Here is a 113,069-nt window from a genome sequence, read left to right as displayed (position 1 = left end):
GGAGCAGTTGTTTGCCTTGCTGCGCAAGGACGAGCTGGCCGGGTGTTTCGCCGAGCAACTGAGCTGCCCTCGTTTAGCCAAGGGCGAGCTGTTCAAGCAACTTCAGGCGCTGGCGCCGGCCCCCAGGCCGTTATCCGAGTGGTTTGCCGAGGCCCCAGTGCAAATCGTAGAGTGGTGCCTGCAGCCGTTATGCGACCGTATCCGCTTGTTGTTCTTTGGCAACCTGTACCAGGACTGGTCGGAGTTCGTCCTTGCCGACCTTGGCCTGCTGCGCTTCGAGCAAGTGCCGTTCAGCCCTGGCTCACGGGCCCTGCAGCAGCGCATCGAGGTCGACCTGGCCATGGCGTTGCATCAGTGTACCGAGCGTCTGGAACGGGGTGAGCCACCGGTGTCGATCCTGGACGCGCTGGCGGGGTGGCGCAGCGACAACCCCTGGCTGGCCCGCCGTCATGCGCGCCTGCTGTTCGCCCTGGGGCAGCAATGCGAGCGCTCGGGCGAATGGGAACTGGCGCTTGAGGTGTATGCCCAGAGCAGCCATGCGCAAGCCCGTATTCGCCGGGTGCGTGTGCTTGAGCGCAGCGAACGCTGGGCAGAGGCCCATACCCTGGCCCTGCACCTGGCTGAAACCCCTGCCAATGCCTTGGAAGTGCAGGCCTTGCAGCGCATGTTACCGCGCCTGGCCCGCAAGCTGGGCGGGCCGGTACAGCGGCGGCGGCGTGCCGCTGTGCCTGAACTGATCGAGCTGCAACTGCCACGTGAGCAGGCTGCGCTGGGTGTGGAAGAGGCGGTTCGGCAACACCTGGCGCAGGCGGGAGGGCAGGTCCACTACGTGGAGAATACGCTGTTCAACAGCCTGTTCGGCCTGTTGTGCTGGGACGCGATTTTCGCCCCGGTTCCCGGCGCATTCTTCAACCCCTTCCAGGCGGCGCCCCAGGACCTGCACGACAGCGATTTCCAGTTGCGCCGCGCTGCGCAGTTCGATGCCTGCCTGGGTCGGCTCGACGACGGCAGCCATCGCCAGGCAATACTCGACTGCTATGCGGCCAAGCATGGCCTGCAATCGCCCTTCGTGTTTTGGCCGATGCTCAGCGAGGCCCTGCTTGCCCAAGCTCTGGCGTGCCTGCCGCCTGCACACCTCAAGCAGTGCTTCCTGCGCCTGTTGCAGGACATTCGCAACAACCGCGCAGGCATGCCGGACCTGGTTCAGTTCTGGCCGGAGCAGGGCCAGTACCGCATGGTCGAGGTCAAGGGGCCGGGTGATCGGTTGCAAGACAACCAGTTGCGTTGGCTGGCCTTCTGCGCCGAGCATGGCTTGCCCGTAGCGGTGTGCCATGTGCGCTGGGACGAAACCGCGTGAGCTACCGGGTGGCGGTGCGCGCGCTCTGCGAGTTCAGCGCCAAGGCCGGTGACCTGGACCTGCGCTTTACGCCGTCGCCCACAGCGCAGGAGGGCATAGCAGGCCATCGCCGCGTCGTGGCGCGGCGTGCCGCTGGGTACGAGGCCGAGGTCGCCCTCGAAGGCCACTATCCGGGCCTGCTGGTGCGTGGGCGCGCCGATGGTTATGACCCTGCCGCCAATCGGCTGGAAGAGATCAAGACCCACCGTGGCGACCTCGCGCGCCAGCCGGCCAACCACCGCCAGTTGCATTGGGCCCAGGCCAAGGTCTACGCCTGGCTGATGTGCCAGGCGCGACAGTTGCCGGCCATCGAGGTGGCGCTGGTGTACTTGGATGTGGACAACGACAGCCAGACGCTGATCAGCCAACACTACGACGCCAGCGAGCTGCAAGCTTTCTTCGAAACCCAGTGCCAACGCTTTGTGGCCTGGGCCCAGGCCCAGGAACGGCGCCTGGCCGAGCGAAACCGTGGGCTGCAGACACTGGGCTTTCCCTACCCGCAGTTTCGTCAAGGCCAGCGGCAACTGGCAGAAACCTTGTACAAAGCCGTGAGCACCGGGCGCTGCCTGATGGCCCAGGCCAGCACGGGAATTGGCAAGACCCTGGGCACGTTGTTCCCGCTGCTTAAAGCCATGGTGCCGCAACAACTCGACAAGTTGTTCTTCCTCACGGCCAAAACCCCAGGCCGGGCACTGGCCCTGGATGCGCTGCGCCAGATCACCGAGGCCGAGCCACAGCCGGCCTTGCGCACCTTGGAACTGATTGCGCGGGACAAGGCCTGTGAACACCCGGACAAGGCCTGCCATGGCGAAGCCTGCCCCTTGGCACAGGGCTTCTACGACCGCTTGCCCGCTGCGCGCGAAGCGGCTGCGCAATTGCCACTGCTGGACCGCGCCACGCTGCGCGACGTGGCCTTGGCGCATCAGGTCTGCCCGTACTACCTCGGCCAGGAAATGGCCCGCTGGGTGGATGTACTGGTGGCCGACTACAACTATTACTTCGACGCCCACGCCCTGCTGTTCGGCCTGACCCAGGCGAACCAGTGGCGGGTTGCAGTGCTGGTGGACGAAGCGCACAACCTGGTGGAGCGTGGCCGTGGCATGTACAGCGCCAGCCTCGATCAGGGCCAACTGCTGGCGCTGCGCCAGAGCAAGCCGACAGGGTTGGTCAGCGCGCTGGATCGGTTGAACCGCCAGTGGAATGCCCTGTACAAGGAGCAGCGAGGGCCTTACCAGGCCAGTGAACTGTTGCCGGGTACCTTTTTGCGGACGTTGCAGCACTGCATCGGGCTCATCCAGGAGCGCCTGAACGAAGCGCCTGCACAGGTGGATGGGCAGGTGTTGCAGTTCTTCTACCAGGCGTTGCAGTTCAGCCGGGTGGCCGAGCTGTTCGACGACCATTTCCTGTTCGATGTGAGCGTGCGCGAGGGGCCCCGCAAACGGCGCCTGGCCAACCTGTGCCTGCGCAACGTCACCCCGGCGCGCTTGCTTGGCCCGCGCATGCAGGCCGCACGCAGCGTAACGCTGTTTTCCGCTACGCTGAGCCCGCGGCATTTCTATACCGACCTGCTTGGTATGCCGGCAGATACAGCCTGGCTCGACGTGGCGGCGCCGTTTCGCGCCGAGCAGCTCGAGGTGCGCATCGCCAGCGACGTCTCGACCCGCTATCGCGAGCGCCAGGCGTCGCTGACACCTATCGTTGCGCTGATCGCCGAACAGTACCAGCGCCAGCCTGGTAACTACCTGGCGTTCTTCAGTAGCTTCGAGTACCTGCAGCAGGTGGCAGGTCTTTTGGCCGAGCGCCATCCTGATGTGCCGCTGTGGGCCCAGGCACCGGGGATGGACGAAGAGGCCCGCCAGGCATTTCTTGCGCGCTTCGTGGCGCACGGGCAGGGCGTAGGGTTTGCCGTGCTCGGCGGCGCCTTTGGCGAGGGGGTCGATTTGCCAGGCACGCGTCTGATCGGCGCGTTCGTCGCCACCCTCGGGCTGCCCCAGGTCAACCCGGTCAACGAACAGTTCAAGCAGCGCCTGGGGCGACAGTTTGGCGCTGGTTTCGACTACGCCTACCTGTACCCCGGCGTACGCAAAGTGATCCAGGCGGCGGGGCGGGTCATTCGTGGCGACCATGACCGGGGTGTGCTGGTACTGATCGACGAACGCTTCGCCGATCCACGGGTGCAGCAGATGTTTCCCACCTGGTGGCGGACGGCTGGCGGATAATCCTTGGCAGGGTCATCGCGTCGCTTTGCAACTCCCAGTACACTGCGTGTTCCAACACCCACATTCGTTGAACTCGAGGTTTTTGCATGACGCTCAGTCCTTTGGCAGGCAAGCCGGCTCCGGCCAGCGTGCTGGTCGATATTCCCCGCCTGCTCACCGCTTACTATACCGGCCGCCCAGACGCCGCCGTGGCGGCCCAGCGCGTGGCCTTCGGCACTTCGGGGCACCGGGGCAGCTCGTTCGACCTGAGCTTCAACGAAGACCATGTGCTGGCGATTACCCAAGCCATTTGCCTGTACCGCCAGGAGAAGGGCATCGACGGCCCGCTGTTCGTGGGGGCCGACACCCACGCGCTGTCTACGCCGGCTGCGGCCAGCGCACTGGAAGTACTGGCTGCCAACGGCGTGCAGGTAATGCTGTCCAAGGACGATGAGTACACGCCGACTCCGGCAGTGTCCCACGCCATCCTGTGCTACAACCGCGGCCGTGAAAACGGCCTGGCTGACGGCATCGTCATCACCCCGTCGCACAACCCGCCGCAGAGCGGTGGTTTCAAGTACAACCCACCCAATGGCGGCCCGGCAGACAGCGACGTGACCAAGTGGGTCGAGGCCAAGGCCAACGAGCTGCTGGCTGCAGACCTTGCTGGCGTCAAGCGCATGCCCCACGCGCAAGCGTTGCAGGCGCCCACCACGCACCGCCACGACTACATCCGCCACTACGTCGCTGACTTGGAAAATGTCATCGACTTCGACGTCATCCGCAGCGCCAACCTGCGCCTGGGTGTCGATCCGCTGGGCGGTGCCGGTGTGCGCTATTGGTCGGCAATCGCCGAGCACTACAAACTCAACCTGGAGGTGGTCAACACCGAGGTCGACCCGACCTTCCGGTTCATGACCGTCGACTGGGATGGCCAGATCCGCATGGACCCTTCCTCGCCCTTTGCCATGCAGGGCCTGATTGGCCTGCGGGAGCGTTTCGACGTGGCCTTTGCCTGCGACCCGGACCATGACCGCCACGGCATCGTCACCGCCGATGGCTTGCTGCAACCGAACAACTACCTGGCGGTGGCCATCGACTACCTGTACCGCCACCGCCCGCACTGGCGCAGTGATGCTGCCGTGGGCAAGACCGTGGTGTCCAGCGGCCTGATCGACCGTGTCACCGAGCGTCTGGGCCGCACATTGTATGAAGTGCCGGTGGGCTTCAAGTACTTTGCCCAGGGCCTGTTCGACGGCTCGCTGGGCTTTGGCGGTGAAGAGAGCGCGGGGGCTTCTTTCTTGCGCAAGGACGGCTCGGTCTGGGCCACCGACAAGGACGGCCTGATCCCGGCGTTGCTGGCTGCCGAAATGACCGCCCGTACCGGCCGCAACCCGAGCCAGGCCTATGCCGACCTCACCGCGGCACTGGGCAAGCCATTCGCGACGCGGGTCGAAGCCAAGGCTGATCCACGGCAGAAGGCGTTGTTGAGCAAGCTGGCGCCGGAGCAAGTCAAGTCGACCGAACTGGCCGGCGAGCCCATCGTCCAGATCCTGAGCCACGCGCCGGGTAATGGCCAGGCCATCGGCGGGCTGAAGGTAATGACCGCCAATGGCTGGTTTGCCGCGCGGCCCTCGGGCACCGAGGACATCTACAAGATCTATGCCGAGAGCTTCATCGATGAAGCGCACCTGCAGCGCCTGGTGGCGGAAGCGCAAGTGTTGGTGGATGCCGCAATTGCCTGATTGATCAGTGGACCGGGGCTGCACGGCAGCCCCAGGACACTCATGCCACATCGACCAGCACGATCTCGCTGTCTTCGATGGCGGTTACCCGCAGTACCTCTTCCTGCTCGATCGCTACACCGTCCCGGCCTTTGGCCCGCAAACCGTTGACCTCCACCAGCCCCTTGGCCGGCACCAGATAACCCCGGCGCCCGGCATCGAAGCGGTACTCAGCCGTTTCACCCGCCTTCAAGGTAGCTGCCACCAGGCGCGCATCGGTGCGGATCTGCAAGCTCTGCTCATCACCCGCCCGACCACTGGCCAGGGTCACGAAGCCTTCGCCGCGTTCACCGTTGGGGAAAGGGCGCGAGCCCCACGACGGTGCATCGCCAACCCGCTCCGGCACGATCCAGATCTGGAAAATGCGCGTGTCGATTGCCTCCAGGTTGTATTCGCTGTGCACGATGCCGCTGCCGGCACTCATCACCTGCACATCACCTGCTTCGGTACGGCCCTTGTTGCCCAGGCTGTCCTGGTGGGTGATGGCGCCTTCACGCACATAGGTGATGATTTCCATGTCGCGGTGCGGGTGCGGCGCAAAACCGCTGCCGGCGGCGATCAGGTCATCGTTCCATACCCGCAGGTTGCCCCAATGCATACGCGCAGGGTCGTGGTACTCGGCAAAGGAGAAATGGTGGTGGGCGTCGAGCCAGCCGTGATTGGCATGGCCAAGGCTTTCGAAGGGTCGCAGTTGCAGCATGGTCGTGCTCCTTGAATCAGTGGAATGGCACCATGATGCGGCAAAGAAACATCGAAAATAAGCGTAAATATCGGCTTATTATGATCGGTTAAATCGATTTAATAATGGGAAGTGAATTATGCGATTCATCGCCTAATCTGCTGATCTGCAAGCATTCGCTGGCCATTTTTTGTCGATGCGGCGAACATGGCCGCTGATTCGATTTTCAACGGAGTAACCGTGGCCCACGAGCAACCCCAGGCCCCCGCCGACCTGACCCCGCCTGCCCAGTTACCCTGGTTTCGCCGCCTGGCGGCGCGCCTGCTGGGCAGAGGCTTGACTCATCTGCAGGCGCAGCACCGCGACTCCTGGTTCCTTGGCCATGCCACGGGCCAGCGTAGCGGCCATGCCGATGGCCTGCGCGAAGGCTTTGAACGGGGGCGGGTTGAAGGTTATGAAGCGGGGCGCCAAGTGCTGGTGATTCGCGACGCACGCCCCGACAGTACCGCCGTGCCTGGCCAGGACGACAGGCTGTTCGATGATTGGCGTCTGCCGCTCAGCGCCGAGCTGAAAAAGCGCTTCAAGGCGGACGTCGCCCAGCGCCTTCCTGCCCAGGCCCAACCCAGCCCGGCACAGTGGAAGCTGATTTTCAGCGACACGCCTTCGACCTGCGTGGTGGCGGGCGCAGGGGCGGGCAAGTCCACCTCGCTGGTGCTGCGTATCCTGCTGCTGCGTCATTATCTGGGCTACGAGCTGGATGCGATGACCGTGGTCACCTTCACCCGGGAGTCACGCAAGGACTTCATCAAGCGCCTGGTGCAGGTCTTCGCGCTGTGGCAACTCGACCTGCAACCGGCTCGCGCCCGCGAGCTGGTGCGTACCTTCCATTCGCGCATCCTACCGCTGGTGCGCAGCTTGCCGGGCTTTGCCCAGGTACGTGCGTTCGAGAACCTGGGTAACGAGATGCCGGCTGGCCGCGAAGCGGACACTGAAAGCAACCCGTTCGACCTGCGCCTGAACGACGCCCAGCGCCAGCACCTCAATCTCTGCTACAGCGGGTTGCTGGCCGACAACCCTCGCTTTGCCGAAATCGTCGCGCTTCTGCGCCGCGAAGCCCTGCAGCTCAAACCTCTGGATCCGGACCATCCTGACGTGCAGAAGCGTGTGCAGGTGACGCAACTGGCGGCTCAGCGTGACGAAGAACTGTGCGATGTGATCGAAGACTTGTGGTTCGCGGCTGGCGCGTGGCCAATCAAGGGGATCGAGCCCTGCCGTGAAACGCTGGAGATCCGTGGCAGCCGCTTCCATGTGCATGGTCGGCTGGAAGGTCTGGGTGCGTGGGTGGTGCTCGGCTTTGACCCTTCGGAAAGTGCGCAGTACCAACGCCCAGGCGCCAAACTGGCGGTACGCGCCGAATGGGCCGTCAAGCGCACGTTGTTGCAGGCGTTCTGCGACAAGCCGCTGATCTGGCTCGATAACTACGGCATGGCGCGGCGCCTGGCGGCGTCGCTGGCAGGGGATGCGGTGGCCGGCCCCGGCTTCGAATACAAGGTCAAAGGGGAGCTTGCCCCGGCACCGCTGCTCGACGCCTTCGTCGGCGCCGCCAACTTCATCGAGAACCTTGGCCTGGACGTGAACCGCGCCGTGGCGGCGATGAGCTTCCCGTCGGGTGACAGCGACGCCCTGTTCTTCGAGGCGCTGGCCTTGTACTGGAAAGCGCTGGAGGCGCACCTGTTGGCCCAGTCGCCGCCGGTGATGAGCTACAACCGCATGTTCGCCCTGTTCGGCGAGAACAACCCAGAAAACCTGCAACTGCTGCCTGATCCGTTGCTGCGACCGCTGGCCCACCTGATGATCGATGAGTTCCAGGACGTCTCGCCGCAGATCGTCAGTTGGCTGCGCGCCAGCCTGGCCGAGATTCGCCGGCGTGGGCCGACCATGCACACCGGGCGCAACGCCCAGCATTCGTCGCTGCTGTGCGTGGGCGACGATTGGCAATCGATCTATGGTTGGCGGGGCAGTTCGCCAACGTATTTCATGGAGTTCACCAAGGCGTTCCCGTCACCGGCCAATACCCGAGTCATGCTGGTCGACAACTACCGCTGCCAGCAACAGGTGATCGATGCCGCCGAGCACCTGGTCAAGGGTGCACCGGCGATTGCCGGCAAGAAGGCCCGCGCGGCAGGCCCCGCGGCCGAGTTGCCCGGCGTGCCGGTCAAGGTGTTCGACCGCGATGAAGCGGCCCTGGGCCAGACCCTGGTCGAGCATTACCAGCGTGGTGAGTCGGTGATGATGCTGTACCGCAAGAGCAGCGACAAGGCGCTGATGGATGAGCACCTGCGGCCTGTGTTGCTGGCCGAGGCGCAGTTGCCTGCAGAGCAGCGGCGCCTGCGCCAGCTGACCTACCACAGCGCCAAAGGCCTGCAGGCCGATGCCGTGTTCATGTTGGGTGATTGCCATTACGTGACCAGTTCCCCGTACAAGAACCAGGTCTATCGCCTGGCCGGCCTGGGTCGTGCCGGCGATGCGCAGCCGTTCGACACGGCACAGAAAGAAGAGGTGCAACGCCTGGCCTACGTGGCCGTGACTCGGGCCGTGAGCCACTGCTACTGGCATGTGGAGGCCGCCAACGGCGAGGCGGCAGCCGCGCCACGGGCTTCCAGCCAGGTGGATGGCCGGCAGGCCTTCTTCGAGGACCAGCGAGGGCAGTGACCGCAGGGCGATGGTGGCAGAAGGCCGTTGCCCGGGTCGGTCTCGTGCATGCGTGGGTCGGTGCGAGGCCAGCAGGGCACGGCCTGCTGGGCGATGGTGTACTGCAGGCATGGCGCCAGGCTTCAGCCAGGGAGAACTTCGATGCGCTCGCAGTGCAGTCCCAAGGATCATCTGCTTGACCTAGACGGTGTTGAAATAGCGATACGTACCTGGGGGCCGGAAGACGGCATCCCGGTGTTGGCGTTGCACGGTTGGCTCGACAATGCAGCGTCGTTCGACCGCTTGGGGCCGCTGCTCGACGGCTGCTTCGTGGTCGCCCCGGACCTGGTAGGCCACGGGCGCTCCGAGCACCGTCGCCAGGACAGCGGCTACTACCTCTGGGAGCATGCCGAAGACATGCTCGCGGTAGCCGAAAGCCTGGGGCTGGCGCGGTTTCACGTGCTGGCCCATGGCATGGGCAGCGGCATTGCCTCGCTGCTGGCTGCCATGACCAGTGGTATCGCCAGCATGATTTTTCTCGACGGCATGGGGGCACCGTTCACCGTGGCCGAAGATGACCGGGTGCAGCACCTGGCCCGCGCCTATCGGCTCAAGCGCATGGTCCGGCGCAGCCAACTGCAAGGGTTTGCCGAGCCCGAAAGCAGCCGCTTCGACAACCTCGAAACCGCGCTGGAACAGCGCCGCAAGCGCCTGGATGGCGAGCTTTCGGGTGCCGCTGCGCGGCTGTTGGCCCTGCGCGACCTGCTGCCCCTGGAGGAAGGCTACTGCTGGCGGCATGACCCGCGCCTGGTATTGCCCGAGCCCATGCCCTTGACCGAACGCGAGGCATGCGAGCTGCTGAGCGAAATCCACTGCCCGCTGTACCTGATGTTCGGCAGGCAGGGGGCCTATGCAGCCGGGGGCTTCGGGCTGCGCGAGGCGGCTTTGCCCAGCCACGCGCGGGTGTCCTGGCACCCCGGGGGGCATCACTTTCACCTGGAGGCACCGGACCGGGCACTGGTCGATCAAGTGCTGCGCATTCTCGCCCGCCACGAGAACGGCCTGCAGCTGCGTTCGGTAAACGAATAGCGGGGGTGGTCAGCCTGTCGGCGGGTGGGCTATGGTGGTGAACGCCCTCAGGGTAACGGCCTCAAGGAGCACAGGCATGCGACCGTTCGCCATCAAGCACATCGACCACCTGGTCCTGCGGGTCAGCGACCTGCAGCGCAGCGTGGCGTTCTACCGCGACCTGTTGGGCTGCACGGTCAGTAGAACGCGCGAGGACCTGGGCATGGTCCATCTGGCGACGGGCACGGCAATGATCGACCTGGTGACCCTTGAGGGGCCACTGGGGCGCCCGGGTGGCGCTGCGCCTGGGGCTGAAGGGCGTAACCTGCATCACTTCTGCCTGCGCATCGAGCCCTTCGATGAGCAGGTGCTGACGGCCTACCTGCAAGGGGCAGGCGTGAGCGTGGAGCCTGCCGAAAAACGGTATGGCGCCGAGGGCGAGGGGCTTTCGCTGTATTGCTACGACCCTGATGGCAACCAGGTCGAACTCAAGGGACCGGTGGCTGCTGCGCCGGTGCCGTGAGGGTTTTTGCGGGGCACCGTGCTGGCAGGTGGATATCTGCGCAAAGCCGATTATGCTTCAAATACCTTGCTGCGATCCGAGGCGGCCCGTCTCGTCGTGCTTCGCGCAACCAATGCAAGCCCTAGGGCCTGGGGTGCGACGGTGAAGTGGGTGTGAGGTACTCCGGCCTGCGAAAACGACAAGACGGAGGCAACCCATGGCGGTTCTCGACAGCGCATCCACGGGCAGTAGCGCGCCCCAACGGGGTATCACCAAGGAGGAGCGCAAGGTCATCTTTGCTTCCTCCCTGGGCACCGTGTTCGAATGGTATGACTTTTACCTCTACGGGTCGCTGGCGGCGATCATCGCCAAGCATTTCTTTGCCGGCGTCAATGACACCACCGCGTTCATCTTTGCCCTGCTGGCCTTTGCGGCGGGCTTTGCCGTAAGGCCATTCGGTGCCATCGTGTTCGGCCGCCTGGGCGACATGATCGGGCGTAAGCACACCTTCCTGATCACGATCGTCATCATGGGCCTGTCCACGGCGCTGGTGGGGCTGCTGCCCAGCTACACAACGATTGGCGTGGCGGCGCCGGTCATTCTCATCACCCTGCGCCTGCTGCAGGGGCTGGCCCTGGGTGGTGAATACGGCGGCGCGGCGACCTACGTGGCCGAGCACGCGCCGAAAGGGCGGCGAGGCTTTTTCACCGCCTGGATCCAGACCACCGCGACACTGGGGCTGTTCCTGTCGCTGCTGGTGATCCTGGCCTGCCGGACGGCAATGGGTACCGAGGCGTTCGAGGCCTGGGGCTGGCGTCTTCCATTCCTGCTGTCGATCCTGTTGCTGGCAATCTCGGTGTACATCCGCATGCAACTCAACGAATCGCCGGTATTCATGAAGATGAAGGCGGAGGGCAAGTCTTCCAAAGCGCCATTGACCGAGTCGTTCGCCCGCTGGGAAAACCTCAAGGTGGTGATCATGTCGTTGCTTGGCGGCACCGCCGGCCAGGCGGTGGTGTGGTACACCGGGCAGTTCTATGCGCTGTTCTTCCTGTTGCAGACACTGAAGATCGACCCGCAGACGGCCAACCTGCTGATTGCCGGCTCGCTGCTGATCGGCACGCCGTTCTTCATCATCTTCGGCAGCCTGTCCGACCGCATCGGGCGCAAGAAGATCATCATGGCCGGCTGCATCATTGCCGCGCTGACCTACTTCCCGATCTTCAAGGCGCTGACCGAGTACGGCAACCCTGACGTGTTCGTCGCCCAGGAGCAGAACCCGGTCGTGGTGGTGGCCGACCCTGGCCAGTGCGCCTTCCAGTTCGACCCGGTGGGCAAGGCCAAATTCACCAGTTCCTGTGATATCGCCAAGAGCCTGCTGGCCAAGCGGGCGATCCCGTACGAGAACGAAAAGGCCGCACCTGGCACGTTGACCCAGATCCGTATCGGCGAGCGGGTGCTGCCAAGCTTTGACGGCAGCAGCCTGCCGGCAGCGGATTTCAAGGTCCAGAACGATGCCTTTACCGCGACCTTAGGCGGCGCCTTGAAGGAGGCCGGCTACCCCGAGAAGGCCGACCCGGCGAAAATCCACTACCCGATGGTGCTGTTGCTACTGACCATCCTGGTGATCTACGTGACCATGGTCTACGGGCCGATCGCCGCCTGGCTGGTTGAGCTGTTCCCCGCCCGCATCCGCTACACCTCGATGTCGTTGCCGTATCACATCGGCAATGGGTGGTTCGGCGGCTTCCTGCCGACCGTGGCGTTTGCCATGGTGGCGGCGACCGGGGATATCTACTATGGGTTGTGGTACCCGATCGTGATTGCGCTGATGACGGCAGTGCTGGGCATCTGCTTCCTGCCCGAGACCAAGGACCGGGATATCACCTGAGCCCGAGGCCGGCAGTACCGGCATGAGCGCCGGTACTGCCAGGACGATCAGTCGAAGTACCCACGCAGGGTGAACGGGTAGCTGATATCCACTTCGCTGGCCTCACCTCGGCTCCAGCGCCTGGTCAGTACGAACTCGAACGCTGGCTCGTACAACCCGTCGCGCACCAATGCGCCGGCCAATACCTCGACGTCATACCAGCCGTTGTCCAGCTCGATGATGGGCCGCCCTGGCACCTGGTAGCGGGCCAGCAGGTCGCCCAGCGTCTTGTTGGTGAAGTGCTGCAGGATGCGCCAGGTATAGAGCATGACTGCACCATGCTCGACCTGCAGCACATAGCCGCTGCGCCGGTGCTTGAGGCGGCTGCCTGGCTCGAGCAAGGCCGGCGGATGGCCATCGAGGGTGAAGAGGATGTGATAGGGCAGGTTGTCGACCCCGGCCAAGGGAATGACGATGCCCTCACGCACTGCCTGGTCGCCGATGTCGGTGCGGGTAAATGCGCTAGCCAAGTCGTCAGGCAACTGGTGGTCATGCTTGAAGCGATCAAGCAACTGGATGTCGCCGACCAGGAAATAGTCGATCAGGTCGTTGAGCACTTCGCTGAATTCGTGGCGCATTGGTTTTCCTTGTTGTAGCGCACGGGGAACAGCAGCCAATGTAGCGAATGCATACCTGGCCTGCCACAGGTCTTGCTCAATGCTTCTGGGCGAGCTGGATCAGGTTGCCGCAGGTATCGTCGAACACCGCGATGGTGGCTGGCCCGATGTCGGTGGGCGGCTTGGTGAAGGTTACCCCGGCCTTGCACAGCCGCGTGTATTCAGCGTGAATGTCGCGCACGCCGAAAGACGTCACCGCAATGCCGTCCTGCTTAAGGGCTGCCTTGTAGGTCTTGGCCGCGGGGTGCGCATCGGGTTCCAGTATCAGTTGCACACCGTTGGGGTCGTTGGGCGAGGTGAGGGTGAGCCAGCGATGCTGGCCCAAGGGGATATCGTCCTTGGGCTCGAAGCCGAGCACGTAATGGTAGAAAGCCAGGGCCTTGGCCTGGTCGTCGACGAGGATGCTGGTGACAACGATCTTCATAGGCGCACACCGTTCCTGCGGGTCGTTAGTGTTCAGTAAAGACGCTCTGGCCCTGATTCACCAGCTGGCTACGCCTGTGGCCCAGGCATTGCGGGGGCGCGAGGGGTGAACTTCATCGGCGCCTGAGCGGGCCGCGCAAAAATATGCTCAAGCCTTAGGCAAATCCTTTATCACCCGGCAGCCTGCATGTGCGGCGCCAAGGTAAAGTGGCAGGATAATTCCAAAGGCGTCTGACTGGCGCCAGAGAGGTGCCTGTGGCTTCCTATACCTTGCGACAACTCAAGTACTTCGTCACCACCGTCGAGGCCGGCAGCGTTGCCGAGGCCTCGCGGCAGCTGTACATCGCCCAGCCGTCGATCTCCACGGCGATCAAGAGCCTGGAGGAAAGCTTCGGTGTGCAGCTGTTCATTCGCCACCATGCCCAGGGTGTGTCGCTGACCCCCAGCGGCAAGCGTTTCTACGCCAAGACCAAGTCGCTGTTGCAGATGGCCCACGAGTTCGAGCAGAACGCACTGGCCGACAACGACACCGTCGCCGGGCAGATCGACATCGGGTGCTTCGAGACAGTGGCACCGCTGTACCTGCCACGCCTGATCGCCGGTTTTCGCGAGCGCTACCCAGGGGTGGACATTCGCCTGCGCGACGGGGAACAGCAGGACCTGATCCAGGGCTTGACGGCCGGTACGTTCGACCTGGCGTTTCTGTACGACCACGACCTTGACGGTACCATCGAAGCCGAACCCTTGATGCCGCCGCAGAAGCCCTATGTATTGCTCCCGGAAAAGCATCGCTTCGCTGGCCAGGCGCAGGTGTCGCTGCGTGATCTGTGCCCGGAGCCGATGATCCTGCTGGACGTCGCGCCCAGCCGCACGTACTTCGTCAGCCTGTTCAACGAGATGGGGCTGACGCCGAACATTGTCTTCAGTTCGCCGTCGATCGAGATGGTGCGCGGGATGGTGGGCCAGGGCTTTGGCTTTTCGCTGCTGGTGACCCGGCCGCATTCGGAATGCACGTATGACGGGCAGCGGCTGGTGACGGTGGACATCGCCGAACCGGTGGCATTGTCGGGGCTGGCGGCGGCGCGGCTCAAGCGGGTGCAACTGACCAAGCCGGCGCAATTGTTCGTGGACTTTTGCCGGGAAGAGTTGGCCAGGCTATGAATCGATTGGGGCCGCACGTGCGGCCCCAGTTCGTATCACTGAATCACTGCTGATCCGGGACTACTGCAATCACGTCGATTTCCATCAGCCACTCGGGCTGAGCCAGGCCTGCCACCACCAGGCCGGTGGAGATCGGGTAGACACCCTTGAGCCACTTGCCCACTTCCTTGTACACCGGTTCACGGAAGCGAGGGTCAGTGATGTAGGTGGTGGTCTTGACGATGTGCGACAGGTCGGAGCCGGCCTCTTCAAGCAGTTGCTTGACGTTCTTCATCGCTTGCTCGGCCTGCGCCCTTGGATCGCCCAGGCCAACCAGGCGGCCCTCGAAGTCAGTCCCGACCTGGCCGCGCACGTAAATGGTGTTGCCGGCACGCACCGCCTGGCACAGGTCGTTGTCCAGGGTCTGGTTAGGGTAGGTTTCCTTGGTGTTGAACATGCGGATGCGGGTATGAGTAGGCATCAGTGGGCTCCGAGGGTGCTGACGTTGCTGATCGAGTGGGCTTGCTGCTCATCCGCTTCGCGCTGTTCGCGATCGCGGTAAGCCAGGTAGGTGCGCTGGGTGGCGATGTGGCCGGCGACGTGTTTGGCGTCGTGCCATACCCCCCAGATGAACGACGAACCACGGCGCGACAACCAGGGCAGGCCGAGGAAGTAAACGCCCGGTTCACGGGATACGCCGCGCTGGTGCTGGGGTTTGCCGTTGGCGTCGAAGGTGTCGACCTGCAGCCAGCTGAAGTCCACGCCGTAGCCAGTGGCCCAGATGATGCTGGTCACGCCTGCCTGGGCCAGGTCCAGTTCGTGCAGCGGGTTGCTGACACACGCCGGGTCCGGCAGGCGCTTGCGTGCCTCGGGCTCTTGCGGCAGGTCCAGGCCGTTGCGTTCGATGTAGGCATCGGCCGCATCGAGCAGTGCCAGGTAGTTTTCATCGCCACGCTGGATGTTTTCGGCCAGGTTGTCCTGAAAGCGTGCCACGCCGTTTTCGAATGACTGGGTCAGGCCGACCAGGGTCATGCCCTGGTGGGCGAGGGCGCGGAAGTCCACGGTGTGGCCACCACGGGCACCACTGACGGCGATGGTCACGTGTTCCCGCCCGGGCTTGGCAATTTCCGCGTCCCATTCGCCCAGCACGCCCAGCCACCAGCAGAAGTCACGGTTGCGATAGGCACGTGGCGGGCGGTCGTGGGCGCCGACTGAGAGGTAAACCTGACGGCCGGCGCGCATCAGTTCTTCGGCGATCTGCACGCCCGACGAGCCGGCACCGACCACCAGCACGGCGCCTTCGGGCAACTGCTCGGGGTTGTAGTAGGCCGCCGAGTGGATCTGGTGCAGGTGGGCGTCTTTGGGCGCGATGGCCGGGATCACCGGGCGCTGGAACGGGCCGGTGGCGGCGACCACACGGTTGGCGCGGATCACGCCTTCGTTGGTTTCGATGGTGAAGCCTGGGCGGTCGGCGTTGCGCACCACGCGCTTCACTTCGATGCCCGTGCGCACCGGCAGGTTGTACTTGCGTACGTACTGCTCGAAGTAGTCGGCAACCTGGTCCTTGCCGGCGAAGGCGTCGGCATCGAGGTTGAATTCCAGGCCTGGGAAGCGGTCATGCCAGACCGGGCCGTTGGCAACCAGCGAGTCCCAGCGGCCGGTGCGCCAGGCTTCAGCGATACGCTTGCGTTCCAGTACCAGGTGCGGTACCCCGAGCTTGCTCAGGTGTTCGCTCATGGCCACGCCGGCCTGGCCGGCGCCGACGACGAGGGTGTCGATTTCGATGTTGTTCAGTGTCATGTCCGAGCCCTTGTTCAGGCGGTTTTTGTCAGGTCGGTTTGGAGGACCGCCGTTACCTGGGGCCAGACTAGGGATGCACCGGAAATCGCGAAATTAGTATTTAACTAGTACTTGCCGATAAAACGGCGAAGGCCCTGTGATCAAAGGCTTGCGGCGTAATGTGGGGGGCGGTTCGGGAGGATTTTCAGGGGCGCGTCGCGGCCTTAGTTTTTTCCTGCTCAAGGCACAGGAAAAAGGTGGTTTCGCGCACTAAAGGGTTCTGTCCAGAATGCCAGCAACCGTACAGAACAACAGGAACCTCCCCATGACCTTCTCCATCATCGGTCGCTGCCAGGAAACCGGCCAGGTCGGTATCGCCATCAGCTCCTCGAGCATCGCTGTGGGCGCTCGCTGTCCGTGGGTACGTGCAGGCGTCGGCGCCGTGTCCACCCAGAACATCACCTTGCCCGCCCTCGGGCCACAGATCCTCGATGCCCTGGAGCAGGGCCAGATGCCACCTGCCGCGGCGCTGGACCGGGTGCTCAGTGCCAATGGCTGGAGCGAGTACCGCCAGGTCACGGTGATCGACAGCAACGGCCAGGTGGCGCTGTTTACCGGCAAGGAGGCACTGGGCGTGCATAACGCGGTGGCCGGCGAACAGTGCGCGGCAGCGGGCAACCTGCTGTCCTCGGTGCAGGTAATCGAGGCCATGGTGCACGCCTTCGAGCAGTCGGGCGGGCACCTGGCCGACCGCTTGCTGGCCGCCATGCACGCGGCGATGGCAGCAGGCGGTGAGGCGGGGCCGGTGCACTCGGCGGCGCTGAAGATCGCTGGCGAGCTGACCTGGCCACTGGTGGACCTGCGCGTGGACTGGGCCGACGAAGACCCGATCGGCGTACTCGATGGCTTGTGGCAGGCATATCGCCCGCAGATGCAGGATTACGTCACCCGCGCCCTGGACCCCACCACGGCGCCCAGCTATGGGGTGCCGGGGGATGAGTGAGTTCAGCAGCCGCGACGTGCTGGCGCAACTGATCGGTTTTGCCACGGTCAGCCGCGACTCCAACCTGCAACTGATCGGCTTCATTCGTGATTACCTGGCCGGGCTGGGCGTGGACTGCGAGCTGTTCCATAACCCAGAAGGCACCAAGGCGAATCTGTTCGCCACCATCGGGCCGTCAGGTATGGGCGGCGTGGTGCTCTCCGGGCACACCGACGTGGTGCCGGTGGACGGCCAGGCCTGGACGGTCCCACCCTTTGCCCTGAGTGAGCGTGACGGGCGTCTGTATGGCCGTGGCACGGCGGACATGAAGGGGTTCATCGCCTCCGTGCTGGCGGCCGTACCGGCGTTTCTAGCGCAGCCGTTGCGGATCCCGGTGCACTTGGCGTTTTCCTATGACGAAGAGGTCGGCTGCCTGGGCGTGCGCTCGATGCTGGCGGCGCTCGAGCAGCGCCCGCACAAGCCACGTTTGTGCCTGATTGGCGAGCCCACAGAGCTCAAGCCGGTACTGGGCCACAAGGGTAAGTTGGCGATGCGCTGCGAGGTGCACGGCGCGGCTTGCCACTCGGCGTATGCGCCGTATGGGGTCAATGCCATTGAGTATGCCGCCCGGCTGATCGGCAAGTTGGGCGAGATCGGTGATGCCCTGGCCTTGCCTGAACGCCATGACGAGCGCTTCGACCCGCCGTTCTCCACCGTGCAGACGGGGGTGATCAAGGGCGGCAGGGCGTTGAACATTGTGCCCGAGGAGTGTGCGTTCGACTTCGAGGTGCGGGCGTTACCAGGCTTCGAGGCGCAGTCGGTGGCCGATCAGTTGCAGGCCTATGCCGAAGCCGAGTTGCTGCCCCGCATGCGCAAGGTCAACGCCGCCAGTGCGATTCGCCTGCAGCCCCTGAGCGCCTACCCTGGGTTGGCCACGCCGGCCGACAGCGAGGCTGCACGCCTGGTGGCCTTGCTCAGTGGTTCGAATGCGTTCGGCACCGTAGCGTTTGGTACCGAAGGCGGGTTGTTCGATCAGGCGGGTATTCCCACCGTGGTCTGTGGGCCTGGGAGCATGGAGCAGGGCCATAAGCCGGATGAATTCGTCAGTGTCGAGCAGTTGCAGGGGTGTGACGCGATGCTATTGCGGCTGGTGGATTACCTGCGGGAAGGTTGATTGCGGTGGCTGCGTCGCGGGGCAAACCGCCCCCGCGAACGGGCCGCCAGGCGGCCCTCAAGCTTAGAAGGTCGCCTTGACCTGCAGCCCCACCACCAGCGCGTTGTCGATGGCCTTCCCGGAGAATGCGCCCGGCTCGATGATGTACTGCACATCTGGGCGCAGGTTCAGCCAGGGCGTGGCCTGGTAGCCATAGCTCAGCTCGATCAACTGCTCGGCGCTGTCGATATCCGGGAACGACTGCCCGGCATCGAAGGCTGCGTCTTCCAGCACGTCGCGGCTGCGCGGGTTCGGCACGGCGCGGCCATAGCCCAGCGCCACGGTATCGCGAGGGCGGCCTTCGAACGGTTTGTACAGCACCACGCCGGCACCGTACCACTTGGTGAAAGGCGAGGCTGCCTTGCTCGACGCTGAGTACTGACCGAACGCATGCAGGCTGCGCCCCGGCGAGCGTTCATCGGCCCATACCGCCTGGTCGATCAGCAGGTAATGGCCGCCACGGCCAGACACCTCCTTGTCGCTGCCGATGCGTTTCACGTCGGAGCTGTCGTAGTAGTAGCCCAGCTTGTATTCGCCCGGCAGTTCACCTTGCAGCTTGTACACCAGCTCCACGGGCACAACGGTCCCGGTGGTGTGCTTGGGCCCCAGGTGCCAGGCGCGGCTTGAATTGCCGTTGCTCGACGGGTCGACGTTGAACGCTGCCACGCGTAGCTGCCAGGACGGTGACAGGTCGTACTTCACGCGGGCACCCAGGTGAGCGTTGGGGTAATTGGTCCAGCCACTGCCCCCGGACATGTTCAGCGGGTGGCCACAGAAGCCGGCGTTCATGAAGTTGCACAGGATGCCGCTGTCCAGGCCGCCGAGGTCGTTGCCCATGGCCATGTAGCCGATCTTGACGTTGAGCGCTTTGGTAAACAGCGTGCGCTCGTAGCTCAGCTCGGTCAGGCGGGTGTACAGGCCGCCGTAGTTTTCCTGGATGGGCAGGCGGTTGCCCACCAGGTCTTCCGAGGCGCTGTTGCCGCGGCGGTCGTTGAGGGTGAGCTGGACTTTGCCACCGTTGTTTAGGCCGTACAGCTTCGACAGATCGAACTGCACACCCAGCTTGAGGTTCTGCGAGTAGCGGGCCGAGCGGTGCAGGCCACCGTGGGCGTTGTAGGCGGTTTCACCGCTGTAGTCGCCGGTGAACTTGATGCCGTCGTCTTCGAGCTGGTGGCGCAGGCCACCCCAGTCGCCGGTCAGGGTGCTGCGGGACATGAGGTCGCCATCGGCCAGGGCAGTGGTACTGGCCAGGACGAGGAGCAGGGCAGTGGGTGTGTAGCGCATTGCGAGGGCTTTCCTGGTAAATCTGGGTGTTTGGGGGCAGTGCAATCACCGGCCAGGCCCGCGCCCACAGCGGGTGCAGCCTGTCCAAGCGCTGCATGACCTGTGAGTGCGGGCCTGCCCGCGTAAAGAACGGCTCGGTTCAGGGCAGGGCGTAGGAAATCACGTAGTCGCCACGGTCTGTCGACTGGCGGGCGCCGCCCGCGGTGATTACCACGTACTGCTTGCCGGTCTTGGGTGAAACGTAGGTCATTGGGCCGCCCTGGCTACCCACGGGCAGGCGGGCCTTCCAGACCTCGTTACCGTTGCTGCTGTCGTAGGCGCGCAGATAGAAGTCCTGGGTGCCGGCGATGAAGACCAGGCCGCCCTGGGTCGACAAGGTACCGCCAAGGGTCGGCAGGCCGATCTTGATTGGCAGGTGCATGCGGATGCCAAGGGGGCCGGTGTCTTCGACGGTGCCGACCGGTACCTGCCAGGCCACCTGACGGGTCTTCATGTCGATGGCGGTCAGGGTGCCGAACGGTGGCGCCTGGCACGGGATGCCGGCGACCGACAGGAAGCGGTTCTTGTTCACCGCGTATGGCGTGCCCTTGAGCGGGACGGCGCCCATACCGGTGTTCAGCGCTTCACCACCGGAGGCTGCCTGGCCCTGATTCTGCGAAGGGATCATTTGAATCCACAGGCCCAGGCGCATGTCGTTGACGAAGATGAAACCGTGTACCGGGTCGGTAGACAGGCTGCCCCAGTTCATGCCGCCCAGCGAGCCCGGGAAGCTCAGCGACAGGTCGGTGCCCGGCGCGGTGTACAGGCCGTCGTAGCGCATCTTCTTGAAGTCGATACGGCACAGCAGCTGGTCGTATGGGGTTGCGCCCCACATGTCCGACTCGGTCAGGGTCTGCGCGCCAATCTGTGGCATACCGACCGATTTCGGTTGGGTTGGGGCATACGGCTCGTTGGGGATGTTGCTTGGCTTGACCGGTACTTCGTCGACCTGGGTCAGCGGTTTGCCGGTAGCACGGTCGAGGACGTAGATCTGCCCGGCCTTGGTGCCGATCACTACCGCAGGTACTGCCTTGCCGTCATCCTTGGTGAAGTCGATCAGGCTTGGTTGCATCGGCAGGTCGAAGTCCCAGAGGTCGTTGTGCACGGTCTGAAACACCCACTTCTCGTTACCGGTGGTGGCGTCCAGGGCCAGGACGGAAGCGCCGTAAGTGTGGTCGAGCGTGTTGCGTTCAACGCCATAGATGTCCGTGGACGACGAGCCCATCGGCAGGAATACGGTGTTCATCGCCGGGTCGTAGGACATGGGTGCCCAGCTGTTCGGGGTACTGCGCACATAGGTACTGCCGTCGGCTGGCGCATTTCGGTCTTGTGGGTTGCCTGGGTCGAAGGCCCAGCGCATGGCCCCGGTGATCACGTCGAAACCACGGATCACACCCCCTGGCATGTCGGTCTGGACGTTGTCGGCGACACGGCCGCCGACCACCACGGTGGTACCGGCCATCAGCGGCGCGGAGGACAACTGGTAGTAGGAGTCCGGTACATCACCCAGGCCGGCCATGAGGTCGACCTGGCCATTGTTGCCGAAGCCCTGGCAAAACTCGCCCGTGTCGGCATCAACTGCGATCAGGCGGCCATCGATGGTGTTGGTCAGCAGGCGACGCTGGCAATTGGCGCCGGCCGGTACGCTGCCGACGGTGATCGGGGAGCTGTTGGGCTGGGTGGGCTGGGCGATCGGCGCGGTTGCGTCGAAGTAAGCCATGCCACGGCAACGCTGCCAGACTTTGGACTGGGCGTTGATCGGGTTTTTCCACAGTTCCTTGCCGGTGTCGGCATCGAGGGCGATCAGGTTGTTATGCGGGGTGCAGATGAACACCTTGTTGCCGACCTGCAGGGGTGTCAGCTGGTCTTCGGCGCCATTGCCATCGCTGAGCGCCACGTCACCGGTGTGGTAGGTCCAGGCGACCTTGAGCTTGTCGACGTTGGTGCGGTTGATCTGGTCCAGGGCCGCAAAGCGGCTGCCACCTTCAGTGTTGCCGTAGTGAGCCCAGTCCTTCTGCTCCTTGCCGGGTTCCACCGGGGTCATGCCTGGGCCTTTACCGGTCGGCGCGACACTGGGGTGGGCGACGAACATGTTGCCGGCGGCGATGGCCAGTACCACGGCCAGTACGCCGGCGATGCCATAGGCGCCGCGGCCTGTGCTGGCGCCATTGGCACGCGTCAGCAGCGGGTACACCAGCGCTACCACCATGCCGATTGCACCGAACATGAACAAGCGCGAGAACAGCGGCCAGAACACCAGCCCCGCATCGATCAGTGCCCAGATGGCGGTGCCGACCAGGAAGGCTGCATACAACCACGCGCCGGCCCGCTTGCGACGAGCAATCAAGACGCCGGCGATGGCCATGGCCAGTCCGCCGATCAGGAAGTACCAGGAACCGCCCAGGCCAGCCAGCTTGACGCCGCCAGCAGCCAGGAGGAGGCCGAGCAGGGCGACGATCACGCCCAAGCCGACCAGGATGAAGTGTGTGGCACGCGAGGTGCGTGGTATTTCGTTCATGCCAGGGATCTCAGCAGGTGGAATGCGTGCAGTTTAAGCCCTTAGCAAGCTAATTAACAAGTTAGTACATAATTTCGTGGGGCCGATTGTCGCAGGGTTGAACTTGCCATAATGTCGCTAAAAGCCTAGAACATGCAGGCAAAGGCGCGGGTATTAAAAGCATTTGTCCGGTTGGCACCTAGCGCGTTAGACATTTGTCTTATAGCTGCCGTGAGCTGCTGTCCCCTGGGTTCGCTGCGTGGCTGAGCGCGCTAGCGCCCCAGCGGCAACGCTACGCCAATAACAGCGAACAGGCTCCCGCAGCACCGGTTGAAACCTTTGCCGCCCTTGGCGAGCCACGGCCGTATACGAAATGCCAGGCGCGCCAGCAGGTATTCCACCACGAACTCGACACTGGCAAAGGTGGCCGCCATGATCACGAACTGGATGAACAGCCCGCGCTGCGGATCGATGAATTGCGGCAGGAATGCGCCATAGAACAGCAGCACCTTGGGGTTGGCCATGGCCGACAGCAGGCCCTGGCGAAACAGGCCGGCATTGCTCAGGCGCGCAGCCCCTGCGGGGACGTCCAGGTGCAGCGCCGGGCTGCGCCACAGCTGCACCCCCAGCCAGACCAGGTAAGCCCCGCCTACCCATTTGAGTATGCTGAGCAGCGATGCCGAGGCCTGTAGCAAGGCCGTGAGGCCAAACATGGCCAGCGCGATCAGTGCGCTGAAGCCGAATACTCCGCCGACGATCGTGAACAGCGTGCGGCGTGCGCCATACACTGCGCCATGGGTCAGGGCCAGCAGGCTGTTCGGGCCTGGCGTGAGGGACAGGCCAATGCTCGCCAGCAGATAGATGAGCCAGGTATTCAGCGCCATGGTGCAAACCTTGGTTTTTCGAAGTGGCCAGTCTAAGGGACAGCAGCCATAGTGCAGGGTATGTTATGGACATCCAATGGTGCTTTTTGGACATTTCCATGCCTCCCGATATCCGCCTGCTGATCATGCCTTTGCCCGATTTTGCTTTACTGCCCTTTGGCGCTTTCCTCGACAAGCTGCGTTTCAGTGCTGACGACGAAGACTACAGCCGCCAGCGCTACTGCAGTTGGACCCTGGGCGGCCTGGCCGGCGAGCCCGTTGTGTCCAGCAGCGGTGCCGTGATACAGGTCCAGGCCATCGGCGAACCGTCATTGGCCGATTACGACTACCTGGTGTTGTTCGGCGGCCGTAATGCCGAAGCCACCGCAGCCTTGGCGCCCCGTTACCAGCGGCTGCTCAGGCGCGCGGCCAGGGCAGGGGTGAAACTGGTGGGCATCGACAACGCCGCCTTTCTGCTGGCGGCGTGCGGTCTGCTCGACGGCCACCCGGTGGTGGTGCACTGGCGTCACGAGGCCGAGTTTCGCGCGTCCTTTCCACACCTGCAGGTGCTCCGCGAGCAGTTGTATTGCATCGATGGTGCCCGTATCACCTGCGCCGGCGGCACGGCTGCCATCGACCTTGCGGTAGAGCTGCTGTCACACGCTTGCGGGCGGGCCCGCGCGCTCAAGGGCCTGGCCGACATGCTGGTGGACGAGTCGCGCGACAGCCGGCATGCCTTGCGTTCGCTGGAGGCCGGGCCAGGGCAGGGGCGCCAGGTGCAGCGTGCCTTGGCGCTGATGCGTCACCATTTGGGCACAGCGCTCACCCTCGAGCAGTTGGCAGCACAACTGGGCATCAGCCGGCGTCAACTGGACCGCCAGTTCCAGGGCAGCCATGGCATGAGCGCCAAAGCCTGGTGGTTGGAAATGCGCCTGCAGCAGGCGCGCTGGCGCTTGCGCAACTCCAGCCACAGCCTGGCGCAGATTGCCGACGAGGTGGGCTTGGTGGACGCGAGTCATCTGGGTAAGTGCGTGCGCCGGCGTTATGGGTGCACGGCGCTGCAGTTGCGGGCGGGTTTCAGCGACAGCTGACCCTGGCTGCCAGGAGGCGACCCCACTTCAAGGGACCTGTTTACTGTGGCGTCCCGAACAACCCCGTCCAGTAGATACCTGCATCGCTCTTGGGGTCCACGGCATAGGCCGCGCCCATCTCACGAAATTCCGGGTTCATCAGCGTGGCGCAATGCCCTGGGCTGGCCAGCCAGCCGTCCACCACCTTCTGTGCCGTGTCGCGCCCGGCTGCAATGTTTTCGCCAATCTGCTGGTACAGGTAGCCGGCCAGCTCGGCCCGGTCCCCCGGGGTACGTCCGTCGCGGTCGATATGGTCAAAGAAGTTCTGGTTGGCCATGGCCCGCGTATGGTTGGCCGCCACGCCCGCCAGGGCAGTGCTCCAGCTCAGTGCAGGGGCCGCAGCGAAGGGCTGGCCGCCGCATTGGCGCGGCGCCTTGCGCGCGGTGTTGATTGCCTGCAGGACTTTTTGCCCCTCGGCCTGCCAATCGCCCAAGCGCCCACTGAGCAACGGCCGGGCAAGCACGATACGCCAGTCGCGGCCCTCCTGGCTGACACCGATGTCGACGAATTGCGGGTCGAGCACCACCTGGCAGAAGCTCTCTTCTATGGCATGCATGGCGGCGCTGGCATCGCGCGGGCCCGACAGGCTGATGGCCTGGACATTGACCATGGGGTAGGCGGCGCGGGTCATGGCTTGCTGCAGGTCGCGGGTACCTTCCGGCGACAGCGCCAGTCGGGTGTCGCTGTTGAGCGGTGGCAGTTCCAGCGATGCCTCGCCGCCGCAGGGCTGGGCCTTGCTGCGGTAGGCATTGATCGACTCGATCAGCTGCGCCTCTTCGCCGGTGGCAGCCAGGCTCCCGGTCGAGATGACCAGGCCCAGCGACAAGGCGGCAACGGATGACAGGACGCGCATGTGGATCTCCCTGTGACTGGCAGCGTCTTGGTATGCGCTGCTCATCCTACACAAGCCCAAGGCTTTTGGCCCGGTATCGTGCAAAGCAAAATAAACGCCGGCAATGGGTTGCAAGCGGCAAAAGAGGGAGTAGACCACGGGTCAACGGGAAAGTGCGATGGCGTGCCCGGGACAGCCAGCCAGCGGCGGCTCGGCCGCAGCCCGTCGCGGACCGCACAAGGCTTCAGCGGGCCAGGGCCGGGTTTGGCTTGTAGAACAGAAAGTGCCGGGTCTCGGCCGTCTTGCGGTAGGCCTTGGCCCACTGTGGGTGAACGTTGCGGTCATGGAAGTAGAGCGCACCGCCGGTGGTGTCCTTGAGCTGCTGGTTGAGTGCCCGGCGCGCGATCTCCTTGGCGATATCGTAACGCTGCGCTTCCTCGACCTGGTCCGGACGCCCGTCACACCACCAGGAAAACTGGCAGGATTTGCTTTCCACACCCTGCTTCACCACCCCGCAGATGGTATCGGGGAAACCGTCGTGGCCCAGCCGGTTGATCACCACACTGGCCACCGCGCTCATGTCCTTGTCATCGGCGCCCTTGGCCTCCCAATAGATGGTGCGAGCCAGGCAGGTGATACTGTCGTCCATCGGAGCCTGGCCGGCCGGATCCACAGCCTTCACCTCGCCGGGGGTCAATGTTTCGGTTTTCTTGGGCGGTGGCGCGTCATCGACCACCTTTTCCTCCAGCGCTTGCGCCTTGTCTTCGGCAACTGCGGCCTTGGCGCTGTCGGCAGCATTCAAAGGGCCTGCAAGCAGGGCCGAGGTCAGGCCGATCACCATCCACGTCAGGCGCATGGTCAGGGTTCCGAAGGGTGGGCTGCTTCACAGTCTAGCCAAGCGCCATCAATTCAGCGAAAGCATTAACACCAAGGGTAAGGTGACCGCTGCGGCCACTGTCTGCAGGGCGATGATGGTGGCCATCAGCGGTGCGTTGCCGCCCATCTGCCGAGCCATGACGTAGGATGAAGACGCCGTCGGCAACGCCTGGAACAGCACGGCCACCACCGCAGCCTGGCCCCCCAGGCCGAGCAGGCGGCACAGGCCCCAGGTGGTCAGGGGCATGACCACGAACTTGAACGCAGAAGCCGCCAGCAGCGGCTTGACCTGTTGGCCGAGGCGGGCGCCACCCAGGGCCGCGCCTACGCACAGCAGGCCCAGGGGTAGCGCGGCCTGGCCCAGCGCTTTCACCGTCGGTTCCAGGCCAGCGGGCAGGCCCAGCCCGGTCAGCCGCAGCAGCAGCCCGCCTGCGCAACCGACGATCAACGGGTTGGCGAAAATGGCCCGTAACACGGTGGCTGGGGAGCTGTGACGCGCACTGAAGCGGGCGAACACCAGCACGCAGAGCAGGTTCACCAGCGGCACGATGGCAGCGTTGGCCACCGCCGCCAGGGCGATGCCGGCACTGCCGTAGATACCTGCCGCCAGGGTGGCGCCGATGTAGTTGTTGAACCGCACCCCGCCCTGGAAGACAGAGGTGAAGTCGGCACCATCATGGTTCACGGCCCCTTGGTAGAGCACCAGCAGCAGGGCGCCAAGCACCGTCGAGAGCATCAACACGCCGACCATGCCCAGCACCGGTACGCCGTCGAGGTTGGCGGTGGCCAGCCCGTGAAGGAATAGCGAAGGCAGCAGCACGTAGTAGCTCAGGCGTTCGGCGCCTGGCCAGAAACTGTCAGCGAGAAAGCCGCGCACGCGCAGCAAGGTGCCCAGGGCGATCAGCAGGATGATGGGCACCAGGGTCGTCAGCAGGAGGTGGAGCATGGGGGCGGTCCGTCGGCGGGTACGGGCACAGGTTAGCGTGGCGGACTGATGGCTAAAAACGTTGTTTTCTTCAGTGACTGTTGAGAAAAAATGCACGCTCATCTCGCCCTACGCGGGGCGTCACGCCTCCATCGCCGTTTTCAGTACCGCACTCAAATGCCGGCGCTGGCTTTTTTCATGCTCCAGCAGCACCACCCGGCGTTTGAGCTGTGGTTCACCGAACGGCAAGCACGTGGCCGCTGGCAGCCGCTGCAGGTCTTCGTCGGACATCGGGATGATCGCCACCCCCAGGCCCATGACCGCCATGCGTGCCAGGGCTTCCTGGCTGTCCAGTTCCATCTGCTCGCTCACTTGCAAATGCTGGCGACGCAGCTCCTGTTCGATTTGCCGCCCCGCCCATGCTCGTTTGTCAAAGCGCAGGAACGGTTGGCTGGCCAGCAGCTGTGGCAGGCTCTGGCCCGCTAGCTCGGGGCTGGCGATGGCCCAGAAGCGGTCCTCGAACAGGGGGGTGTAGTCCAGGCTCTGCGGATAAGGGCTCACCGGTTCGGTGGTGATCGCCGCATCCAGGTCGCCGTCTTCGATGCGCCGCGCCAACTCTGCTGACATGCCCGAAGCCACGCTGATGTGCAACTCAGGATGGTGGGCCTTGATCCACACCAGGGCCCTGGGCAGGCGGCGGGCCAGTACCGTATGGATGGCCCCCAGGCGCAAGCGGCCGCGCAGCCTTGGGCCGCTGGCCAGCGCATCGGCCAGTTCGTCGTAGGCGGCCAGGATGGTTTCGGCGCGTGCCACCGCCAGTTGGCCGGCTTCGGTCAGCACCACCTGGCGGCGGCTGCGGTCGAACAACGCTACCTGTAGCTCGTCCTCCAGCGTCTTTATGTGCAGGCTTACCGCGGAGGGGGTGAGGCTGAGCAGGTCGGCGGCACGGGCGAAGGTGCCGTGGCGGGCGATGGTCACGAGGGTGCGCAGGGCTTTGAGGGACACGCGAACGGGCTCCAGAGGCAAGTGTTTCATTCTGTGGCCGGATGGAATGCCTGGCAACCTGTGCAGTCCCACCTGTTAGCGGGTACGACACTCACTCAACCCAAGCCATGGAGTCACACTATGAAAGCAGTGGTTTTCAGCGCATTGCTGGCCTCAGCGGGCCTTGCACAAGCCGCGCAGACGGTAGAGCTCAAGCTGGCCGGGCCGGACGGCCCCGGCAAGTCGATCGGTACCATCAGCATCGAGCAGAACACCTACGGCACGCTGCTCACCCCGGACCTTAAGGACCTGCCGCCCGGCGTGCATGGCTTCCACCTGCACCAGAACCCATCCTGCGGGCCAGCCGAGGAAAACGGTAAGCCGGTACCGGCAGGTGCCGCCGGTGGCCACTGGGACCCTGGCTCGAGCAACGCGCACAAAGGCCCCTATGACGACAGCGGCCATCGGGGTGACCTGCCGGCGCTGTATGTCGGCGCTGACGGCAAGGCCACCTATCCGGTGCTGGCGCCGCGGTTGAAGGCTGCGGACTTCACCGGGCATGCGCTGATGGTGCATGCCGGTGGTGACAACCACAGCGACCACCCTGAGAAGCTCGGTGGCGGTGGCGCACGTGTGGCCTGCGGGGTGGTGCAGTAGCCCAGCGCCGTGGTGAGCACATGCTCAGCCAAGCTGTAGCGTCACGGCTGTCGCTCTGCTACGGCCCTCAGCGTTCGCAGCGTCACCAGCGGGGCATCCACCACAAAGCGGTTGGCCAACCACCCCGGCACATCGCCGGCCGGGTCGGCCTCCAGTTGGTAGGTCACTTCGGTCATACGAGCACCCAGTGGTTTCATGATCCATTCGCCACTGAGGTGCTGCACGCGGATCAACCCTGGCGTTTCGGGCAGTTTTTTTGGTTCAGCGCTCAGGTGCCGTACCAGGGTGCCATCGTCCAACCGTTCGGTAGTGACCTTGAGGATGATGTCCCGCGGCAGGGTTGGCCACGGCAGATTAGTGGTCAAGTACACCCAGGTGCTGTCACCGTCGACCTCCAGCAGGCGCATCTGGTCGCAGGCATACAGCCATTTACAGGCCACGCGCAGATTCTCCTGCATATCGATGAGGGTGTTCACACTGGCCTTGATGGTGCTGACCCCCCGGAACTGTTGATAAGGAGAGTCGGCGACCCCGCGCAGGTACACCCGGATGCCTTCACGGTCGTAGGCCAGGTTCCAGTCATCGGCGGCCTGTGCGCAGGTGCACAGCAGCAGGGCGGCAAGCAGGAGGCTACGGTTCATGGCGCGCACTGCGTGGTGGGTAGGGCCTTGAGTATGTGCGGCAAACACAAAGCCCGCCAGTTGGCGGGCTTTGGTGCATCAACCAGAACTCAACGCTGTGGGTTGAGCGTCAGGTGCACGTGGCGGTTCACATCCTTGTACAGCAGGTAGCTGAATTTGCCTGGGCCGCCGGCATAGCAGGCTTGCGGGCAGAAGGCGCGCAGCCACATGAAGTCGCCGGCTTCCACTTCGACCCAGTCCTGGTTCAGGCGGTAGACCGCCTTGCCTTCCAGTACGTACAGGCCGTGTTCCATGACGTGGGTTTCGGCAAACGGAATCACGCCGCCAGGCTGGAAGGTCACGATGTTGACGTGCATGTCGTGACGCATGTCGGCCATGTCGACGAAGCGCGTGGTGACCCAGCGGCCTTCGGTGCCCGGCATCTCGATGACGGTGGCATTGTCCCGATGGGTGACGAAGGATTCCGGAGCATCCAGGCCTTCAACCTTCTGGTAGTGCTTGCGCAACCAGTGGAAGGTGGTATTGGCCTTGCTGTGGTTGCGCAGGCTCCATTCAGCGCCTGGGGCAATGAACGCGTAGCCACCCTGGCTCAGAGTGTGGTGCTTGCCTTCCAGGGTGATGTCGAGTTCGCCTTCGACGACGAACACTACTGCTTCAGCGTTGGGGTCCAGTTCTGGGCGCTCGCTGCCGCCTTCCGGGGCCACTTCAACGATGTACTGGGAGAAGGTTTCGGCAAAGCCGGTCAGCGGGCGGGCGATGACCCACATGCGCATCTTGTCCCAGAACGGCAGGTGGCTGGTGACGATGTCACGCATCACGCCTTTGGGGATTACGGCATAGGCTTCGGTGAACATGGCACGGTCAGTCAGCAGCTCGGTTTGAGCCGGGTGCCCACCGTGGGGGGCGAAGTAGGAGTGATTCGACATGAACGGTCTCGACTTGTTGTTCTCTCCCCATGCCTTGGACCACACCGGCCGGTGCGTGCAGGGGATGCACGGACAGCATAGGGGCCAGTCCGCGGCATCCACAAATTAAATGTTGAAATACCCGGTATTTGCTTACTGAATGCTAACCTGGCGCCCGGCGTGGTCGTCGGGCAAGCGATCGCCCTGGCCAAACAGCTTGTGGCGCAGGGTGCCCTCGGTGTAACCCAGCGGGTAGCGGCCGCGGCGTTGCAACTCCGGTACCAGCAGCTCAACCACATTGGCCAGGTCATCCGGTTGCACCGCATAGGTGAGGTTGAAACCGTCGATCCCGGTCTGATCGAGCCAGTGCTCCAACTGATCTGCGATTTCACTGGGGTTACCCACCAGCACCGGGCCACGCCCGCCAAGGCCGATGAACTCGGCGGCTTCGCGCACTGTCCAGCGCCGGTTGGGGTCGGCGGCGGTGAAGGCGGCCAAGGCGGCGCGGCCAGCATCGTTTTCCACGTACTCGATGTGGGTGTCCGGGTCGAGGCCAGCGAAGTCGATCCCCGTCCAGCCCGAGAGCAGGGCGAGGGCGGCATCCAGGTCCACATGGCGACGGTAATCGGCAAAACGCGCCTGGGCCTCTTCGGTGGTGGACGCGACGATCAGCAGGGCCTGGGCGTAGATCAGCACGTCATCACTGCCGCGCCCGGCCACCTCGCTGGCCTGACGAATGCCATCGGCGTAGCGGCGCAGCACCGTCGGTGTTGGCCCGCTGATGAACACACATTCGGCATGCCGGGCGGCAAACTGCTGGCCGCGCGCCGAGGCGCCGGCCTGGAACAGTACCGGGGTGCGCTGCGGTGAGGGTTGGCACAGGTGCATGCCGGGTACCTGGAAGTGCTCGCCGGCGTGGCCAATGGCATGCACTTTCGAGGGTTCGATGTAGCGGCCGGTGTCCCGTTCGAGCAGCACGGCATCGTCGTCCCAGCTTTTTTCCCACAGTTTGTACAGCACCTGCAGGTATTCCTCAGCCAGGTCGTAGCGCTGGTCGTGCCCCAGTTGACGCGCCAGGCCCAGGTTGCGCGCGGCGCTGTCCAGGTAGCCGGTAACGATGTTCCAGCCCACCCGGCCGTTGCTCAGGTGGTCGAGCGTGGACATGCGCCGGGCGAAGGGGTAGGGGTGTTCGTAGGTCAGCGAGAAGGTCACGCCAAAGCCTAGATGCTCGGTGACGCCGGCCATGGCCGGCACCAGCAGCAGCGGGTCATTGACCGGCACCTGCACGCCGCCGCGCAGGGCGGCATCGGGCCCACCCTGGTAGACGTCATAGATGCCCAGCACATCGGCGATGAACAGCGCGTCGAACAGGCCGCGCTCGAGCAGACGCGCAAGGTCGGTCCAGTAATCCAGGCGGTTGAAGGCCACGCTGGTGTTGCGCGGGTGACGCCACAGCCCAGGCGACTGGTGGCTCGCGGCGTTCATGCTGAAGGCGTTGAAACGGATGTGGCGGGGCATCACGTCATCTCCGTTCAAGGCAGCACGGAAGCCGGGTAAACCGCATCGGCCACCTGCAGCTTGTGCGGGATCAAGCCCAGGCCCTGGAAGGTGTCAGCCAGTTTCTGCTGCTCCGCGACGATCTGCGGGGTGATGGCCACGGCGTTGTAGTTGCGCCGTTCGCTGGCCACTTCCAGCACATTGGCGTTGATGCCCAGTTGCGGTGCCAGCAGTGCTGCCACTTCAGCGGGCTTGGCGTTGGCCCACTGGCTGACCTTGCCCAGCTCGGCGAAGAAGGTCTTGAGCACGTCCCGATGCTGGTCGGCGAAGCTGGCGGTAGACAGGTAGAAGGTGCGGTTGTTGGACAGGCCGCTGCCATCGCGCAGGTTCTTCAGGCCAGGTTGGCTTTCTGCGGCGGCAAGGAACGGGTCCCACAGGGTCGCGGCCTGCACGCTGCCCGACTGCAGGGCGGCCACCGCATCGGCGGCGTTGTTCACGTAGGCGGGGGTGATGTCCTGGTAGGTCAGGCCGGCTTGTTCGAGGGCTACGGCCAACAGGTACTGGGCGTTCCAGCCACGGCCCGTCGCCACGCGCTTGCCTTTGAGGTCCTGTACGCCGGCGAGGTGATCCTGTTCACGGACCACCAGGCCGATGCCACGCGGGTAGGGCTGTTCGGCGGCCAGGTACACCACCGGTTTGCCGGCTGCCTGGGCGAAGACCGACGGCGCGTCGGCGGCATGGCCCAAGTCGATAGCGCCGGTACTCAGTGCTTCGAGCAGTTGTGGGCCGGCGGCGAATTCATACCAGCTGACTTTCACCCCTTGGGGTGCCAGGGCCTTTTCCAGAGCACCGCTGCTCTTGAGGATATTGATGCTGTTGAATTTCTGGTAACCGATCCGCAGGGTATTTGCCTCATCGGCAATGGCGTTGGACCAGGGCAGCAGGGCGCTGGCGACGGTTGCCAGCAGGCCGCCGACCAGCAGGCGGCGCAAGGGAGAGAAGGCACGGGCGGGCATGGGAGCGATCCTTGAACAGGGGGATAAACGGTGCCCCCAGCGTAAGGAGACTGCGTTTGGCTTTCAATTTTTTAATTCCATTTGATTAGATTGTTTTGTTCTTTTTATATCCTTTTGTGATTTTTACGGAACGATCCAAAGCAGTGGATTTACCTGTGCTGGCCGGCTTTTACGCGAGGAACAACGCCGATTGACATTTTTTTCACATTGCCTTGCTAGGATCGCTCGCATTCTCGAGGAGCCAGTCTTTCATGCCCATTTTGCGCCAGCGCGGCCCCCGTATCGCCCTGACCACCACTGCCGCACTACTCAGCGCTACCTTGGGCTTTTTCGCCTGGCAGAGCTTTTATCCCGTCCAGGCCAGCGATGGCTGGGCGGTCGAGGTGCTGCACCGGGATGTGGCCAAGGCCGCGTCGCTGCTACCCCAGGCCGATGGCAGCCTGTTGGTCAGCCGCGAACTGGATGATGGCCGTGGCAGCATCCTCAAGATCACTGCCTCGGGGGACCGTGTGGTACTGATCGACAAGCTGTCCAAGCCCGACGGTATGGTCGCGGCCCAGGGCGGCTGGGTGTTCAGCCAGGAGGGCGGGCTGGCACCGGTCAGCCTGTCCCGCGATGGCCAGGTGTCGCACCTGTTCGACGGCGATAGCGTGCAGGGGCTCTGGAACGATGGTGATTACCTGTACGCCATCGAAGACCGCAAGGGCAATGGCCGGCTGATGCGTTACCAGTGGGCCAGCGGCCGGCTTGAAGTGCTGCGCTCGGGCCTGACCGAAACCGAGGGGCTGGCGCGTTGCACGGATGGTCGCCTGCTGTACACCGAGAAGCGCACCGGCAAGGTGCGTGCGCTGGCTGACGACGGTAATGATCCGGTGGTAGTGGAAGGCCTGCGCAACCCGACGTTCCTGATGTGTGATCAGCGTGGCCTGTGGATCAGCGAAGACAATACCCATCGCGCCCGCCTGCTGCGCGTCGATGCCGATGGCTCGCAGCACACTGTGCTGACCTTCCTCAAGGCGCCGCAGTCGATCGTGCCCGACGGCAAGGGCGGTTACCTGTTGGCCGAAGGTGGCCGCAACCGTGTGCTGCAACTGACCCCGCCGCCAGAGCAGCACACAGCGCAGCGCTAGCCGGGCAGGCGGCGCTTGCGCCCCGATCACCGACGCTGATTGCCCGGGTCGCGCCTATGCGGGCTACCAGGCCAGAAGGGTGGCGCAAGTAAACGGTTTATTCCGCCACCAGCAGCAACGACTGCGGCACCGCCTGCTGCGGATGTTGTGGCTCTTGCAGGCTCACCAGCCTGAAGCCGGCCATGTCCAGCGCATTGAACCAACTGGCCAAGGTGCGGAAGTACCACGGCATCGGCTGCCACTGCCCGGCAAACCCGGCGAACGACTCCTCGCGCCAGCCATCCTGGTAGTCCCCATCGGCCACGCTCCAGGGGTGCAGGGTCTGGATCACCAGTGCGCCGCCGGGCACCAGCAGAGCCTTCATGGCCGCCAGCAGCGCAATGATGTCCTGCTGCAGCAAGGCAAAGTTGGCGCAGACCAGGTCATAGCCCGTACCGATGTCCACTACGCCCGTGGCCAATTGCTCATAGCTGGCCTGATACACGTGCGCCGAGCCTGCGGCCCGCGCGGCTTCGACCAACGCGGCATCGCCATCCACGCCGTGGGCGTCGATGCCCCGGTCAGCCAGCATCCGCAGCAGCCAACCCTCGCCACACCCAAGGTCCAACACCCGATCAGGCTGGCGGCCAAGCACGGCCAACAGGATTGCCTGGTTGGTGACCTGCTGACGGCTTTCGATGGCTCCGCCGCGAACAGCATCGATCCAGGCCTGCGCGTTGTATTGCCAGCTTTGCAGCAAGGCAGCTTCGCGGCTTGCCATCGCACCCTCCAGCGCAGTGGGAAAGCTCAAGCATAGGCATCCACGGGCAGGTTGTCTCTGGCCTGGTGCAATGTCGGTTGCAGGGCTGGCCGGCCATAGAACAGCAGGGCGGTGGTCCAGGTCGTCAACCAGACGAAAATCCCGGCCCAGAAGGTATGAGACATGTAGTGCCAGCCCTGGAGCACTCGGGTAGTGCCGAAGACAAAACCGATCAGCAGGATGGCCACCAGCAGCTTGCGAGCGTGCGGCCAGCGGTGGCGCAAGGCTACGAAGTACAGGGCGAGCAAGGTGAAGCCGCTGGAAGCGTGACCGCCTGGCCAGCAGCGGCCGTCACCGGCCTTGCTCAGCCAGGTGAAGTTTTCATACCACTCCATGTGCAACTGGTTGCCACCGTACAGCGTGGTTTCAACCGGGCAGTACACGCTGGTGTGGCTTTTCAGGTAGTGGATCACGGTGGTGCTCAGGGCGAAGGCGACCACGATGAACAGCAAGTCGCGGCGGTGCCGATGCGTCAAGCGCAACAACGGGCTGAGCCTGGTTTTGTGCAGTAGCCGGGTAATCCCTGCCTCGGGACGGGCGGCCAGGCGTGGCCACACAAACGACAGTAACGTGCCGATCACCGCCAGCTCACCGGTCCAGTCCGGCAGGATGCGCGGCCACTTGTGGGTCAGTGTCTCGAACCACTGCACATGCAACAGCGGGAATCGGCCGGTGGCCGGGTCGAGCAGCAGGTTGCTGATCCAGCGATCCAGCGCGGTGAGGTCGAACAGCAGGAACACCATGACCGCCAGCAGCAGGGGCAGCAGCAGGTTGTTGACGTAAAACGTGGTCCGTGAAGGGCCTGGCATGGTTATTCCCCAGTACGGCTGACAAGTTTGCGCCATTGATTGGCATTCAGTTGCCCGAGTATTCGGGGATGCCCCGTTGGGCCTTTGGCGACGAACAGCGCACTGGCATAGCCGCTGTCGCGCTCGCCACCCGGTACGTCCAGTTGCCGCTCGAACTGGTCGATGCAACCACTGTGGGTCACCAGCACCAGGTTGTGGCCAGCGCGCTTGCGCGCCAATGCGGCATCGGCGAAAGTGCCGTCGCACCTCATCAGCCAGTCTTGCGTCTCGACAGCCCTGCCGAAGACGTACGACGCGGTCTGCCGGGTGCGAACTTCCGGGCTGCTGAGGATATCGGCCGCGTCCAACCCCAGGTCACGGATGCCATCGCCCACGCCCGCGGCTGCCTGGCTGCCTTCCAGGGTGATGCCGGCGGGGTCGTTCAGGCAGGGGTGACTGGAGCGGTCGCAGCGCTCGGCATGGCGCACCAGCACTATTACTTCGCCTTTGGCCCAGGCGGAATAGACACCGCTGGCCTGCATGCGCTGCACCGTGCCCAGGTTTGCCACCTGGGTGCCAGAGGCATGCCAGAGGCCGAATGCCAGCAGCGCCAGCAGCACGCCCAGCAGCAAGGGCCTGGGTAGGCGCCGGCGCCAGGCACGCACAGGGCGCGGGTGAACGTGAATGACATGTTCCAGCATGCGGCCACTCCAAGGCTGAGCGGGTAAGGCCGAAAAGGTCGGCCCCCCGAAACTGGCGGCACCTTAGCGTTGTGGTTGTGGCGCTGGAGTGAAGCGGATGTGAAAAAAGTCTGGGCGGGCACAGCCGCAGGGCCGGGCGAGATCACGCCCGGCCAGGGCTGTATTAGCGGTGATCGCCTTGCAGCGCATCGCGCAATTGGCCGAGGCTGTCGATTTCGAGCGCCTGGGCGCTGTAGCACAGGCCAATGCGCCGGCGCAGGTCCAGTTGCGGCAAGGCTTGCATGCGCACCCCAGGGTGTTCTGCGGCCAGTGACTGAGGCACGATCGCGGTGCCCATCTGTGCGGCGACCATGGCCAGCGCCAGGGCAAAGGTTTCGGCCTCGCCCGCTGGCGCATCGCCTGCACTGCCGTAGAGCGGCAGCAGGCGCTGGTGGCTGCCATGGCTGGGGCAGGTGATCCAGCGTGTTTCCTCAACCCGCGGGTCACCTGCAGCAAAGGGCAGGGCGAGGACGAACGGGTCGCTGTGCAGCGGCAGGAACAGCTCGTCCTCGCAACGTTGGTCTTCGCTGGCCAGCCTGGCCACCCCCAGGCACCCGGTGGCCAGGTGCAGACGGATCGCCGGCTGGATCGCCGCCGCCGCCAGCACGACCTTTCTGATCACCGACGCCCCGACGTCATGCTCGACGCCAATCTGCAGGGGCTCGCGGACGCGGTCGTGTTTGAAGCGAGTCACCAAACGCGCCGCGTCCGCGACCATGCGCTGGGCTTCGGGGTACAGCGTGCGGGCATCGTCGGTCACCTCGACGCCCCGGGCCTTGCGCACGAACAAGGTGGTGCCGAGCGCTTCTTCAAGCGCCTTGATACTGCCTGAAAGCGCAGGTTGGCTCAGGTGGATCGAGCGGGCGGCAGCGGTGATGTTGCGCTCCTCGAATACCGCGATGAAGGCCCTGAGTTGACGATAATCCATTGACTTACCCATAAGTTGTACCGATGGCAGCCAAAAGAATATCCCATTTTTCGCCGCGACAGCGGGCTTCTATAATCGCTTTGCTGCTTAACCATAGGCCTTTTGAATCACAGGACCCTCGCAATGACAAGCACTCATAAACCGCTGGTAGTCATCACCGGAGCCAGCTCTGGCATTGGCCTGGCGACCGCCAAACTGCTGTCCCAGCGCGGGCATGCTCTGCTTCTGCTGTCCCGCCGCCTGGAGAAGATGGTGCAACTCGGCCTGCCGAACACCCTGGCGCTGGCCGTCGATATCACCGACCGTGAGGCACTGGTTGCGGCGGTGGCCCAGGCCGAAGAACGCTTCGGCCCGGTGGATGCGATCATCAACAACGCTGGCGTGATGCTGCTGGGCAGTATCGCCACCCAGGACCCAAGCCAGTGGGACCGCATGCTCGACGTCAACGTCCGTGGCCTGCTCAATGGGATTTTCGCCGTGACCAGCGGCATGGTCGAGCGCAAGCACGGCACCATCATCAACGTAGGCTCGGTGGCCGGGCGCAAGACCTTCCCCAACCACGTCGTGTACGTCGGCACCAAGTTCGCTGTCACCGGGCTTTCCGAAAACCTGCGCCAGGAGCTGTCGCCGAGCAATGTGCGGGTGATCACCATCGAGCCGGGCGCTGTCGACACCGAACTGCTGAGCCACACCACCGACGATGCCATCAAAGAGGGTTACAACGACTGGAAGCAGGAGATGGGCGGAGTGCTTGCTGCCGAGACCATTGCTGAAGTGATTGGCTTCGCCTATGCCCAGCCGCAATCGGTTTGCGTCCGTGAAATCGTGGTGTGCGCGACCCGCCAGGAGCAATGAGGGGCAGGGTAGCGCGCAGGGCCAGGCTTGCCTGATACCTGGCTCGACGCTTCGCGCATGAACACTCCGGTCGGGTTGTGTTCATGCGCGCCGTGAAACGTGATATGCAGCGATTCTGTCCGGCGTGCGCTATCATCCGCGCCCGCAACCGGAGCAGCCCATGGCCAAAGACATCGACAACCCCTGCGTTTCGCTGTGCCAGCTCAACAGCGAGCTGTGCGTGAGCTGTGGCCGCACCCGGGAAGAAATCCGCAAGTGGCGCGGTATGAAGCGCCCGGAAAAGATGGCTACCGTGCAACGCGCGGCCACCCGGATGAAGGCAATCGTCAAGAAGAACGCCAAGCGCCAGGGCGGCGATTGAGCCATGGCACCCTCCCTAATCCTGCCCACCAGGTGGATCAATGAATCGTCGCAAGAAAATCAAGCAGTTGCTGCAGGCACACGCCAAAAAGGCCAGCGCCAAGCTGGCACCTAAAAGCAAGCCCAAGTACATCTGCAAAGCCGACCGGTTGAAGCTGGCTGCCGAGGCTGCTGCTGAGCCAAGCGCTTCTTGCGAGCACTAAAGGAAGGCCCACCCGCTGCCACGGTGTAAGATGCCGGCTCCGTATTGCTCACGAGCCTGTCACATGGATCCGCACTCGCTGCTTGCCTTCACGCTGGTTGCCGCAATTGCCATTGCCAGCCCTGGCCCTGCCACCTTAATGGCCATCAACAACAGCCTTGCCCACGGGCAGCGCAGCGCCGTGTGGTCATCGCTGGGTAACGGTTGTGGCCTGTTCTGCCTCTCGGCGGCGGCCATGCTTGGCCTGGGGGCACTGCTTGCCAGCTCCGAGGTGCTGTTCAACGCGGTCAAAATCATCGGCGCGGGCTACCTGTTCTACCTCGGCGCACGGCAACTGCTGAAGAAAAACCCGATGCTGATGGATGGCGCACAGGCCGGTGGCGGCAAGCCCACTGCGCTGAAGCTGTACAAGTCGGCATTTTTCACGGCTGTCACCAACCCCAAGGCCACAATGTTCTTCACTGCGCTATTTCCGCAGTTCATCGACCAGAGTGCCGCGCTGCTACCGCAGTTCCTGACCCTTACCGGGATCTTCGTGGCCTTGTCGCTGACGTCCCTGAGCCTTTACGCGGCCGCCGCCGCTCGGGCCAAAGGTGTGTTGACCCGGCCTGCGCTGGCGCGCTGGGTGAGCCGGTTGGTGGGCACCACCTTCATCGGCTTTGGCGCAGCGATTCTGGCCATGCGCCGTCAGGCGAGTTGAGCCGTGTGGGCGCCCCTGCCTAGGCTGGCAGGGGCGCCCACATCAACGTTTTACGGTTTGCCGATATTCACGATCCGCGCCGTGCTCCCGTCCATGCGGAAGTCGAAACTGACGTGGTCGCCTGGTTGCAAGCCTTGCAGCTGTGCCGGGGTCGCTTGAAAGCCCATGGTCATCGCCGGCCACTGCAGCGCGGCGACCGGCCCATGGGCCAAGGTCACCTTGCCGCTCTGTTCATCCAGTGCCTTGATCGTTCCTTCGGCGTGCGCGCTGGGGGCGACCTGGTGGGTGGGCATGTTCATGCCCTCCATGGCCATGTCAGCCATGCTGTCCTGGGCTTGCGCGCCTGTGGCAAGGGTGAGAAGCATGGCAGCGCTGAGGTAGAGGTGTTTCATTGGGTTTCTCCAGTCTTGGGGTCATGGGGTGCTGCAAGATCGCGGCGCCGGGTTAGCCAGTACGCTGCGGGAATCACGAACAGAGAGAGCAGGGGCGCGGTGAGCATGCCGCCCACCATCGGCACGGCGATGCGGCTCATCACCTCGCTGCCGGTACCGCTGCTCCAAAGAATCGGCAATAGCCCCGCGACGATGACCGTCACGGTCATCGCCTTGGGCCGGATACGTTGCACTGCACCCTCGCGAATCGCCGCCAGCAAGGCTGCTGGCGTGCGTTCGCCGCTGCGCTGGCGGTCGTCCCAGGCGTTATTGAGGTAGAGCAGCATGATCACACCGAACTCCGCTGCCACACCGGCCAGGGCGATGAAGCCGACGCCGGTGGCGACCGACATGTTGAAACCCGCCAGGTACAGCAGCCACACCGCGCCAGTGAGGGCGAACGGCAACGTGGCCATGATCAGCAGCGCCTCGCCCAGGCGGCCGAACGCCAGGTACAGCAGCACGAAGATGATTGCCAGGGTTGCCGGGACCACCCACGCCAACCGTGCGTTGGCCCGCTCCAGGTACTCGAATTGCCCGGAGTAGCTCAGGCTCATGCCTGGGGCAAGTTTCACCTGGTGCTCCACTGCCTGGCGCAAATCGGCCACCACTGACGACAGGTCGCGCCCGCGCACGTCAATGTAAACCCAGCCGGAAGGGCGGGCGTTCTCGCTCTTGAGCATCGGTGGGCCTTGGGTGATGCGTACCTGGGCCACGGTGCCAAGGGTGATCTGGCTGCCTTGCGCGGTATAGATCGGCAGTTGGCGCAGGGCCTCGGCCGAATCGCGCCATTCGCGCGGGTAGCGCACGTTGATCGGGTAGCGCGCCAGGCCTTCCACCGTTTCGCCGACGGTTTCGCCGCCAATGGCGCCGGCGACGATGGCCTGCACGTCGGCGATGTTGAGGCCATAGCGCGCCGCTGCCTGGCGGTCGATGTCGAGGTCGACATAACGGCCCCCGGTCAAGCGCTCGGCCAGCGCCGAAGTTACACCGGGCACACCCTTGGCCGCCTGCTCGATCGCCAGCGTGACACGGTCGATCTGTGCCAGGTCACTGCCGGCAACCTTGACCCCGATCGGGCTCTTGATGCCGGTGGCGAGCATGTCGATACGGTTGCGGATGGGCGGGATCCAGATATTGGTCAGGCCCGGCACGCGCACGGTACGGTCGAGCAGCTCGATCAGTTTTTCGCTGGTCATGCCCGGGCGCCACTGCGCCTTCGGTTTGAGCCGCACCGTGGTCTCGAACATCTCCAGCGGCGCGGGGTCGGTAGCCGAGTCGGCGCGGCCGGCCTTGCCGAACACGCTGGCGACCTCGGGTACGGTACGGATCAGCCGGTCGGTGCGCTGCAACAGCTCCGAAGCCTTTTGCACCGACAGCCCAGGCAGCGCCGAGGGCATGTACAGCAGGTCACCTTCGTCCAGCGGTGGCAGGAATTCCCCGCCCAGCTGGCTCAGTGGCCACAGGCTACTGAGCAAGATCGCCAGCGCACCCAGCAGCGTCACCCACGGGTGGCGCAACACGGCGTCCAGGGCCGGCCGATACAGCCGAATCAGTCCACGGTTGAGCGGGTTGCGTTGCTCGGACGGTAGCGGCCCGCGAATCCAGTAGCCCATCAGTACCGGCACTAGCGTGACGGCAAGCCCTGCCGCACCGGCCATGGCGTAGGTCTTGGTGAACGCCAGCGGGGCGAACAGCCGCCCTTCCTGGGCCTGCAGGGTGAACACCGGGACGAACGACAGGGTAATGATCATCAGGCTGAAGAACAGTGCAGGCCCCACCTCGACCGCCGCTTCGGTCATGACCTGCCAGTGTTGTTCACCCTTCAGCACCTTGCCCGGGTTGCGCGCGTGCCAGGCCTCCACGCGCTTGTGGGCGTTCTCGATCATCACCACGGCGGCATCGACCATGGCCCCAATGGCGATGGCGATGCCGCCCAGCGACATGATATTGGCGTTGATGCCCTGGTGGCGCATGACAATCAGTGCAACCAATACCCCCACCGGCAGCGAGACGATCGCCACCAGCGACGAGCGCAGGTGCCAGAGAAACGCCAGGCACACCAGCGCGACCACGATGAACTCCTCGATCAGCTTGTGGCTGAGGTTGGTCACGGCGCGGTCGATCAATTGGCTGCGGTCATAGGTGGTCACCAGGTCGACCCCGGCAGGCAGGCTTTTTTTCAGGGTGCCGAGCTTGTCCTTGACGCGGGCGATGGCCTCTCGTGCATTTTTGCCATTGCGCAGGATCACCACGCCGCCCACGGCTTCACCTTCGCCATCCAGCTCACCGATACCCTGGCGCGCCGCTGGCCCGAGCTGCACAGTGGCCACATCGCCCAGCGTTACCGGTGCGCCATTGCTGGCCATGCGCAGGGGGATGGCGCGGAAATCGTCCAAGGTCTTCAGGTAGCCCGACGCCCGTACCATGAACTGTGCCTCGGCCTGCTCCAGCACACCGCCGCCGGTTTCCTGATTGGCCTGGCCGATGGCCTGCGACACGTCGCGCTGGGTGATCCCGAAGCTGGCCATGCGCAGGGGGTCGAGTACCACCTGATACGCCTTGACCATGCCACCGATGCTCGCTACCTCGGCCACATCCGGCAGTGTCTTGAGCTCGAAGCGCAGGAACCAGTCCTGCAGGCTGCGCAACTGTGCCAGGTCATGCCCGCCAGTGCGGTCGACCAGGGCGTACTGGTAGACCCAGCCCACCCCGGTGGCATCCGGGCCGAGCACCGGTCGGGCCGACGCCGGCAAGCGTGACTGCGCCTGGCTCAGGTACTCCAATACCCGTGAACGCGCCCAATAGGGGTCGGTGCCGTCTTCGAACAACACATAGACGAAGCTGTCACCATAGGCGGAGAAACCGCGTACGGTCTTGGCGCCCGGTACCGAGAGCATGGTGGTGGTCAGCGGGTAAGTGACCTGGTTTTCGACGATCTGGGGTGCCTGCCCCGGGTAGGCGGTGCGAATGATCACCTGCACATCCGACAGGTCGGGTAGTGCGTCGATGGGCAGGCTGCGCAGAGCGAACACGCCCCACGCTACCAGGAACAGGGTGGCAAGCAGCACCAGGATGCGGTTGCCCACCGACCAGCGAATCAGTTTGGCAATCATGGCTGGCCCTCTGCGGCGGTGGTCGCCTCTATGCCCCTGAGGCTGGCTTCGGAGTCGATCAGGAACTGCGCCGACGCCACGACGCGCTGGCCTGCCTGCAGCCCTTGCACAATGGCGACCTTGCCGCCGCTCTCCTGGCCCACAACGACCTCCACCGGGCGGAAGCGACCTTGCGCTTCGGCCAGCATCACCAGGTCACGCTTGCCGGTGCGGATAACGGCTTCGGCGGGTAGCAGCAGGCTGGCGTCGGCGTTGTCCGCCGGGTGCAGGGTGACCTGTGCGCTCATCCCTGGGCGCAGTCGGCCCTCACGGTTGGGCAGCTCGATGCGCAGGCGCAGGGTGCGGCTTTGCAGGTCGGCATCGGCGAGCAGGGCGGTCAGCGTTCCCGACACCGTCTCACCGGCAAACGCCGGGAGTCGTGCTTGCACCTGTTGCCCCTCGCGCAGCCCTTGGGCTTGGGCTTCCGGCACGGCAGCTTCGAGCCAGACAGCCGCCACGCCGTTGATCCGTGCCAGCGTCATGCCTGGCGTCACGGTCATGCCCGGGCGTACCTCGAGCGCCTGGATCACGCCGGCGCTCGGTGCCACCAGCGTAATCAGATTCTGCACCCTGCCGCTGCGGCCTACCTGGTCTATCAAGCTGGCAGGCATGCCCGCCAACACCAGGCGCTGGCGCGCTGCCGCCAGCAGTTGTGCATCGCCCGTATGCCGTAGCGCCAGATACTCTTCCTGCAGCCCTGCCCATTCCGGCGCCAGCACATCGGCCAGCGGGGCGCCCTTGGCCACCCGGTCCCCTGTGGCGCGCCCGTAGGTGCGCTCGACAAAACCTCCGGTACGCGCCTGCAGCACGCTGAAATCGCGCTCGTCAAAGGTCAACGCGCCGCTCACCTGTAATGAACGCTCGAGTTTGCCCTGGGTCACGGTCGCCAAGCGTACGCCCAGGTTCTGCTGCACGCCGGGTGCGATTTGTACCGCAGGCTGTGCTTGTTCAGTACTGCCATCGGCGTATTTGGGCACCAGTTGCATGTCCATGAACGGTGACTTGCCTGGGGCCGGGAAGTGTTGCTGCGGGAACATCGGGTCATACCAGTACAGCGCTTTCTGGGCACCTGTGTCCGGCGTTGGCTCGGTGTGGGGCTGCTGCGCCAGCCAGTAGCCAGCGCCAGCGCCCACGGCCAGTGCCAGCGCCGTGATCAGCCCGATCGTGGTCTGTTTCATGCCCGCACCTCGCCGTAAACGAAGTGCAAGCGGGCTGCCGTTGCTGCCAATTGCCCTTGTAGGTCGATATCCTTCAGCCGGGCTTGCACCCGCTGTTGCCGCATGGCGATTAGGTCACTGAGCGTCGACTTACCGGCACGGTAGTCGGCGAGCGCCAGGCGCACGCGGTCTTCTGCCAACGGCAGCAGGGTCTGGTGGCTGCGAGAAACGGCGCGCTGCAGACGCTGGTACTCCGCCAGGTCCGTTGCCAGCTGTGCGCCATGCTCACGCAGCGCCGCTTCCTGCTCGTCTTCGAGCTGCCGCACTTGGGCACGCCGCGCGGCGATCATGGGGTCTTGTCGTGAGCCGGTGAACAGGGGCAACTGGAAACTGAACTGCACACTGACCATGTTGCTGAACGCCGGCCCACGACGCTGGTAGTCCACCTGCCAGCCCCAGTCCGACTTCTTCTCGGCCAGCGCCTGTTCGACCTGCGCCTGCGCTTCTCTGGTCATGGCCCCGTACGCCACCAACTGCGGATGCTCATGCAGCGTATGCACATACTTCCCTGCATCCACCGACCATTGCGGAAAGGCGGAGGCCTGTGCATCGGCTGCCTGCCCGGTCCAGCGCTGCAGCGCTGCCCGGGCTTGGGCCTGCTGGCTCAGCAGTTGGTCCTTCTGTTCATCCAGTTGCGCAGCTTCCTGGCGGGGGGCAAGGGCATCGGCTGACGTTCCGCCACCGCCGGCGAGCCGGGCCTTTATTGCGGACGCTAACAACCGGTTTTCGCCATAGAGCGCGTCGAATGCCTGAAGTTTTCGTTGCACGGTGTAGGCCGCGATCCAGGCTTGTGCCGTGGCTGCCCGTACGTTGAGGCCCTCCAGAACGGCTTCGGCGTCTGCGCGTTCTGCTGCTGCTTGTGCGGTGTGCTCGCGAGCCTCGCGCTTGTCATGGTTGGGCACCTCCTGGGCGAGCCCGACCACCTGCATGGTCATGAAATCGCTGTTGCTGCTCCAGCGATCGCTGCCCTCCACGGGCAGGTTCTGTACGCCGAGGTTAAGCCGTGGATCGGGCAGTTCGCCTGCGGGCACAACCGCGCTGCGCGCCGCCGACAGTTGCTCCTGGCGAGCCTGAAGGGAAGGGGCGTTGCGCTCGGCCAGTTGCAGCGCCTCGTCCAGGGAAAGCGAAGCTGCCTGCGCCGGCAATAGCGGCAGCAGGGTCAGCAGGGCGGCCACAAGCGGCCGCCCGGGTTTGAAACCCTGAGGGGTCATGAAGAGGATTCCTCGAAAAAACCAGCGCACAGGCGCATGCCATCGCCTGGCCGCAGGGGCAGGGCGATGAAGTGAGGTTCAGGCGGGAATCAGGTGCGGGGAGGGCGCCAACGGTCCGGCGGTGCCCGAGACAGCAGGCTGTGGGCGTAGGTGTCCGAGGGACGGGGCGTGACGAAAGCCAATACCGGGTTGCCGGGGCTGACTTGCAAGGTGCTGGCGGTCTTGCATTCCTGGCCCGGTTTGCAGGCCTTGGTGTGGTGATGGGAGGAGGACTTGCCCGAGTCCTCGTCCTGGCAGCAGTCGTGTTGCATGCCTGCCATCATGGCCATGCCCTGGGCCTGCATCGGGCACGGTTCGATGGGTGAGTCGACCCCCGCCATCCCGCTCAGGGGAAGCGCAATAGCCAGCAGCAATACCGTGAACAGGCGCAAGAGGCGGATCATGCGGGCAAGTCTAAGGGAATTTGGTTAGCTCAGCATTAACAAAACCGGCCTGCCTGGCGCTGCGCGAGCTGTAGGGCGGCCTCAGATGGCGCCTTGATTGACCCGGTCGGACAATTGCTCGGCGCTTTCCTTGCGTTCTGAATAGCGGTCCACCAGGACGTCCTTGCGATCGCGCAACAGCAGCGTGAACTTCACCAGTTCTTCCATGACATCGACCACCCGGTCATAGTAGGCCGAGGGTTTCATGCGACCGGCCTCATCGAATTCCAGGTAGGCCTTGGGCACGGAAGACTGGTTGGGGACAGTGAACATCCGCATCCAGCGGCCGAGCACGCGCAACTGGTTGACCACATTGAACGATTGCGAGCCACCGCACACCTGCATCACCGCCAAGGTTTTGCCTTGGGTAGGGCGAACGGCGCCGAGGGCCAGCGGTATCCAGTCGAGTTGCGCCTTGAACACCGCAGACATTGCGCCGTGGCGCTCGGGTGAACACCAGACCTGTCCTTCCGACCACTCGACCAGGTCGCGTAGCGCCTGGACTTTGGGGTGCTCCACAGGCACATCGTCGGGCAGGGGCAGGCCGGAGGGGTCGAATACGCGGGTTTCGGCACCGAAGTGTTCAAGCAGACGGGCGGCTTCCTCCACCAGCAGGCGGCTGAACGAACGCTCGCGCGTCGAGCCATACAGCAGCAGAATGCGTGGCTTATGGCTGCTGCTGCCGGTAAGGGGGGAGGCCTGCGTGAACAGGGACAGGTCGAGGTTGGGCAATTGCTCGTGCATGGGAATATTCCTGTTCAGAGTGAGCCGATGCGGTCCAGCTCGTGCTTGAGGTGCGCGCGGTCGAGTTTGTCGAACGCCAGCGCGAAGAATGCGGTGCAGCGTGCTTCGATGCGTTGCAGCGTGGCGACGAACGCTTCGTTGATCCGCACCTCGTCACCGACGACCTCGGACGGGTCGGCAAGGCCCCAGTGCGCTTTCAGCGCCGGGCCGAAATACACCGGGCAGGCTTCACCGGCTGCTTTGTCGCAGACAGTGATGACCAGGTCTGGCGGGTTGTGGGCGAAGGCTTCGTTTCCTTTGCTGCTCAAGCCCTCGATGGCAATTCCCGCCTGCTGCAAGGTGGTGAGGCTGCGCGGCAACACCTGGCCCTTGGGAAAGCTGCCAGCACTGACCGCTTCGAAGCCTGCCGGTGCCAGGTGGTTGAACATGGCCTCCGACAGGATGCTGCGGCAACTGTTGGCCGTGCACATGAACAGGACTCGCATCGATAACTCCTGCCGCCATTGAGCGGCTTCAAAGGCTCAGGCGCAGTGCCAGAGCACAAAGGGTGATCAGCAGAACGGGCAGGGTCAGCAGGCTGCCAACCTTGAAGTAGTAACCCCAGGTGATGCGCAGGCCCTTGCGCGTCAGTACGTGTAACCACAACAACGTCGCCAGGCTGCCGATGGGCGTGAGTTTCGGGCCCAGGTCGCAGCCAATGACGTTTGCGTAGATCATGGCCTCTCGCACCAGGCCCTCGGCTGCGCTTGCCTGGATCGACAACGCACCGAGCAGTACGCTGGGCATGTTGTTCATCACCGACGACAGAAAGGCCGAGAGCAGGCCGGTGCCGATGGCGGCGCCCCACACGCCCTGCGCAGCCAACGGGTCGAGCACACGGGTGAGCAGGTCTGTCAGGCCGGCATTTTTCAGGCCGTAAACCACCAGGTACATGCCCAGGGAAAAGACCACCACGTGCCAGGGCGCCTCGCGCAGCACACGGCGCGTGGAAATCCGATGGCCTCGGGCAGCCACGGTAAACAGCAGCACTGCGCAGGCTGCTGCCACCGCGCTGATCGGAACACCCAGTGGCTCCAGCGCGAACAGGCCCAGCAGCAGCGCCAACAGTGTCCATCCTCCAGCCCTGAACGTTGCGTGGTCGCGGATGACCGTCTGCGGTTGGGGCAACGCTTCGAGCGCATAGTGCCTAGGCAGGTCGCGTCGGAAGAACAGGAACAGCACCAGCAAGGTGGCGGCAACGCTGGCAAGGTTTACCGGCACCATCACCGATGCATACTCGGCAAAGCCAATTTTGAAGTAATCGGTGGAAACGATGTTGACCAAGTTCGACACAACCAGTGGCAAGCTGGCCGTGTCGGCGATGAACCCTGCGCCCATCACGAACGCCAAGGTGGCCGCTGGCGAAAAATGCAGTGCGATCAGCATCGACATGACGATGGGCGTGAGGATCAATGCGGCGCCATCGTTGGCGAACAGGGCGCAAACCGCCGCACCTAGAAGCACGCAGAACGCGTAGAGGCGATAACCGCAGCCATTGGCCCAGCGGGCGACGTGCAGCGCAGCCCATTCGAAGAAGCCGGCCTCATCGAGCAGCAAGCTGATGACGATGATTGCGATGAAGGTAGCCGTGGCGTTCCAGACGATCGCCCAGACTGTCGCAATATCGGAGAAGGAGACCACGCCTATGGCCAGCGCGATGATCGCCCCCAGCGCCGCGCTCCAGCCGACGCCAAGACCTTTCGGTTGCCAGATGACCAGCGTGAGCGTGAAAACAAAGACAGCAAGGGCAGGCAGCATACGGGGCTCGCTCGATCAGTTCAGCAGCAGGTGGTTTCTCGGACCGGGCGCCCGTCCATGTTGCGCAAGCGTGCGCAGTCCTGCTGCAGCCATTGGGCATTGGCCTTCAACGTCACCTGGAGGATTTCGCCCACCCAGGCCGGCAGTGCCGGGTTGAGGCGGTAATAGACCCACTGGCCCTGGCGCCGATCCAGCAGCAACCCGCTGGTGCGCAGTTGGGCCAGGTGTCGGCTGATTTTTGGCTGGCTGTCATCCAGCGCGCACATCAGTTCACAGACACACAGCTCGCCTTGGCTGGCGATCAGCAACGCGGCACGGGTGCGTGTTTCGTCTGCCAGGCTCTTGAACACTTCAGGAGGGGTGATCATGGGGGTGCCTCTACATATGAATATGCATATATACGCATATCCATATTTATAACGCAACCCATGCTGTGTGCGCCTAGCGCTATGCTAACCTCCAGCCACACCCCTGCAGGCCAGCTGCCATGCCCTTTGCCGACAATCTGCTCGCGTTCACCCTTGCCGCCACGTTATTGACCATTACCCCTGGCCTCGATACCGCCCTGATCCTCAGAACCTGCACTGTGGAAGGGCGTCGGCAAGGGTTGCGCGCCGCATTGGGGATCAACGCCGGTTGCCTGCTCTGGGGCGCTGCAGTGGCCTTTGGGCTTGGGGCGTTGATTGCGGTGTCGGCGCTGGCCTACGACGTGCTCAAGTACTGCGGCGCTGTCTATCTGGCATGGCTTGGCGCGAACATGCTGGTGCGGCCCCGGCAGGCGCTGGGGCCGGCGGCGAACGTTAGCCGGGCAGAGGCCAACTGGTTTTTCAAAGGCATGATGGGCAACCTGCTGAACCCCAAGGTGGGGATTTTCTACGTCTCTTTCCTGCCGCAGTTCATTCCGCCGGGCCAACCTCTGGTGGCCTGGACATTTGCCCTGGTGGGCATCCACGTGGTGTTGGGCCTGGCCTGGGCCATGCTGCTGATCGGCGCCACGCAGTCGCTGGCAGGTGTGCTGCGCCGTGGGCCGGTCATCCAGTGGATGGACCGCGCGACAGGGTTGGTCTTCGTGTTGTTCGCTGCGCGCCTGGCATTGAGCAGGCGCTGAACAGGCCCGGCCATTGGCCAAGGCAAAGGCGTAAAAAACCTGCTTGAACGGCGGCGGGTTCAACTAACATGGGCCGCGCCATGCAGGGCGTGCCAGACGCGCCAGGCCCCCTAAAACCTGTGATGCGCCTTATATTCCCATGACTGCCTTCTACCTCAAGTTTCTTATCACCCCCACGCTGATGCTGGTCATCTCGCTGGCTTCCAAACGCTGGGGCAGCAAAATCGGTGGCTTGCTTTCCGGGCTGCCAGTCACCTCGGCGCTGGTCATGCTCTTCCTCAGCCTCGAGCAAGGCCCAGGCTTTGCCTTGCAGGCAGTGCCTGGCGCGTTGGCGGGGTTGGCCGCCGTGCAGGCCACCTACCTGTTCTACTTTCTGGTGACCCGACGCGTTGGTGCATTTGCCGGCTGCCTCATGGCCCTGGCGGTTTACGCGGCAACAGCGTTCGTGATCAGCCGGCTGGCCTGGGTGGCACTGTCGGTCGCTGTGACCCTGCTATTGCTCACCGTGATCATCGTGGTGACTTCGCCCAAGGCGCAGGGCAGCGCCGCGAACATTGTGCCCTTGCCGCGTTGGGTGATCCCGATGCGCATGCTGACGGCAACGCTTCTGCTCCTGGCGATTACAGCCAGTGCCCAGTGGCTGGGGCCAGTGGCCAGTGGCTTGCTGGCTCCGATCCCGGTGATTGCCTGGCCACTGGCGGTGTTCGCCCATGTTCAGGGTGGGCATCAGGAACTGGGGGCGATCGTGCGCGGCAATGCGATCGGGGCGGTGGGGGTGCTCGGTTTCTACCTGGCGGTGAAAGCTTCGATCGTGGCATTGGGCACCGTACCGGCGATCGCGGCCGCCGTGGTGCTGGCCGTGGTGGCAACCTTTGCATTGGCGCGGGTGCTGGACAGGCGCTGAGTTACGCTAGGCCGTACACACACCCTCCTGCGTGGCGGCTACCTGCCGCCTCGTCACCGCGCGAAAGCTTGCGCCCCTTCTTCGCACGCCTCAGTGCCACCCAGGTTTCCCGCACATTTTCCTTTGTTTCCCCCACCAAGCGGATTGCTTTGTGTTGGAAAATTCGCGATGATTTGTTAACTGATGGTTTTCGGTAAACCAGCAGTTAACAAATAACAATCAACAAGAGGATGTGCCGTGGACGCCATCGTGAAGCTGCCTGCCGATTTCTGTCAGAACCTGGACGAGGCCTACACACTGCCTGCGTCGTATTACACCCGCAGCGCGGTGTTCGACGTGGAAAGGGAAGCGATTTTCGCCAAGGCCTGGATCTGCGTTGCCCACCGAAGCGAAGTGGCCCAGAGCAATGCGTACATCACCCGGGAAATCACGGGTGAGAGCATCATCGTGGTGCGAGGGCGCGATGACGTGTTGCGGGCGTTCTACAACGTCTGCCCCCACCGCGGCCATCAACTGTTGAGTGGCAGCGGCAAAGCCAAGAATGTGATCACCTGCCCCTACCACGCCTGGGCGTTCAAGCTCGACGGGGAACTGGCGCACGCGCGCAATTGCGAAAACGTGGTGAACTTCGACAAGGAAAACGCCAGCCTGGTGCAACTGCGTGTGGAGGAATACGCAGGCTTCATCTTCATCAACATGGACCCGCAAGCGGACTGCGTCGAGGCGCAGTTGCCAGGCCTTGAAGCCAGCATGCGTGAAGCGTGCCCGGTGATTGACGACCTGCACCTGGCGGCGCGCTTCGTCAGCCACACCAGCGCCAACTGGAAATCCATCGTCGACAATTATCAGGAGTGCTACCACTGCGCACCTGCACACCCCGGCTTCTCCGACTCGGTCGATGTGAGCCAGTATGGCCACACGCTGCATGGCAACTGGACCTTGCAGTTCGGCAAGGCCAAGTCGTCCGAGCGCTCGTTCAAGTTCGACGAGGCCAGCGGCGGGGCCAAGTACGCGGGCTACTGGGTATGGCCTTGCAGCATGTTCAACATGCCGCCAGGCGGCAACTTCATGACCGTGATCTACGAGTTTCCGGTGGACGCCAACACTACGCTCCAGCACTACGACATCTATTTCCTAAACAAGGACATCACCCCCGAGCAACACGCCCTGATCGAGTGGTACCGGGATGTGTTCCGCCCCGAAGACCTGCGCCTTGTGGAAAGCGTGCAACTGGGGCTGAAGTCCCGTGGCTATCGCGGGCAAGGCCGGATCATGACCGACCGCGGCCGTACCGGCTTGAGCGAGCACGGCATTGCCCATTTCCACCAACTGATTGCCCGCAGCCTGCAGGATGAGGTGAGTGATGGCCAATAAATACGAGTTTCTGCCTGTCACCGTCGTCGGTGTCGAGCAGGCTACCCCGCTGATCAAACGGTTCACCCTGGCCCGCGAGGACGGTGAACCGTTGCCGGCATTTACCGGGGGCAGCCACATTCTGGTGCAGATGCAGGGCGAGGACGGCCGTCAGTACAGCAACGCGTATTCGTTGATGAGCGACCCGTTCGACACACGCCACTACCAGATTGGCGTGCGCCTGGAGGAGCAGTCCAAGGGCGGCTCGGCATTCATGCATCAGCAGGTGCAGGTCGGGTCCCGGTTGATGATTTCCCACCCCAACAATTTGTTCGCACTGGATGCCGCGGCGCAGCGGCATGTGTTGATTGCCGGCGGGATCGGTATCACACCGTTCCTGTCGCAACTCTACGAGTTGCAGGCCCAGGGCGCGGCGTATGAGCTGCATTATGCCTTTAGGGCCCCCGAGCACGGCGCCTTCCAGGACACACTGCGCCAGGAGGCCTTCGCTGCCCACACCCGGTTTTACATCGACAGCGCGGGCACTTCGCTGGACCTCAATGCACTGCTCGGTGGCCTGCAGGATGGCGCTCACGCTTATGTGTGCGGCCCACGGCCCCTGATCGATGCGGTTATCGCCAGTGCCCAGGCGCTGGGGATTGCGCCGGAACGGGTACATTGGGAGCAGTTTTCCAGTGCCGCGCCCGAGGGCGGAGCCTTCACCGTGACCCTGGCAAAATCCGGTCGTCAGCTGGTGGTGGAGGAGGGTATGAGCATCCTCCAGGCGATTGAAAATGCCCAGGCGGCCACGGTCGAATGCCTGTGCCGGGAAGGGGTGTGTGGTACCTGTGAAACGTTCATTCTTGAGGGTGAAGCCGACCACCGGGACCAGTATTACAGCGAAGAGGAAAAAGCGGCGCAAAAGAGCCTGCTGATCTGCGTTTCCCGCGCCAAAGGGAGCGCCCTGGTATTGGACCTCTGACACGCGAATTGGCACACAAGCCATCTGGTGGGGCGTTTCGGTTGACGCTCTGCTGCCGTGAAAAGCCAGCATTTGCTGGCTTTTTTATTGAATAAAAATTCAGTAAGAGCAATATTTCTATTGAATGAATTTTCATTAGTGGCTAGCATCACCTCAGCCTGAAAAACAATAAACGAGGTGATGCAGTGCTCCACTCCCAAGGCCAGGCCTATTGGCTTGATAAATGTGAAACCTTACAGATCGAGGGGCGAGCGTTTATCGACGGCGCTTACGTCGACGCCGCCAACGGTGCTACGTTCGGTTCATACAGCCCAATTGATGGCCGGCCACTGGCCGCCGTTGCGCAGTGTGCAAGTGCCGATGTAGACCGGGCGGTGCAGGCTGCTCGAGAGGCTTTTGCAGCGGGTGTCTGGTCGGGCCTCTCCGCCCAGGCGCGCAAGGCCATACTGCTGCGGTGGGCTGAGCTGCTTGAAGCCCATTCCCAGGAACTGGCGTTGCTTGAGTCGCTGGACAGTGGCAAGCCGATCGGCGACACCACGGCAGGTGACCTGCCAGGTACCGTCTACTGTCTGCGCTGGTTTGCTGAACTGATCGACAAGGTGCACGGTGAAGTGCCGGCCACCGACCCTGCCTTTTTTGGCACCGTTACCCATCAGGCCCTGGGCGTTGTCGCCGCCGTCGTGCCGTGGAACTACCCCCTGTTGATGGCTGCCTGGAAGTTTGCCCCCGCCTTGGCGACTGGCAACAGCGTGGTGCTCAAACCGTCCGAAAAGTCTCCACTGACCGCCTTGCGTATCGCGGGCCTGGCCTTGCAGGCGGGCATCCCTGCCGGCGTGTTCAATGTGGTCCCCGGTGATGGCGAGACTGGCCGTGCGCTGAGCCTGCACCCTGAGGTCGACTGCATCGCCTTTACCGGGTCCGGCAAAGTAGGGCGCGAGATCGCCAAGAACGCCGCCGCTTCCAACCTCAAGCGCGTCTGGCTGGAGCTGGGCGGCAAGTCGGCCAACATCGTCATGGCAGACTGCCCGGACATCGCGCAGGCCGCCCGCTCGGCTGCCGCGGCCATCTTTCTCAACATGGGCCAGGTGTGCAGCGCGGGTTCACGCCTGCTGGTACAGCGCCCGATTGCCGACGCCCTGATCGAGCAGTTGCTGGAGGTAACCCGAGGTTATCGACCCGGCCACCCGTTGGACCCTGCCACGGTGAACGGCGCCATTATCGATGCCGCGCAATTCGAGCGCGTCTGCAGTTATATCGACCTGGGCAAGCAGCAGGCGCAATTGCTGTGCGGGGGCCAACCCGCCACGGTGGTCCCGGGCGGGTTCTACCTGGAGCCCACCATCTTCCTGGCCGAGGATGCGAACGTGCGTATCGCCAATGAAGAGATCTTCGGCCCGGTGCTGGTGATCGTGCCGTTCGACACCCTGGACGAAGCCATCGCGATCGCCAACCAGACCGAATACGGCCTGGCCGCCGCTGTGTGGTCCAGCGACATCGGCACCGTTCACCGTGCCACCCGCCAACTGCGTGCCGGGACGGTCTGGGTCAATTGCTACGACGAGCTGGTGGACATGAACTTCCCCTTCGGTGGCTACAAGGAGTCCGGCAACGGTCGGGACAACTCCGCCCATGCACTGAGCAAGTACACCGAGTTGAAATCAACCATTATTCGTTGCAATTGAGGTGGCCCCTGTGGAAAACACGCTTTCAGCCTTGAACCCCCAACAGTGGACTGTGCCACTGCCCATTGAATACGGCCCGGGCGCGCGCGCCAAGTTGGTCGAACTGTGCCGGCGTTTCAACATCCAGCGGCCATTCATCGTTACCGACCAAGGCTCGCTCAACCTGCCATTCGTGGCAGAACTGCAGCAAAACCTGAACGCCGCCGGTTTGGCCTGTGGGTTGTTCGGTGGCATCGAACCCAACCCCACCGACACCTCGGTGCTCGAAGGGGCCCAAGCGTATCGCGCCTGGGAAGCCGATGGCGTGATCGCCCTGGGCGGCGGCAGCGGGCTGGACGGCGCCAAGGCGATTGCCCTGATCGCTCGCCAGCAACGCTGCAACGTGTGGGCATTCGACTTCGACAAACCTGTGCCTGCAGGTTTCGTGGCGGCCGACTTCCCGCCGGTGATCAGCATCCCGACCACTGCGGGCACAGGTGCCGAAACCGAAAGCACCGCCATGGTGACCGACACCCGCCGTGGCATCAAAGGTTGCGTCTGGCACCCTCACGCCCGTCCCGCAGCGGTCATTCTCGACCCTGAACTGACCCAGAGCCTGCCGGCCAACCTGACTGCCTGGACCGGCTTCGATGCGATCATCCATGCCCTGGAAGCGTACTTCGTGCCCAGCTTCAACCCGCTGAGCGATGGCGCGGCGCTACAAGCGCTGGACCTGCTGTGGAACGCCATCGACACCGCCGTGCATGACGGCCGCAACCTCGAGGCCCGTGGCAAGATGCTGATCGGCTCGTGCCTGGCTGGCGTAGCCTTCCTCAAGGGGCTGGGGTTGGTGCATGCGCTGAGCCACATGGTCGGCGCCACCTACAACACCCACCATGGCCTGACCAACGCGATCATCCTGCCGGTGGTCTTGCGCTTCAATCAGCAGGCCATCAGCGCGCGCCTGAAGCCTGTGTCGCAAGCGCTGGACCTGCCCGACAGCGGTTTCGAAACCTTCTATGCCGCCATATGCCAGAAGCTCGATAGCCTCAACATCCCCAAATCCCTTTCGGCCCTGGGCGTACAGCACGTGGACGTACCTGTCATCGCGCGCAAAGCCTTGGCAGACCCGGCGCGCGCCACTAACCCCTGCGACAGCTCGCTTGAACAACTGGAGGCCTTGCTCACTCAAGCCATCGACCGTGCCCGTGATTGACCGTTGATCCCTCTGCCTTTGCAACGTGCTACCTAAACCAATAAAAAAAGGTGCAATGACCATGTCATCTCCCCGTGACTCCGCGTCCAAAGGGCGCATCAATCTTGAAACCCGCTCCATCGACTACGTGCCGCTGGCTGAGCGGCATGGCAAGGCCTGGCACCTGTGGCCAATCTGGTTCTGTGGTGAGGCGCACCTGACCACCCTGGCGGTCGGTATCATCGGTGTCGGCATGGGCGCCAACCTGTTCTGGTCCGCCGTCGCGATCTTTCTGGGCTGTGCATTCGGCACGTTGTTCATGGCCGGGCATTCCACCCAGGGGCCGCAAATGGGGCTGCCGCAGCTGATCCAGTCCAGGCCCCAGTTCGGCTACCTCGGCGCCTTGCTGGTGTACGTCGTTGCCATCGCCACCTACGTCGGTTACAACGCGTTCAACCAGGTACTGGTGGGGCAGACCCTGCATGAACTGTTCAACGCGCCTGAAAGCGGCTCGGCGATCGCATTCTCCCTGCTTGCGATCATCATGGCCATCGCTGGCTACAATACCTTCCACAAGGTTCAGCGGGTGCTGGCGTTCGTGTTGATCGGGGTGATGCTGGTGTTCACCGTCGGGCTGTTCATGTTCGTCAAGCTGCCGGCTGACCAGTTGACGGTGTCCGGGTTCAAGGCCACGCCGTTCCTTGCGCAGTTCTTCGTGGCAGCGGCCTATCAGTTGAGCTGGGCGATCTATGTCTCCGACTACTCGCGCTACCTGCCGCCCAATGTCAGCGTGCGCTCCTCGTTCTGGTGGACCTACCTGGGCGCCATGATCGGCGGTGTGTGGATGATGCTGATCGGCGCGTTGGCGGCCGCCATGAGCCCAGGGCAAAATCTCGCCAAGGGGCTGGTGATGCTGGGTAATCTGCTGTTCAGTGGCTTTGGTGAGGTGCTGTTGATCCTGGCGGTGCTCAGCTTGCTGACCAGCGCGGCGCAGAACTTCTATGGTGCGTCGATTACCCTGCTGAGTATTGCCGACACGATCAAGAGCCAGACCTCTACCTTGCTCAAGCGGGTAGTGGCCATGCTGATCGTCGGCGGTACCGCCATCTTGATCGCCATGACCGCCTCGGACAACTTCGTCAAGGACTTCGGCGACTTCCTGGCGATCCTCCTGTACCTGTTCACACCGTGGACGGCCATCAACCTGGTCGACTTCTACAAGGTCCGCCACGGTCAGTTTTCCATCAAGGAGATCTTCAAACCCAACGGCATCTATGGCAAATGGAACCTGCGCGGCATAGGGGCATACTTCGCAGGCTTCGTGGCCATGCTGCCGTTCTCCAACACCGGGCTTTATACCGGCTACGTCGCCCAGCAACTGGACGGTGCCGATATCAGCATGGTCGTCGGCCTGATTGTTTCGGCGCTGGTCTATGGCTGGCTGTGTCGCTCGCAGGATATCCAGGCGGAACTGACCCAAGTGCCGCTGCTGGACCGCGGCCTGGAGAACGGGGTGTGAAGAGAGTAGTGCGCTGTATGTCGATAAGTTGCTAAATTGGCCGCTCTTCATGGATTGTTCGAGCGGTTAGATGAGTGATGACAGTTTTGCGTTTCGCCTCAAGGAGCTTCTGGAGCTTCGCAAGCTGACACTGCAAAGCGTTGCCGACACCCTTGGGGTGTCGCGCACCGCCGTGCACAAGTGGACGCGCGGAGGCGAAATCGATTTCGAGCTGCTGCGCAAACTGGCCACGCTGCTGGGGGTCAACTGGATCTGGTTGCGTTATGGCGAACAGGCCCAGCAGGAAGCGCAGGGCCAGGCGCCGCAATCACTGCCCATGACCGATGTGCGGCGCAAACACACCGCGCAGATCATGGAGAGCGAGGCCCGCATGAAGCTGGCCCAGGAAAATGCTCGTATCGTGACCTGGGAGTGGAACCTGCTCACCGACGAGGTGACCTACTCCAGCAACGTCGAGAGCGTCTACGGCTGGCCCGTCAAGCACAATGAAGACTTCTGGAGCCACATCCCGCCGCAGGACGTGACGCCGCTGCAAGCGGTGTTCGATGAGTCGATCCGCACCGGCCAACCCTGTGATACCGATTTCCGCATGCAGACCCGCACCGGTGAAATCCGCTGGATCTCGTCGCGGGCGACGCCGTTGCTCGATGACCAGGGCAGGGCGCTGAAAATGATCGGCATCAGTATGGACACCACCGCTCGCAAAATCGCCGAACAAACACTGCGCGAGAGCGAAGAGCGGTTGCGGGCGGTCTTCGAACTGGCCAATGACGCCATGGCCTTCGTCGACCTGGAAGGCCGTTGGCTGATGGTTAACGACGCCTTCACCCGGCTTACCGGCCAGGGCATCGAGCAATTGGCGAGCACCCCTCTGCACACCCTGTTCGACGACGGGCCTCAGCTGTTGAGCGCTATCCTCCAGGCGCCGCAGGGCATCGTCGAGCACCGGGTCACGCTGCCTCGCCCAGAGGCGCCGCCACTCGCTGCGGTGCTCAAGGCCAAGCTGTACCGCGAACAGGGCGCTGGCAAACCGTCCCAGCTGGTGCTGGTGTTGACCGCCCTCTGAATGCCCCTTCACCTGCTTTCGAGAATGGATGTATGAATAGCGACGCTCACCCGCCTGAAACCAAGAAACGTCGGACGCGTATCGACCCCGAGGCGCGGCGCAAGGCGATCGTCGAGGCGACCATGCGCTGCATCACGCGCTATGGCCATGCCGGCAGCACGGTAGAGCGGATTTGCGCAGAAGCCGGCATTTCGGTTGGCCTGATCGGGCATCACTTCTCCGGCAAGGATGAACTGATGCTCTCGACGTATCAGGAGCTCACCAACCAACTGCGCGAAGAAACCCGCAAGTTCATCGAGACCAAGGGCGGCTCGGCCGAAGACCGGCTGTTGGCGATCATCCGTTCCTCCTTTCGCGGCAAGATCTTCAACGAATTCATCCTCACCACCTGGCTGGGCTTCTGGGGCGCGGCAGTGTCGTCCGACGAGCTGCGGGCGCTGAACAAAAAGCTCTACAGCGATTACCGCAAGGAAGTGGAGGGGGTGTTCAAGGAAATCGCCGCCGAGCGCGCCGTGGTGATCGATGCCAAGGCGGCGGCCTTGACCATCACTGCCCTGATCGACGGCTTCTGGCTGGAGTGGGCCTTGGACCATAAGGCCTTCAGCGCGAAGAAGGCGGAAAAGTGCTGCATCATGACCGCGCAGATGTTCCTGCAAACCGCCACGGCGTGACCCGCGACCGGCGCACGCATTCGCCATCGCTGAGCTGCTTCCCGAAAAGGCGCCGATCAGGGTATAGCGCGACGGTTTGGCAATCAGCCTATGCCAGGCGCTGTGCCAGCGACTTGAACAGCGCCGCGTACAGCCGCTCGACCTCGGGCAAGGCTCGCGCCCGCAGGCACCCATGGACCAGCCCCTGGCCCGGGAAGTAATCCACCGGCACGCCAGCGTGGCGCAGCCGTTGGGCGTAGTGCAGGCCGTCATCGCGCAGCGGGTCGAACTCGGCGACGCCGATGAACGCCGGAGCCAGGCCGGCAAGCGGGTCGGCATACAGCGGCAGGGCCAGTGGATCGCGCTGCTGGGCGGGTTCAGGCAGATAGGCGTCCAGGCACGCCAGCAGGTCCTGAGTGGACAGCAGCGGGGCATCGGCGCAGTCGCGCCGTGAAGCGGTGGTGTCGTTGCCCAGGGCCGGGTAGATCAACGCCTGTACCCGTGGCTGTGCCTCGCCAGCATCGCGCAATGCCAGGCACAGCGCTGCAGCCAGGTTACCACCGGCGCTGTCGCCCACCACCGCCAGGCGTGTGCGGTCGATGGGCGTGCCTAACGCCCCGTCGCGCACTGCACGCCAGGCGGCCAGGCTGTCCTGCAGCGCCGCGGGGAAGGGGTGTTCCGGCGCGAGGCGATAATCCACCGCCACCACCAGCAGGCCCAAGTGCGCGGCCAACTCGGCGCAGAAGAAACGGTGCGAATCCAACCCTCCGAGCATCCAGCCGCCGCCGTGCAGGAACAGCACCGCGGGCCAGCCGCTGGCCGGTGCTGAGCGGGCAGGATAGAACAGGCGCAGTGGCGTGAGCCCGGCCAGGGCCAGGTCCCGGACCTCAAGCGCTGGTGGGCATGCCGGGGTGAACGCTGCCGCCATGCGCGCGTAGGCCGCACGCTGCGCATCCAGGGACGGGTCGGCCGTACTGAACGCGCGGGTGCGTTCGACGAAGGCTGCCATGCCGGCAGACAGTGGATAGGTGACCATGGCTTCGGGGTTCACGTTGGTTTCCTGGCTGCTGGCATCTGAATGCCCTGCGCGGCGGGCCACGCAGGAAGGGGGCATTGCGTCACTTTAGGGCCAGCTGCGCGGCATCGGCCGGCTGGCCGTCGAAGCGGGTCACCCCGGCGAGCCAGGCGCTGACCTGCTCGGGGTGGGCCTTGAGCCACGCTCGTGCGGCGTCCAGCGGCGGCTTGCGCTCGAGGATTGGCGCCATCACCTGGCTCACTTGCAGGCTGTTGAACCGCAGATTGTGCAACAGCGTGGCGACATTTGCGCACTGCTGCTGGTAGCCGGCAGCGGTCATGATGGAAACCGTGGCGGCACCTTCGTCCGGGCCGAACACGCCGTCGCTGCCAGAGAGGTACTTCATGTCGATCTGCAGGTTCATCGGGTGAGGCTTCCAGCCAGCGAATACCACCCACTGCTCGCGCTTGATGGCGCGCTTCACCGCGGTGAGCATGCCTGCCTCGCTGGACTCCACCGCCTGGAAGCCCTGCAGGCCGAACGTGTTATCGGCAATCATCTGCGCGGTGATGCGATTGGCGCCGCTGCCCGGCTCGATCAGGTAGATCCGGTTGTTGAGCTTGTCGCGAAAGCGGGCAATGTCGGCGAAGGTTTTCAAGCCGCCCTCAGAGGCGTAGGCGGGCACCGCGTAGGTAGACTGCGCATCACCCAAGGTCGCGGGGCTGATGACCTCGATCTGCTGTTTGTCCAGGTAGGGCTGGGCCACGGCCTGCATGGTCGGTTGCCAGTAGCCAAGGAACACATCGAGGCGCTTCTCGGCCATGCCGGCGAGGATGATCTGCTGTGAGGCGCTGGTCTGCTTGACCTTGTAGCCCAACCCGTCCAGCAGGGCTTGTGCCACCGCGCTGCTGGCGACCACGTCGGTCCAGTTCACCGCGCCCATGCGTACTGTCTGACAGGCTGCCGGCTCTGCGGCCCAGGTGCCGCTGGCGAAGGTGAGCAGCGCGGCACACGCGGCCGTTGTGATCGATAGCTTCATGACTTATTCCCTCGAGGCCTTCATGGCAATGGTTATCGTTGTTGTGTCATGGCCGCCGTGGCGGTGGCTGGTGCTCACGTTACGCAAAGCCTGCAAGCAAAATCCGCACCCTGGCGACCTGCACTAGCACGCTGTCGACATGGCTGTGATCGGGAGGTGCTGCGCGCTGCTCGCGGGCATCCCACGCATACCGAGCGGTTGACGCCGCGGCATTTTGATGGTCATCTGCGCCCCTGTTTCAGGTGTCCCTTGCCGCCGAGCAAGGGGTGAAACGGGAAGCCGGTTCGTCATCGATCGATGATCAGTCCGGCGCTGCCCCCGCAACGGTATGCGAGCGAAGCATCCGAAAGACCACTGTGCCACGGCATGGGAAGGTGGATGCCTCATGACCCTCGCGAGCCCGGAGACCGGCCTGACGTATTGTTTGTCACACCCGCGGTGGGCGGGCGCAGGCTGGTTTTCGTCGGTGAATGCGCCTGCGATGAGCCTATGCGTTGTTCCCTCCGGGATTCTTTCATTCCTGTTCAAGTGGAACGACATGTCCCGTTACTCGCTGTTCAATACGCTGCTGCTGCGTACCCCCTGGCGCCCTGGAAATGAGCCGCATGGCCAGCCTTAGCATCGAGGGCCTGGATTGGGTGCTCCATGAGCGGGGTCGTGAGCCGCGGCGGCTCCTGCAAGGCGTTGACCTGCAGGTGAGCAGAGGCGAGTTCGTCGGCCTGATAGGCCCGAACGGCAGTGGCAAGACCAGCCTGCTGCGCTGCGCCTACCGCGCCAATGCCCCGGCTGCAGGGCGGGTCAGCCTGGGCCCTGATGATCTCTGGCAACGCAACGCGCGCTGGTGCGCACAACGTATCGCGGTGGTCCTTCAGGAGTTTCCCGACGAGTTCGGCTTGAGTGTTGGCGACGTGGTTGCCATGGGGCGCACGCCCCACAAGGGCCTGTTCGATGGCGACAGCGCCGAAGATGCCCGGCAGGTGGTGCAGGCGCTTGCGCAAGTCGGCTTGGGCGAACACCACGAGCGCACCTTTGCCACGCTGTCCGGGGGTGAGAAGCAGCGTGTTCTATTGGCCCGCGCGCTGGTGCAGGCGCCTGAGCTGCTGATCCTCGATGAGCCCACCAATCACCTTGACCCACGCTACCAGCTGGCGTTGCTCCAGCACCTGAGGATCCTGGGCCTGAGTATTCTGGCCAGCTTTCATGACCTGAACCTGGCGGCAGCCTTTTGTGACCGGCTGTACGTCATCGAGGCGGGGCGCATCGTCGCCAGTGGTACGCCACAGCAGGTACTGACCAGCAGCCTGCTCAAGCAGGTATTTGGCGTCGAGGCGCTGGTCGATCCGCATCCGCTGCATCCCTATCCACGCATTACCTGGATCACCCGGCCATGAGTTTTCGTACCCTGATCGGTCTGTTGGCAGTCGTGTGGGCGTTGCCCGCGATGCCCAGTGACTACCCCTTGAGCGTGCGCAGCTGCGAGCGCGATGTGTCGTTCAGCAAGCCCCCGCAGCGGGTAGTGGTGCACGACGTCAACATGACGGCCATGTTGCTGCACCTGGGCCTGCGCGATCGCATCGCCGGTTATACCGGCTTCACCCGCAACAAGCACCGTGACCTGTGGATCGACCAGGCACTGGACGGTGTGCCGCAACTGGCGCGTCGGTCTGCCTCAGTCGAAACGTTGCTGGCGGCCGATGCCGACTTGTTCTTCGCCGGCTGGAACTACGGCATGCACGTTGGCGGCCCGGTCACGCCCGCTGCGCTGGCGCCGTTCGGCATCCCGGTGTATGAACTGAGCGAGTCCTGCTCATGGGTCATGGCCCAGCAACGTGCCAGCCTCGATGATGTCTACCGCGACCTGGGCAACCTTGGGCGGATCTTTTCCGTGACGTCCCGCGCCGACACGCTGATTGCCCGGATGCGTAGCCGTATCGCTGAGGTCCAGCGAAGGGTGGCGCAGGTGCAGGCCCGGCCCCGGGTGTTTCTCTATGACAGTGGCGAAGACCGGCCAACCACGTCTGGGCGGCTGGGCATGCCCCAGGCCCTGATCGACGCCGCGGGTGGCCGTAACGTGATGGATGATGTCGGCGCCAGCTGGACCCAGGTGAACTGGGAAAGCGTGGTGGAACGCGACCCAGAAGTGATTCTGATCGTCGACTATGGCCCGCGCAGTTGGCAGGAAAAACGTGATTTCCTGTTGCATCAGCCCGCGCTGCAAGACGTGCCAGCGATTCGCGACCAGCGCTTCATAGTGCTGAGCTACCTGCAGGTCACACCTTCCGTCGAAAATGCCCAGGCGATCGAAAAACTCGCCGGGGCGCTGCACCCCCCGCTGTTCCAGGGCGCGGCGCGGTGATCGGCGTGCGCACTGTCACCGGGTATCGGTGGCTCATCGTTCTGCTGGCTTTCGGGTTGCTGGCGTCCTGCATCATCGCCCTGGCTTTCGGCCCGGCATCGGTGCCGCTGGCCAGCGTGGCAGGGATCGTTGGCCAGCAATTGGGCTTTGCCGTACCGGGTGAGTGGACCACCAGCCAGGCACACATTGTCTGGCTGATACGCGCACCGCGCGTGGTGCTCGGTGCGTTGGTGGGCGCCGGGCTTGCCTTGGTGGGCACCGCGTTGCAGGCCGTCACGCGCAATCCACTGGCCGACCCGCATCTGCTGGGTGTCAGCTCCGGAGCGGCGTTGGGCGCGGTGCTGGTGATGCTGTACCTGGGCGAGTTCATCGGTGTGTTCAGCCTGCCGCTGGCGGCATTTGTGGGGGCGGCGGGCAGCATGGTGCTGGTGATCCTGGTGGCTCGACGCAATGGCCGCCTGGAAAGCGACCGCTTGCTGCTGGCAGGGGTCGCGGTTTCGTTCGTGCTGATGGCCCTGGTGAACCTGCTGCTGTACACCGGCGATCAGCATGCCAGCGCGTCGGTGCTGTTCTGGATGTTGGGCGGGCTGGGTTCGGCACGTTGGCCGGTAATCTGGCTGCCGGCGCTGTGCGTGCTGCTGGGGCTGATCGCCCTGCAGATGATGGGGCGTGGGCTCAATGCACTGATGTGCGGTGAACAGACAGCTGTAAGCCTGGGCTTCAGTGGCCGGCGCTTGCGCCTGCAGGTGTTCATCTGTACCTCGCTGCTGACCGGTGTGCTGGTGTCGCTCTCAGGTGCCATTGGTTTCGTCGGCCTGATGGTGCCGCACATGGCACGTGCCCTGGTCGGTGCGCAGAACCGGCGGCTGCTCCCTGTGAGCGCGTTGTTGGGTGCGGTCTTCCTGGTCTGGGTGGATGTGGCAGCCCGCACCTTGATCGCACCCGAAGACCTGCCGATCGGTATCGCAACGGCAGCGTTGGGTGGGGTGTTCTTCATCTTGCTGCTCAAGCGCTAACCGCCAGGGCGGCTGACCGCTCGCTGCGCGCGCGCCGATGAACAACGATGCCTCGTTGTCGCTGATGTATCACTCTGTATCGAGACGCATGCCTGGCTGATTTGCTTACAAATGCCTCTGCCGCTTGATACGCCCCGGATACATGCCTAAGGCCAAATGAGCCAGCCCGAACGAACAGCCCATCAGCCTGTTGTTCGGGCACTTTCGCCCTTGAGGCATGACCGTGCGGCCCGGCCGCACACCTGATCTGGAGAAGCACCATGACCCGTATCGCGACCCCCAACAAGACCCGCCTTGGCCTGCTGAGCATTGCCCTGATCGGTGGTATCAACCTGGCCTCCTCGGCGTTTGCGGTCGAAGCAATGCCTCAGGGCTACCAGCTCGCGGCGGCCGAAAAGGCCGGTGAAGGTAAATGTGGCGAGGGCAAGTGCGGTGGTAGTGGCGCCAAGGCCAAAGCCACCCAGGCCGAAGGCAAGTGCGGGGAAGGCAAGTGTGGCGACGCCTCGTTCGCCCGCACCGACACCGATCACGATGGCCGCGTCTCCCGTGCCGAGCTGTTGGCCGTGGCGCCGGGGGCCAATGCCGAGTTCGATGCCATCGATACCAACCACGATGGCTACCTGTCCGAAGCTGAGGTGTACCAGTACCGCAAGCACCAGTTCGAGGCCAACGGCAATCCGTTCCCGGCCGACCTGTACAGCAAGCTGAGCCAGGCCAAGAACTGATCCGCGCACGCATCCTCCCCGCGCCGCAGGCCGGGGAGGGCACTTGGCTTCCTGGAGCACACCCATGAGCACGCCCCAACTCCTCCAAGGTGCCGGCCTCGGCCTGCGCCGCGCCTTGCTGCCTGCGTTACTGACCCTGGACGCGGGTGCTGTGGACTTTCTTGAATGCGCACCTGACAACTGGATCGGTGTCGGCGGCAGCTACGGCCAGGGCCTGGCACGCCTGGCCGAACGTTTTCCGCTGGCGTGCCACGGCCTCTCGCTGTCGCTTGGCGGTCCGGCACCGCTGGACCACGCCTTCCTGCGGCAAATCCGCGGTTTCCTTGACCGTTACCACGTGCCGCTGTTCAGCGAACACCTGAGCTACTGCGCCGATGACGGCCATCTTTATGACCTGATTCCCATGCCCTTCACCGACGAAGCCGTGCGCCACATCGCAGGGCGTATTGGCGAGGTACAGGACGCCCTGGGGCGGCGCATCGCCGTGGAAAACATTTCCTACTACGCCTCGCCCTACCAGGCGATGAGCGAAATCGATTTCCTGCGGGCAGTCCTTGACGAGGCCGACTGCGACCTGTTGCTGGACATCAACAACGTGATCGTCAATGCCTGCAATCACCGGTACGACCCTGTCGATTTTCTCGCCCAGGTGCCAGCCCAGCGGGTGGTGTGCCTGCACGTGGCTGGGCATTACGACGAAGCGCCGGACCTGAAGATCGATACCCACGGCGCCAGCGTGCAGGCCGATGTCTGGCACCTGCTGGCCGCCGCCTACGCGCAGCTGGGCGCGTTACCGACCCTGCTCGAACGCGACTTCAATCTGCCGCCGCTGCCAGAGTTGCTCACCGAAGTGAGCTACATCCGTGACCTGCAACGTGGCCCACAGGCACGGGAGGCGCGCCATGGCTGATACCTTGCGCGAGCAGCAGTTGTGCATGGCTCGCTACATTCGCGACCCCCTGGCCAGCCCGCCGCCACCCGGCATCGAAGCGCGGCGCCTGGCAGTGTACCGGCAGTTGTTCTTCGGCAACGTACAGTCGCTGTTGGCCGGCAACTTCCCGGTGCTGCAGGCTACCCTGCCGACCGCGCAGTGGCAGGCGCTCATCGAAGGGTTCTACGCCAACCATCGTTGCCATACGCCGCTGTTCACCGAGGTGGCCGGCGAGCTGGTCGAGTACCTGCAAAACCTTGCCGAGCTGCCTGGGTGGGTCGCTGAACTTGCCCATTATGAATGGATCGAGACGGCATTGTTGCTCAGCGACGCCACCGAGCCAGGGCATGACCCCGAGGGCGATCTGCTCGAGGGCGTGCCGTTGCTGTCCAACCTTGCCGCGCCACTGGCCTACGCCTGGCCGGTCGATCAAATTGGCCCAGGGTTCCCGGCACTGGAGGAACCGGATGCACCGACACTGCTGTTGGCCCACCGCGACGCCGACCACACGGTGCAGTTTTCGCGCCTGGCGCCTTTGGCCCATGCATTGCTGCAATCGCTGCACGCGCAGCGACTGACGGGGCGCCAACACCTGGCGTTGCTGGCGGAGATGACCGGTGGCCAAGAGGCTGCGGTCCAGTCCCATGGCCTGGCGTTGCTGCGCAGGCTCAAAGGCCAAGGTCTCGTGCTAGGTACCTTGGCAACGACTCAGTGAGCCGCAGTACAGCCCCTGCATCAGGCCTCAGCACAAAGCTGCGCGGTTGAACAGGAAACCTTGTGACGGGGCCGGCCGCTCGTCGGCAACCTTGGCCCTCGACCAGCAACATTGGCGCGGGCCGGCGGCGTGCACTAGCGTTGATTTAATTCAGCCCGTGGCGTTGTCGCGCTGGATTAGCGGGATTCAAACGTTAGTCACACACCGACGCTGCGAGTTGACCACTACTATGGCGGATCTGCGACCGGACCCCACCCAGGGCTTGGAATACCGCGCCGAACGCGCGATTTTCAGTGCCTTTGTGCAACAGGCGGAGCGCACGCCTGAGGCGCCCGCCATCATTGGCGAAGCGCTAACCTGCAGTTATTGGCAACTGGAGCAGATCAGCCAAGGCATTGCCACGCTGCTGCTGGCCAGCGGGTGTTGCGGCTCGGATCGCGTAGTGATTGTCGCAAGCCGCTGCCCGAGCCTGGTCTATGCCATGCTCGGTGCCTTGCGTGCCGGGTTGACGTTCACCGTGGCCGACGCTGCCTACCCCGCAGCACGGGTTGCACAGATTGTTCAGACCATGACGCCTGCCTTTGTCCTGCTGTGCGGCGACAGTCAGCACCTGCCTGAGCGGGACCTTTTGCGCCCGACAACAGGGGTAACGGATGAGTCGCCACAGGTAGTACGAGTGCCGCCAGCACCCGACCAGGCGCTGCGGCAATTCCCCTGCAGGCCTGCAGCCCTACCTGCCGTTGACCCCGGCCAGCCGGCCTATATCACCTTCACCTCCGGCAGCACCGGGGTGCCCAAGGGCGTCGTCACTCATCACGCGCCGCTGGTGCACTTCATCGAGTGGCACGTGCAGCGTCACGGGTTTACCCGGGACGATTGTTTTTCGTTACTGTCCGGCTTGGGACACGACCCCGTTTACCGGGATGTGTTCACGCCGCTGTCGATTGGCGCCAAGGTTGTCTGCCCGCCGCAATCGACCCTGCTCGACCCGGCGCGCCTGGCGGCTTGGATACACGGCCATGGCATCACCGCGATGCACCTCACGCCGCCTCTGGGCAAGCTGGTGGCAGCCGGCGCGAGCAGCAAGGCGCGTGTGTTCGAGCGGCTGCGTTATCTGTTCTGGGGGGGCGATGCGCTCAGCCCTGTGCTGTTCGAGCAGATACGTAGGGCAGCCCCCAATGCGACCCAGGTGAATTTCTACGGCACCACGGAAACCCCTCAGGCAATGGCCTTCCACCAGTTGGACGGGCCGCTGGAGCAAGGCAGAGCTCCGCTGGGCAAGGGCATCGACGGCGCCCAATTGCTGGTGGTCAATGGCGCCCAGCAGTTGGCGGGCGAGGGCGAGGCCGGGGAAATCCTGATTCGCAGCCCCTACCTGTCACTGGGTTACTGGGGGGATACCGCGCTTACGGCTGAAAAGTTCGTGATCAACCCGTTTACTGGCGCTCTGGGCGATATCTGCTACCGCAGCGGCGACCTTGGCGTTTATCTGGCGGATGGCAGTGTGGCCTTCCTGGGGCGCGCTGATGCACAGGTAAAGATCCGCGGGCATCGCATCGAGCTGGCTGAGGTTGAGGGGGCGGTCGCTGGCCAGCCGCAGGTAGAGCAATGCGTGGTGGTGGCCAACCATGACAACGCAGTGCCACGGCTGGTGGCGTATTGCGTGACGGCATCGCCCGTGTCCCCCGCGCTGCTGCGTGAGGCAATTGCAGCGCAGTTACCGGAGTACATGGTGCCGGCGCTGTTTGTCTTCCTCGACGCGCTCCCGCTCACGCCCAATGGCAAGATCGACAAGCGAGCGTTGCCGCCCCCCTTCGACCACGGGATGCTGTCGGCCGACGATACCGACCTGGCCCTGACACCTCAGGCTCAGCAACTGGTTGAGGCGTGGGCGCAGATTCTGCAAGTGCCGCACATCGATACCCGCCTGACCTTCGTAGAGCTGGGTGGGGACTCACTGACGTTCGTCCAGGCCTCGATGGTACTGCAAGCGCTGCTTGGCCAATTGCCGCAGCGTTGGGAAGCCACGCCAGTGAGGGAGCTGGCCGAACTGGCCAGCCGACCCAAGGAGGCAAGGCAAACGCTGCGCGCCATGGAGGTGCCGGTGTTCCTGCGCATGGTCGCTATCCTGGTGATCGTGATGGGGCATCTTGGCCTGTATCCGCAAGGCATGATCGTGGGTGAAACGACGGCGCTGTTCCTGGTGTCCGGCATGGGCCTGGCCAGGTTTCAGGTCAATGCCATCGTTGAGCGCGGTGATGCGCGCTCGCTGTTCAAGTCCATCGCCGGTATCGCCGTGCCGACGCTGTTGTATACCTTGCTGGTGCAATCGCTGTTCGACAGGGTCCACTGGCAATCGCTGTTGCTGGTTTCCAACTGGTTTCCTGCCAGCGTCGTCGGCCACTTCAATTACTGGTATATCGAAGTGCTGCTGCAGATGGTCCTGATCATCGGCCTTGTGTTGTCGATCAAACGCATCCGCCTGATGATCATGGCCGAGCCGTTCCGGTGCCTGCTGCTGGCGGCCTGCGCACTGTTGGTGGCGGATGTGCTGCTGGGCCTGTGGGTGTTCGATGCCACGGCTCTGTTCAACCGGGTGCCACAGCATTACCTGGCGACCATGGTGCTTGGCATGGCGATGCACTACGCCGATACGACCGGTCGCAAATGGGCTGCCACCGGGGTGGCGGTGCTGGTGGTTGGGGAGATCGAAGCGGTAACCATTGCCGGTTACGGCTGGCACGCATGGTTCAGCGCGGTGCATATCGACATGGCGCTGCCGGCTGTGTGGGCACTGATCTGGCTCAGGTCGGTGCCTATGCCTGGCCTGGTGGCCAAGGGCGGCGCGGTCATCGCGTCCTCGACCCTGTACATCTACCTGACCCACTTCCAGTTTCAGTCACTGGCCCGGCGGGTCAGTGACCAACCGGTGGTTGCAGTCGCCTTTGCCATCATTGGCGGGGTGGCGGTGGCCTACGGTTGGAACACGCTGGTGCGGTGGGCCCTGGCACGCAGGAAGCGCCCGCTGCAAACCCTCGAGCGGGTTGCCTGAGCGACGTGGCTGGCTAGCGGCTTGTCGGTGCCAGGCCATTGAGCAGCAAGCGTACCGACGTTGCCGTTGCAGCCTGGTAGTCGATGCCCTGCTCAGCGCCGCTGGTGGCATAGCAACCCCTGTTGATGCAGGACTGGGCGATTGCCCACACCGACGGCAACACATGGTCTGGATTGACCGGTGCCAATTGCCCATTACTGATCCATTGGCGGATGCAGGCGGTGTTCTCCCGTGCCTGGCTGGCCCAGCGTTCCAGAAAGTCCCCGGGGATGCGACGGCCACCTTCCTTGAGTTCTTGCAGCAGCACTTTCGACGCGAAGGGGCGGCCCTCGAACAGGCCGATCATCGAGGTGACAGTGCGGCTGAGCGCCTCCAGCGGTTGGTCGTCACCCTGAAAGGGCGCGCAGGCTTGTAGGTAGCGGGGGGCAATGTCCTCCAGCACCTTGATGTAGATATTGGCCTTGGATTTGAAATAGTAGAGGACGTTGGACCTGGGCAGGCTTGCCAGGGCTGCGATGACCGACAGTTTGGTCGCAGCGTACCCTTGCTGGGCAAATGCCTCGCTGGCGGCGTTGAGGATGATCGTGCGGACGGGGTCGGCCAGCGGCTGGGTGGGTGCCTTTGGCGTTTCTCGTGGTAGGTCGAACGGCATGATGTACACGGCAGAACCCCTGAGACGGGTGGCGCGAAATATACAAAACTATACAACGATACGGTGCCGTGGTTGTACAAAAGCGTTCAGTGGGTCAAGCGAGCACTGGGGTAGCGGCGGCGGGCGTATTGATGGCGGTGCGTCACCTGAGCGAGATGCGCTTCAGCCCCCTTGGCGGTCGCCTGGCCGACCGCTTTGGCGCGCTGTGCATGTTGGTGGTGCTGCCGCGCTCACCTTGGCGCTCACTGCCCTGGGCTGCGGTTGGGCAAGGCGCGGCGCAGATCAGCGCCGGTAGTCGTGGTGATTGGCCTCATAGCGGTGGTGCAGGGCGCGGTCATGGTGACGTTGCCAATCGCGGCGGCGCTCGGCTTCTCGCCACGCCTGCTCTCTGCGCCACTGCTCACGGCGCCAGTTTTCCCGGCGCCAGTCGTCTCGCCGGTCATGCCAGCGGCCGTCGTGCCGGTAACGGTCGTCATGGGCGAGTAGCGTGCCAGGCTGCTGCGCCGCCCCGCGAGCCAGGTTTGGCCAAGGGGTGGCTGCGACTTTGTCTGGGGCCTGCAGCGCGCTCAGTTCACTGGCGTGAACAGGCGGTGAAGCCTTCATCTGTGTTGCCGATGCCGAGCCCATTGCCGCGAACGCGAACAGGCCAAGGAGCACTATCCGGGGAACAGGGATGTTCATGAGCGAAGACAACCTCTGATAGACAATTGGACGTTGGGCCACGGGCAGCGGGTAATGCGTGGGTGGCGATTGCCACGCGCCAGGGGCCTGTTCACATAGACCCGTAATCAGGAAAAAGTTCTAGAAAACCGTAACTTGTGGCGCCAGTGGTACAGCGCTGGCTGTTGGCCCGATGCAACCATTGACCGCCAGGAGCGATATACTCCGTGCCTTTGCGCACGCCTGGAGACCTTCATGCGGCAGGTTCTGCTTATCGTCGATGTTCAGTCCACCTTCAGCCCGCCCGAGTGGCTTGTCGATGGCATACGCGCATTGTCCGCGACGATCCCTACCATTGCCTCGGTCGAACTGCACGATGAGCAGGTAACCCCGTTTGCGCGTCAGCTCGGCTGGCACCCCGCGGCGGAGGACGAAAGCCTGGTGGAAGCCGACAAGGTCTTCATCAAGCATGGCTACGGGCAGACCGGTGAAACCCTCGACTACATCCGTCAGTTGGGCGTGGAACGGGTACTGGTCTGCGGGCTGCAGACCGAAACCTGTGTGCTTGCCGCTGGGTTCGCCTTGTTCGATGCAGGCCTTTCACCGACGTTGATTACCGACTTGACGGTGGGCTCGTCGCTGGATAGGTCGGGGAAGCTGGGCATTGCGCTATGGCAGCATCACTTTGGCAGCGTCACCACCAAGGCCGAAGTGCTGGACGGGCTCAACCACTGAATCTGAAAGGGGGCGTGCCTTGCGCTCGTCCCCCTGTTGTGGCTTTTAGCGCCCCAGCATCACCGACTTCAACCGTGCCTGTGCCTGCTGCACGGTCTGGGCCTGGGTGTTGAGGTCGGCCAGCAAGGCATTCAGTTCAGCCTGGACCTTCGGGTCCGTCACCTTCACGATCGGCCCATTGATCTGGATCTGCGCCTTGTGCTGGTTCACGTAGTCGGCCACCTTCAGGCTGCTGTCGAGCGTGCCGTTGATCTGCGGCAACACTTGCAGGAAGGTATCGGCCGGCACACTGACGGTGCGATCGTAGGCCTTGTCGTAGACGACCTTGAGGTTCTGCGGCTGTTTGAGCTGGGCATGGGCGCTGTCGGCCTTGGCCTTCTGGTCCTGGAGCTGGGTACCCATGTCGTTCAGGCCTGCCTGGACCGCCTTGAGGTCATCACGGCGCGCCGTCACGTCCCCCAAAGAACGCACTGCGCCTTTCTGCAGCAGGCTGCCCAGGGGTTGCACTGCGGCATCCATGGCACCGTTGAAGTCGGTGATGACCGCATAATGCTCGCTGTAGGGGCCGAATTGCTTCGTTTCGTCCGCGCTGAGCTTGGGCACGTGAACCACAGGCTTGTCGACGATGCGGGTTTGCAGGAACTCGCTGAAGGCGGCGCGTTGTTTAGGTTCGTTGTCACCGCAGGCGGCCAGGGCAAGGGGCAGGGCGAGGGCAAGCAGCCAGCGGGGCCGGAACGAGACGTTCATGTCGATTTATCTCCTGAGGGTAAGCGTGCAGACCACCAGGCCGTGACCGCCGGATGGCGGCCAAAGCATAGGGTTTTCCAGCGGGGTATCCAACCCTTGGCTAGCCGAACTGTGATGGTTGCACGGCTGCCTGCCGCGTTTGCCCCAGAAAATCAGATGACCCGCGCACTGTGCAACGCTTCCAGTGCTTCTGCGCGCAGGCGCGCCAGCCGATCATCGCGCCGTTCGCGTGGGTAACCCAGACCCACCTGCAACTCACGGCAAACCGTACCAGGGCGGTTGCCGATCACCAGTACCCGGTCACTCAGGTACAGCGCCTCGTCCACATCGTGAGTCACCACGAGCAGGGCAATGCCATGCCGTCGCGCCAGCTCCAGCAGCAGGTCCTGCAACTTGAACCGGGTAAAGGCATCCACCGCACTGAACGGCTCATCCAGCAACAGCAACTGCGGTTGGCCATACAACCCACGCGCGATGGCAACCCGCTGGGCCATGCCGCCCGACAAGGCCTTGGGCAGTGCATCGGCGAAACCGGTCAGGCCCACTTCTTCGATCAGCGCGGCCACCCGCGCGCGGTCGTAGCCCTTGTCCTCGCTGAAGCCGATGTTGTCGGCCACGCTCAACCAGGGCATCAGCCTGGGCTCCTGGAACACAAAACCGACCTGCTCCGGGCGCCGGTGCAAGCGGCCGGTAAAGCCCTGGTCCAGTTGCGCCACCAGGCGCAGCAAGGTGCTCTTGCCGCATCCGCTGGGGCCGAGCAGGCTGACGATTTCTCCGGGTTGCAACTGCAGCGCGATGTTGCCGAGCACCGGCGTATCGCCGAACGACTTGCTTTCAACCTGCAGGTCGAGCAGCGGGTCAACCAGCGGGGCAGGAGGGTGAATATGCAGCGGTTGGTTCATGGTTCAGCCCCTCGGGTCCGTGCCGTCGAATGTATCGCGCCACGCCAGCCAGCGTTTCTCCAGCCCGGCCAGCAGCCCGTCGCTGAGCTTGCCAAGCAGTGCCAGCACGATGATTGCTGCCAGCACCAAGTCTGGCCTGGATGTTTCGCGTCCGTCGCTGAGCAAGTAGCCAAGCCCGCGCGTGGCCGCGATCAGCTCGGCGGCGACCAGGAACATCCAGCTCAGGCTCAATGCGCTGCGCAGCCCGGTGAACACCCCGGGGATGGCCGCCGGCAGCAGCACGCGTCGGGCCAGGCGCAGCGGGCCAAAGCCGTACATGCGCGCGACCTCGACCAGCTTGCGGTCGATGTTGCGGATCGCTGCCACCCCATTGAGGTACACCGGGAAGAACGCACCGATGGCGATCAGCGTGACCTTGGAGGTTTCGCCTATACCCAGCCACAGCAGCAACAACGGCACCCAGGCCAGGCTGGGGATCGCCCGCAGGCTCGCGAACGTCGGTTCGAGCCAGGCTTCGGCTTCGCGGCTCAAACCCACCCAGGCAGCGAAAAGCAAGCCGAGCATCGCGCCGATGGCAAACCCTGCAAGCACCCGCGAGAGGCTGGCGCCGATGTGTTTCCACAGGGCGCCGTCAGCCAGTTGCAACAAGGTTTGTGCCACTTCGCTAGGGGCGGGCATCTGGTAGGAGGGGATCCAGCCCAGGCGTACCACGGCTTCGAGCAGCAGGATGAGGCCCAGTGGCAGCGCCAGGCCCTTGAGCCGTCGCGGCCATTGCCGCTGCTGGCCAGGGCTTGCGGCCAGCAGGTTACTGTGGGTGTTCATCACTCGATGCTGGCCTTGCCGAAGGATGGATCGATCAACTGGTCGATCACTTGGTTGACGTCGACCCCGCGCTTGACCAGTTCCTCCGAGACCAGGATAGGGGCCGCAGCCTTGGAAGCAGTGACATCCTGGGCATTCAGTTGTGGCGCGGAAAGGTCGGTGCGCGACAGCTGCAGCTCGGCCACATCCAGCGGCAGCTTGGATTCGTCAGCCAGCAACTTGGCAAACGCCTCGGGGTGGGCGACGGCCCAGTGGCGTGCCTGCTCGTAGGCCTTGATCACTGTGGCGATGGTCTCTGGGTGCTGTTTGGCAAAGGCCTCGGTCACGCTGACGACACCGAAGCTGTTGAAGTCCTTGTTGCGATACAGCAGCCGCGAGCCGGCCTGCAGTTCGCTGGCGGCCATGTGCGGGTCCAGGCCGGCCCAGGCGTCGACGTCGCCTTTCTCCAGTGCGGTCCGGCCGTCCGGGTGTTGCAGGTGCAGCAATTCCACGTCGTCTTTTTTCAGGCCGGCCTTTTCCAGGGCACGCAAGGTGAACAGATAAGGGTCGGTGCCTTTGGTGGCGGCGATCTTCTTGCCCTTGAGGTCCTCGAGGGTTTTGAGCGGCGAGTCCTTGGCCACTACCAGTGCGGTCCATTCGGCGCGGCTATAGACGTACACCGACTTGATCGGGCTGCCGTTGGCGCGGGCTAGCACCGCCGAGAGGCTGGCAGAGGAGCCGAAGTCGACGCCGCCGCTGTTGAGGTACTCGAGCGAACGGTTGCTGCCCTGGCTGAATACCCAGCTGACCTTGGAGTCGGGCAGGGCTTTTTCTAGCCAGCCAAAGTGCTTGAGCACCAGGCTGACGGGTGAGTAGTAGGCGTAGTCCAGGCGCACTTCCTTGGGCGCGGTTTCGGCCTGGGCGGCCGGGTTCAGGCAAAGGGCAACCAGGCCGGCGGCGGCCAAGGTCTTGAGGCTACGGGGAAAGGCGAGGGCCAGGTCGGTCAGGCGCATTGCAGGTTCCAGTCGAATGAAGGTATGCACATTCGATTGCAGGGGGCATGCCAGATGGCCATACCCCCCGTGCCTGGGGGCTTCGCGGCTCAGGGCCGATGCGCAGGATGTGTGGCTGGCCACAGTCTGTTGATTGGCTGTTGCCCTGCCAACAGTCACCATCAGGCATGGGCTGACCGCAGCGGCACCTCCCGCAACAACCAGGACAACCCGAAGGCTACGCAGGTCACCCCCGCAGCCAGCAGAAATACCCCATGCATTGCCCCGGAGAACGCTGCAAGGTAGGCCTGCTGCAGGGGCGCTGCCAACGCATGCACGGCGGTTGGCGACAGGCTGGCAGCACCACCGGCATGGGCGGCGAAATCGCCTGGTAGCCCCTTCAGTAACGCGTGGGAAAACACGGCGCCGAACACCGATACGCCAACCGAGCCACCAATGGAGCGGAACAATGTGGCCCCAGAGGTGGCTACGCCCATATGGCGCCGTTCGACGCTGTTCTGCACGGCCAGGATCAGGACCTGCATCACCATGCCCAACCCCGCGCCGAGCAATCCCATGTACAGGTTCATCTGCCACATCGGCGTGTCCAGGTCGAGCCGGCTCAGCAAGCCCAGGGCAATGACCTGCAACAGCGTGCCGGCGATCGGGAACACGCGGTAACGCCCCCAGCGGCTGATCAGCCGCCCGGTGATGGCCGACACCACCAGCAGGCCGCCCATCAACGGCAGCATCTGCAGGCCGGCGCTGGTGGGCGATGCGTTCTTGACCACCTGCATGTACAACGGCAGGAAGGTGACCGAACCGAACAGCGAAACCCCAACGTTCAGGCCGATCAGCCCGGCAAGCACGAAGGTGCGGTGGCGGAACAGGTGCAGGGGCATGATCGGCTCGGGCGCACGGCGTTGTTCGAACACGAAGCCCGCCAGGCCGATCACTGTGAACAGCAGCAAACACAGGATGTCGAGCGAGGCCCACGGCAGCAAGCTACCGCCCAAACTGGTGACCAGCACCAGTGAGCCCAGGGTCACGGTGAGGTAGAAGGCGCCGATGTAGTCGACCACGTGTTTTACCGGGGCTACGTGCGGGCGGAACACACTGCCGATCACCACCACCGCCAGCAGGCCCAGCGGCAGGTTGATGAAGAAGATCCAGTGCCAGGACAGGTGTTCGACCAGAAACCCACCGATCAGCGGCCCAACCACCGTGGCCAGGCCGAACACACCGCCGAACAGGCCCTGGTAGCGGCCGCGCTCGGCGGGGGGGATGACGTCACCGATAGCAGCCATGGCCACCACCATCAGCCCGCCACCGCCCAGGCCTTGCAAGGTGCGGAAGAGGATCAGCTGGGTCATGTCCTGGGCCACCCCGCACAGTGCAGAGCCCAGCAGGAACAAGGCAATGGCGATCTGCAACACCCGTTTTCGGCCATACAGGTCACCGAACTTGCCGTACAGCGGTACCACCACGGTCGAAGCCAGCAGATAGGCCGTGACTACCCAGGACAACCAGCGCAGGCCACCGAGGTCGCTGACGATGGTCGGCAACGCCGTAGAGACGATGGTCTGGTCGAGCGCAGCGAGGAACATGACCAGCATCAAAGCGCCCAACAGCAGGGGAATGGAGGTTTGCGGTGGTGCTTCGGCGGCTGCGCCGGGGGTGTCGATGGACGTTTGCAGGGCGCTGCCTTGCACTGGAGAGTGGCGTTTGAGCACGGTCATTGGCCATTGCCCTGGGCAAAATGGCGCCCGGTTTCTTGCAGACCGGCCAGCGCAAAGCGGTACAGGTGGCCCGCTACTTCCTCCGCCGGCATACCAAGAATCTCGTGCAGTGCACCAGATGAGCCGCGTGGGCCAATCAGCAGCATGGCCCACGGTGCCGTGACGCACAGGATGCAGCGAGTCAGCGCCGGTTGCTCCGGCGCAATTGCCGTGATCTCGCTGAACAGGTTTTTTAGCAATGCCAGCTTCAGCGGTGCCCCGGCCTGCAAGTGCGCTTGGCCGTGCGGGCTGGGGGCGAGGAGCTCGGCTGCCAGCACCCGGAGGTGCCAGTTGTCACGCACCTGCGATGCCTTGTACACCACCAGTTCGACCAAAGCACGAAGCTTCTCGGTTGCAGGTTGATCGCCGAGGGCGATCCGCTGCAGGTCGGAAATGTCCAGAAAACGCCGCCGTGCTTCGTCGAGCACCGCCAGATACAGGCCGTTGCGGCTGCCGAAGTGGTAGTTGATCGAGGCCAGGTCCACCTCTGCTTTGGCAGCGACGGCCTTGTTGCTGGCTTCGGCATAACCCAGCGCGGCGAACAGCTCGCCGGCAGCCTGGAGGATGCGAATGCGGGTGGCTGCGCCATCCTTGCGTGGCTCGCGTGGGGCCGTGGCCATGGTTGCACTCCTGAAGGTATTGGATGGGCAGAGCGTGATCGGCTTTTATCCTAAATTCAATTTAAATTTAATTTAGGTGACAGACGCGTTGAACCATACCGTCAGGTCGGCTGTTGTACCCGGATGGCGCAGGCCACTAGGGGGAGAGGCCATACCTATGGTATACAAGTCTATTACCGACACCGCCGCCGCCCATTGTGAAACGGAGATTCGAAGATGACCGCCACCGACCGTCTGAGCCTGCTTCAGTATGAGCACCTGGGCCTGGACGATGTTGCCGCTGCTGAATTCAAGGTGGCCCTGGACGAGCTGCGCAAGCTGAGCCTGGAAGACCGCTACGAGCATCCCGCAGCCTTGCATCTGGGCGATATCGCTGATGCTGTGAACCGCCAGGAAATGGCTGAGGTCAAGAGCTGGGGCATTGGCTTCCTGCAGGGGCTGATCTGTGCCAAGGCCTTGCCCAAAGAGCAGGTGGAGGCGATGCGCAGTGTATTCCAGGCGGCGGCTGAGCGGGCCTTGGGGCGTATGCCCAAGTGATCCGCGCGCCCCAGGCACCGAGGGTTCCAGATGGTCGAGCGCTGTTCAGGCCGGGCCTTGCTCCTGTCGTTTTGTCTGTTTCTGCTGCCCCAGGCCGCGCTGGCGCAGGAGGTGTGTCGTCAATTGACGGCCACTGGTAATCCGGAATATCCCCCGTACCTGTGGCGCGATCCGCAGAACCCCCAACAACTGATCGGCGCCAATACCGACTTGCTCAAGCACCTTGGCCAGGCCCTGGGGCTGCAGGTGAATGTGGTGTACGGCGGGCCATGGTCGCGGGCTCAGGAGCAGGTGGGTACTGGCCGTATCGACATGCTGGCCGGCTACTTCCTGACCGAGGCTCGCGCGCAACGGATGGATTTCGTCAGTCCGCCATTCCTGATGACCCCAAGCGTTGTCTGGGTACGCCAGGACGCAGCCTTCACCTATCGCACCTGGGCTGACCTGCAGGGGCATAACGGTGGAACGCTGGTCAACAACAGCTACGGCCAGCAGTTCGACGACTACGCCAGGGGCAATCTCAAACTCGAAGCCGTGCCAAGCGCCAGGCAGGCCTTCGAAAAGCTGCTACACAAGCGTAACGATTACGTGATTTACGAGCAGTACCCCGGCATGGCACTGGCGCGCACATTGGGCGTGGACACGCAATTGAGAAGCCTGGAGCCGCCGGTCTCCAGCGAGGGGCTGTACCTGGCGTTGTCCCACGCCTCGCCGTGCAACCAACCCAAGCTGCGTGAGCAGTTGGCGCAAAAAATGAAGGAAATCGTCGCCGGCCCGCTTCCAGCGCGGTTGCTGGCGCAGAACCTGGAGCGTTGGCATCGGCAGCAGGCCGACGCGCAACCCTGAGGCCATGGGTGGATTGGCCTAGCGCATATGCAGGATGATCGGGCTGCTGCTGGCCGGGTCGGTGTGCTCGCGCAGCTTGCCCACCGCCCGCGCATCCACGGCACCGCCCTGATTGCCCCAGGTGCTGCGCACGAAGCTCAGCACGTCGGCAATGTCCTGGTCAGACAGCTGCTCGCGAAACGCCGGCATGCGGTAGGCATCCGGTAGTCCGGCGGCAACGATCCGCTGCGAACCATTGAGGGTGATGTTGATCGCCGACGCGTCTTCCTTTGCCAGCGCTGAGGTGGCGCCGGCCAGGGGCGGCATCCATTCAGCCTGGCCCTTGCCGTCCAGGCCATGGCACGTGGCACAGCGGGTCACATAGGTATGGCCGCCGGAACTGCCCAGGTGTTCGTCGGCAGATACCGCTTGGTACTGCCACGGCGCGCCGTCGCGCTGTGGGTCACCAGGCAGTGTTTTCAGGTAGCGGGCAATCGCGGCCAGGTCGTCATCGTTCATGAACTGCGTGGAGTTGTTGAACGCTTCGGTCATCGAGCCATAGACCACCGCGTGTGGGTTACGCCCGTGTTTGAGAAATTGCACGATCTCGCCCTCGCTCCAGCGTCCCAGGCCGGTGTTGGGGTCGTCACGCAGGCTGGGGGCGTACCAGCCATCGAGCAGTGCGCCGGCGAGGAAGGGTTTGCCGCTTTCGTCCAGCGCCTTTTCATTGAACGCCAGGCCGCGTGGGGTGTGGCAGCTGCCGCAGTGGCCCGGGCCTTGGACAATGTAGGCCCCGCGGTTCCACAGTGCGTCCTGCCCGGCCTTGGCGAGATAGGGCGTGGGAACGGTGAACAGGCCATTCCACAACGCGATAGGCCAGCGCAGGTTCAATGGCCAGGGGATGTCGCTGGGAATGTTGGCCTGTTGCGCAGGCTGGACGCCTTTCATGAAGAAGGCATACAGCGCCCGCACATCGTCATCGCTGAGTTTGGCATACGAAGGGTAGGGCATGGCCGGGTACAACCGCCTGCCTCCCGGCGCAACGCCATGCCGTACGGCACGGTCGAAATCCGCCAGGCTGTAGGCGCCGATACCGGTTGCCGGGTCGGGCGTCACGTTGGTGGCGTGGATCGCACCCAGCGGTGTGGCCATTTCCAACCCACCGGCGAAGGGCTTGCCATCGGGCAGGCTGTGGCAGGCGATGCAGTCGCCGAGGCGGGCGACATACTCGCCGCGGCTGACCAGCGCCGGGTCGAAGCTGGCCTGCTCAGCCTCGAAAGGCGAAGCGGGTTGGCGAGTGACGTACCAGGCCAGCAGGCCTGCGGTGATCAGGCACGCCAGCGCCAGCCAGCCTGCGGTTCTTGCCAAGCGTCGGTGGGTCATGGGGCGGTCCTTGTCCGGTCAGCTGAAGGTATGACGGCTCATCGGCAGGCTGCGGATGCGCTGGCCTGTAAGCTGCGCCACGGCGTTGGCCACTGCGGGCGCTACCGCAGGCAAAGGGGGTTCGCCGATGCCGCCCATCTTCGCCCCGCTTTCGACAATGCGTACATGCACCCGGGCCATGCGCGATGCCGGTAGGATCGGGTACAGGTCGTAATTGCGCGCACGTGGCTTACCCTCGTGGTACACGGCTTCCTCAACCAGTGTCTGGGACAGGCCGAGGGCCACGGCGCCATTGACCTGGGCTTCGATGATCGCCGGGTTGACGATGCTGCCAGGGTCGATCGCCTCCCAGATGTCGTGCACTTTCACTTGGCCTTGTTCAATCGACACCTCGGCGATCACTGCCGCTTCCGAGCCAAAGGGTGAGGCCATGGCCACGCCGCGTGCCCGTGTGCTGCCATCTTCGGCGGTGAACGGCCCGCGTTTCCAACCGCCGGACAGTTCGCCCACCGCCTGCAGCAGGGTGGTCAGGCGCGGGTTGTCGCGCAACAGGTGCAGGCGCAGTTCGAAGGGGTCCTTGCCGCCCTTGTCGGCCAGTTCGTCGAGAAACGCTTCGTAGAAAAAGTCGTTCAGTGAATTGCCCACCGAGCGCCAGTAACCCAGCATGGCCGGGCCTTTGACATAAATCTGCGCGATGCGCTTGTTGGCGATGGCGTAGGCCTTGCCCGATAGCCCTTCGAGCGCCGTCGGGTCATTTTTTTCGCCCTGCTTGCCCGCCAGGGCTTCCGTTGGGCCTTCGGTGGCACTCACCGCCTCGATGGCCACGGGCAGCCCCTCGGCATCGAGCCCGGCGCGAAACTTGACCACGGCGACGGGCCGCAATACGTCACGCAGAAACTCTTCTTCGCGGCTCCAGATCAGCTTCACCGGGCGGCCGACGGCCTTGGCCAGCAAGATGGCCTGCGGGTAGGGGTTGGCCGAGTCATAAAGGAAGTGGCGGCCAAAGAAACCGCCCAATAGCGGCGAGTGCAAGGTGATTTGAGCAGGTGCAAGGCCGGTGCGTTTGGCGATGTCGTCGCGGAACATGTCGGGGGCCTGGTTGGGCAGCCACACTTCCAGCGAACCATCGGGGTTGAAACGTGCCAGCGCGGACGGCGGCTCCAGTTGGGCATGGTTGAGGTATTGGTTGTGGTACGTGGCCTGGACCGTGGTGGTGGCACTGGCCAGCGCGTTGGCGACATCTCCTTCGTTCTCCTCGTCACGGGCCGGTCCCTGTTGCGCGGCCAAGTGTTCGCGCCACGCGTCACTGGAGAAGTCCGCAGGCATGGGCCGGACCTTGCTGTCGGCGGCAGGCTCCCGCCAGTCTACCTGGATAGCCTCGACTGCACGCTTGGCGTGCCACCAGCGTTCGGCTACCACTGCTACCGCGCCCGGTAGCTGATGCACTGAGTGCACACCGTTCATGGCCTTGACCTGCGCCTCGTTGCGCAGGCTGCCGACCGTCATGCCCAGGCGGGGCGCGTGCTGGACGGCGGCATGGAGCATGCCGTCAACCTTGATGTCGATGGTGTACAGCGCCTTGCCGGTGGACTTGTCGTAGGCATCGAGGCGCCGTACCGGTTTGCCGATCCAGCGGAACTGGCTGGGGTCACGCAGTTTCACGCGGGTCGGGTCTGGCACGGGCAGGTCCATGGCGCGTTCGGCCAGTGCTCCATAGGGCAACGCGCGGCCTGAGGCAGCATGCACGACTTTGCCTGGTTCGCTGCTCAGCTCGCTGAGGGGTACGCCGAGCTGCTCGGCCGCCGCTTGCAGCAACATGGCCCGGGCCAGAGCGCCGAGACGCCGCATGGTCGGGTAGCTCATGCGTACCGACATGCTGCCCCCGGTGATGCGCAGGCCGTTTTCCATCACCACGTAGGCTTCGCCAGGCGGTGCGCTATCGACCAGAAATGTCGCTGGGTCCGCATCGAGCTCCTCGCCGACGATCTGCGCCATGGCGGTGTAGGTGCCTTGACCCCCTTCCATGAACGGGCACAGCAGGCGCACCGTGCCGTCTGGGCGTATTTCCAGGAAGGCGGGCACCTGGGTGCCGCGCTCCGCTGTGGTTGCCGTAGCCGCGTGCACGCGGCTGGCGCCCAGCGGCAGCCCGAAGCCGAGCACCAGCGCGCCGGCTGTGGCACCGACGAGAAAGCGCCGCCGCGACAGGTTGACCATTTCACCCGGCGGCAGGCTGAGCACCTGCGTGGGCACCTCGACAGGCGTATTCATCAGGCGTTCTCCCCTTGAGCCAGCGCGTGAACGGCCGCATGAATGGCGTTGTAGGTGCCACAGCGGCACAGGTTGACCATCGCCGCATCGATCTGCGCATCGCTGGGGGAGGGGGTGTGTTTGAGTAACGCGGTGGCGGCCATCACCTGACCAGACTGGCAGTAGCCACACTGCGCCACCTGGTGCTCGACCCAGGCGGCGACCACGCGCTTGCCCACCGTATCGGCCTCGATGGCTTCGATGGTGGTCACTTCACGGCCAACCACGCCCGCCACCGGCGTGACGCAGGCGCGCACCACACTGCCGTCCACCAGCACCGAACAGGCGCCGCACTGGGCCAGGCCGCAGCCGTACTTGGTACCGGTAAGGCCCAGGTCATCGCGGATTACCCACAGCAATGGCGTGTCGGCGTCCGCCTCGACCTGGTACGTCGTTTGGTTGATGCGAAGTTCCATGGCTCACCTGCTGATCGTCGGTTGTGGTCGTCTTGTCGTCATGCAGGGAATGCGTCGTTCCCGATTCAGAAAAGCTAGCACAGGGCGATGACCGTCGGTCCGTCAGGCCCTGTGGCCTCGGAGGATCAGGCAAGCAATCCGCTGGAATGCGCAACTCGCCGTGGTTCGCGCCAGTCCACGAAGGCAAACAGGACTTCCAGGGCAAAAAACCGGATAATGCCGGCCAATTTCGTTTTGCACGCTTAAATCACGGTGTTCCCGCATGGAAATCAAGGTCAACTTTCTCGACAACCTTCGTCTTGAAGCCAAATTCGACGACTTCACGGTGATCGCCGACCAGCCGATCCGCTACAAGGGCGATGGCTCGGCCCCGGGGCCGTTCGACTATTTCCTTGCCTCGTCGGCACTGTGCGCCGCCTATTTCGTCAAGCTGTACTGCCAGACGCGGGATATCCCCACCGAGAACATCCGCCTGTCGCAGAACAACATTGTCGACCCCGAGAACCGTTACAACCAGATCTTCAAGATCCAGGTCGAGCTGCCTGAAGACATCTCCGAGAAAGACCGTCAGGGCATTCTGCGTTCCATCGACCGTTGCACGGTCAAGAAGGTGGTGCAGACCGGGCCCGAGTTCATCATCGAACAGGTCGACAACCTCGATGCCGATGCCCAGGGCCTGTTGATGCCGGTGGCCGACACCACCACCTATATCCCGGGCAAGGACCTGCCGCTGGAGCAGACCATCGCCAACATGTCCGGCATCCTCGCTGGCCTGGGCATGAAGATCGAGATCGCCTCGTGGCGCAACATCGTGCCTAACGTGTGGTCGCTGCACGTGCGCGATGCGCAGTCGCCGATGTGCTTCACCAATGGCAAGGGCTCGACCAAGGAGGCCGCGCTGGCCTCCGCACTGGGGGAGTTCATCGAGCGCCTGAACTGCAACTTCTTCTACAACGACCAGTTCTGGGGCGAGGACATCGCCAACGCGCCGTTCGTGCATTACCCGAACGAGCAATGGTTCAAGCCAGGCCCGCAGGATGCGCTGCCCGCCGAAATCCTCGACCAATACTGCCTGCAGATCTACAACCCCGATGGTGAGCTGCGTGGCTCGCACCTGTATGACACCAACTCGGGCAATACCGCACGGGGCATCTGTTCGTTGCCATTTGTGCGCCAGTCGGACCAGCAGGTGGTGTACTTCCCGTCAAACCTGATCGAAAACCTGTTCCTCAGCAACGGCATGAGCGCCGGTAACACCCTGGCTGAGGCGCAAGTACAGTGCCTGTCGGAAATCTTCGAGCGGGCGGTCAAACGTGAAATTCTCGAAGGTGAACTGTGCCTGCCGGATGTGCCACAGCAGGTGCTGGCCAAGTACCCGGGCATCGTCGCCGGTATTCAGGGCCTGGAAGAGCAGGGCTTTCCGGTGCTGGTCAAGGATGCTTCGCTGGGCGGCGAGTTCCCGGTGATGTGTGTGACCTTGATGAACCCGCGCACCGGCGGCGTGTTCGCCTCGTTCGGCGCGCACCCAAGTTTTGAGGTCGCGTTGGAGCGCAGCCTCACCGAACTGCTGCAGGGCCGCAGCTTCGAGGGCCTCAACGACCTTCCGCAGCCTACCTTCGAGAGCCATGCGCTGACCGAACCGAACAACTTCGTCGAGCACTTCATCGACTCCAGCGGTGTGGTGTCGTGGCGCTTCTTCAGCGCCAAGGCCGATTTCGAGTTCGTCGAATGGGACTTCTCCGGCCATGGCGATGACTCCAACAGTCAGGAAGCCGCAACGCTGTTCGGCATTCTTGAGGGCCTGGGTAAAGAGGCGTACATGGCCGTGTACGACAACCTCGGTGCCACCGCTTGCCGCATCCTGGTGCCGGGGTACTCGGAGATCTACCCTGTCGAGGACCTGATCTGGGACAACACCAACCGCGCGCTGATGTTCCGCGCCGACATCCTCAACCTGCACAGCCTCGACAACCGGGCATTGCGGGCGCTGCTCAAGCGCCTGGACAACTGCGAGGTGGACGACTACACCACCATCACCACGCTGATCGGTGTGGAGTTCGACGACAATACGGTGTGGGGACAGTTGACCATCCTTGAGCTGAAGCTGCTGATCTGCCTCGCGCTGCGCCGTTTCGAGGATGCCAAGGAGTGGGTCGAAGCGTTCCTGCAGTTCAATGACAACACCGTCGAACGCGGGTTGTTCTATCAGGCGCTGAACGTGGTGCTGGAAGTGGTGCTGGACGATGAGCTGGAGATGCAAGACTACGAGGCCAACTTCCGGCGCATGTTCGGCAACCCACGCATGGATGCGGTGCTCGGTTCGGTAGACGGTACGGTGCGCTTCCACGGCCTGACGCCAACCAGCATGAAGCTCGAAGGCTTGGACCGCCACCTGCGCCTGGTCGAGAGCTACAAGAAACTGCACGCTGCACGCGCCAAGGCGGTGTGACGGTTGCCAAGGGGCGCCTGGCGCCCCTTGGAGGGCGCACGATGTGGGGCGCTGTAGCCGCTAGTTCTTGCACTTGGCCATGACCACCTGGCAGGTGTTGGGTGTGCCTCCCGACCTGCCCGCATAACGGATGCAATTGTTCATCGATTTCTGCCGGGCGATGCTCAGCGTATTGCCCCAGGCCAGTCCGCCTTCCCCCAGGCTGGGCACCGCTTTGGCGAAGCAGTTCGAGCCGGCCGCCGCCGCGTAGTAGCGCGTCTGGCTGTGCCTGTTCGAACACCCGGTAGTCAGCGCCAGGCTAACGGCCAGCAGGGCATGCGCGGCCCACAGCGTGTACGGTCGTGCGGTATGAGCACTCATGCCCTGGGTTCCTTGCCTGGTTGAAGCGTTCGACGGTTAATGCTTTCAGGATATGTCAAACAAGCCAAACGGTGAACTTATCGGACACCGAAGCGATCCTTTGCTAGGCGCACACCGCGCAAGCCTGACGGACCGGGCCTTCGTGCCAATCCCTCAGCCATGGGTCACTGAATGATAAGGGAGGCACCGTGACCGCTACCGACCCCATCCTCTACCGACGCACGCCCAGCCCGCTGCATGCGATCCTGCTGGCCGGCACGGTACCGCTGTTTCTCGGCGCCTTGCTGAGTGACATTGCCTACTTCAAGAGTTACCAGATCCAGTGGAGCAACTTCGCCGCCTGGCTGATCGCCGGTGGCTTGTTGTTCTGCGGGCTTGCATTACTGTTTGCACTGGTGAACCTGATCCGCGCCGAGCGCAAGGGCGGGCGGCCGACGTTGTACTTTCTGCTGTTGCTGGTGACGTGGGTGCTGGGGCTGGTCAACGCCTTCGAGCACGCCAAGGACGCCTGGGCTGTGATGCCCGCGGGCCTGGTGCTGTCTGTGATCGTGACGATACTGGCCTGTGTGGCGGCATGGCTCGGCATGAGCAATCTGCGTTCGGGAGGTGCAGCATGAAGCCTTTGCATGCCTTGTCAGCATTGAGCGTGGCGCTGCTGTTGAGTGCCTGTGGCGGTGACGGTGAAGCCACCCAGTCGCTGGGGCCTGACCCGAAACTGCCGACCCCCGAGCGTGGTCTGCTACCCAGCATGAAGATCGCCCAGCCTGCCCAGTGGGGCCAGCAGACCCCGAACGTGCCCGAAGGCTATCGGATTACCGCGATTGCCACTGACCTGAAGATCCCCCGTCAGAGCCTGGTATTGCCCAACGGTGACATCCTTGTGGCCGAAGGCCGTGGTGGCAGCGCTGCCCAGCTCAAGCCCAAGGACGTCATCGCCAGCCAGATCAAGGCCAAGGGCAACACCCAGGTCAAGGGCGGTAACCGTTTGACCCTGCTGCGCGATGCCGATGGCGACGGCACCTATGAGCTGCAGACGGTGTTCGCCGAAAACCTCAACGCCCCCTACGGCCTGGCCTTTGCCAATGGCAAGCTGTACGTGGCCAACCAGGATGCCCTGGTGCGTTTCGACTATCAGGACGGCCAGACCAAGGCGGACGGCCCGCCGACCAAGGTCACCGACCTGCCAGGCGAAATCAACCACCACTGGACCAAGGCGCTGACCATCAGCCCCGATGGTCGCTACCTGTACGTTGGCATCGGCTCCAACAGCAACATCACCGAGCGCGGCATGGAGGCGGAACTCGATCGCGCCAGGGTGTGGCAGGTGGACGCGGCCACCGGTGCGCACAAACCCTACGCCACCGGCCTGCGCAACCCGACTGCGCTTGCCATCCAGCCGGACACCGGGCAATTGTGGGCCGTGGTCAACGAACGTGACGAGCTGGGCCCGGACCTGGTGCCGGACTACCTCACGTCGGTTCGTGAAGGGGCCTTCTACGGCTGGCCCTTCAGTTACTGGGGACAGAACGTCGATGAGCGGGTGAAACCGCAAAACCCCGACAAGGTAGCGGCTGCCATCAAGCCTGATTACAGCCTCGGTTCCCATGTCGCCGCGCTGGGCGTCGCTTTTTCCCTGCCGGCCATGGGCGAGCGCTTCGCCGAGGGCGTGTTCGTAGGCGAACACGGCAGTTGGAACCGGCCGAACCCTGTGGGTTACAAGGTTATCTTCGTCCCGTTCAGCAACGGCAAGCCGGCAGGCGAGCCCATCGACTTCGCCACCGGCTTTCGCGGCGACGATGGCAAGACCCGCGGCCGGCCAGTGGGTGTCACGGTAGACCCCCGCGGCGCCTTGATCATTGCCGATGACCTGGCCAATACCGTGTGGCGGGTCACGCGCAATCAGTAAGTCCAGCTATGGTGTAGGAGCGGCGCGCGAACCGTTCGCGCGCCAATCCGGTCTTGATAACAGGGAAGCAGGCCTATATGAATGTTCTTAGCACACTCGCTCGTGCCGTAGCTCTTGCCACGCTGGTGGGTACCGCCAGCTTCACGGTACAGGCTGCCGACATACCCATCGCCAGCGAAGCGCTGGAAAGCCATGTGACGACAGAGGTCACCGCCATCGATCTGGCGAGTCGCCAGGTAACGGTGAAAGGGCCGCATGACAAGGATGTGACCTTCCAGTTCACGGAAAAGGCCAAGGCGCTGCCCAACCTCAAGGTGGGTGACCAAGTCGATATCTATGTGACCCGTGCGGTGGCCTATGTGCTTAACACCGACGTAGGTGGCGCCCCTAAGGCCACCGAGGAGTCGGGCACTATTCGCGCTACCCAGAACAACCCCAACCCTGGGGGCGAGGCCTTCCGCCAGGTCAAGGTCACGTCGCAGATCAAGAAGATCGACCTCAATACCCACGAGGTAAGTCTGCTGCCGCCAGAAGGCAAGCTGCAGGTGGTCAAGGTCGAGGACCCTGAACTGCAGGCACGCATGAAGAACCTCAAGGTCGACCAGACGGTCGATGCGATCTTCACTGAAGTGCTGCGGGTAGAAACGTCGCGCTAATCGTGCGGCCTTTCGCGGTGGCCACCCTCGGTTTGAACCCATTAGGGCGGACTGCACCGCGAAAGGCCTATTGTACGTATCATCCATGCCACGAATAAGTAGGGTGCACCGGTTCGATTTCCATCAGGCGTGTCGATTGTCGATCATGTGCCCATCCTGTCCTTCGATGAGTGCATTCATGGTCAACAAAGCCCTGATTATTGCCTTCCTTCCTCTTCTGCTCGCCCTATTCGCGGGTATCGTGCTGCCCTATCAGGCCGCCAGCAACGCAGCCGTAGGCCGCGCCCTGGGGCACTGGCTATGGGGGGCGTTCACCTCGCTTACCGTTAGCTCAGTGGTGGTCATTGCCGCACTGCTGATCCTGCGGGTGCCGATGCCAGACCTGGGCAAGGCCCTGCAAGGGCCCTGGTGGCTGTGGATCGGCGGTGTGTTGGGCGCACTCTATGTGGCCGCAGCGGCGGCGCTGACGCCCAAGCTGGGGGCGGCGGGCTTTCTGGTGCTGGTGGTGGCAGGGCAGATCCTGACCTCGGTGGTCGTGGACCATTTCGGCTTGCTAGGCGTTACCAGCAAACCGGTGAGCCTGCCCCGGGTCGCAGGGGTGATCCTGATTCTGGTCGGGGTGTTCCTGGTCCAGGGCTCCTGGGCGGCCGACACGTCCAGCACTGCGCCGAGTATCGTCAAGCCGCCCGAAGGCTGATCAATTGCCCGGCTGGCTGCACGCCCACACGGCTTCACGGAGCCAACGGTGGCCGGGGTCACTGTTCTTTCTGGCGTGCCACGCCTGCTGATAGGCCAGGGCAGGGATCGCCAAGGGAGGGGCGAACTGACGCAATGCCTTGTGTGGCTGCATCGGGCCTACGGCGCGCCTGGCCACGGTGAGGATCAGGTCAGTGCCCTCCAGTACGTCAACGGCAGCGCTCCAGTGCGGCAGTGCCAGGGCTATGCGCCGGCGCAACCCCTGCGCGGCCAGCGCGCGCTCGATCTCGTCATGGGCATCCGGGCGCATGGCCATGAGCACGTGAGGGCGTGCCAGCCAGTCGTCCAGGGCAAGGCCGCCGGTGGCGGGCAGCACACGGCGGTCGGCAACACTGATGAAACTGTCCTCGAAGAGGGTTTGCGCGCAGATGTCGTGGGGCAGCTCAGGGAAGATACCCAACGCCAGGTCCAGTTCTCCGTCCAGCAACTGCGCCAGCATGGTCTCGCGGCTGGCCTGGCTGATGGCCAGGTCGATGCCAGGGGCCACCTGACGCAGGTGGCGCACCAGGGGCGGCAGGATGATGCGCGAAGCGTAGTCGGATAACGAGAGCCGGAAACGGCGCTGGGTCTGGGTCGGCTCAAACCGCGGAGCGGCCAGCAGGCCGTTGAGGCTGCCCAATGCATCGTGCAGCGGCTTGACCAGGGCCTGGGCGCGGGCCGTGAGGGCCATCTGGCCGTTGTGGCGAACCAGCAGCGGGTCATCGAAATGCCTGCGCAGCTGCGCCAGGGCGTGGCTCACCGCTGGCTGGCTGCGGTGCAAACGGACGGCGGCACGGGTCACGTGCTGCTCGCTCAATAGCGCGTGCAGGGCAAGCAGCAGGTTGAGGTCAATCTTGCGCAATTCATCCATGGGGCGAATGGTCGGGTGGGCTGACGAAGGGGTGTATCAGCCTAACAGATGCGCCGGGCTTTTCGCGGGCAGCATTGATCAACCTCCGGCGCTATAATCGCCGCCCGTTTTAACTGTAATCCGAGCATTCCAATGGGTCTCTCCACCATCGCCACACCCGAACCGCGCCGCCTCGGCGCGCCCCTCATTGCCTTGGCCCTGTTGCTGGCCGGCGCCTGGTTCCTCAACCTGAACGCCGGCTTCAAGCAGGTGCTGCTGCTGATCGTCGGCGCCGCCATGGGCTTGACGCTTTATCACGCTGCCTTTGGCTTCACCTCCGCGTGGCGCGTGTTCATCAACGAACGGCGCGGTGCTGGCCTGCGTGCCCAGATGGTCATGCTGACATTGGCCGTGCTGCTGTTCTTCCCGGCCTTGTCGGCCGGAACCCTGTTCGGCAACCCGGTCACCGGGCTGGTGGCGCCGGCCGGTGTGTCCGTGGTCCTCGGAGCCTTCATCTTCGGCATCGGCATGCAGTTGGGCGGTGGTTGCGCTTCGGGCACTTTGTTCACGGTGGGCGGCGGCAACGCCCGGATGCTGGTGACCCTGCTGTTCTTCATCATCGGTTCGGTCACCGCCACGCACCATGCCGACTGGTGGTTCGCATTGCCGTCCTTCCCGGCTACCTCGATCGTCCAGGCGTGGGGTGTAGGTCCGGCGCTGCTGGCAAGCGTGGCGCTGTTCGGGCTGATCGCCTGGGTGACTGTGCTGCTGGAAAAGCGCCGCCATGGTGCCCTGCAAGCCCCGGCAAGCAGTGACCACCACGGCCTGCGCCGTTTCCTGCGTGGCCCATGGCCGCTGTTGTGGGGCGCCATTGCCCTGGCCCTGCTGAACTACGCTACCCTGGCCCTGGCTGGGCGCCCTTGGGGCATCACTTCTGCCTTTGCCTTGTGGGGGGCCAAGACCCTTTCCAGCGTTGGCGTGGACGTGGGCAGCTGGGTGTTCTGGCAGGCACCGGCCAACGCCAAGGCCCTGGCCGCGCCACTGTGGCAGGACATCACCACGGTGATGGACCTTGGCATCGTGCTTGGCGCGCTGCTGGCAGCAGGCCTGGCCGGTCGCTTTGCACCAAGCCTGAAGATTCCGCTGCCGTCGCTGATTGCCGCCATCATCGGCGGGCTGCTGCTGGGCTACGGCTCGCGTCTGGCTTATGGCTGCAACATCGGCGCCTACTTCAGCGGCATTGCCTCGGGTAGCGTGCATGGCTGGCTGTGGCTTGTTGCGGCCTATGCCGGCAATGTGATCGGCGTGCGCCTACGCCCCCTGTTCTTTGCTGGCGAGCGCCAGCCTGTGGCGCTTACCGGTTGCTGACAGAGGGTTCAGCTGGGTGCAGAAATTATCTGCACCCGTTCGATGCCGCCCGCAGTGCACGAAAGCACGCTTTCGTAAAACTAAAATGTAAAAACCATGAAAATCAGTGGCTTAAGATCAGAATCTAAATATTTTCTGAAGTATTAAGTCCAGAAGCTGAGCACGAGGCGACCTATTGAAGGTGGCCCCGCCGCTGAGCTCAAATTCGCTGAATCCACATTAGATCTAGTTGCTAACCTACTGATAAACAACAGTTAACGCTTTGCAATTGCGTGTTGTACACACTGCTCATAATAGGTCTGCTTAATCGCAGCCGGTTGCAGCCGCGAGCGGCTGTTGTAAGTCTGTTCGGTGATGCCGAAGGCGGTCATGCGCATCCACGGCTTGGCGAACCTGCGTACCTGCAACTTCTTGCGGGTGGCGTACAGCGTCACCCCGGACAGCTTTGCCTGCTGAGCTTCGGCGGCAATTTGCGAACCCCATCCACACACCGTGCGATCGTTCTGGCTCAACGCTCTGGCCTGAGCGCCGAAGGCTGTCGTGGCCAGCAGGCAGCCGGCCACCGTTGCTAGAAATACTCGCATGTTGCTGTCCTAAGCATTTGACGGAAAAAGAAGTTTGCCTTCGCTTCAAATGCTTGGGGGCCAGCATTTTGAATTCAGGTGGTGGCGATGCGCAGGCTATTTGCCAGTGCCGGGGGCAGGCTAATACCGCTGCCCTATCGCTTGGGTGAAGGGGAAAACGATCGCGGAGACAGGCACAAGCCCGCCGCCCGCGTCCACGGGAAATGTTCTGGGACCAGCAGAGGGTGACCGAGGAAGCGGGGGCGACCTTGCGCCGCCCCGCGATCAAAACTGACGAAGCTGGGGTCAGGCGGCCTGTTGGCGCTTGATCTGGGACTTGCGCACCTGGGCGCGGCAGGCATCGCCGAAGGCCTGGAAGATCTTGATCGAATCAGGGTTCTTCGCCGCCTGCCATTCTGGGTGCCACTGCACCGCAAACAGGAAAGGCGAGATGCTTGGGGCGTGAATCGCTTCGACCAGGCCATCTTCGGCGTGGGCGATCGGTTCGATGCCGGCACCGAGGTTGCGCAGGCCCTGGCCATGCAGCGAGTTGACGCGGATCTCATCAGTGCCGAGGGTTTCGCGCAGCCAGCTGCCCGGCTTGATCTTGACGCTATGCACCTGGGCGTATTGCACCTCGACCGGATCTTCCGGGTTTTCCCGGTGGTCGTTGAAGCCAGGCTCGGCGTAGACCTTCTGGTAGATGTCGCCGCCCAGGGCCACGTTGATTTCCTGCATCCCGCGGCAGATGCCGAAGATCGGCAGGCCACGCTTGAGCGCTGCCTTCACCAGCGGGATGTCGAACAGGTCGCGGTTGACGTCCTGGCCTTTGCCGGGGGTCTGGTTTTCCTGGCCATACAGGCTTGGCTCGATGTTGCTGCCGGCACCGGTCAGGTACACGCCGTCGGCCATGTCCAGATAGGTCTCGAGGTCTTCGGTGCCGCAGCAAGTGGGTACCAGAACCGGGACGCAATCGGCGAAGTCGACCAGCGGGGTGATGTATTTGTGGGTCATGACCTGATAGTCATGGCCTTTGCGCTCTTGGCTGCCCATGGTCATCAGGACGACGGGTTTGCGCAGGGAAGGTTGCTTGTTGCCAATGTTGCTGTTGGACATATGTCACCTTATGACAGGTTCGACCTGTCGTTGTTGTGCAGGTGCACGGCCCGGGGCCTGATGTGCTACCTGAAGCCCCGAGCACTGCCGGCTCGTCAGAGGCGACGATTCCGGTCGGGGCTTGTAGATAGCTTGCCAGAGCCGTTCGATATGTCAAACGGCCGAAGGGGGCGTCGGAAGGGGATTTGCGCCAGAATTGGGGGTGTCAAACCCTTGCGAGCCTGAGGCAGCAAGGGTTTGGCGGGCGGGCAGGTCAATTATATTTAACGATGCAGTTGGATCATTGCAGCGCTGCAATGAAGGGACCTTGCGCCTGCGGTCTTCAATGAAGGATCTGAGCCAGGAAGCCCTTGGCCCGCGCGGTACGCGGCAGATTGAAGAACACCCCTGGCGGGCTGTCCTCGATGATCTGCCCACCTTCCAGGAACAGCACCCGCTCTGCCACCTGCCGTGCGAAGCCCATCTCGTGGGTGACGCAGAGCATGGTCATGCCTGTGCCTGCCAGTTGCACCAGCACATCCAGCACTTCAGCGACCATTTCCGGGTCGAGCGCCGAGGTCGGCTCATCGAACAGCATGATCCGCGGCTTCATGCACAGCGCCCGGGCGATCGCCACGCGTTGCTGCTGGCCACCGGAGAGCTGGCTGGGGTACTTGTGCGCCTGGCTTTCGATGCCGACCTTGTTCAGGTACATCCGCGCCCGCTCCTCGGCATCCTTGCGCGTCAGGCCGCGCACGCTGGTGGGTGCGAGCAGGCAGTTGTCGAGCACGCTCATGTGCGGGAACAGGTTGAAATGCTGGAACACCATGCCGATTTCGCTGCGCACCTGGGTGGCCTGTCGGCTGTTGGCCGCCAGGTCGATGCCGGCTACCTGGATGCTGCCCTGTTGCGCGATTTCCAGGCGGTTGATGCACCGAATCAGAGTGGATTTGCCGGAACCGGACGGGCCGCACAGGACAATGCGCTCGCCTTCGCGCACCTGCAGGTCGATGTCGCGCAGCACATGGAAGGCGCCATAGTGCTTGTTCAGGCCCTCGATGCGGATCAGCACCGGGCGCGGGTCGGTCTCAGGGGCAAGGCTGGCAACGCTCAGGGGGGCGGTCATGTTGTTGTTCTCCCGCGTGGTTTCAGTCGAAACGTGCCGCGCTGTAGGGCGCAGGGTCAGTGAAGGGGGGCTCGCCAGTGAGCAGTTCCGCCAGCAGGCGACCGCTGACCGGGCCGAGGGTCAGGCCGTGGTGCGCGTGGCCGAAGTTGAACCACAGCCCCTTGTGCCGAGGCGCCGGGCCAATTACCGGGCGCATGTCTGGCAGGCAGGGGCGTTGGCCCAGCCAGGGGCTGTCATCCAGGCGTTGGCCCAACGCGGGGAACAGCTTGCGTGCCAGTGCTTCACAGCGCTTGAGCTGGATTTCGTTGCCCGGCGCGTGGCTGTCGGCAAACTCGATGCCCGTCGTCAGGCGCACACCCCGGGCCATGGGCGCCAGCACGTAGCCGCCCTGGGTGTCGCAGATCGCGTGCTGTAACTGCGCGCCCTCACGGCTGCTGTAATGCATGTGGTAGCCACGCTTGATGCCCAGCGGAATGCGGTAGCCCAGGCGCTCATAAAGGTCAGCCGATTGTGGGCCAAGGCACGCCACCACTTCATCGGCCGTAACAGGACCACGCTGGCTGTCGACCTGCCATTGGCCGCCGGCCTGGCGCAGGCTGCGCGCATCGCCATGCAGGAACTGCCCACCGCGCTGGACGAACAGCGCTGCGTAGCCGCGGGTGAGGGCACCGGGGTTGTTCACGGTTTTCGGGTCAAGCCAGTGAATGCCGCCGACCACGGCGCTGTTGAGCTGATGCTCACGGGCCTGCAACTGGCCACGCTCGAGGATTTCGTACTGCAGGCCATAGCGGGCCAGGTGCTTGAGTTCAGCCTTGGCCTGTTCGAACAGCGCCGGGTCCCGGTAGACCTCGATCCAGCCTTTGGCCTGTACCAACCCTTCAAGGCCGGCCGCCGCGACGAAGGCGTCATGCTCTTCAACGCAGCGCTGCACCAGTGGCAGCATGTCGGCGGCAGCGCCGGCCAGGCGCCCGGGCGCCGATTGGCGCCAGTAACGCAGCAGCCAAGGCGCCGCTCTAGGTAGATGCAGCAGGCTGTAGCGCACATCCGGTTGGCGATTCAGGCCATAACGCAGCAGTGCACCGAACCGGCGAGGGAAGGCGTAGGGAATCACGCTGGAGCGCTCGATCAGCCCGGCATTGCCATGGCTGGTGCCGCTGCCGGGGTCGTCGCGGTCAAGCAGGATGACCTGCCGCCCGCGCGCCTGCAGGTGCAGCGCGGTGCTGACGCCGACGATGCCGGCACCAAGAACAAGGGTCTGGCAATGCATGACAATATCCTTCGGTCAGTTCAAATGGCGGCCCAGGCGGGCCTCCAGGCGTTTGAGCAGGCGCCGTACCAGTTCGACGATCAGCAGGTAGAGCACTGCGGCCCACAGGTAGATCTGGAAGTCGAAGCTGCGCGAAAAGGCCAGCTTGGTCACACCCATCAGGTCGTAGAGGGTTACCAGCGAGGCGATGGCGCTGGCCTTGATCATCAGGATCAGTTCATTGCCCAACGGGCCGATAGCCACCAACAAGGATTGGGGCAGGATCACCTTGAAGAAGGTGGTCGAGCGCTTCAGGTTCAGAGCCTGTGCCGCTTCGTGCTGCCCTGGCGCGACGGCCATCAGGCTGCCGCGGAAAATCTCGGCCTGGTAGGCGGCAGTGTTCAAGGTGAAGGCCAGCAAGGTGCAGAACCAGGCTTCGCGGAAGAACCACCACAGGCCCACGTCCTGCCAGAAACCCTTGAGCGAGCCCAGGCCGTAATAAAGCAGGAACAGCTGCGCCAGCAAGGGCGACCCGCGAAAGAAGTAGATATAGCCGGCGGCCAGGCGCTGCAGCAGCAGGTTGCGGGACATGCGCGCCAGCGCCAGCAAAAGGCCTAACACGGCGCCCAGGCTGAAGGAAATCACCACCAGCTTGGCCGTCACCAGCAGGCCATCGACGAAGCGCGGACCGTAGCGTTCCAGCAGGTCCAGGTCCAGTACCATACCCAATAGCTGTTCGGCGCTCATGCGCGTGCTCCTTGCAGGTGACGGTTGCTACGCCGTTCGATATAGGCAAACACCCGCCCCGACACCGCGGAGAACAGCAGGTAACCCACGCAGGCGACGCCATAGAAGAACATCGGCTCCTTGGTCACGCTGACGGCCAGGTTGGTCTGGCGCATCAGGTCGACCAGCGAAATGGTCGATACCAGGGAGGTGTCCTTGAGCAACGACAACCAGTTGTTCGAAAGCCCCGGCAAGGCAATGCGCGTCAGTTGAGGCAGCACCACCTTGAAGAACGCCGTGCGTTGGCTCAGGCCCAGGGCCGAGCAGGCTTCCAATTGCCCTTTGGGCAAGGTCTTGAAGGCCGCCAGCCAGATCTCGCTGGAGAACGCGGCGAACACCAGGCTGAAGGCGATCATGGCGGCGAGGAAGGTGTTGATCAGAAACTCGCCTTGATAGCCCAATGCGGCGAGCAGCTTCTGCGCGGCGATCTGGCAGCCGTAGTAGATGATCAACAGAGTCAGCAGTTCGGGCAGGCCGCGGAACACGGTGGAGAAGGTGGTTGCCCAGGCCCGCGGCAGACGCTTGCGCGAACGCGCTGCCAGGGCGACCAGCAGGCCAAGCGGCAGGCCGATGGGCAGGCAGGCGAGTGCCAGGGAGAGGGTCACCAGGGCGCCGGCCAGCAGGGCCTGGCCCCAGCCGCCGCTGGCAAAGGACAGCAAGGACAATTGATCGAGCATGACGTACCCCTTGTGCAGACGGGTCTGGCCCGGTCGCCCGCAAGCCGGCTCACACAGGTTGCTCACTGAACCTGAGCAGTGGCTGTACCTGTGAGGCCGGCGTGCCGGCGATTGAGCCGCAAGTCAGTTGTAGATGTCGAAGGCGAAGTACTTGCTGGCGATCTTCTGGTAGGTGCCGTTGGCGACGATCTCGGCCAAGGCAGTGTTCAGCCGCTGACGCAGCGCGTCGTCGTCCTTGCGTACGGCAATGGCGGCATCGGCCTTGGTCCCGGCCACATCACCCAGTACCTTGCAGCAGTCCTGGCCGTTCTTGTCCATCCACTCGTGCAGCGGGAACTTGTCGGCGATCACCCCGTCCAGGCGACCGGCGGCAAGGTCGGCGTTGGCTTCGTCCATGGTCGGGTACAGCTTCACGTCGGCACCTGCCTTGGCGTAGACGTCCTCGGCGTAGATGGCCTGAGTCGAGGACGACTGGGCGCCCACGGTGTAGCCCTTGAAGGTGCTCTGGGCATCGCTGATCTTGCTGTCCTTGGCCACGGCGACGGTCAGCGGCGTGCGGTAATAGTGGTCGGTGAAGGCGATCTTCTTGCGCCGTTCCTCGGTGTCGATCATCGAGGCGACCACCGCATCGTACTTGCGCGCCATCAGCGCCGGGATGATGCCTTCCCAGTCCTGGGCGACCAGGGTGCACTCGACCTTCATCTGCTCGCACAGGGCGTGGGTGATGTCGATGTCAAACCCGTGCAACTGGTTCTTGGCGTCGACGTAGTTGAAGGGCGGATAGGCCCCCTCGGTGGCGAAGCGCAGGGTTTCGCCGTTGGCCGCACCGGCCAGCAGCAGCGCACATGCACCCACCATAGCCATGGTCTTGTTCATCTTGCACCTCTTGCACTCTTGCTATTGTTGTTTGCCCGCCGTGTAGCCGACGAACTCGTTATGTAGAGCGGCAGTCGCTTCCAAGCGTTTTTCAACATCAGGCCCGAGTTTCTTGCAGACCTCGTTGACCATCAGGTGCACCCACGACAGCATTGCCGAGGTGGATTCCCAGAACAGATTGAATTCGGTGGGGATGCGGAACACCTCGTCGGCATTGGCATCGGCCCAGTCACAGAAGGTGTCGGTCACCAGCGTGACCGGGATGCCCGCCTGGCGCGCCTTATGGCACAGCAGCAGGGCATGACGGGAATAGCGGCGCGCCTCGAAGACCACCAGGGCACTGTGTTCCGGGCGGCCGAGCAGCACTTCGCCGAAGTGCCCGGCGCTGCCGTCCACCGCCTGCACGCCATCGCGCAGGTAGTGCAGCAGGTGGGCCATGCACTGGGCGATGCCGCGCTCGGTCTGAAAGCCGGCGATGAACACCCGTGGCCGCTCTGCCAAGCGCTGTGCCGTGCGGTGCCAGGCCTCGCTGTGGCTGTACTCATGCACCCGCACCAGCGCGGCGATCTCCAGCTCCAGGCTGCCAGCGCGGGTGCGGTCGTCGTGCTGCTGGCGGTATTCCTGCAGGCGATCCCCCACCAGCCATGGGCCATCGCCGAGGTCGTTCTGCAGGTCTTGCTTGAGTGCCTTGAGATGGGCATAACCCAGGGAGCGGCAGAAACGCCCGACACTGGATTCGCTGACGCCCAGTTTGGCGGCGATACTGGCCGAGGTCTGGAACGGCAGTTCGTGCAGGTTGGCGAGCATGTAGCTGGCGATCTTGCGGCCCGAAGCAGCGGCCCCTTGCAGGCTGTTTTCCAGGCGTTGCTTGATCGGCTGGCTCATGGTGCTGTTCCAAGTGAGGCGTGTTCTAGAAAATGGCTGTTTTCTGTCATCAAGTCAATATTTGACAGATAGCTGTCATTTGCAGGACAGTTTTTGTCATTGCCAACGCTGTTGCCATTCCAATTCCAAGAAAGGAGCTTCAGATGTCTGCACCTTCCAACCGTCCGGCCATGCGCATGCCTTTTGCCGAGCTGCAGGGTCTTTTGCAAACGGTTTTCCAGCGTCATGGCTGCAGCGAGGCGGTGGCCCGCGTGCTGGCTCACAACTGCGCCAGCGCCCAGCGCGATGGTGCCCACAGCCACGGCGTGTTCCGCGTTCCGGGTTATGTCTCGACCCTGGCCAGTGGTTGGGTAAATGGCCGCGCCATACCCCAGGTCACCGATGTGGCGCCCGCGTTTGTGCGCGTAGACGCCGGCGGTGGCTTTGCCCAGCCGGCCTTGGCGGCGGCGCGTGCATTGCTGGTCGAAAAGGCGCGCAGTGCCGGCATCGCGGTGCTGGCGATCCACAACTCGCACCATTTCGCCGCGTTGTGGCCTGATGTCGAGCCATTTGCCGATGAAGGCCTGGTGGCACTGAGCGTGGTCAACAGCATGACCTGTGTGGTGCCCCATGGTGCGCGCAAGCCGTTGTTCGGCACCAACCCGATCTCCTTCGCCGCGCCGTGTGCCGGACATGCCCCGATCGTGTTCGACATGGCTACCAGCGCCATGGCCCATGGTGACGTGCAGATCGCCGCCCGCGCCAGCCAGCGGTTGCCTGACGGCATGGGGGTAGGGGCCGATGGCCAGCCAACCAATGACCCTCAGGCGATCCTCGACGGCGGGGCGTTGTTGCCGTTCGGCGGGCACAAGGGCTCTGCGCTGTCGATGATGGTGGAGTTGCTGGCAGCGGCGTTGACAGGGGGGCACTTCTCCTGGGAGTTCGACTGGTCGAACCACCCAGGCGCCAAGACCCCGTGGACCGGGCAGTTGATCATCGTGATCGACCCGAGCAAGGCCGAAGGCGAGCGTTTTGCCTTGCGCAGCCGCGCGCTGGTCGAGCAGATGCAGGCCGTGGGCCTGTCACGGATGCCGGGTGAGCGACGTTATCGCGAGCGGGCAGTGGCCGAGCGGGACGGGGTGGCACTGACCGATCAGGAGTTGCAGGAGCTCGAGGCGCTGGCTGTCTGAACGGCGAGCCCTATAGTGCGCCACCGCGCAGGGCGTCATGCAGGCGTGCATAGACACCCTTGCACATTTGGTGATGTGCTTCGGTGCGACTCCGGGTATCCTCAGGGCAGCCTTTCCGAACTGTCCTGATCCAAGGAGCTGCACGCTGTGTTCAAACATGTCGATGCCTATGCCGGCGACCCGATCCTCTCGTTGATGGAAACCTTCAAGGCCGACCCGCGCGCTGACAAGGTCAACCTGAGTATCGGCCTGTACTACGATGAGGCCGGCGTGGTGCCACAGCTGGCGGCGGTGGATGCGGTGGAGAATCGCATCGCCGGCCAGGCCCACGAGGCCTCGCTGTACCTGCCGATGGAAGGCCTGGCCAGTTACCGCCAGGCGATCCAGGCACTGCTGTTCGGTGCCGACCACCCGGCCGTGACCGGCAAGCGCGTGGCAACCGTGCAGACCGTCGGCGGCTCCGGCGCGCTCAAGGTAGGTGCTGACTTCCTCAAGCGCTACTTCCCGCAGTCCGAAGTCTGGGTGAGCAACCCGACCTGGGACAACCACCGCGCCATCTTCGAGGGTGCCGGGTTCAAGGTGCACAGCTACCCGTACTTCGACCAGGCCAGCCGTGGCGTGGACTTCGACGGCATGCTCGCCGCCCTGCAGGTACTCCCGGCCCACAGTGTGGTGCTGCTGCACCCGTGCTGCCACAACCCTACCGGTGCCGACCTGACTCAGGATCAGTGGCAACACGTGGTGGAGGTGGTCAAGGCGCGCCAGCTGATCCCGTTCCTCGACATCGCCTATCAAGGTTTTGGCGAAGGGTTGGTGGAAGATGCCTACGCCATCCGCGAAATGGCCCGTGCCGGCGTGCCGTGCCTGGTCAGCAACTCCTTCTCGAAGATCTTCTCGCTGTATGGCGAGCGGGTAGGGGGCCTGTCGGTGGTCTGTGACGACGAAACCACCACCCAGAGCGTACTGGGCCAGCTCAAGGCGACCGTGCGCCGCAACTATTCAAGCCCGCCCAACTTCGGCGCACAACTGGTGGCCGGCGTGCTGGGCGATGAGGCCCTGAGCGCGCAGTGGGCGGCTGAAGTGGAGGTGATGCGCAAGCGTATCCTCGACATGCGCCAGGCGTTGGTCGATGCGCTGGCGGTTCTGCTGCCAGGCCAGGACTTCCAGTTCTTCCTGCGCCAGCGTGGGATGTTCAGCTACACCGGTTTCAGCGTCGAGCAGGTCCGTCGCCTGCGTGACGAGTTTGGTGTGTACCTGATCGACAGCGGCCGGGTGTGCATGTCCGGCCTGCGTCCGGCCAACCTGCAACGGGTTGCCGAGGCATTCGCGGCCGTTCAGAAGTAATCCCGCACGGGGCCGCCTTGCGGCCCTTTCGCCGGCCAGCCGGCTTCTACAGTTACAGCGCAGGGCTTGAATTGTGCGCGGTCGCTGTAGGCGCTGGCGTGCCCGCGATGGGTTGCACAGCAGCCCCAAGGTGCAACCCTCCTAGTAAAGGCCAGTGCAACCGTCCCTCGGACGGGGCTTCGCAACCGCCCACTTTCAGTGCACAATCGCGCCCCTCTTTTTGGTTGGGTTGCGCGAAGTGTCTGTTTCGCCATTCCCAGCCCTGTTGCAGTCTTGCGAGTGGAGCTACACCCGGAATGAATGAGCAGGCCCCAAGCGTCGAACGGCGCTATGAAGAATCGAGCCCGGCAGCCCTGAGCCGCTGGTCGCGTCAAGACACCACCTGGATGCTGGGTCTGTTTGGCACCGCCATCGGCGCAGGGACCTTGTTCTTGCCAATCAACGCTGGCCTGGGCGGTTTCTGGCCGCTGTTGATCCTCGCCGCGCTGGCGTTTCCGATGACCTACTACGCCCACCGCGGCCTGACCCGATTTGTCCTCTCCGGGCGCAATGGCGGCGACATCACCGAAGTGGTCGAAGAGCACTTCGGTATCAAGGCCGGCGCACTGATCACGGTGCTGTACTTCTTCGCCATCTTCCCGATCCTGCTTATCTACAGTGTGGCCCTGACCAACACCGTCAGCAGCTTCATGGAACACCAGCTGCACATGGCCCCGCCACCACGGGTCATCCTGTCGTTCGTGCTCATCCTCGGCCTGCTGGCTATCGTGCGCTGCGGCGAACAGGCCACGGTGAAGGTCATGAGCCTGCTGGTCTACCCGTTCATCGTCGCCCTGGCGCTGCTGGGCCTGTACCTGGTACCGCACTGGACCGGCGGTATCCTCGACAGCGCCAACCAGCTGCCGTCGGGTTCGGCGTTCCTGCACACGGTATGGCTGGCGATCCCGGTGATGGTGTTCTCGTTCAACCATTCGCCGATCATTTCGGCCTTTGCCGTTGACCAGAAGCGCCGTTACGGTGAACACGCCGACGAGCGCAGCGGGCAGATCCTGGCCCGTGCCCACCTGCTGATGGTGGCCATGGTGCTGTTCTTCGTGTTCAGCTGCGTGCTGACCCTCGACAGCACACAGCTGGCCGAAGCCAAGGCACAGAACCTGTCGATCCTGTCGTACCTGGCCAACCACTTCAGCAACCCAACGATCGCCTTCGCCGCGCCGTTGATTGCCTTCATCGCCATCGCCAAGTCGTTCCTGGGCCACTACATCGGTGCCAGCGAAGGCCTCAAGGGCATCATTGCCAAGACGGGTGCGCGCCCGGGTGCCAAGGCGCTGGACCGTATGGTTGCCGCGCTGATGCTGGTGGTGTGCTGGATCGTCGCCACCCTCAACCCAAGCATCCTCGGCATGATCGAATCGCTCGGCGGGCCGATCATCGCCGTGCTGCTGTTCCTCATGCCGATGTTTGCCATCCGCCGCGTGCCGTCGATGCGCAAGTACAGCGGCGCGCTGTCCAACGTGTTCGTCGTGGTGGTCGGCCTGGTCGCGCTGACGTCTGTGGTGTACGGCCTGGTGGGCTGATGTTGCGCTGGCGGTAAGACGTGTCCGGGTCGGCTGTCGCCACCCGGGCATTTTTTTGTCCACAAGAAGTGTCCGGCAATCGAACAATTTCACGTTACCCCATAGGCACCCGCCCGCCTTCATGCTTAACTCAGGGTCCTTTTCAAACCCCATACAAGGATTTCGTCCATGGCTCAAGTGACTCTCAAAGGCAACCCGGTTCAGGTCAAAGGCGAACTGCCAAAAGCCGGTGCCCAGGCACCTGCCTTTTCCCTGGTCGGCGAAGGCCTGGCCGACAAGTCGCTGAAGGACTTCGCCGGCAAGCGCAAGGTGCTGAACATCTTCCCGAGCGTCGACACCCCGACCTGCGCCACCTCCGTGCGCAAGTTCAACGCCCAGGCCAACGATGTGGCCAACACCGTGGTGCTGTGCATCTCCGCTGACCTGCCATTCGCCCAAGCGCGCTTCTGCGGTGCCGAAGGCCTGGAAAACGTGAAGAACCTCTCGACCCTGCGCGGCCGTGAATTCCTCGAGAACTATGGCGTCGCCATCGCCGACGGCCCTCTGGCCGGCCTGGCCGCCCGCGCCGTAGTGGTACTGGACGAAAACGACAACGTGCTGCACAGCGAGCTGGTGGGCGAAATCGCTGAAGAGCCGAACTATGAGGCAGCGCTGGCTGTCCTGAAGTAAGGTTGCCGTGAGGGCAGGGCGGTTCAGTGCCGGCCGCGCGGCCCCCCGCCTATCACGCAATACCCTGTAACGGCCCGGAACCCTTTCCGGGCCGTTTTCATTTAAAGTTCAACCTGTTGACAACGTCAGGCAAAGGTAAACCTCTGGTAAAGGGCCTTTGCTAAAACGGTGCCAGTGCTTATCGTTCACCCTCCCCAAGTCGTCACTCCGAACAAGGTTCGTTCAACCCATGCAAGCTTCTGTCTCCCGATCCCCCCGTCGCTGGCTCGTCGGCCTGCTGATCCTGCTGCTGGTGGCCCTGCTGGCCTGGTGGCTGTGGCCCGCCGCAACGCCTGCCCATAAAGAGGCAGGCGGGGGGCGCCCGGGTAAAGGGATGGGCATGGGCGGGCGCCCGGGCTTCGGTGGGTCTACCGACCCGGTGCCGGTGCGGGTCGAGCCGGTGCGGGTGGGCGACTTCCCGCTTTATTACAAGGCCCTGGGCACAGTGACTGCGACCAACACGGTCAATGTGCGCAGCCGGGTGGCCGGTGAGCTGGTGAAGATCCACTTCAAGGAAGGCCAGCAGGTCAAGGCCGGCGACTTGTTGGCCGAAATCGACCCGCGCACCTATCGCATTGCCTTGCAGCAGGCCGAAGGCACCCTGGCGCAGAACCAGGCGCAATTGAAAAACGCCCAGGTCGACCTGGCTCGCTATAAAGGCTTGTACGCCGAAGACAGTATCGCCAAGCAGACCCTCGATACGGCCGAAGCCCAGGTGGCTCAGTTCCAGGGGCTGGTGAAGACCAATCAGGCCCAGGTCAACGATGCGCGCCTGAACCTCGATTTCACCCAGATCCGCTCGCCGATCAGCGGGCGTGTGGGCCTGCGCCAGCTCGACCTGGGCAACCTGGTGGCGGCCAATGACACCACTGCGCTGGTGGTCATCACCCAGACCGAGCCGATCAACGTCGCCTTCACCCTGCCGGAAACTGAGCTCAGCACCGTGCTCGAACGCTACCGCAGCGGCGCCATTCTGCCGGTTGAGGCCTGGGACCGCAGCGATAGCAAGCTGCAGTCGACTGGCGTGCTCGGCAGCATCGACAACCAGATCGACACCACCACCGGCACCCTGAAGTTCAAGGGCCGCTTCGAGAACAAAGACCTGGCCCTGTTCCCCAACCAGTTCGTCAACGTGCGCCTGTTGGCCGACACCCTCAAACAGGTGGTCATGGCCCCGGCGGCAGCGATCCAGTTCGGCAACGATGGCACCTTTGCCTATGTGGTCAACGCCGAGAACACCGTCAACATCCGCACGCTCAAGGTGGGTGCCAGCGACGGTGAGAACAGTGTGATTCTGGAAGGCCTCAAGGCAGGCGACCGCCTGGTGCTCGAAGGCACCGACCGCCTGCGCGAGGGCACCAAGGTGGAGGTCGTTGAAGACAGCTCGCAAGTGCCGACCACGCCCGGCCAGCACCTGCAGGGCCAGGAGGCCAAGGGCTCGGCCCAGGCCGGTGAAGCGGCAGGTAAGGCGGGCGCATGAACCTGTCACGCCTGTTCATTCTTCGCCCGGTCGCCACCACGCTGAGCATGCTGGCCATCGTCCTGGCCGGCCTGATCGCCTATAAGTTGCTGCCGGTCTCGGCCCTGCCGCAGGTCGACTACCCGACCATCCGGGTCATGACCTTGTACCCGGGCGCCAGCCCTCAGGTCATGACCAGCGCGGTCACCGCGCCGCTGGAGCGCCAGTTCGGGCAAATGCCTGGCCTCACCCAGATGGCCTCGACCAGTTCCGGGGGGGCCTCGGTACTGACCTTGCGCTTTAGCCTGGACATGAACATGGATGTGGCCGAGCAACAGGTGCAGGCTGCGATCAATGCGGCCAGTAATCTGCTGCCCAGCGACCTTCCGGCACCCCCGGTGTACAACAAGGTCAACCCGGCAGACACACCGGTGCTGACCCTGGCCATCTCGTCCAAGACCATGCCGTTGCCCAAACTCAACGACCTGGTGGACACCCGCGTGGCGCAGAAGCTTGCCCAGATCAGCGGTGTAGGTATGGTCAGCATTGCCGGCGGCCAGCGCCAGGCCGTGCGGATCAAGGTCAACGTCGATGCACTGGCCGCCAACGGCCTCAACCTTGACGATGTGCGCACCCTGATCGGCGCCTCCAACGTCAACCAGCCCAAGGGCAACTTCGATGGCCCGACCCGTGTGTCGATGCTCGACGCCAACGACCAGCTGCGTTCCCCCGAGGAGTACGCCAACCTTATCCTGGCCTACAACAACGGTGCACCGCTGCGCCTGAAGGACGTCGCCGAAATCGTCGATGGAGCAGAGAATGAACGCCTGGCAGCCTGGGCCAACCAGAACCAGGCGGTGCTGCTGAACATCCAGCGCCAGCCGGGAGCCAACGTCATCGAGGTGGTCGACCGTATCAAGGAGTTGCTGCCGTCGATCACCGACAACCTGCCGGCTGGGCTTGACGTGTCGGTGCTCACCGACCGTACCCAGACCATCCGCGCTGCAGTCAAGGACGTGCAGCACGAGTTGCTGATCGCCATCGCCCTGGTAGTGATGGTCACGTTCGTCTTCCTGCGCCGCTTCAGCGCCACCATCATTCCCTCGATTGCCGTACCGCTGTCCTTGGTCGGTACCTTCGGTGTGATGTACCTGGCCGGTTTTTCGATCAACAACCTGACCCTCATGGCGCTGACCATCGCCACCGGTTTCGTGGTCGATGATGCCATCGTCATGCTGGAGAACATCTCGCGGCATATCGAGGAAGGCGAGACACCCCTGCAAGCCGCGCTCAAGGGTGCGCGGCAGATCGGCTTCACCCTGATCTCGCTGACGTTCTCGCTGATTGCCGTGTTGATTCCGCTGCTGTTCATGGCCGATGTGGTCGGCCGGCTGTTCCGTGAGTTTGCCATCACCCTGGCGGTGGCTATCCTGATTTCGCTGGTGGTTTCGCTGACCCTGACGCCGATGATGTGCGCGCGCCTGCTTAAGCGCGAACCCAAGGAAGAAGAGCAGGGCCGGTTCTACCGGGCCAGTGGCGCCTGGATCGACTGGTTGATCGAACACTACGGCCGTGGCCTGCAGTGGGTGCTCAAGCATCAGCCGTTGACGCTGCTGGTGGCGGTGGCCAGCCTGGCACTGACCGTGATCCTGTACATGATGGTGCCCAAAGGCTTCTTCCCGGTGCAGGACACCGGGGTGATCCAGGGGATTTCCGAGGCGCCGCAATCGACCTCGTTCGCCGCCATGAGCGAACGTCAGCAGGCCCTGAGCAAGGTGATCCTGCAGGACCCGGCGGTGCAGAGCCTGTCTTCCTACATCGGCGTGGACGGTGACAACGCCACGCTGAACAGTGGCCGCCTGCTGATCAACCTCAAACCCCACGGCGAGCGCGACGTCACCGCCGGTGAAGTGATCAACCGGTTGCAACCGCAGCTGGACAAGCTGGTCGGTATCCGGCTGTTCATGCAGCCGGTACAGGACCTGAGCATCGAGGACCGGGTCAGCCGCACTCAGTACCAGTTCAGCCTGTCGTCGCCCGACGCCGACATGCTCGCGCAGTGGAGCGGCAAGCTGGTGCAGGCGCTGCAGCAGCGTCCCGAGTTGCAAGATGTGGCCAGCGACCTGCAGGACAAAGGCCTGCAGGTGTACCTGGTGATCGACCGGGACATGGCCAGCCGCCTGGGCATCAACGTCGCGCAGATCACCAACGCCCTGTACGACGCCTTCGGCCAACGGCAGATCTCGACTATCTATACCCAGGCCAGCCAATACCGCGTGGTGCTGCAGTCGCGCGATGCGTCGAGCATCGGCCCGCAGGCGCTGGAGTCGGTCCATGTCAAGGCCAGCGACGGCGTCCAGGTACGCCTGTCGGCACTGGCACGGATCGAGCAGCGCCAGGCGCAGCTGGCGATTTCGCACATTGGCCAGTTCCCGGCGGTGATGATGTCGTTCAACCTGGCCCATGGCGCCTCACTGGGCGAGGCGGTCCAGGTGATCGAGCAGGTGCAGCAGCAGATCGGCATGCCGATCGGTGTGCAGACCAAGTTCCAGGGTGCCGCCGAAGCCTTCCAGGCATCGCTGTCGAGCACCTTGCTGCTGATTCTGGCCGCTGTGGTGACCATGTACATCGTGCTGGGCGTGCTGTACGAAAGCTACATTCACCCGGTGACCATCCTCTCGACCTTGCCGTCGGCTGCGGTCGGCGCCTTGTTGGCGCTGATACTCAGTGGCAACGACCTGGGCATGATCGCCATCATCGGCATCATCCTGTTGATCGGCATCGTCAAGAAGAACGCGATCATGATGATCGACTTCGCCCTCGAGGCTGAGCGTCACCAGGGCATGACCCCGCAGGATGCCATCTACCAGGCGGCGCTGTTGCGCTTCAGGCCGATTCTGATGACCACCCTGGCGGCCTTGTTCGGTGCCGTGCCGCTGATGCTGGCCACCGGTTCGGGCGCCGAGCTGCGCCAGCCGCTGGGCCTGGTGATGGTCGGCGGACTGCTGGTCAGCCAGGTGCTGACCTTGTTCACCACCCCCGTCATCTACTTGTACTTCGACCGCCTGGCACGCCGCTGGCGCCCGGCCCCCGATACCCAGAAGGCCCAGGCATGAACCTGTCCGGCCCGTTCATTCGCCGGCCGGTGGCGACCATGCTGCTGAGCCTTGCGATCATATTGCTCGGCGGCGTCAGCTTCGGCCTGTTGCCGGTGGCACCCTTGCCGCAGATGGACTTCCCGGTGATCGTGGTGCAGGCCAACCTTGCGGGGGCCAGCCCCGAGGTCATGGCCTCCACGGTGGCTACACCCCTGGAGCGCAAGCTCGGCACCATCGCCGGTGTCACCACGCTGACCAGCAGTTCCAACCAGGGTTCGACCCGGGTAATCATCGGGTTCGAGCAGGGGCGCGACATCGATGGCGCGGCGCGTGAGGTGCAGGCAGCCATTAATGCCACCCGCAACCTGCTGCCCAGTGGCATGCGCAGTATGCCCACCTACAAGAAGATCAACCCGGCGCAGGCGCCGATCATGGTGCTGTCGCTGACCTCTGACGTGCTGCAGAAGGGCCAGCTGTACGATCTGGCCGACACCATTCTGTCGCAGAGCCTGGCCCAGGTGAGTGGCGTAGGCGAGGTGCAGATCGGCGGCAGCTCGCTGCCGGCCGTGCGTATTGCCGTCGAGCCACAACTGTTGAACCAGTACAGCCTGTCGCTGGACGACGTGCGCACGGCGGTAGCCAACGCCAACCAGCGTCGGCCCATGGGCTTCGTCGAGGACAGCGAACGCAGCTGGCAGGTACGCGCCAACGACCAGCTGGAAAAGGCCAAGGACTACGAGCCGATCGTTATCCGCCAGCAAGACGGCACCATTCTGCGCCTGGGAGACGTGGCGACCATCACCGACGGCGTCGAGAACCGCTACAACAGCGGCTTTTTCAACGACCAGAGTGCCGTGCTGCTGGTGGTCAATCGCCAGACCGGCGCCAACATCATCGAGACGGTCGACCAGATCCACGCGCAGTTGCCGGCGTTGCAGTCGCTGCTGCCGGCCAGCGTCCAGCTGAACGTCGCCATGGACCGCTCACCGGTGATCAAGGCCACCCTCAAGGAGGCCGAGCATACCCTGCTGATCGCCGTGGTGCTGGTGATCCTGGTGGTCTACCTGTTCCTGGGCAGCTTGCGCGCCTCGTTGATCCCGAGCCTGGCAGTGCCCGTGTCCCTGGTGGGCACCTTCGCGGTGATGTACCTGTGCGGGTTTTCCCTGAACAATCTGTCGCTGATGGCGCTGATCCTCGCCACCGGCCTGGTGGTGGACGATGCCATCGTGGTGCTGGAGAACATCTCCCGGCACATCGAGGACGGCCAGCCACCGATGCGCGCAGCGTTTCTCGGCGCCAAGGAAGTCGGTTTCACCTTGCTGTCGATGAACGTTTCGCTGGTGGCCGTGTTCGTTTCGATCCTGTTCATGGGTGGCATCGTGCGCAACCTGTTCCAGGAGTTCTCGATCACCCTGGCGGCGGCGATCATCGTTTCGCTGGTGGTATCGCTGACCCTCACGCCGATGCTCTGCGCCCGCTGGCTCAAGCCGCACCGCGCCGAGCCTACCCGGCTGCAGCGCTGGAGCGACAGGGTGCACAAACGCATGGTGGATGGCTATGACCGCAGCCTGGGCTGGGCCTTGCGCCACAGGCGGTTGACCTTGATCAGCCTGCTGGCAACCATCGGCATCAACATCGCCCTGTACGTGGTGGTACCCAAAACGCTGATCCCCCAGCAGGACACGGGCCAGCTGATGGGCTTTATCCGCGGTGACGACGGCCTGTCGTTCAGCGTGATGCAGCCGAAAATGGAGATCTACCGCCGCGCCTTGCTGGCCGACCCGGCCGTGCAGAGCGTTGCTGGCTTCATCGGCGGTAACAGCGGCACCAACAATGCCATGGTCCTGGTGCGCCTGAAGCCGATCAGCGAGCGCAAGCTCGACGCACAGAAGGTCATCGAGCGGCTGCGCAAAGAAATGCCCAAAGTGCCTGGCGGGCGGCTGTACCTGATGGCCGACCAGGACCTGCAACTGGGCGGTGGCGGCCGTGACCAGACCTCCTCGCAATACCTGTACACCTTGCAGAGCGGCGACCTCGCAGCCCTGCGCGAATGGTTCCCCAAGGTAGTGGCCGCAGTGCGTGCGCTGCCTGAGCTCACGGCCATCGACGCCCGCGACGGCTCCGGCACCCAGCAGGTGACCCTGGTGGTCGACCGTGACCAGGCCAAGCGCCTGGGCATCGACATGGACATGGTCACCACGGTGCTCAACAACGCCTACAGCCAACGGCAGATCTCGACGATCTACGACAGCCTCAACCAATACCAGGTGGTTCTGGAGATCAACCCCAAGTACGCCTGGGACCCGAGTACCCTGGAGCAGGTGCAGGTGATCACCAGCGACGGTGCGCGCGTGCCGCTGTCGACCATCGCCCACTACGAGAACAGCCTGGCCAACGACCGCGTCAGCCACGAGGGCCAGTTCGCCTCCGAAGACATCGCCTTCGATGTTGCCGAAGGCTACAGCCCTGACCAGGCCATGGCCGCAGTGGAGCGGGCAGTGGCCAAGCTCGGCCTGCCTGAGGAAGTAATCGCCAAGCTCGGCGGTACCGCCGACGCCTTTGCCAAGACCCAGCAAGGCCAGCCATTCATGATCCTCGGCGCGCTGGTGCTGGTCTACCTGGTGCTGGGCATTCTGTACGAAAGCTACATCCACCCGCTGACCATCCTTTCGACCTTGCCCTCGGCGGGGGTCGGTGCCTTGCTGGCGCTGTACGTCACCGGCGGCGAGTTCAGCCTGATCTCGCTGCTGGGGCTGTTCCTGTTGATCGGCGTGGTGAAGAAAAACGCCATCCTGATGATCGACCTGGCCCTGCAACTGGAGCGCCACCAGGGCATGACGCCGGAAGAGTCGATCCGCCGGGCTTGCCTGCTGAGGCTGCGGCCGATCCTGATGACCACCCTGGCGGCCATCCTCGGTGCCTTGCCGTTGCTGCTCAGTCGCACCGAGGGTGCAGAAATGCGCCAGCCGCTGGGTTTGACCATCATCGGCGGGCTGGTCTTCAGCCAAGTCCTGACCCTTTATACGACGCCGGTGGTGTACCTGTACCTGGACCGCTTGCGTCACCGATTCAACCATTGGCGCGGCGTGCGCACCGATGCCGCTCTGGAAACTCCGCTATGAACTTTGCCCAGACTCCACTCCACCGTGCCCTGCAACTGCTGACCCGTGGCCGCGGTTCGCGCCTGGTTGGCGCCGGGCTGTGTGTGGCGCTGCTCAGTGCCTGTACCCTGAGCCCGGACTACCATCGTCCTGAACTGAGCACACCTGCGCAGTACAAGCAGGCCGAAGGCTGGACCCAGGCCAACCCGTCCGATGCCATCACTCGGGGTGCCTGGTGGGAAGTCTATGGTGATGCCGGGCTTAACGCGCTGGTTGAGGAACTCAACCGCAGCAACCAGACTGTGGCGCAGTCCGAAGCCCAGTACCGCCAGGCCCAGGCGCTGGTGCGCAGCAGCCGTGCTTCGCTGTTCCCCAGCCTCGATTTGAGCGCCAGCAAGAACCGATCGGCGCAAGGCACCGGCAGCTCCAGCTCGAGCCTGTCCAACAACAGCAGCGGTATCCGCAACACCTACAACGCGCAGCTCGGCGTGAGCTGGGAAATCGACCTGTGGGGCAAGCTGCGCGAGGCCATGAATGCCAATGAGGCCAGTGCCCAGGCCAGTTTTGCCGACCTGGCCGCGATCCGCCTCAGCCAGCAGTCCGAATTGGTGCAGAACTACCTGCAGTTGCGCGTGATCGATGAGCAGAAGCGCCTGCTGGAAGCCACCGTCGCGGCCTATGAGCGCTCGTTGCGGATGAACCAGAACCAGTACCGCGCTGGTGTGGCCGGTCCCGATGCCGTGGCCCAGGCCCGTACCCAGCTCAAAAGCACCCAGGCCGATCTGATCGACCTGATCTGGCAGCGTGCCCAGTTCGAGAACGCCATTGCTGTGCTGCTGGGCAAGGCGCCTGCGCAATTTTCGCTGGCAGACAGCAAGACCATTCCCGCCTTGCCGCAGGTACCGGTCACGCTGCCGTCGCAATTGCTGGAACGGCGCCCGGACATCGCTTCGGCAGAACGTAATGTCATGGCTGCCAACGCGAACATCGGTGTGGCACGTGCCGCCTACTTCCCGGACTTGAGCCTGAGCATGAATGGCGGCTATTCCAGCAGCAGTTTCAGCAACTGGATCGAGCTGCCCAACCGCTACTGGTCGGTCGGCCCCCAATTGGCCCTGACCCTGTTCGATGCCGGCAAGCGCAGCGCCGAGGTGGACCGCACTGTCGCGGTCTATGACCAGACGGTGGCGCAGTACCGCCAGACCGTGCTCGATGGCTTCAAGGAGGTAGAGAACTACCTCGTTCAGCTCAAGGTGTATGCCGATGAGGCGGTGGTGCGCCAGGAAGCCCTGGATGCCGCCCGCGAATCGTTGCGCCTGACCGAGAACCAGTACCGTGCAGGGCTGATCGGCTATCTGGATGTGGTCAATGTGCAGACCACGGCGCTGAGCAACGAGCGCAGTGCGCTGAACCTGCTGCAGGGGCGGTTGGTGGCGAGCGTGCAACTGATCGCCGCGCTGGGCGGCGGTTGGGATGCAGAGCAGGCGTTCGCCCAGCAGGAGTAGTGGGCGGGTAGCGAACGCGTGGTGAGTCTCAGGAGGCACTTGCGGTTATTGGCTGCCAGCCGCAGTTGCTCCCAGAACCGACGTCGCGCTGCGCTTGAGATGGTCCAGGAAGTCCTCGAGTGCCTGGGTAGGCAGCGAGCCGTCTGCTTTGTCGTACCGGTCCATGATATCGATGGCTGGTGCTAACGCGTTATTACTTTTGATTAGCGTCTCATTGCCGGCAATCTTGTACAGCAGTTCGCTGCACAGTTGTCGGCCCTGCGCGGTCAAGCCGCGATAGAGTGTGATTGCGCTGCCGTTGGTCTCGTAGCGGATAAAGCGCACGTGGTCGTCATACCGGTGATAGCGAGGATGAAACATTGCGGTGAAGGCCGATACCTGCGGATAACGTCCGTTCGTTGGCGGGGAGCGGAAGCCCGTGTTGTCGCTTTTTTCACTGTTGCAGTCCTTGCAGGCCAATGCGAGGTTTCGGTAGTTCAGCGAGTATCTCGCAAACCCTTTTCTGGGCAGAACATGTTCGATGGGGCGGGCATAGGCCGTATTCACCAGCCAGCGCCGGCAATAACAGCAGCGGTTGTCCTGTAACTGAGCCAGGTGTCTGCGCAGGGCCAGTGTCAGCGCAGCGCCTTTTATAGTCGAGCCAGCGTGCGTTAGCTCGATGGAATGAAGCTCCGACCATACATCGACGTTACACCGCCGAGAGCGTCGCCATAAGCTCAACAGCAGTTCACGGGAGCGTGTTCTGTGCTTCTTGGTTTCATGCACCAAACAGAGATAGTCTCGAAACTGCTGGGCGAGCGC

General features: G+C 63.7%; 102 protein-coding genes, 1 pseudogene and 1 riboswitch (2 of these 104 cut by a window edge). Of the genes and pseudogenes, 50 read left to right on the top strand and 53 right to left on the bottom strand.

Going from position 1 to position 113,069, the window contains the following annotated elements; translation table 11 throughout:
* The 3 genes from L6D80_RS03615 to pgm form a co-directional block, all read left to right on the top strand.
* Window positions 1-1,357 carry the 3' portion of a VRR-NUC domain-containing protein gene (locus tag L6D80_RS03615; protein ID WP_176514178.1) on the top strand. The gene continues 293 nt to the left of window position 1, outside the view, so the window shows 1,357 of its 1,650 coding nt (coding positions 294-1,650); the start codon falls outside the window, past its left edge; the stop codon is at window positions 1,355-1,357.
* Window positions 1,354-3,615: an ATP-dependent DNA helicase gene (locus L6D80_RS03610; RefSeq protein ID WP_176514176.1), complete on the top strand. Its 2,262-nt coding sequence runs from the start codon at window positions 1,354-1,356 to the stop codon at window positions 3,613-3,615. The genes L6D80_RS03615 and L6D80_RS03610 overlap by 4 nt, the downstream gene beginning before the upstream one ends.
* 86 nt (window positions 3,616-3,701) lie before the next feature.
* Complete coding sequence (gene pgm, locus L6D80_RS03605; protein WP_176514174.1) at window positions 3,702-5,339, top strand: phosphoglucomutase (alpha-D-glucose-1,6-bisphosphate-dependent); 1,638 nt, start codon at window positions 3,702-3,704, stop codon at window positions 5,337-5,339.
* A gap of 40 nt (window positions 5,340-5,379) precedes the next feature.
* Here pgm and L6D80_RS03600 read toward each other — a convergent pair whose 3' ends face one another.
* Window positions 5,380-6,078 (bottom strand): pirin family protein, encoded by a 699-nt coding sequence (locus tag L6D80_RS03600; RefSeq protein WP_054899674.1) that lies wholly within the window; start codon window positions 6,076-6,078, stop codon window positions 5,380-5,382.
* A gap of 186 nt (window positions 6,079-6,264) precedes the next feature.
* Between L6D80_RS03600 and L6D80_RS03595 the strand changes: the two genes are divergently transcribed.
* From L6D80_RS03595 to L6D80_RS03580, 4 genes are all read left to right on the top strand, one after another.
* Window positions 6,265-8,769 (top strand): UvrD-helicase domain-containing protein, encoded by a 2,505-nt coding sequence (locus L6D80_RS03595; protein ID WP_176514172.1) that lies wholly within the window; start codon window positions 6,265-6,267, stop codon window positions 8,767-8,769.
* Window positions 8,770-8,910: 141 nt separating this feature from the next.
* Window positions 8,911-9,837, top strand: a complete 927-nt coding sequence (locus tag L6D80_RS03590) for an alpha/beta fold hydrolase (RefSeq protein WP_176514170.1) — start codon at window positions 8,911-8,913, stop codon at window positions 9,835-9,837.
* Between the two features lie 76 nt (window positions 9,838-9,913).
* Window positions 9,914-10,339: a VOC family protein gene (locus L6D80_RS03585; protein ID WP_054899671.1), complete on the top strand. Its 426-nt coding sequence runs from the start codon at window positions 9,914-9,916 to the stop codon at window positions 10,337-10,339.
* Between the two features lie 196 nt (window positions 10,340-10,535).
* Window positions 10,536-12,209 (top strand): MFS transporter, encoded by a 1,674-nt coding sequence (locus L6D80_RS03580; RefSeq protein ID WP_176514168.1) that lies wholly within the window; start codon window positions 10,536-10,538, stop codon window positions 12,207-12,209.
* A gap of 47 nt (window positions 12,210-12,256) precedes the next feature.
* Here the strand turns inward: L6D80_RS03580 and L6D80_RS03575 are convergent, their stop codons facing one another.
* Window positions 12,257-12,826, bottom strand: coding sequence for a hypothetical protein (locus tag L6D80_RS03575; protein WP_054899669.1), 570 nt, complete (start codon window positions 12,824-12,826; stop codon window positions 12,257-12,259).
* 76 nt (window positions 12,827-12,902) lie between these two features.
* Window positions 12,903-13,289, bottom strand: a complete 387-nt coding sequence (locus L6D80_RS03570; protein ID WP_054899668.1) for a VOC family protein — start codon at window positions 13,287-13,289, stop codon at window positions 12,903-12,905.
* A gap of 254 nt (window positions 13,290-13,543) precedes the next feature.
* On the opposite strand from L6D80_RS03570, the gene L6D80_RS03565 reads away from it, so the two are divergent.
* Window positions 13,544-14,449 (top strand): LysR family transcriptional regulator, encoded by a 906-nt coding sequence (locus L6D80_RS03565; protein WP_054899844.1) that lies wholly within the window; start codon window positions 13,544-13,546, stop codon window positions 14,447-14,449.
* 43 nt (window positions 14,450-14,492) lie between these two features.
* Here the strand turns inward: L6D80_RS03565 and L6D80_RS03560 are convergent, their stop codons facing one another.
* Both L6D80_RS03560 and L6D80_RS03555 read right to left on the bottom strand, forming a co-directional pair.
* A complete protein-coding gene (locus tag L6D80_RS03560) occupies window positions 14,493-14,909 on the bottom strand; it encodes a RidA family protein (protein ID WP_054899667.1) in 417 nt (138 codons plus the stop codon).
* Entirely contained in the window at window positions 14,909-16,228 is a 1,320-nt protein-coding gene (locus tag L6D80_RS03555; RefSeq protein WP_176514167.1) for a flavin-containing monooxygenase, read from the bottom strand. Before L6D80_RS03555 ends, L6D80_RS03560 begins: the two co-directional genes overlap by 1 nt.
* A gap of 304 nt (window positions 16,229-16,532) precedes the next feature.
* Between L6D80_RS03555 and L6D80_RS03550 the strand changes: the two genes are divergently transcribed.
* Complete coding sequence (locus L6D80_RS03550; RefSeq protein WP_054899665.1) at window positions 16,533-17,210, top strand: DUF1028 domain-containing protein; 678 nt, start codon at window positions 16,533-16,535, stop codon at window positions 17,208-17,210.
* Entirely contained in the window at window positions 17,203-18,363 is a 1,161-nt protein-coding gene (argE, locus tag L6D80_RS03545) for an acetylornithine deacetylase (protein WP_176514165.1), read from the top strand. The genes L6D80_RS03550 and argE overlap by 8 nt, the downstream gene beginning before the upstream one ends.
* A gap of 63 nt (window positions 18,364-18,426) precedes the next feature.
* On the opposite strand, the gene L6D80_RS03540 is transcribed toward argE, so the two are convergent.
* The 3 genes from L6D80_RS03540 to L6D80_RS03530 form a co-directional block, all read right to left on the bottom strand.
* On the bottom strand, window positions 18,427-19,686 hold the full coding sequence (locus tag L6D80_RS03540; RefSeq protein WP_176514163.1) for a carbohydrate porin: 1,260 nt from the start codon (window positions 19,684-19,686) through the stop codon (window positions 18,427-18,429).
* A gap of 139 nt (window positions 19,687-19,825) precedes the next feature.
* Window positions 19,826-22,243, bottom strand: a complete 2,418-nt coding sequence (locus tag L6D80_RS03535) for a glucose/quinate/shikimate family membrane-bound PQQ-dependent dehydrogenase (RefSeq protein ID WP_176514161.1) — start codon at window positions 22,241-22,243, stop codon at window positions 19,826-19,828.
* A 251-nt stretch (window positions 22,244-22,494) separates the two neighbouring features.
* Window positions 22,495-23,106 (bottom strand): LysE family translocator, encoded by a 612-nt coding sequence (locus tag L6D80_RS03530; protein WP_176514159.1) that lies wholly within the window; start codon window positions 23,104-23,106, stop codon window positions 22,495-22,497.
* A gap of 98 nt (window positions 23,107-23,204) precedes the next feature.
* Here L6D80_RS03530 and L6D80_RS03525 point away from each other — a divergent pair, with 98 nt between their 5' ends.
* Window positions 23,205-24,176, top strand: a complete 972-nt coding sequence (locus L6D80_RS03525) for a GlxA family transcriptional regulator (protein WP_054899843.1) — start codon at window positions 23,205-23,207, stop codon at window positions 24,174-24,176.
* Between the two features lie 40 nt (window positions 24,177-24,216).
* Here L6D80_RS03525 and L6D80_RS03520 read toward each other — a convergent pair whose 3' ends face one another.
* The 4 genes from L6D80_RS03520 to L6D80_RS03505 form a co-directional block, all read right to left on the bottom strand.
* Complete coding sequence (locus tag L6D80_RS03520; protein WP_176514157.1) at window positions 24,217-25,068, bottom strand: CAP domain-containing protein; 852 nt, start codon at window positions 25,066-25,068, stop codon at window positions 24,217-24,219.
* 223 nt (window positions 25,069-25,291) lie between these two features.
* Window positions 25,292-25,903, bottom strand: coding sequence for a cell wall hydrolase (locus L6D80_RS03515; protein WP_054899659.1), 612 nt, complete (start codon window positions 25,901-25,903; stop codon window positions 25,292-25,294).
* Between the two features lie 48 nt (window positions 25,904-25,951).
* Complete coding sequence (locus L6D80_RS03510) at window positions 25,952-26,869, bottom strand: AEC family transporter (protein WP_054899658.1); 918 nt, start codon at window positions 26,867-26,869, stop codon at window positions 25,952-25,954.
* Between the two features lie 120 nt (window positions 26,870-26,989).
* Window positions 26,990-27,853: a LysR family transcriptional regulator gene (locus L6D80_RS03505; RefSeq protein ID WP_054899657.1), complete on the bottom strand. Its 864-nt coding sequence runs from the start codon at window positions 27,851-27,853 to the stop codon at window positions 26,990-26,992.
* 120 nt (window positions 27,854-27,973) lie between these two features.
* On the opposite strand from L6D80_RS03505, the gene sodC reads away from it, so the two are divergent.
* Entirely contained in the window at window positions 27,974-28,489 is a 516-nt protein-coding gene (sodC, locus tag L6D80_RS03500; RefSeq protein ID WP_054899656.1) for a superoxide dismutase family protein, read from the top strand.
* Window positions 28,490-28,530: 41 nt separating this feature from the next.
* On the opposite strand, the gene L6D80_RS03495 is transcribed toward sodC, so the two are convergent.
* From L6D80_RS03495 to L6D80_RS03480, 4 genes are all read right to left on the bottom strand, one after another.
* Window positions 28,531-29,130 carry an START domain-containing protein gene (locus L6D80_RS03495; protein WP_176514155.1) on the bottom strand — a complete coding sequence of 200 codons (600 nt, stop codon included), beginning with the start codon at window positions 29,128-29,130 and terminating at the stop codon, window positions 28,531-28,533.
* Window positions 29,131-29,219: 89 nt separating this feature from the next.
* Window positions 29,220-30,056, bottom strand: coding sequence for a bifunctional allantoicase/(S)-ureidoglycine aminohydrolase (locus L6D80_RS03490; RefSeq protein ID WP_176514153.1), 837 nt, complete (start codon window positions 30,054-30,056; stop codon window positions 29,220-29,222).
* 132 nt (window positions 30,057-30,188) lie between these two features.
* Entirely contained in the window at window positions 30,189-31,553 is a 1,365-nt protein-coding gene (locus tag L6D80_RS03485; RefSeq protein WP_054899653.1) for an LLM class flavin-dependent oxidoreductase, read from the bottom strand.
* Between the two features lie 14 nt (window positions 31,554-31,567).
* Window positions 31,568-32,548, bottom strand: a complete 981-nt coding sequence (locus tag L6D80_RS03480; RefSeq protein WP_054899652.1) for an aliphatic sulfonate ABC transporter substrate-binding protein — start codon at window positions 32,546-32,548, stop codon at window positions 31,568-31,570.
* Between the two features lie 251 nt (window positions 32,549-32,799).
* Between L6D80_RS03480 and L6D80_RS03475 the strand changes: the two genes are divergently transcribed.
* Window positions 32,800-33,678: an NHL repeat-containing protein gene (locus L6D80_RS03475; protein ID WP_176514152.1), complete on the top strand. Its 879-nt coding sequence runs from the start codon at window positions 32,800-32,802 to the stop codon at window positions 33,676-33,678.
* 97 nt (window positions 33,679-33,775) lie between these two features.
* On the opposite strand, the gene L6D80_RS03470 is transcribed toward L6D80_RS03475, so the two are convergent.
* The 4 genes from L6D80_RS03470 to L6D80_RS03455 all read right to left on the bottom strand — a co-directional run bounded on the left by L6D80_RS03470 (window position 33,776) and on the right by L6D80_RS03455 (window position 36,933).
* Complete coding sequence (locus L6D80_RS03470) at window positions 33,776-34,438, bottom strand: class I SAM-dependent methyltransferase (protein ID WP_176514150.1); 663 nt, start codon at window positions 34,436-34,438, stop codon at window positions 33,776-33,778.
* Window positions 34,439-34,464: 26 nt separating this feature from the next.
* Window positions 34,465-35,286 (bottom strand): phosphatase PAP2 family protein, encoded by an 822-nt coding sequence (locus tag L6D80_RS03465; RefSeq protein ID WP_176514148.1) that lies wholly within the window; start codon window positions 35,284-35,286, stop codon window positions 34,465-34,467.
* A gap of 2 nt (window positions 35,287-35,288) precedes the next feature.
* A complete protein-coding gene (pmrG, locus tag L6D80_RS03460; RefSeq protein WP_176514146.1) occupies window positions 35,289-35,966 on the bottom strand; it encodes a lipopolysaccharide core heptose(II)-phosphate phosphatase PmrG in 678 nt (225 codons plus the stop codon).
* A gap of 163 nt (window positions 35,967-36,129) precedes the next feature.
* Complete coding sequence (locus L6D80_RS03455) at window positions 36,130-36,933, bottom strand: LysR family transcriptional regulator (RefSeq protein WP_176514144.1); 804 nt, start codon at window positions 36,931-36,933, stop codon at window positions 36,130-36,132.
* A gap of 123 nt (window positions 36,934-37,056) precedes the next feature.
* Here L6D80_RS03455 and L6D80_RS03450 point away from each other — a divergent pair, with 123 nt between their 5' ends.
* From L6D80_RS03450 to L6D80_RS03435, 4 genes are all read left to right on the top strand, one after another.
* Window positions 37,057-37,788: an SDR family oxidoreductase gene (locus tag L6D80_RS03450; protein WP_176514143.1), complete on the top strand. Its 732-nt coding sequence runs from the start codon at window positions 37,057-37,059 to the stop codon at window positions 37,786-37,788.
* Window positions 37,789-37,948: 160 nt separating this feature from the next.
* Window positions 37,949-38,149, top strand: a complete 201-nt coding sequence (locus L6D80_RS03445) for a DUF1289 domain-containing protein (protein ID WP_054899645.1) — start codon at window positions 37,949-37,951, stop codon at window positions 38,147-38,149.
* 40 nt (window positions 38,150-38,189) lie between these two features.
* Entirely contained in the window at window positions 38,190-38,351 is a 162-nt protein-coding gene (locus L6D80_RS03440) for a DUF2986 domain-containing protein (protein ID WP_082422711.1), read from the top strand.
* Window positions 38,352-38,414: 63 nt separating this feature from the next.
* Window positions 38,415-39,050 carry a LysE family translocator gene (locus L6D80_RS03435; protein WP_176514141.1) on the top strand — a complete coding sequence of 212 codons (636 nt, stop codon included), beginning with the start codon at window positions 38,415-38,417 and terminating at the stop codon, window positions 39,048-39,050.
* Between the two features lie 50 nt (window positions 39,051-39,100).
* On the opposite strand, the gene L6D80_RS03430 is transcribed toward L6D80_RS03435, so the two are convergent.
* The 9 genes and pseudogenes from L6D80_RS03430 to L6D80_RS03390 all read right to left on the bottom strand — a co-directional run bounded on the left by L6D80_RS03430 (window position 39,101) and on the right by L6D80_RS03390 (window position 48,455).
* On the bottom strand, window positions 39,101-39,442 hold the full coding sequence (locus L6D80_RS03430) for a copper-binding protein (RefSeq protein WP_176514139.1): 342 nt from the start codon (window positions 39,440-39,442) through the stop codon (window positions 39,101-39,103).
* The gene (locus tag L6D80_RS03425) at window positions 39,439-42,597 is read right to left on the bottom strand and encodes an efflux RND transporter permease subunit (protein ID WP_176514137.1); all 3,159 of its coding nucleotides are present in this window, start codon (window positions 42,595-42,597) and stop codon (window positions 39,439-39,441) included. The genes L6D80_RS03430 and L6D80_RS03425 overlap by 4 nt, the downstream gene beginning before the upstream one ends.
* An 8-nt stretch (window positions 42,598-42,605) precedes the next feature.
* A pseudogene (locus L6D80_RS03420) lies at window positions 42,606-43,814 on the bottom strand (efflux RND transporter periplasmic adaptor subunit); the annotation flags it as partial.
* The gene (locus L6D80_RS03415) at window positions 43,811-45,064 is read right to left on the bottom strand and encodes a TolC family protein (protein WP_176514136.1); all 1,254 of its coding nucleotides are present in this window, start codon (window positions 45,062-45,064) and stop codon (window positions 43,811-43,813) included. The pseudogene L6D80_RS03420 and the gene L6D80_RS03415, both read right to left, overlap by 4 nt.
* An 89-nt stretch (window positions 45,065-45,153) precedes the next feature.
* Window positions 45,154-45,507 (bottom strand): hypothetical protein, encoded by a 354-nt coding sequence (locus L6D80_RS03410; RefSeq protein ID WP_054899642.1) that lies wholly within the window; start codon window positions 45,505-45,507, stop codon window positions 45,154-45,156.
* An 81-nt stretch (window positions 45,508-45,588) separates the two neighbouring features.
* Window positions 45,589-46,290: an arsenical resistance protein ArsH gene (gene arsH, locus L6D80_RS03405; protein WP_176514134.1), complete on the bottom strand. Its 702-nt coding sequence runs from the start codon at window positions 46,288-46,290 to the stop codon at window positions 45,589-45,591.
* A 14-nt stretch (window positions 46,291-46,304) separates the two neighbouring features.
* Entirely contained in the window at window positions 46,305-46,775 is a 471-nt protein-coding gene (locus L6D80_RS03400) for an arsenate reductase ArsC (RefSeq protein WP_176514132.1), read from the bottom strand.
* Window positions 46,776-46,803: 28 nt separating this feature from the next.
* Entirely contained in the window at window positions 46,804-48,087 is a 1,284-nt protein-coding gene (locus L6D80_RS03395; protein WP_176514129.1) for an arsenic transporter, read from the bottom strand.
* Window positions 48,088-48,107: 20 nt separating this feature from the next.
* On the bottom strand, window positions 48,108-48,455 hold the full coding sequence (locus L6D80_RS03390) for a metalloregulator ArsR/SmtB family transcription factor (protein ID WP_054899638.1): 348 nt from the start codon (window positions 48,453-48,455) through the stop codon (window positions 48,108-48,110).
* Window positions 48,456-48,574: 119 nt separating this feature from the next.
* Here L6D80_RS03390 and L6D80_RS03385 point away from each other — a divergent pair, with 119 nt between their 5' ends.
* The 9 genes from L6D80_RS03385 to betI all read left to right on the top strand — a co-directional run bounded on the left by L6D80_RS03385 (window position 48,575) and on the right by betI (window position 58,546).
* Window positions 48,575-49,195 carry a LysE family translocator gene (locus L6D80_RS03385; protein WP_054899637.1) on the top strand — a complete coding sequence of 207 codons (621 nt, stop codon included), beginning with the start codon at window positions 48,575-48,577 and terminating at the stop codon, window positions 49,193-49,195.
* Window positions 49,196-49,334: 139 nt separating this feature from the next.
* A complete protein-coding gene (locus L6D80_RS03380; RefSeq protein ID WP_054899636.1) occupies window positions 49,335-50,099 on the top strand; it encodes a hypothetical protein in 765 nt (254 codons plus the stop codon).
* Window positions 50,100-50,336: 237 nt separating this feature from the next.
* On the top strand, window positions 50,337-51,473 hold the full coding sequence (locus L6D80_RS03375) for an aromatic ring-hydroxylating oxygenase subunit alpha (RefSeq protein WP_176514127.1): 1,137 nt from the start codon (window positions 50,337-50,339) through the stop codon (window positions 51,471-51,473).
* Window positions 51,463-52,434, top strand: a complete 972-nt coding sequence (locus tag L6D80_RS03370) for a PDR/VanB family oxidoreductase (RefSeq protein WP_054899635.1) — start codon at window positions 51,463-51,465, stop codon at window positions 52,432-52,434. The genes L6D80_RS03375 and L6D80_RS03370 overlap by 11 nt, the downstream gene beginning before the upstream one ends.
* A gap of 185 nt (window positions 52,435-52,619) precedes the next feature.
* Window positions 52,620-54,116: an aldehyde dehydrogenase gene (locus L6D80_RS03365; protein ID WP_176514125.1), complete on the top strand. Its 1,497-nt coding sequence runs from the start codon at window positions 52,620-52,622 to the stop codon at window positions 54,114-54,116.
* Window positions 54,117-54,126: 10 nt separating this feature from the next.
* Window positions 54,127-55,311 carry an iron-containing alcohol dehydrogenase gene (locus L6D80_RS03360; protein WP_176514123.1) on the top strand — a complete coding sequence of 395 codons (1,185 nt, stop codon included), beginning with the start codon at window positions 54,127-54,129 and terminating at the stop codon, window positions 55,309-55,311.
* Between the two features lie 61 nt (window positions 55,312-55,372).
* Window positions 55,373-56,809, top strand: coding sequence for a purine-cytosine permease family protein (locus tag L6D80_RS03355; RefSeq protein WP_082422708.1), 1,437 nt, complete (start codon window positions 55,373-55,375; stop codon window positions 56,807-56,809).
* Between the two features lie 70 nt (window positions 56,810-56,879).
* On the top strand, window positions 56,880-57,875 hold the full coding sequence (locus L6D80_RS03350; RefSeq protein WP_176514120.1) for a PAS domain S-box protein: 996 nt from the start codon (window positions 56,880-56,882) through the stop codon (window positions 57,873-57,875).
* Window positions 57,876-57,907: 32 nt separating this feature from the next.
* Window positions 57,908-58,546 (top strand): transcriptional regulator BetI, encoded by a 639-nt coding sequence (betI, locus tag L6D80_RS03345; RefSeq protein ID WP_054899630.1) that lies wholly within the window; start codon window positions 57,908-57,910, stop codon window positions 58,544-58,546.
* Window positions 58,547-58,634: 88 nt separating this feature from the next.
* Here the strand turns inward: betI and L6D80_RS03340 are convergent, their stop codons facing one another.
* Both L6D80_RS03340 and choX read right to left on the bottom strand, forming a co-directional pair.
* The gene (locus L6D80_RS03340) at window positions 58,635-59,534 is read right to left on the bottom strand and encodes an alpha/beta hydrolase (protein ID WP_176514321.1); all 900 of its coding nucleotides are present in this window, start codon (window positions 59,532-59,534) and stop codon (window positions 58,635-58,637) included.
* Between the two features lie 109 nt (window positions 59,535-59,643).
* Window positions 59,644-60,579 (bottom strand): choline ABC transporter substrate-binding protein, encoded by a 936-nt coding sequence (choX, locus tag L6D80_RS03335; protein WP_176514118.1) that lies wholly within the window; start codon window positions 60,577-60,579, stop codon window positions 59,644-59,646.
* Window positions 60,580-60,802: 223 nt separating this feature from the next.
* Window positions 60,803-61,009: riboswitch (cobalamin riboswitch) on the top strand.
* 175 nt (window positions 61,010-61,184) lie between these two features.
* Between choX and L6D80_RS03330 the strand changes: the two genes are divergently transcribed.
* The 7 genes from L6D80_RS03330 to L6D80_RS03300 all read left to right on the top strand — a co-directional run bounded on the left by L6D80_RS03330 (window position 61,185) and on the right by L6D80_RS03300 (window position 69,374).
* Window positions 61,185-61,970 carry an ABC transporter ATP-binding protein gene (locus L6D80_RS03330; RefSeq protein WP_176514117.1) on the top strand — a complete coding sequence of 262 codons (786 nt, stop codon included), beginning with the start codon at window positions 61,185-61,187 and terminating at the stop codon, window positions 61,968-61,970.
* Window positions 61,967-62,935, top strand: coding sequence for an ABC transporter substrate-binding protein (locus L6D80_RS03325; protein WP_054899627.1), 969 nt, complete (start codon window positions 61,967-61,969; stop codon window positions 62,933-62,935). Before L6D80_RS03330 ends, L6D80_RS03325 begins: the two co-directional genes overlap by 4 nt.
* Window positions 62,935-63,951 carry a FecCD family ABC transporter permease gene (locus L6D80_RS03320; RefSeq protein WP_371419529.1) on the top strand — a complete coding sequence of 339 codons (1,017 nt, stop codon included), beginning with the start codon at window positions 62,935-62,937 and terminating at the stop codon, window positions 63,949-63,951. Before L6D80_RS03325 ends, L6D80_RS03320 begins: the two co-directional genes overlap by 1 nt.
* A gap of 260 nt (window positions 63,952-64,211) precedes the next feature.
* Window positions 64,212-64,676 carry an HvfA family oxazolone/thioamide-modified RiPP metallophore gene (locus L6D80_RS03315; protein ID WP_054899626.1) on the top strand — a complete coding sequence of 155 codons (465 nt, stop codon included), beginning with the start codon at window positions 64,212-64,214 and terminating at the stop codon, window positions 64,674-64,676.
* 64 nt (window positions 64,677-64,740) lie between these two features.
* Entirely contained in the window at window positions 64,741-65,586 is an 846-nt protein-coding gene (locus L6D80_RS03310; RefSeq protein ID WP_176514113.1) for an HvfB family MNIO-type RiPP peptide maturase, read from the top strand.
* Complete coding sequence (locus L6D80_RS03305) at window positions 65,579-66,322, top strand: HvfC family RiPP maturation protein (RefSeq protein WP_176514111.1); 744 nt, start codon at window positions 65,579-65,581, stop codon at window positions 66,320-66,322. Before L6D80_RS03310 ends, L6D80_RS03305 begins: the two co-directional genes overlap by 8 nt.
* Window positions 66,323-66,551: 229 nt before the next feature.
* Window positions 66,552-69,374, top strand: coding sequence for an amino acid adenylation domain-containing protein (locus L6D80_RS03300; protein ID WP_176514109.1), 2,823 nt, complete (start codon window positions 66,552-66,554; stop codon window positions 69,372-69,374).
* A gap of 13 nt (window positions 69,375-69,387) precedes the next feature.
* Here L6D80_RS03300 and L6D80_RS03295 read toward each other — a convergent pair whose 3' ends face one another.
* The gene (locus tag L6D80_RS03295) at window positions 69,388-70,026 is read right to left on the bottom strand and encodes a TetR/AcrR family transcriptional regulator (RefSeq protein ID WP_054899839.1); all 639 of its coding nucleotides are present in this window, start codon (window positions 70,024-70,026) and stop codon (window positions 69,388-69,390) included.
* Window positions 70,027-70,308: 282 nt separating this feature from the next.
* Window positions 70,309-70,707 (bottom strand): hypothetical protein, encoded by a 399-nt coding sequence (locus L6D80_RS03285; RefSeq protein WP_054899622.1) that lies wholly within the window; start codon window positions 70,705-70,707, stop codon window positions 70,309-70,311.
* A 234-nt stretch (window positions 70,708-70,941) separates the two neighbouring features.
* On the opposite strand from L6D80_RS03285, the gene L6D80_RS03280 reads away from it, so the two are divergent.
* Entirely contained in the window at window positions 70,942-71,421 is a 480-nt protein-coding gene (locus tag L6D80_RS03280; RefSeq protein ID WP_054899621.1) for an isochorismatase family protein, read from the top strand.
* A gap of 45 nt (window positions 71,422-71,466) precedes the next feature.
* Here L6D80_RS03280 and L6D80_RS03275 read toward each other — a convergent pair whose 3' ends face one another.
* The 6 genes from L6D80_RS03275 to L6D80_RS03250 all read right to left on the bottom strand — a co-directional run bounded on the left by L6D80_RS03275 (window position 71,467) and on the right by L6D80_RS03250 (window position 77,261).
* Window positions 71,467-72,168, bottom strand: coding sequence for a DUF3053 domain-containing protein (locus tag L6D80_RS03275; protein WP_176514107.1), 702 nt, complete (start codon window positions 72,166-72,168; stop codon window positions 71,467-71,469).
* Between the two features lie 152 nt (window positions 72,169-72,320).
* Window positions 72,321-73,034, bottom strand: a complete 714-nt coding sequence (locus tag L6D80_RS03270; protein WP_176514319.1) for an ABC transporter ATP-binding protein — start codon at window positions 73,032-73,034, stop codon at window positions 72,321-72,323.
* Window positions 73,035-73,073: 39 nt separating this feature from the next.
* Window positions 73,074-73,892, bottom strand: coding sequence for an ABC transporter permease (locus L6D80_RS03265; RefSeq protein ID WP_176514106.1), 819 nt, complete (start codon window positions 73,890-73,892; stop codon window positions 73,074-73,076).
* Entirely contained in the window at window positions 73,892-74,869 is a 978-nt protein-coding gene (locus L6D80_RS03260; protein WP_371263293.1) for an aliphatic sulfonate ABC transporter substrate-binding protein, read from the bottom strand. Before L6D80_RS03260 ends, L6D80_RS03265 begins: the two co-directional genes overlap by 1 nt.
* A 176-nt stretch (window positions 74,870-75,045) precedes the next feature.
* Entirely contained in the window at window positions 75,046-76,602 is a 1,557-nt protein-coding gene (locus L6D80_RS03255) for an MDR family MFS transporter (RefSeq protein ID WP_223849156.1), read from the bottom strand.
* Window positions 76,599-77,261: a TetR/AcrR family transcriptional regulator gene (locus L6D80_RS03250; protein ID WP_176514104.1), complete on the bottom strand. Its 663-nt coding sequence runs from the start codon at window positions 77,259-77,261 to the stop codon at window positions 76,599-76,601. Before L6D80_RS03250 ends, L6D80_RS03255 begins: the two co-directional genes overlap by 4 nt.
* A 216-nt stretch (window positions 77,262-77,477) precedes the next feature.
* On the opposite strand from L6D80_RS03250, the gene L6D80_RS03245 reads away from it, so the two are divergent.
* Together L6D80_RS03245 and L6D80_RS03240 are read left to right on the top strand one after the other, a co-directional pair.
* Window positions 77,478-77,798, top strand: a complete 321-nt coding sequence (locus tag L6D80_RS03245) for a hypothetical protein (protein WP_054899614.1) — start codon at window positions 77,478-77,480, stop codon at window positions 77,796-77,798.
* A 30-nt stretch (window positions 77,799-77,828) separates the two neighbouring features.
* Window positions 77,829-78,644 (top strand): substrate-binding periplasmic protein, encoded by an 816-nt coding sequence (locus L6D80_RS03240; RefSeq protein ID WP_176514102.1) that lies wholly within the window; start codon window positions 77,829-77,831, stop codon window positions 78,642-78,644.
* A gap of 18 nt (window positions 78,645-78,662) precedes the next feature.
* Here the strand turns inward: L6D80_RS03240 and L6D80_RS03235 are convergent, their stop codons facing one another.
* From L6D80_RS03235 to L6D80_RS03225, 3 genes are read right to left on the bottom strand one after another with little or no spacing between them, the layout of a single operon-like run.
* Window positions 78,663-80,006: a c-type cytochrome gene (locus L6D80_RS03235; protein WP_176514100.1), complete on the bottom strand. Its 1,344-nt coding sequence runs from the start codon at window positions 80,004-80,006 to the stop codon at window positions 78,663-78,665.
* An 18-nt stretch (window positions 80,007-80,024) separates the two neighbouring features.
* Window positions 80,025-82,274 (bottom strand): xanthine dehydrogenase family protein molybdopterin-binding subunit, encoded by a 2,250-nt coding sequence (locus tag L6D80_RS03230; protein WP_176514098.1) that lies wholly within the window; start codon window positions 82,272-82,274, stop codon window positions 80,025-80,027.
* The gene (locus L6D80_RS03225) at window positions 82,274-82,729 is read right to left on the bottom strand and encodes a (2Fe-2S)-binding protein (RefSeq protein WP_054899610.1); all 456 of its coding nucleotides are present in this window, start codon (window positions 82,727-82,729) and stop codon (window positions 82,274-82,276) included. Before L6D80_RS03225 ends, L6D80_RS03230 begins: the two co-directional genes overlap by 1 nt.
* Before the next feature lie 262 nt (window positions 82,730-82,991).
* Between L6D80_RS03225 and L6D80_RS03220 the strand changes: the two genes are divergently transcribed.
* Complete coding sequence (locus tag L6D80_RS03220; RefSeq protein ID WP_176514096.1) at window positions 82,992-85,178, top strand: OsmC domain/YcaO domain-containing protein; 2,187 nt, start codon at window positions 82,992-82,994, stop codon at window positions 85,176-85,178.
* 60 nt (window positions 85,179-85,238) lie between these two features.
* Here L6D80_RS03220 and L6D80_RS03215 read toward each other — a convergent pair whose 3' ends face one another.
* Complete coding sequence (locus L6D80_RS03215) at window positions 85,239-85,538, bottom strand: hypothetical protein (protein ID WP_176514094.1); 300 nt, start codon at window positions 85,536-85,538, stop codon at window positions 85,239-85,241.
* A 188-nt stretch (window positions 85,539-85,726) separates the two neighbouring features.
* On the opposite strand from L6D80_RS03215, the gene L6D80_RS03210 reads away from it, so the two are divergent.
* From L6D80_RS03210 to L6D80_RS03195, 4 genes are all read left to right on the top strand, one after another.
* Entirely contained in the window at window positions 85,727-86,155 is a 429-nt protein-coding gene (locus L6D80_RS03210) for a DUF2231 domain-containing protein (protein ID WP_054899607.1), read from the top strand.
* Window positions 86,152-87,444, top strand: coding sequence for a PQQ-dependent sugar dehydrogenase (locus L6D80_RS03205; RefSeq protein ID WP_176514092.1), 1,293 nt, complete (start codon window positions 86,152-86,154; stop codon window positions 87,442-87,444). Before L6D80_RS03210 ends, L6D80_RS03205 begins: the two co-directional genes overlap by 4 nt.
* 77 nt (window positions 87,445-87,521) lie before the next feature.
* Window positions 87,522-88,100, top strand: coding sequence for a hypothetical protein (locus L6D80_RS03200; RefSeq protein WP_054899605.1), 579 nt, complete (start codon window positions 87,522-87,524; stop codon window positions 88,098-88,100).
* A gap of 178 nt (window positions 88,101-88,278) precedes the next feature.
* Window positions 88,279-88,797, top strand: coding sequence for a DMT family transporter (locus L6D80_RS03195; protein WP_176514090.1), 519 nt, complete (start codon window positions 88,279-88,281; stop codon window positions 88,795-88,797).
* On the opposite strand, the gene L6D80_RS03190 is transcribed toward L6D80_RS03195, so the two are convergent.
* Entirely contained in the window at window positions 88,798-89,706 is a 909-nt protein-coding gene (locus tag L6D80_RS03190; RefSeq protein WP_176514088.1) for a LysR family transcriptional regulator, read from the bottom strand.
* A 132-nt stretch (window positions 89,707-89,838) separates the two neighbouring features.
* Here L6D80_RS03190 and L6D80_RS03185 point away from each other — a divergent pair, with 132 nt between their 5' ends.
* Window positions 89,839-91,053, top strand: a complete 1,215-nt coding sequence (locus L6D80_RS03185; RefSeq protein ID WP_176514086.1) for a YeeE/YedE family protein — start codon at window positions 89,839-89,841, stop codon at window positions 91,051-91,053.
* A gap of 254 nt (window positions 91,054-91,307) precedes the next feature.
* Here L6D80_RS03185 and L6D80_RS03180 read toward each other — a convergent pair whose 3' ends face one another.
* From L6D80_RS03180 to L6D80_RS03145, 8 genes are all read right to left on the bottom strand, one after another.
* Window positions 91,308-91,637, bottom strand: coding sequence for a hypothetical protein (locus tag L6D80_RS03180; protein WP_054899601.1), 330 nt, complete (start codon window positions 91,635-91,637; stop codon window positions 91,308-91,310).
* Between the two features lie 285 nt (window positions 91,638-91,922).
* A complete protein-coding gene (locus tag L6D80_RS03175) occupies window positions 91,923-92,732 on the bottom strand; it encodes a gamma-glutamyl-gamma-aminobutyrate hydrolase family protein (protein ID WP_176514084.1) in 810 nt (269 codons plus the stop codon).
* Window positions 92,733-93,054: 322 nt separating this feature from the next.
* Window positions 93,055-93,837: an amino acid ABC transporter ATP-binding protein gene (locus L6D80_RS03170; RefSeq protein ID WP_176514082.1), complete on the bottom strand. Its 783-nt coding sequence runs from the start codon at window positions 93,835-93,837 to the stop codon at window positions 93,055-93,057.
* A gap of 22 nt (window positions 93,838-93,859) precedes the next feature.
* Entirely contained in the window at window positions 93,860-95,104 is a 1,245-nt protein-coding gene (locus L6D80_RS03165; protein WP_176514081.1) for an NAD(P)/FAD-dependent oxidoreductase, read from the bottom strand.
* A gap of 15 nt (window positions 95,105-95,119) precedes the next feature.
* The gene (locus L6D80_RS03160; protein ID WP_176514079.1) at window positions 95,120-95,830 is read right to left on the bottom strand and encodes an ABC transporter permease; all 711 of its coding nucleotides are present in this window, start codon (window positions 95,828-95,830) and stop codon (window positions 95,120-95,122) included.
* Window positions 95,827-96,546 (bottom strand): ABC transporter permease, encoded by a 720-nt coding sequence (locus tag L6D80_RS03155; protein WP_054899596.1) that lies wholly within the window; start codon window positions 96,544-96,546, stop codon window positions 95,827-95,829. The genes L6D80_RS03160 and L6D80_RS03155 overlap by 4 nt, the downstream gene beginning before the upstream one ends.
* A 123-nt stretch (window positions 96,547-96,669) precedes the next feature.
* Window positions 96,670-97,422, bottom strand: a complete 753-nt coding sequence (locus L6D80_RS03150) for a transporter substrate-binding domain-containing protein (protein WP_054899595.1) — start codon at window positions 97,420-97,422, stop codon at window positions 96,670-96,672.
* Window positions 97,423-97,443: 21 nt separating this feature from the next.
* Entirely contained in the window at window positions 97,444-98,307 is an 864-nt protein-coding gene (locus tag L6D80_RS03145; protein WP_054899594.1) for a MurR/RpiR family transcriptional regulator, read from the bottom strand.
* A gap of 143 nt (window positions 98,308-98,450) precedes the next feature.
* Between L6D80_RS03145 and L6D80_RS03140 the strand changes: the two genes are divergently transcribed.
* From L6D80_RS03140 to L6D80_RS03105, 8 genes are all read left to right on the top strand, one after another.
* Window positions 98,451-99,476 (top strand): Ldh family oxidoreductase, encoded by a 1,026-nt coding sequence (locus tag L6D80_RS03140; RefSeq protein ID WP_176514077.1) that lies wholly within the window; start codon window positions 98,451-98,453, stop codon window positions 99,474-99,476.
* Between the two features lie 147 nt (window positions 99,477-99,623).
* Entirely contained in the window at window positions 99,624-100,820 is a 1,197-nt protein-coding gene (locus L6D80_RS03135; RefSeq protein WP_054899592.1) for an amino acid aminotransferase, read from the top strand.
* Between the two features lie 296 nt (window positions 100,821-101,116).
* Complete coding sequence (locus L6D80_RS03130) at window positions 101,117-102,397, top strand: serine/threonine transporter (RefSeq protein WP_176514075.1); 1,281 nt, start codon at window positions 101,117-101,119, stop codon at window positions 102,395-102,397.
* A 168-nt stretch (window positions 102,398-102,565) separates the two neighbouring features.
* Window positions 102,566-103,066, top strand: coding sequence for a thiol peroxidase (tpx, locus tag L6D80_RS03125; RefSeq protein WP_054899590.1), 501 nt, complete (start codon window positions 102,566-102,568; stop codon window positions 103,064-103,066).
* A gap of 229 nt (window positions 103,067-103,295) precedes the next feature.
* A complete protein-coding gene (locus L6D80_RS03120) occupies window positions 103,296-104,585 on the top strand; it encodes an MdtA/MuxA family multidrug efflux RND transporter periplasmic adaptor subunit (RefSeq protein WP_054899589.1) in 1,290 nt (429 codons plus the stop codon).
* On the top strand, window positions 104,582-107,680 hold the full coding sequence (locus L6D80_RS03115) for an MdtB/MuxB family multidrug efflux RND transporter permease subunit (RefSeq protein WP_176514073.1): 3,099 nt from the start codon (window positions 104,582-104,584) through the stop codon (window positions 107,678-107,680). Before L6D80_RS03120 ends, L6D80_RS03115 begins: the two co-directional genes overlap by 4 nt.
* Window positions 107,677-110,784 carry an efflux RND transporter permease subunit gene (locus tag L6D80_RS03110; protein WP_176514070.1) on the top strand — a complete coding sequence of 1,036 codons (3,108 nt, stop codon included), beginning with the start codon at window positions 107,677-107,679 and terminating at the stop codon, window positions 110,782-110,784. The genes L6D80_RS03115 and L6D80_RS03110 overlap by 4 nt, the downstream gene beginning before the upstream one ends.
* Entirely contained in the window at window positions 110,781-112,268 is a 1,488-nt protein-coding gene (locus tag L6D80_RS03105; protein WP_176514069.1) for an efflux transporter outer membrane subunit, read from the top strand. The genes L6D80_RS03110 and L6D80_RS03105 overlap by 4 nt, the downstream gene beginning before the upstream one ends.
* 45 nt (window positions 112,269-112,313) lie before the next feature.
* Here L6D80_RS03105 and L6D80_RS03100 read toward each other — a convergent pair whose 3' ends face one another.
* Window positions 112,314-113,069, bottom strand: partial view of an HNH endonuclease gene (locus L6D80_RS03100; protein ID WP_176514067.1) — the 3' portion only. It continues 30 nt past the right edge of the window; 756 of the gene's 786 nt are visible here — the last part of the coding sequence; the start codon falls outside the window, past its right edge; its stop codon occupies window positions 112,314-112,316.

The organism is Pseudomonas ceruminis (assembly GCF_021602025.1).
Lineage (GTDB): Bacteria > Pseudomonadota > Gammaproteobacteria > Pseudomonadales > Pseudomonadaceae > Aquipseudomonas > Aquipseudomonas ceruminis.
The sequence above is the reverse complement of the archived record's forward strand: the minus strand, read 5'-3'. Positions and strand labels throughout refer to the sequence as shown.

Excerpts from the sequence above, each read along its gene's own strand:
- L6D80_RS03410 (WP_054899642.1), bottom strand. The coding sequence starts at position 45,507 with ATGATCCGCCTCTTGCGCCTGTTCACGGTATTGCTGCTGGCTATTGCG.
- L6D80_RS03525 (WP_054899843.1), top strand. The coding sequence starts at position 23,205 with ATGCCTCCCGATATCCGCCTGCTGATCATGCCTTTGCCCGATTTTGCT.
- L6D80_RS03595 (WP_176514172.1), top strand. The coding sequence starts at position 6,265 with ATGGCCGCTGATTCGATTTTCAACGGAGTAACCGTGGCCCACGAGCAA.
- L6D80_RS03245 (WP_054899614.1), top strand. The coding sequence starts at position 77,478 with ATGACCGCCACCGACCGTCTGAGCCTGCTTCAGTATGAGCACCTGGGC.
- L6D80_RS03600 (WP_054899674.1), bottom strand. The coding sequence starts at position 6,078 with ATGCTGCAACTGCGACCCTTCGAAAGCCTTGGCCATGCCAATCACGGC.
- L6D80_RS03555 (WP_176514167.1), bottom strand. The coding sequence starts at position 16,228 with ATGACACTGAACAACATCGAAATCGACACCCTCGTCGTCGGCGCCGGC.
- L6D80_RS03450 (WP_176514143.1), top strand. The coding sequence starts at position 37,057 with ATGACAAGCACTCATAAACCGCTGGTAGTCATCACCGGAGCCAGCTCT.
- L6D80_RS03180 (WP_054899601.1), bottom strand. The coding sequence starts at position 91,637 with ATGCGAGTATTTCTAGCAACGGTGGCCGGCTGCCTGCTGGCCACGACA.
- L6D80_RS03110 (WP_176514070.1), top strand. The coding sequence starts at position 107,677 with ATGAACCTGTCCGGCCCGTTCATTCGCCGGCCGGTGGCGACCATGCTG.
- L6D80_RS03440 (WP_082422711.1), top strand. The coding sequence starts at position 38,190 with ATGAATCGTCGCAAGAAAATCAAGCAGTTGCTGCAGGCACACGCCAAA.
- L6D80_RS03390 (WP_054899638.1), bottom strand. The coding sequence starts at position 48,455 with ATGATCACCCCTCCTGAAGTGTTCAAGAGCCTGGCAGACGAAACACGC.
- L6D80_RS03465 (WP_176514148.1), bottom strand. The coding sequence starts at position 35,286 with ATGCCAGGCCCTTCACGGACCACGTTTTACGTCAACAACCTGCTGCTG.
- L6D80_RS03285 (WP_054899622.1), bottom strand. The coding sequence starts at position 70,707 with ATGAACATCCCTGTTCCCCGGATAGTGCTCCTTGGCCTGTTCGCGTTC.
- L6D80_RS03310 (WP_176514113.1), top strand. The coding sequence starts at position 64,741 with ATGAGCACGCCCCAACTCCTCCAAGGTGCCGGCCTCGGCCTGCGCCGC.
- L6D80_RS03145 (WP_054899594.1), bottom strand. The coding sequence starts at position 98,307 with ATGAGCCAGCCGATCAAGCAACGCCTGGAAAACAGCCTGCAAGGGGCC.
- L6D80_RS03300 (WP_176514109.1), top strand. The coding sequence starts at position 66,552 with ATGGCGGATCTGCGACCGGACCCCACCCAGGGCTTGGAATACCGCGCC.
- L6D80_RS03520 (WP_176514157.1), bottom strand. The coding sequence starts at position 25,068 with ATGCGCGTCCTGTCATCCGTTGCCGCCTTGTCGCTGGGCCTGGTCATC.
- L6D80_RS03540 (WP_176514163.1), bottom strand. The coding sequence starts at position 19,686 with ATGCGCTACACACCCACTGCCCTGCTCCTCGTCCTGGCCAGTACCACT.
- L6D80_RS03230 (WP_176514098.1), bottom strand. The coding sequence starts at position 82,274 with ATGAATACGCCTGTCGAGGTGCCCACGCAGGTGCTCAGCCTGCCGCCG.
- sodC (WP_054899656.1), top strand. The coding sequence starts at position 27,974 with ATGAAAGCAGTGGTTTTCAGCGCATTGCTGGCCTCAGCGGGCCTTGCA.
- L6D80_RS03385 (WP_054899637.1), top strand. The coding sequence starts at position 48,575 with ATGCCCTTTGCCGACAATCTGCTCGCGTTCACCCTTGCCGCCACGTTA.
- L6D80_RS03105 (WP_176514069.1), top strand. The coding sequence starts at position 110,781 with ATGAACTTTGCCCAGACTCCACTCCACCGTGCCCTGCAACTGCTGACC.
- L6D80_RS03480 (WP_054899652.1), bottom strand. The coding sequence starts at position 32,548 with ATGCCCGCCCGTGCCTTCTCTCCCTTGCGCCGCCTGCTGGTCGGCGGC.
- L6D80_RS03425 (WP_176514137.1), bottom strand. The coding sequence starts at position 42,597 with ATGATTGCCAAACTGATTCGCTGGTCGGTGGGCAACCGCATCCTGGTG.
- L6D80_RS03255 (WP_223849156.1), bottom strand. The coding sequence starts at position 76,602 with ATGACCGTGCTCAAACGCCACTCTCCAGTGCAAGGCAGCGCCCTGCAA.
- L6D80_RS03240 (WP_176514102.1), top strand. The coding sequence starts at position 77,829 with ATGGTCGAGCGCTGTTCAGGCCGGGCCTTGCTCCTGTCGTTTTGTCTG.
- L6D80_RS03200 (WP_054899605.1), top strand. The coding sequence starts at position 87,522 with ATGAATGTTCTTAGCACACTCGCTCGTGCCGTAGCTCTTGCCACGCTG.
- L6D80_RS03185 (WP_176514086.1), top strand. The coding sequence starts at position 89,839 with ATGGGTCTCTCCACCATCGCCACACCCGAACCGCGCCGCCTCGGCGCG.
- L6D80_RS03370 (WP_054899635.1), top strand. The coding sequence starts at position 51,463 with ATGGCCAATAAATACGAGTTTCTGCCTGTCACCGTCGTCGGTGTCGAG.
- L6D80_RS03455 (WP_176514144.1), bottom strand. The coding sequence starts at position 36,933 with ATGGATTATCGTCAACTCAGGGCCTTCATCGCGGTATTCGAGGAGCGC.
- pgm (WP_176514174.1), top strand. The coding sequence starts at position 3,702 with ATGACGCTCAGTCCTTTGGCAGGCAAGCCGGCTCCGGCCAGCGTGCTG.
- L6D80_RS03130 (WP_176514075.1), top strand. The coding sequence starts at position 101,117 with ATGAATGAGCAGGCCCCAAGCGTCGAACGGCGCTATGAAGAATCGAGC.
- L6D80_RS03120 (WP_054899589.1), top strand. The coding sequence starts at position 103,296 with ATGCAAGCTTCTGTCTCCCGATCCCCCCGTCGCTGGCTCGTCGGCCTG.
- tpx (WP_054899590.1), top strand. The coding sequence starts at position 102,566 with ATGGCTCAAGTGACTCTCAAAGGCAACCCGGTTCAGGTCAAAGGCGAA.
- L6D80_RS03235 (WP_176514100.1), bottom strand. The coding sequence starts at position 80,006 with ATGACCCACCGACGCTTGGCAAGAACCGCAGGCTGGCTGGCGCTGGCG.
- L6D80_RS03490 (WP_176514153.1), bottom strand. The coding sequence starts at position 30,056 with ATGTCGAATCACTCCTACTTCGCCCCCCACGGTGGGCACCCGGCTCAA.
- L6D80_RS03435 (WP_176514141.1), top strand. The coding sequence starts at position 38,415 with ATGGATCCGCACTCGCTGCTTGCCTTCACGCTGGTTGCCGCAATTGCC.
- L6D80_RS03150 (WP_054899595.1), bottom strand. The coding sequence starts at position 97,422 with ATGAACAAGACCATGGCTATGGTGGGTGCATGTGCGCTGCTGCTGGCC.
- L6D80_RS03225 (WP_054899610.1), bottom strand. The coding sequence starts at position 82,729 with ATGGAACTTCGCATCAACCAAACGACGTACCAGGTCGAGGCGGACGCC.
- L6D80_RS03550 (WP_054899665.1), top strand. The coding sequence starts at position 16,533 with ATGACCTTCTCCATCATCGGTCGCTGCCAGGAAACCGGCCAGGTCGGT.
- L6D80_RS03575 (WP_054899669.1), bottom strand. The coding sequence starts at position 12,826 with ATGCGCCACGAATTCAGCGAAGTGCTCAACGACCTGATCGACTATTTC.
- L6D80_RS03400 (WP_176514132.1), bottom strand. The coding sequence starts at position 46,775 with ATGCGAGTCCTGTTCATGTGCACGGCCAACAGTTGCCGCAGCATCCTG.
- L6D80_RS03265 (WP_176514106.1), bottom strand. The coding sequence starts at position 73,892 with ATGAACACCCACAGTAACCTGCTGGCCGCAAGCCCTGGCCAGCAGCGG.
- L6D80_RS03380 (WP_054899636.1), top strand. The coding sequence starts at position 49,335 with ATGACTGCCTTCTACCTCAAGTTTCTTATCACCCCCACGCTGATGCTG.
- L6D80_RS03275 (WP_176514107.1), bottom strand. The coding sequence starts at position 72,168 with ATGAACGTCTCGTTCCGGCCCCGCTGGCTGCTTGCCCTCGCCCTGCCC.
- L6D80_RS03170 (WP_176514082.1), bottom strand. The coding sequence starts at position 93,837 with ATGACCGCCCCCCTGAGCGTTGCCAGCCTTGCCCCTGAGACCGACCCG.
- L6D80_RS03475 (WP_176514152.1), top strand. The coding sequence starts at position 32,800 with ATGCCCATTTTGCGCCAGCGCGGCCCCCGTATCGCCCTGACCACCACT.
- L6D80_RS03415 (WP_176514136.1), bottom strand. The coding sequence starts at position 45,064 with ATGACCCCTCAGGGTTTCAAACCCGGGCGGCCGCTTGTGGCCGCCCTG.
- L6D80_RS03470 (WP_176514150.1), bottom strand. The coding sequence starts at position 34,438 with ATGGCAAGCCGCGAAGCTGCCTTGCTGCAAAGCTGGCAATACAACGCG.
- pmrG (WP_176514146.1), bottom strand. The coding sequence starts at position 35,966 with ATGCTGGAACATGTCATTCACGTTCACCCGCGCCCTGTGCGTGCCTGG.
- L6D80_RS03155 (WP_054899596.1), bottom strand. The coding sequence starts at position 96,546 with ATGCTCGATCAATTGTCCTTGCTGTCCTTTGCCAGCGGCGGCTGGGGC.
- L6D80_RS03535 (WP_176514161.1), bottom strand. The coding sequence starts at position 22,243 with ATGAACGAAATACCACGCACCTCGCGTGCCACACACTTCATCCTGGTC.
- argE (WP_176514165.1), top strand. The coding sequence starts at position 17,203 with ATGAGTGAGTTCAGCAGCCGCGACGTGCTGGCGCAACTGATCGGTTTT.
- L6D80_RS03305 (WP_176514111.1), top strand. The coding sequence starts at position 65,579 with ATGGCTGATACCTTGCGCGAGCAGCAGTTGTGCATGGCTCGCTACATT.
- L6D80_RS03295 (WP_054899839.1), bottom strand. The coding sequence starts at position 70,026 with ATGCCGTTCGACCTACCACGAGAAACGCCAAAGGCACCCACCCAGCCG.
- L6D80_RS03590 (WP_176514170.1), top strand. The coding sequence starts at position 8,911 with ATGCGCTCGCAGTGCAGTCCCAAGGATCATCTGCTTGACCTAGACGGT.
- L6D80_RS03280 (WP_054899621.1), top strand. The coding sequence starts at position 70,942 with ATGCGGCAGGTTCTGCTTATCGTCGATGTTCAGTCCACCTTCAGCCCG.
- L6D80_RS03445 (WP_054899645.1), top strand. The coding sequence starts at position 37,949 with ATGGCCAAAGACATCGACAACCCCTGCGTTTCGCTGTGCCAGCTCAAC.
- L6D80_RS03580 (WP_176514168.1), top strand. The coding sequence starts at position 10,536 with ATGGCGGTTCTCGACAGCGCATCCACGGGCAGTAGCGCGCCCCAACGG.
- L6D80_RS03340 (WP_176514321.1), bottom strand. The coding sequence starts at position 59,534 with ATGGCAGCCTTCGTCGAACGCACCCGCGCGTTCAGTACGGCCGACCCG.
- L6D80_RS03495 (WP_176514155.1), bottom strand. The coding sequence starts at position 29,130 with ATGAACCGTAGCCTCCTGCTTGCCGCCCTGCTGCTGTGCACCTGCGCA.
- choX (WP_176514118.1), bottom strand. The coding sequence starts at position 60,579 with ATGAAGCTATCGATCACAACGGCCGCGTGTGCCGCGCTGCTCACCTTC.
- L6D80_RS03195 (WP_176514090.1), top strand. The coding sequence starts at position 88,279 with ATGGTCAACAAAGCCCTGATTATTGCCTTCCTTCCTCTTCTGCTCGCC.
- L6D80_RS03325 (WP_054899627.1), top strand. The coding sequence starts at position 61,967 with ATGAGTTTTCGTACCCTGATCGGTCTGTTGGCAGTCGTGTGGGCGTTG.
- L6D80_RS03215 (WP_176514094.1), bottom strand. The coding sequence starts at position 85,538 with ATGAGTGCTCATACCGCACGACCGTACACGCTGTGGGCCGCGCATGCC.
- L6D80_RS03570 (WP_054899668.1), bottom strand. The coding sequence starts at position 13,289 with ATGAAGATCGTTGTCACCAGCATCCTCGTCGACGACCAGGCCAAGGCC.
- L6D80_RS03175 (WP_176514084.1), bottom strand. The coding sequence starts at position 92,732 with ATGTCCAACAGCAACATTGGCAACAAGCAACCTTCCCTGCGCAAACCC.
- L6D80_RS03485 (WP_054899653.1), bottom strand. The coding sequence starts at position 31,553 with ATGCCCCGCCACATCCGTTTCAACGCCTTCAGCATGAACGCCGCGAGC.
- L6D80_RS03160 (WP_176514079.1), bottom strand. The coding sequence starts at position 95,830 with ATGAGCGCCGAACAGCTATTGGGTATGGTACTGGACCTGGACCTGCTG.
- L6D80_RS03395 (WP_176514129.1), bottom strand. The coding sequence starts at position 48,087 with ATGCTGCCTGCCCTTGCTGTCTTTGTTTTCACGCTCACGCTGGTCATC.
- L6D80_RS03510 (WP_054899658.1), bottom strand. The coding sequence starts at position 26,869 with ATGCTCCACCTCCTGCTGACGACCCTGGTGCCCATCATCCTGCTGATC.
- L6D80_RS03190 (WP_176514088.1), bottom strand. The coding sequence starts at position 89,706 with ATGGATGAATTGCGCAAGATTGACCTCAACCTGCTGCTTGCCCTGCAC.
- L6D80_RS03140 (WP_176514077.1), top strand. The coding sequence starts at position 98,451 with ATGTCTGCACCTTCCAACCGTCCGGCCATGCGCATGCCTTTTGCCGAG.
- L6D80_RS03330 (WP_176514117.1), top strand. The coding sequence starts at position 61,185 with ATGGCCAGCCTTAGCATCGAGGGCCTGGATTGGGTGCTCCATGAGCGG.
- L6D80_RS03115 (WP_176514073.1), top strand. The coding sequence starts at position 104,582 with ATGAACCTGTCACGCCTGTTCATTCTTCGCCCGGTCGCCACCACGCTG.
- L6D80_RS03430 (WP_176514139.1), bottom strand. The coding sequence starts at position 39,442 with ATGAAACACCTCTACCTCAGCGCTGCCATGCTTCTCACCCTTGCCACA.
- L6D80_RS03220 (WP_176514096.1), top strand. The coding sequence starts at position 82,992 with ATGGAAATCAAGGTCAACTTTCTCGACAACCTTCGTCTTGAAGCCAAA.
- L6D80_RS03205 (WP_176514092.1), top strand. The coding sequence starts at position 86,152 with ATGAAGCCTTTGCATGCCTTGTCAGCATTGAGCGTGGCGCTGCTGTTG.
- L6D80_RS03530 (WP_176514159.1), bottom strand. The coding sequence starts at position 23,106 with ATGGCGCTGAATACCTGGCTCATCTATCTGCTGGCGAGCATTGGCCTG.
- L6D80_RS03560 (WP_054899667.1), bottom strand. The coding sequence starts at position 14,909 with ATGCCTACTCATACCCGCATCCGCATGTTCAACACCAAGGAAACCTAC.
- L6D80_RS03355 (WP_082422708.1), top strand. The coding sequence starts at position 55,373 with ATGTCATCTCCCCGTGACTCCGCGTCCAAAGGGCGCATCAATCTTGAA.
- L6D80_RS03515 (WP_054899659.1), bottom strand. The coding sequence starts at position 25,903 with ATGCGCCTGACGTGGATGGTGATCGGCCTGACCTCGGCCCTGCTTGCA.
- betI (WP_054899630.1), top strand. The coding sequence starts at position 57,908 with ATGAATAGCGACGCTCACCCGCCTGAAACCAAGAAACGTCGGACGCGT.
- L6D80_RS03250 (WP_176514104.1), bottom strand. The coding sequence starts at position 77,261 with ATGGCCACGGCCCCACGCGAGCCACGCAAGGATGGCGCAGCCACCCGC.
- L6D80_RS03350 (WP_176514120.1), top strand. The coding sequence starts at position 56,880 with ATGAGTGATGACAGTTTTGCGTTTCGCCTCAAGGAGCTTCTGGAGCTT.
- L6D80_RS03165 (WP_176514081.1), bottom strand. The coding sequence starts at position 95,104 with ATGCATTGCCAGACCCTTGTTCTTGGTGCCGGCATCGTCGGCGTCAGC.
- L6D80_RS03315 (WP_054899626.1), top strand. The coding sequence starts at position 64,212 with ATGACCCGTATCGCGACCCCCAACAAGACCCGCCTTGGCCTGCTGAGC.
- arsH (WP_176514134.1), bottom strand. The coding sequence starts at position 46,290 with ATGCACGAGCAATTGCCCAACCTCGACCTGTCCCTGTTCACGCAGGCC.
- L6D80_RS03585 (WP_054899671.1), top strand. The coding sequence starts at position 9,914 with ATGCGACCGTTCGCCATCAAGCACATCGACCACCTGGTCCTGCGGGTC.